Origin of the sequence: Pseudomonas sp. rhizo25 (assembly GCF_031931935.1) — a bacterium.
In the GTDB taxonomy this organism is placed as follows: domain Bacteria; phylum Pseudomonadota; class Gammaproteobacteria; order Pseudomonadales; family Pseudomonadaceae; genus Aquipseudomonas; species Aquipseudomonas synxantha.
Genome location: NZ_JAUJXA010000001.1, coordinates 339,016 through 450,660, shown reverse-complemented (window position 1 = coordinate 450,660; position 111,645 = coordinate 339,016). Strand labels below are relative to the sequence as shown.

Annotated in this window: 118 protein-coding genes and 1 pseudogene (2 of these 119 cut by a window edge); 82 read left to right on the top strand and 37 right to left on the bottom strand. The window is 59.3% G+C overall.

Going from position 1 to position 111,645, the window contains the following annotated elements; translation table 11 throughout:
* From QZR30_RS02200 to QZR30_RS02155, 10 genes are all read right to left on the bottom strand, one after another.
* Window positions 1-1,322: the 5' portion of a sigma-54-dependent transcriptional regulator gene (locus tag QZR30_RS02200; protein ID WP_046071141.1), read on the bottom strand. Its footprint begins 28 nt before the window's first position; 1,322 of the gene's 1,350 nt are visible here — the first part of the coding sequence; the start codon lies at window positions 1,320-1,322; its stop codon lies beyond the left edge, outside the window.
* Window positions 1,319-3,220: a sensor histidine kinase gene (locus QZR30_RS02195; protein WP_046071142.1), complete on the bottom strand. Its 1,902-nt coding sequence runs from the start codon at window positions 3,218-3,220 to the stop codon at window positions 1,319-1,321. Before QZR30_RS02195 ends, QZR30_RS02200 begins: the two co-directional genes overlap by 4 nt.
* A gap of 122 nt (window positions 3,221-3,342) precedes the next feature.
* The gene (locus QZR30_RS02190; RefSeq protein WP_046071143.1) at window positions 3,343-4,077 is read right to left on the bottom strand and encodes an amino acid ABC transporter ATP-binding protein; all 735 of its coding nucleotides are present in this window, start codon (window positions 4,075-4,077) and stop codon (window positions 3,343-3,345) included.
* Window positions 4,074-4,745, bottom strand: a complete 672-nt coding sequence (locus tag QZR30_RS02185; protein WP_046071144.1) for an amino acid ABC transporter permease — start codon at window positions 4,743-4,745, stop codon at window positions 4,074-4,076. The genes QZR30_RS02190 and QZR30_RS02185 overlap by 4 nt, the downstream gene beginning before the upstream one ends.
* Window positions 4,745-5,491: an amino acid ABC transporter permease gene (locus tag QZR30_RS02180; RefSeq protein ID WP_046071145.1), complete on the bottom strand. Its 747-nt coding sequence runs from the start codon at window positions 5,489-5,491 to the stop codon at window positions 4,745-4,747. The genes QZR30_RS02185 and QZR30_RS02180 overlap by 1 nt, the downstream gene beginning before the upstream one ends.
* Before the next feature lie 192 nt (window positions 5,492-5,683).
* Complete coding sequence (locus tag QZR30_RS02175) at window positions 5,684-6,610, bottom strand: glutamate/aspartate ABC transporter substrate-binding protein (RefSeq protein WP_046071146.1); 927 nt, start codon at window positions 6,608-6,610, stop codon at window positions 5,684-5,686.
* A gap of 378 nt (window positions 6,611-6,988) precedes the next feature.
* Window positions 6,989-8,527, bottom strand: a complete 1,539-nt coding sequence (gene glpD / locus QZR30_RS02170; protein WP_046071147.1) for a glycerol-3-phosphate dehydrogenase — start codon at window positions 8,525-8,527, stop codon at window positions 6,989-6,991.
* Window positions 8,528-8,803: 276 nt separating this feature from the next.
* Window positions 8,804-9,559 carry a DeoR/GlpR family transcriptional regulator gene (locus QZR30_RS02165; protein WP_311902900.1) on the bottom strand — a complete coding sequence of 252 codons (756 nt, stop codon included), beginning with the start codon at window positions 9,557-9,559 and terminating at the stop codon, window positions 8,804-8,806.
* Between the two features lie 95 nt (window positions 9,560-9,654).
* Window positions 9,655-11,160: a glycerol kinase GlpK gene (glpK, locus tag QZR30_RS02160; RefSeq protein WP_046071148.1), complete on the bottom strand. Its 1,506-nt coding sequence runs from the start codon at window positions 11,158-11,160 to the stop codon at window positions 9,655-9,657.
* 74 nt (window positions 11,161-11,234) lie between these two features.
* A complete protein-coding gene (locus tag QZR30_RS02155; protein ID WP_311902899.1) occupies window positions 11,235-12,089 on the bottom strand; it encodes an MIP/aquaporin family protein in 855 nt (284 codons plus the stop codon).
* 327 nt (window positions 12,090-12,416) lie between these two features.
* Between QZR30_RS02155 and ybaK the strand changes: the two genes are divergently transcribed.
* Window positions 12,417-12,887, top strand: coding sequence for a Cys-tRNA(Pro) deacylase (gene ybaK, locus QZR30_RS02150; protein ID WP_311902898.1), 471 nt, complete (start codon window positions 12,417-12,419; stop codon window positions 12,885-12,887).
* A gap of 81 nt (window positions 12,888-12,968) precedes the next feature.
* On the opposite strand, the gene QZR30_RS02145 is transcribed toward ybaK, so the two are convergent.
* Window positions 12,969-14,012 (bottom strand): ABC transporter ATP-binding protein, encoded by a 1,044-nt coding sequence (locus tag QZR30_RS02145; protein ID WP_046071151.1) that lies wholly within the window; start codon window positions 14,010-14,012, stop codon window positions 12,969-12,971.
* The gene (gene argF, locus QZR30_RS02140) at window positions 14,009-14,929 is read right to left on the bottom strand and encodes an ornithine carbamoyltransferase (protein WP_046071152.1); all 921 of its coding nucleotides are present in this window, start codon (window positions 14,927-14,929) and stop codon (window positions 14,009-14,011) included. Before argF ends, QZR30_RS02145 begins: the two co-directional genes overlap by 4 nt.
* A gap of 435 nt (window positions 14,930-15,364) precedes the next feature.
* Here argF and QZR30_RS02135 point away from each other — a divergent pair, with 435 nt between their 5' ends.
* Together QZR30_RS02135 and grxD are read left to right on the top strand one after the other, a co-directional pair.
* Complete coding sequence (locus QZR30_RS02135) at window positions 15,365-17,473, top strand: molybdopterin oxidoreductase family protein (RefSeq protein WP_056845420.1); 2,109 nt, start codon at window positions 15,365-15,367, stop codon at window positions 17,471-17,473.
* Window positions 17,474-17,559: 86 nt separating this feature from the next.
* Window positions 17,560-17,898, top strand: a complete 339-nt coding sequence (gene grxD, locus QZR30_RS02130) for a Grx4 family monothiol glutaredoxin (RefSeq protein WP_005785264.1) — start codon at window positions 17,560-17,562, stop codon at window positions 17,896-17,898.
* A gap of 63 nt (window positions 17,899-17,961) precedes the next feature.
* Here the strand turns inward: grxD and bfr are convergent, their stop codons facing one another.
* Complete coding sequence (gene bfr, locus QZR30_RS02125; RefSeq protein WP_043048827.1) at window positions 17,962-18,432, bottom strand: bacterioferritin; 471 nt, start codon at window positions 18,430-18,432, stop codon at window positions 17,962-17,964.
* A 200-nt stretch (window positions 18,433-18,632) separates the two neighbouring features.
* The gene (locus QZR30_RS02120; protein WP_017526354.1) at window positions 18,633-18,851 is read right to left on the bottom strand and encodes a bacterioferritin-associated ferredoxin; all 219 of its coding nucleotides are present in this window, start codon (window positions 18,849-18,851) and stop codon (window positions 18,633-18,635) included.
* 242 nt (window positions 18,852-19,093) lie between these two features.
* Here QZR30_RS02120 and QZR30_RS02115 point away from each other — a divergent pair, with 242 nt between their 5' ends.
* Window positions 19,094-19,696 (top strand): peroxiredoxin, encoded by a 603-nt coding sequence (locus QZR30_RS02115; RefSeq protein WP_003172097.1) that lies wholly within the window; start codon window positions 19,094-19,096, stop codon window positions 19,694-19,696.
* 65 nt (window positions 19,697-19,761) lie between these two features.
* Here QZR30_RS02115 and rnt read toward each other — a convergent pair whose 3' ends face one another.
* Together rnt and pyrC are read right to left on the bottom strand one after the other, a co-directional pair.
* Complete coding sequence (gene rnt / locus QZR30_RS02110) at window positions 19,762-20,433, bottom strand: ribonuclease T (protein ID WP_046071155.1); 672 nt, start codon at window positions 20,431-20,433, stop codon at window positions 19,762-19,764.
* Window positions 20,430-21,476 (bottom strand): dihydroorotase, encoded by a 1,047-nt coding sequence (pyrC, locus tag QZR30_RS02105; protein ID WP_046071156.1) that lies wholly within the window; start codon window positions 21,474-21,476, stop codon window positions 20,430-20,432. Before pyrC ends, rnt begins: the two co-directional genes overlap by 4 nt.
* 157 nt (window positions 21,477-21,633) lie before the next feature.
* Between pyrC and QZR30_RS02100 the strand changes: the two genes are divergently transcribed.
* The 3 genes from QZR30_RS02100 (at window position 21,634) to QZR30_RS02090 (ending at window position 25,146) form a co-directional block, all read left to right on the top strand.
* Window positions 21,634-22,542, top strand: coding sequence for a flagellar protein MotY (locus tag QZR30_RS02100; protein WP_046071157.1), 909 nt, complete (start codon window positions 21,634-21,636; stop codon window positions 22,540-22,542).
* Window positions 22,543-22,671: 129 nt separating this feature from the next.
* On the top strand, window positions 22,672-23,889 hold the full coding sequence (locus tag QZR30_RS02095; protein WP_034118348.1) for an argininosuccinate synthase: 1,218 nt from the start codon (window positions 22,672-22,674) through the stop codon (window positions 23,887-23,889).
* A gap of 624 nt (window positions 23,890-24,513) precedes the next feature.
* Window positions 24,514-25,146 (top strand): response regulator transcription factor, encoded by a 633-nt coding sequence (locus QZR30_RS02090; protein WP_003188986.1) that lies wholly within the window; start codon window positions 24,514-24,516, stop codon window positions 25,144-25,146.
* A gap of 83 nt (window positions 25,147-25,229) precedes the next feature.
* Here the strand turns inward: QZR30_RS02090 and QZR30_RS02085 are convergent, their stop codons facing one another.
* The 4 genes from QZR30_RS02085 to metG all read right to left on the bottom strand — a co-directional run bounded on the left by QZR30_RS02085 (window position 25,230) and on the right by metG (window position 29,575).
* Complete coding sequence (locus QZR30_RS02085) at window positions 25,230-25,412, bottom strand: PA3496 family putative envelope integrity protein (protein WP_046071158.1); 183 nt, start codon at window positions 25,410-25,412, stop codon at window positions 25,230-25,232.
* Between the two features lie 107 nt (window positions 25,413-25,519).
* Complete coding sequence (gene nth, locus QZR30_RS02080) at window positions 25,520-26,158, bottom strand: endonuclease III (RefSeq protein ID WP_046071159.1); 639 nt, start codon at window positions 26,156-26,158, stop codon at window positions 25,520-25,522.
* A 111-nt stretch (window positions 26,159-26,269) separates the two neighbouring features.
* Window positions 26,270-27,439 carry an electron transport complex subunit RsxB gene (gene rsxB / locus QZR30_RS02075; protein ID WP_046071160.1) on the bottom strand — a complete coding sequence of 390 codons (1,170 nt, stop codon included), beginning with the start codon at window positions 27,437-27,439 and terminating at the stop codon, window positions 26,270-26,272.
* An 84-nt stretch (window positions 27,440-27,523) separates the two neighbouring features.
* Window positions 27,524-29,575, bottom strand: a complete 2,052-nt coding sequence (gene metG / locus QZR30_RS02070; RefSeq protein WP_059397990.1) for a methionine--tRNA ligase — start codon at window positions 29,573-29,575, stop codon at window positions 27,524-27,526.
* Window positions 29,576-29,747: 172 nt separating this feature from the next.
* On the opposite strand from metG, the gene apbC reads away from it, so the two are divergent.
* The gene (apbC, locus tag QZR30_RS02065; RefSeq protein ID WP_046071162.1) at window positions 29,748-30,842 is read left to right on the top strand and encodes an iron-sulfur cluster carrier protein ApbC; all 1,095 of its coding nucleotides are present in this window, start codon (window positions 29,748-29,750) and stop codon (window positions 30,840-30,842) included.
* Between the two features lie 494 nt (window positions 30,843-31,336).
* Here apbC and fdxA read toward each other — a convergent pair whose 3' ends face one another.
* The 3 genes and pseudogenes from fdxA to QZR30_RS02050 all read right to left on the bottom strand — a co-directional run.
* A complete protein-coding gene (fdxA, locus tag QZR30_RS02060) occupies window positions 31,337-31,660 on the bottom strand; it encodes a ferredoxin FdxA (RefSeq protein WP_046071163.1) in 324 nt (107 codons plus the stop codon).
* 142 nt (window positions 31,661-31,802) lie between these two features.
* Complete coding sequence (gene mutS, locus QZR30_RS02055) at window positions 31,803-34,394, bottom strand: DNA mismatch repair protein MutS (RefSeq protein ID WP_311902897.1); 2,592 nt, start codon at window positions 34,392-34,394, stop codon at window positions 31,803-31,805.
* Window positions 34,395-34,607: 213 nt separating this feature from the next.
* Window positions 34,608-34,809: pseudogene (locus tag QZR30_RS02050) on the bottom strand (DUF3077 domain-containing protein); the annotation flags it as partial.
* Window positions 34,810-35,260: 451 nt separating this feature from the next.
* Here QZR30_RS02050 and QZR30_RS02045 point away from each other — a divergent pair.
* From QZR30_RS02045 to QZR30_RS02030, 4 genes are all read left to right on the top strand, one after another.
* Window positions 35,261-37,948: a phosphoenolpyruvate carboxylase gene (locus tag QZR30_RS02045; RefSeq protein WP_311902896.1), complete on the top strand. Its 2,688-nt coding sequence runs from the start codon at window positions 35,261-35,263 to the stop codon at window positions 37,946-37,948.
* 64 nt (window positions 37,949-38,012) lie between these two features.
* Window positions 38,013-39,068, top strand: coding sequence for an NAD(P)-dependent oxidoreductase (locus QZR30_RS02040; protein ID WP_311902895.1), 1,056 nt, complete (start codon window positions 38,013-38,015; stop codon window positions 39,066-39,068).
* A gap of 27 nt (window positions 39,069-39,095) precedes the next feature.
* Entirely contained in the window at window positions 39,096-39,749 is a 654-nt protein-coding gene (locus QZR30_RS02035; protein ID WP_046071212.1) for an RraA family protein, read from the top strand.
* Between the two features lie 26 nt (window positions 39,750-39,775).
* Window positions 39,776-39,985, top strand: coding sequence for an ultraviolet light resistance protein B (locus tag QZR30_RS02030; RefSeq protein WP_311902894.1), 210 nt, complete (start codon window positions 39,776-39,778; stop codon window positions 39,983-39,985).
* 62 nt (window positions 39,986-40,047) lie between these two features.
* Here the strand turns inward: QZR30_RS02030 and QZR30_RS02025 are convergent, their stop codons facing one another.
* On the bottom strand, window positions 40,048-40,419 hold the full coding sequence (locus QZR30_RS02025; RefSeq protein WP_057021831.1) for a hypothetical protein: 372 nt from the start codon (window positions 40,417-40,419) through the stop codon (window positions 40,048-40,050).
* Window positions 40,412-40,900 (bottom strand): Panacea domain-containing protein, encoded by a 489-nt coding sequence (locus tag QZR30_RS02020; protein ID WP_056845367.1) that lies wholly within the window; start codon window positions 40,898-40,900, stop codon window positions 40,412-40,414. Before QZR30_RS02020 ends, QZR30_RS02025 begins: the two co-directional genes overlap by 8 nt.
* A 234-nt stretch (window positions 40,901-41,134) precedes the next feature.
* Between QZR30_RS02020 and QZR30_RS02015 the strand changes: the two genes are divergently transcribed.
* From QZR30_RS02015 to recX, 42 genes are all read left to right on the top strand, one after another.
* Window positions 41,135-41,878: a LexA family transcriptional regulator gene (locus tag QZR30_RS02015; protein ID WP_172833446.1), complete on the top strand. Its 744-nt coding sequence runs from the start codon at window positions 41,135-41,137 to the stop codon at window positions 41,876-41,878.
* A 590-nt stretch (window positions 41,879-42,468) separates the two neighbouring features.
* Entirely contained in the window at window positions 42,469-42,807 is a 339-nt protein-coding gene (locus tag QZR30_RS02010; RefSeq protein WP_043048845.1) for a phage holin family protein, read from the top strand.
* A 23-nt stretch (window positions 42,808-42,830) separates the two neighbouring features.
* A complete protein-coding gene (locus QZR30_RS02005; RefSeq protein WP_311902893.1) occupies window positions 42,831-43,346 on the top strand; it encodes a hypothetical protein in 516 nt (171 codons plus the stop codon).
* Window positions 43,347-43,349: 3 nt separating this feature from the next.
* Window positions 43,350-43,961 carry a phage baseplate assembly protein V gene (locus QZR30_RS02000; protein ID WP_311902892.1) on the top strand — a complete coding sequence of 204 codons (612 nt, stop codon included), beginning with the start codon at window positions 43,350-43,352 and terminating at the stop codon, window positions 43,959-43,961.
* Between the two features lie 9 nt (window positions 43,962-43,970).
* On the top strand, window positions 43,971-44,303 hold the full coding sequence (locus tag QZR30_RS01995; RefSeq protein ID WP_057021834.1) for a hypothetical protein: 333 nt from the start codon (window positions 43,971-43,973) through the stop codon (window positions 44,301-44,303).
* Window positions 44,300-45,295, top strand: a complete 996-nt coding sequence (locus QZR30_RS01990; protein WP_056845364.1) for a baseplate J/gp47 family protein — start codon at window positions 44,300-44,302, stop codon at window positions 45,293-45,295. Before QZR30_RS01995 ends, QZR30_RS01990 begins: the two co-directional genes overlap by 4 nt.
* Window positions 45,292-45,930, top strand: a complete 639-nt coding sequence (locus QZR30_RS01985) for a phage tail protein I (RefSeq protein ID WP_057021836.1) — start codon at window positions 45,292-45,294, stop codon at window positions 45,928-45,930. Before QZR30_RS01990 ends, QZR30_RS01985 begins: the two co-directional genes overlap by 4 nt.
* Window positions 45,927-46,457, top strand: a complete 531-nt coding sequence (locus QZR30_RS01980; RefSeq protein WP_057021837.1) for a hypothetical protein — start codon at window positions 45,927-45,929, stop codon at window positions 46,455-46,457. Before QZR30_RS01985 ends, QZR30_RS01980 begins: the two co-directional genes overlap by 4 nt.
* Window positions 46,458-46,510: 53 nt before the next feature.
* Window positions 46,511-47,263 carry a hypothetical protein gene (locus QZR30_RS01975; protein ID WP_311902890.1) on the top strand — a complete coding sequence of 251 codons (753 nt, stop codon included), beginning with the start codon at window positions 46,511-46,513 and terminating at the stop codon, window positions 47,261-47,263.
* A gap of 9 nt (window positions 47,264-47,272) precedes the next feature.
* Complete coding sequence (locus QZR30_RS01970; protein ID WP_046071220.1) at window positions 47,273-47,509, top strand: tail fiber assembly protein; 237 nt, start codon at window positions 47,273-47,275, stop codon at window positions 47,507-47,509.
* Window positions 47,510-47,595: 86 nt separating this feature from the next.
* On the top strand, window positions 47,596-47,769 hold the full coding sequence (locus tag QZR30_RS01965) for a hypothetical protein (protein WP_164484409.1): 174 nt from the start codon (window positions 47,596-47,598) through the stop codon (window positions 47,767-47,769).
* A gap of 2 nt (window positions 47,770-47,771) precedes the next feature.
* Window positions 47,772-48,938 (top strand): hypothetical protein, encoded by a 1,167-nt coding sequence (locus QZR30_RS01960; RefSeq protein WP_057021840.1) that lies wholly within the window; start codon window positions 47,772-47,774, stop codon window positions 48,936-48,938.
* Window positions 48,938-49,444: a phage major tail tube protein gene (locus QZR30_RS01955; protein WP_056845359.1), complete on the top strand. Its 507-nt coding sequence runs from the start codon at window positions 48,938-48,940 to the stop codon at window positions 49,442-49,444. Before QZR30_RS01960 ends, QZR30_RS01955 begins: the two co-directional genes overlap by 1 nt.
* A 182-nt stretch (window positions 49,445-49,626) precedes the next feature.
* Window positions 49,627-50,199, top strand: a complete 573-nt coding sequence (locus QZR30_RS01950) for a phage tail assembly protein (RefSeq protein ID WP_056845358.1) — start codon at window positions 49,627-49,629, stop codon at window positions 50,197-50,199.
* 127 nt (window positions 50,200-50,326) lie between these two features.
* Window positions 50,327-52,168: a phage tail tape measure protein gene (locus QZR30_RS01945; protein ID WP_311902888.1), complete on the top strand. Its 1,842-nt coding sequence runs from the start codon at window positions 50,327-50,329 to the stop codon at window positions 52,166-52,168.
* Window positions 52,168-52,551, top strand: coding sequence for a phage tail protein (locus QZR30_RS01940; protein WP_311902887.1), 384 nt, complete (start codon window positions 52,168-52,170; stop codon window positions 52,549-52,551). The genes QZR30_RS01945 and QZR30_RS01940 overlap by 1 nt, the downstream gene beginning before the upstream one ends.
* Complete coding sequence (locus tag QZR30_RS01935; RefSeq protein ID WP_311902886.1) at window positions 52,544-52,756, top strand: tail protein X; 213 nt, start codon at window positions 52,544-52,546, stop codon at window positions 52,754-52,756. Before QZR30_RS01940 ends, QZR30_RS01935 begins: the two co-directional genes overlap by 8 nt.
* Window positions 52,757-52,765: 9 nt before the next feature.
* Window positions 52,766-53,776 carry a contractile injection system protein, VgrG/Pvc8 family gene (locus QZR30_RS01930; protein ID WP_311902885.1) on the top strand — a complete coding sequence of 337 codons (1,011 nt, stop codon included), beginning with the start codon at window positions 52,766-52,768 and terminating at the stop codon, window positions 53,774-53,776.
* Between the two features lie 65 nt (window positions 53,777-53,841).
* Window positions 53,842-54,039 carry a hypothetical protein gene (locus tag QZR30_RS01925; RefSeq protein WP_228391189.1) on the top strand — a complete coding sequence of 66 codons (198 nt, stop codon included), beginning with the start codon at window positions 53,842-53,844 and terminating at the stop codon, window positions 54,037-54,039.
* Window positions 54,040-54,131: 92 nt separating this feature from the next.
* Window positions 54,132-54,623, top strand: coding sequence for a phage tail tube protein (locus QZR30_RS01920; protein WP_057021844.1), 492 nt, complete (start codon window positions 54,132-54,134; stop codon window positions 54,621-54,623).
* An 8-nt stretch (window positions 54,624-54,631) separates the two neighbouring features.
* The gene (locus QZR30_RS01915) at window positions 54,632-54,982 is read left to right on the top strand and encodes a phage tail assembly chaperone family protein, TAC (protein ID WP_057021845.1); all 351 of its coding nucleotides are present in this window, start codon (window positions 54,632-54,634) and stop codon (window positions 54,980-54,982) included.
* A gap of 29 nt (window positions 54,983-55,011) precedes the next feature.
* Entirely contained in the window at window positions 55,012-55,266 is a 255-nt protein-coding gene (locus tag QZR30_RS01910) for a hypothetical protein (protein WP_057021846.1), read from the top strand.
* Between the two features lie 62 nt (window positions 55,267-55,328).
* Window positions 55,329-56,552, top strand: coding sequence for a phage tail tape measure C-terminal domain-containing protein (locus tag QZR30_RS01905; protein WP_311902884.1), 1,224 nt, complete (start codon window positions 55,329-55,331; stop codon window positions 56,550-56,552).
* A 28-nt stretch (window positions 56,553-56,580) separates the two neighbouring features.
* A complete protein-coding gene (locus QZR30_RS01900; RefSeq protein ID WP_057021848.1) occupies window positions 56,581-56,919 on the top strand; it encodes a phage tail protein in 339 nt (112 codons plus the stop codon).
* Window positions 56,920-56,970: 51 nt separating this feature from the next.
* Complete coding sequence (locus QZR30_RS01895) at window positions 56,971-57,654, top strand: phage minor tail protein L (protein ID WP_311902883.1); 684 nt, start codon at window positions 56,971-56,973, stop codon at window positions 57,652-57,654.
* A 2-nt stretch (window positions 57,655-57,656) separates the two neighbouring features.
* Complete coding sequence (locus QZR30_RS01890; protein WP_274358054.1) at window positions 57,657-58,430, top strand: C40 family peptidase; 774 nt, start codon at window positions 57,657-57,659, stop codon at window positions 58,428-58,430.
* Window positions 58,431-58,463: 33 nt separating this feature from the next.
* Window positions 58,464-59,096 (top strand): tail assembly protein, encoded by a 633-nt coding sequence (locus QZR30_RS01885; RefSeq protein ID WP_274358055.1) that lies wholly within the window; start codon window positions 58,464-58,466, stop codon window positions 59,094-59,096.
* Between the two features lie 32 nt (window positions 59,097-59,128).
* Window positions 59,129-59,737, top strand: coding sequence for a tail assembly protein (locus tag QZR30_RS01880; RefSeq protein WP_043048875.1), 609 nt, complete (start codon window positions 59,129-59,131; stop codon window positions 59,735-59,737).
* Window positions 59,738-59,796: 59 nt separating this feature from the next.
* The gene (gpJ, locus tag QZR30_RS01875; RefSeq protein ID WP_311902881.1) at window positions 59,797-63,513 is read left to right on the top strand and encodes a TipJ family phage tail tip protein; all 3,717 of its coding nucleotides are present in this window, start codon (window positions 59,797-59,799) and stop codon (window positions 63,511-63,513) included.
* Window positions 63,513-63,902 (top strand): hypothetical protein, encoded by a 390-nt coding sequence (locus QZR30_RS01870; protein WP_057021853.1) that lies wholly within the window; start codon window positions 63,513-63,515, stop codon window positions 63,900-63,902. The genes gpJ and QZR30_RS01870 overlap by 1 nt, the downstream gene beginning before the upstream one ends.
* Window positions 63,902-64,630 carry a hypothetical protein gene (locus QZR30_RS01865; protein ID WP_124356024.1) on the top strand — a complete coding sequence of 243 codons (729 nt, stop codon included), beginning with the start codon at window positions 63,902-63,904 and terminating at the stop codon, window positions 64,628-64,630. Before QZR30_RS01870 ends, QZR30_RS01865 begins: the two co-directional genes overlap by 1 nt.
* Window positions 64,631-64,765: 135 nt before the next feature.
* Entirely contained in the window at window positions 64,766-65,692 is a 927-nt protein-coding gene (locus QZR30_RS01860; protein ID WP_311902880.1) for a pyocin knob domain-containing protein, read from the top strand.
* Entirely contained in the window at window positions 65,689-66,045 is a 357-nt protein-coding gene (locus QZR30_RS01855) for a hypothetical protein (protein WP_311902879.1), read from the top strand. Before QZR30_RS01860 ends, QZR30_RS01855 begins: the two co-directional genes overlap by 4 nt.
* Window positions 66,038-66,250 (top strand): hypothetical protein, encoded by a 213-nt coding sequence (locus QZR30_RS01850; protein WP_057021857.1) that lies wholly within the window; start codon window positions 66,038-66,040, stop codon window positions 66,248-66,250. The genes QZR30_RS01855 and QZR30_RS01850 overlap by 8 nt, the downstream gene beginning before the upstream one ends.
* Before the next feature lie 68 nt (window positions 66,251-66,318).
* The gene (locus tag QZR30_RS01845) at window positions 66,319-67,413 is read left to right on the top strand and encodes a hypothetical protein (RefSeq protein WP_057021858.1); all 1,095 of its coding nucleotides are present in this window, start codon (window positions 66,319-66,321) and stop codon (window positions 67,411-67,413) included.
* On the top strand, window positions 67,410-67,763 hold the full coding sequence (locus tag QZR30_RS01840; RefSeq protein ID WP_057021859.1) for a hypothetical protein: 354 nt from the start codon (window positions 67,410-67,412) through the stop codon (window positions 67,761-67,763). The genes QZR30_RS01845 and QZR30_RS01840 overlap by 4 nt, the downstream gene beginning before the upstream one ends.
* A complete protein-coding gene (locus QZR30_RS01835) occupies window positions 67,756-67,947 on the top strand; it encodes a hypothetical protein (protein ID WP_057021860.1) in 192 nt (63 codons plus the stop codon). Before QZR30_RS01840 ends, QZR30_RS01835 begins: the two co-directional genes overlap by 8 nt.
* Window positions 67,944-68,495 carry a glycoside hydrolase family 19 protein gene (locus tag QZR30_RS01830; RefSeq protein WP_311902878.1) on the top strand — a complete coding sequence of 184 codons (552 nt, stop codon included), beginning with the start codon at window positions 67,944-67,946 and terminating at the stop codon, window positions 68,493-68,495. Before QZR30_RS01835 ends, QZR30_RS01830 begins: the two co-directional genes overlap by 4 nt.
* Window positions 68,483-68,983 (top strand): lysis system i-spanin subunit Rz, encoded by a 501-nt coding sequence (locus tag QZR30_RS01825; protein WP_311902877.1) that lies wholly within the window; start codon window positions 68,483-68,485, stop codon window positions 68,981-68,983. The genes QZR30_RS01830 and QZR30_RS01825 overlap by 13 nt, the downstream gene beginning before the upstream one ends.
* A gap of 82 nt (window positions 68,984-69,065) precedes the next feature.
* Entirely contained in the window at window positions 69,066-69,566 is a 501-nt protein-coding gene (locus tag QZR30_RS01820; protein WP_059397979.1) for a CinA family protein, read from the top strand.
* Window positions 69,567-69,649: 83 nt separating this feature from the next.
* On the top strand, window positions 69,650-70,708 hold the full coding sequence (gene recA / locus QZR30_RS01815) for a recombinase RecA (protein WP_005785454.1): 1,059 nt from the start codon (window positions 69,650-69,652) through the stop codon (window positions 70,706-70,708).
* Window positions 70,709-70,716: 8 nt separating this feature from the next.
* On the top strand, window positions 70,717-71,184 hold the full coding sequence (gene recX / locus QZR30_RS01810; RefSeq protein WP_034118389.1) for a recombination regulator RecX: 468 nt from the start codon (window positions 70,717-70,719) through the stop codon (window positions 71,182-71,184).
* A 62-nt stretch (window positions 71,185-71,246) separates the two neighbouring features.
* On the opposite strand, the gene QZR30_RS01805 is transcribed toward recX, so the two are convergent.
* Complete coding sequence (locus QZR30_RS01805) at window positions 71,247-72,359, bottom strand: TIGR00730 family Rossman fold protein (protein ID WP_056847464.1); 1,113 nt, start codon at window positions 72,357-72,359, stop codon at window positions 71,247-71,249.
* Window positions 72,360-72,652: 293 nt separating this feature from the next.
* Window positions 72,653-73,087, bottom strand: a complete 435-nt coding sequence (locus QZR30_RS01800) for a PA3611 family quorum-sensing-regulated virulence factor (RefSeq protein WP_043048893.1) — start codon at window positions 73,085-73,087, stop codon at window positions 72,653-72,655.
* 179 nt (window positions 73,088-73,266) lie between these two features.
* Between QZR30_RS01800 and QZR30_RS01795 the strand changes: the two genes are divergently transcribed.
* The 3 genes from QZR30_RS01795 (at window position 73,267) to QZR30_RS01785 (ending at window position 75,327) form a co-directional block, all read left to right on the top strand.
* On the top strand, window positions 73,267-73,986 hold the full coding sequence (locus tag QZR30_RS01795) for a tRNA-uridine aminocarboxypropyltransferase (RefSeq protein WP_311902876.1): 720 nt from the start codon (window positions 73,267-73,269) through the stop codon (window positions 73,984-73,986).
* 252 nt (window positions 73,987-74,238) lie between these two features.
* A complete protein-coding gene (erdR, locus tag QZR30_RS01790) occupies window positions 74,239-74,889 on the top strand; it encodes a response regulator transcription factor ErdR (protein WP_311902875.1) in 651 nt (216 codons plus the stop codon).
* Between the two features lie 75 nt (window positions 74,890-74,964).
* A complete protein-coding gene (locus QZR30_RS01785; protein WP_043048897.1) occupies window positions 74,965-75,327 on the top strand; it encodes a diacylglycerol kinase in 363 nt (120 codons plus the stop codon).
* Between the two features lie 3 nt (window positions 75,328-75,330).
* On the opposite strand, the gene QZR30_RS01780 is transcribed toward QZR30_RS01785, so the two are convergent.
* Complete coding sequence (locus QZR30_RS01780) at window positions 75,331-76,257, bottom strand: LysR family transcriptional regulator (protein ID WP_010212678.1); 927 nt, start codon at window positions 76,255-76,257, stop codon at window positions 75,331-75,333.
* A 125-nt stretch (window positions 76,258-76,382) separates the two neighbouring features.
* Here QZR30_RS01780 and fpr point away from each other — a divergent pair, with 125 nt between their 5' ends.
* Entirely contained in the window at window positions 76,383-77,162 is a 780-nt protein-coding gene (gene fpr / locus QZR30_RS01775) for a ferredoxin-NADP reductase (protein WP_003172178.1), read from the top strand.
* Window positions 77,163-77,344: 182 nt separating this feature from the next.
* On the opposite strand, the gene tsaA is transcribed toward fpr, so the two are convergent.
* The 5 genes from tsaA to rimO form a co-directional block, all read right to left on the bottom strand.
* Window positions 77,345-78,040 carry a tRNA (N6-threonylcarbamoyladenosine(37)-N6)-methyltransferase TrmO gene (gene tsaA, locus QZR30_RS01765; protein WP_046071234.1) on the bottom strand — a complete coding sequence of 232 codons (696 nt, stop codon included), beginning with the start codon at window positions 78,038-78,040 and terminating at the stop codon, window positions 77,345-77,347.
* 3 nt (window positions 78,041-78,043) lie between these two features.
* A complete protein-coding gene (locus QZR30_RS01760) occupies window positions 78,044-78,505 on the bottom strand; it encodes a DUF1456 family protein (RefSeq protein ID WP_056847463.1) in 462 nt (153 codons plus the stop codon).
* A gap of 68 nt (window positions 78,506-78,573) precedes the next feature.
* On the bottom strand, window positions 78,574-79,284 hold the full coding sequence (locus tag QZR30_RS01755; RefSeq protein WP_311902874.1) for an rRNA pseudouridine synthase: 711 nt from the start codon (window positions 79,282-79,284) through the stop codon (window positions 78,574-78,576).
* Between the two features lie 71 nt (window positions 79,285-79,355).
* Window positions 79,356-79,829, bottom strand: coding sequence for a GNAT family N-acetyltransferase (locus QZR30_RS01750; RefSeq protein WP_046071237.1), 474 nt, complete (start codon window positions 79,827-79,829; stop codon window positions 79,356-79,358).
* A 108-nt stretch (window positions 79,830-79,937) separates the two neighbouring features.
* Entirely contained in the window at window positions 79,938-81,278 is a 1,341-nt protein-coding gene (rimO, locus tag QZR30_RS01745) for a 30S ribosomal protein S12 methylthiotransferase RimO (protein WP_005785474.1), read from the bottom strand.
* Window positions 81,279-81,567: 289 nt separating this feature from the next.
* Here rimO and QZR30_RS01740 point away from each other — a divergent pair, with 289 nt between their 5' ends.
* The 4 genes from QZR30_RS01740 (at window position 81,568) to QZR30_RS01725 (ending at window position 85,817) form a co-directional block, all read left to right on the top strand.
* Window positions 81,568-83,469: a potassium transporter Kup gene (locus tag QZR30_RS01740; RefSeq protein WP_046071238.1), complete on the top strand. Its 1,902-nt coding sequence runs from the start codon at window positions 81,568-81,570 to the stop codon at window positions 83,467-83,469.
* Window positions 83,470-83,680: 211 nt separating this feature from the next.
* Complete coding sequence (locus tag QZR30_RS01735) at window positions 83,681-84,787, top strand: NADH:flavin oxidoreductase/NADH oxidase (protein WP_046071239.1); 1,107 nt, start codon at window positions 83,681-83,683, stop codon at window positions 84,785-84,787.
* A 103-nt stretch (window positions 84,788-84,890) separates the two neighbouring features.
* Window positions 84,891-85,427, top strand: a complete 537-nt coding sequence (locus QZR30_RS01730) for a GNAT family N-acetyltransferase (RefSeq protein ID WP_046071240.1) — start codon at window positions 84,891-84,893, stop codon at window positions 85,425-85,427.
* A gap of 204 nt (window positions 85,428-85,631) precedes the next feature.
* Window positions 85,632-85,817, top strand: a complete 186-nt coding sequence (locus tag QZR30_RS01725) for a hypothetical protein (protein WP_043051506.1) — start codon at window positions 85,632-85,634, stop codon at window positions 85,815-85,817.
* A 53-nt stretch (window positions 85,818-85,870) separates the two neighbouring features.
* Here the strand turns inward: QZR30_RS01725 and QZR30_RS01720 are convergent, their stop codons facing one another.
* Window positions 85,871-87,496 carry a glucan biosynthesis protein D gene (locus QZR30_RS01720; RefSeq protein WP_046071241.1) on the bottom strand — a complete coding sequence of 542 codons (1,626 nt, stop codon included), beginning with the start codon at window positions 87,494-87,496 and terminating at the stop codon, window positions 85,871-85,873.
* Between the two features lie 304 nt (window positions 87,497-87,800).
* Here QZR30_RS01720 and QZR30_RS01715 point away from each other — a divergent pair, with 304 nt between their 5' ends.
* From QZR30_RS01715 to QZR30_RS01640, 16 genes are all read left to right on the top strand, one after another.
* Window positions 87,801-88,508 carry a tellurite resistance TerB family protein gene (locus tag QZR30_RS01715; protein ID WP_046071242.1) on the top strand — a complete coding sequence of 236 codons (708 nt, stop codon included), beginning with the start codon at window positions 87,801-87,803 and terminating at the stop codon, window positions 88,506-88,508.
* A gap of 339 nt (window positions 88,509-88,847) precedes the next feature.
* Complete coding sequence (locus QZR30_RS01710; protein ID WP_046071243.1) at window positions 88,848-90,470, top strand: methyl-accepting chemotaxis protein; 1,623 nt, start codon at window positions 88,848-88,850, stop codon at window positions 90,468-90,470.
* The gene (locus QZR30_RS01705) at window positions 90,470-90,982 is read left to right on the top strand and encodes a chemotaxis protein CheW (RefSeq protein ID WP_046071244.1); all 513 of its coding nucleotides are present in this window, start codon (window positions 90,470-90,472) and stop codon (window positions 90,980-90,982) included. The genes QZR30_RS01710 and QZR30_RS01705 overlap by 1 nt, the downstream gene beginning before the upstream one ends.
* Entirely contained in the window at window positions 90,979-92,238 is a 1,260-nt protein-coding gene (locus tag QZR30_RS01700) for a CheR family methyltransferase (RefSeq protein ID WP_068966403.1), read from the top strand. Before QZR30_RS01705 ends, QZR30_RS01700 begins: the two co-directional genes overlap by 4 nt.
* Window positions 92,231-92,932, top strand: a complete 702-nt coding sequence (locus QZR30_RS01695; protein ID WP_046071246.1) for a chemotaxis protein CheW — start codon at window positions 92,231-92,233, stop codon at window positions 92,930-92,932. Before QZR30_RS01700 ends, QZR30_RS01695 begins: the two co-directional genes overlap by 8 nt.
* Window positions 92,929-95,196 (top strand): hybrid sensor histidine kinase/response regulator, encoded by a 2,268-nt coding sequence (locus tag QZR30_RS01690; protein WP_046071247.1) that lies wholly within the window; start codon window positions 92,929-92,931, stop codon window positions 95,194-95,196. The genes QZR30_RS01695 and QZR30_RS01690 overlap by 4 nt, the downstream gene beginning before the upstream one ends.
* Window positions 95,193-96,203 (top strand): chemotaxis response regulator protein-glutamate methylesterase, encoded by a 1,011-nt coding sequence (locus QZR30_RS01685; protein ID WP_046071248.1) that lies wholly within the window; start codon window positions 95,193-95,195, stop codon window positions 96,201-96,203. Before QZR30_RS01690 ends, QZR30_RS01685 begins: the two co-directional genes overlap by 4 nt.
* 52 nt (window positions 96,204-96,255) lie before the next feature.
* The gene (locus tag QZR30_RS01680) at window positions 96,256-97,257 is read left to right on the top strand and encodes a response regulator (protein WP_046071249.1); all 1,002 of its coding nucleotides are present in this window, start codon (window positions 96,256-96,258) and stop codon (window positions 97,255-97,257) included.
* A gap of 178 nt (window positions 97,258-97,435) precedes the next feature.
* Window positions 97,436-98,531 (top strand): peptide chain release factor 2 gene (gene prfB, locus QZR30_RS01675; RefSeq protein WP_108240705.1). Its coding sequence is split into 2 segments (ribosomal slippage): window positions 97,436-97,507 and window positions 97,509-98,531, totalling 1,095 coding nucleotides; the frame shifts between segments, so codons are not numbered across the junction.
* 83 nt (window positions 98,532-98,614) lie between these two features.
* On the top strand, window positions 98,615-100,117 hold the full coding sequence (gene lysS / locus QZR30_RS01670) for a lysine--tRNA ligase (protein ID WP_046071251.1): 1,503 nt from the start codon (window positions 98,615-98,617) through the stop codon (window positions 100,115-100,117).
* A gap of 106 nt (window positions 100,118-100,223) precedes the next feature.
* Window positions 100,224-100,940: a TetR/AcrR family transcriptional regulator gene (locus QZR30_RS01665; protein WP_056847467.1), complete on the top strand. Its 717-nt coding sequence runs from the start codon at window positions 100,224-100,226 to the stop codon at window positions 100,938-100,940.
* 16 nt (window positions 100,941-100,956) lie between these two features.
* Window positions 100,957-101,505: a hypothetical protein gene (locus QZR30_RS01660; protein WP_311902873.1), complete on the top strand. Its 549-nt coding sequence runs from the start codon at window positions 100,957-100,959 to the stop codon at window positions 101,503-101,505.
* A gap of 21 nt (window positions 101,506-101,526) precedes the next feature.
* Entirely contained in the window at window positions 101,527-102,804 is a 1,278-nt protein-coding gene (locus tag QZR30_RS01655) for a flavohemoglobin expression-modulating QEGLA motif protein (protein ID WP_046071254.1), read from the top strand.
* A gap of 45 nt (window positions 102,805-102,849) precedes the next feature.
* Window positions 102,850-103,755: an alpha/beta hydrolase gene (locus tag QZR30_RS01650; RefSeq protein ID WP_056847453.1), complete on the top strand. Its 906-nt coding sequence runs from the start codon at window positions 102,850-102,852 to the stop codon at window positions 103,753-103,755.
* A complete protein-coding gene (locus tag QZR30_RS01645) occupies window positions 103,752-104,078 on the top strand; it encodes a hypothetical protein (RefSeq protein ID WP_043050917.1) in 327 nt (108 codons plus the stop codon). The genes QZR30_RS01650 and QZR30_RS01645 overlap by 4 nt, the downstream gene beginning before the upstream one ends.
* A 168-nt stretch (window positions 104,079-104,246) precedes the next feature.
* Window positions 104,247-104,594 (top strand): hypothetical protein, encoded by a 348-nt coding sequence (locus QZR30_RS01640; protein WP_046071256.1) that lies wholly within the window; start codon window positions 104,247-104,249, stop codon window positions 104,592-104,594.
* Window positions 104,595-105,006: 412 nt separating this feature from the next.
* On the opposite strand, the gene QZR30_RS01635 is transcribed toward QZR30_RS01640, so the two are convergent.
* From QZR30_RS01635 to QZR30_RS01625, 3 genes are all read right to left on the bottom strand, one after another.
* Window positions 105,007-105,792 carry an OmpA family protein gene (locus QZR30_RS01635; RefSeq protein WP_046071257.1) on the bottom strand — a complete coding sequence of 262 codons (786 nt, stop codon included), beginning with the start codon at window positions 105,790-105,792 and terminating at the stop codon, window positions 105,007-105,009.
* Window positions 105,793-105,848: 56 nt separating this feature from the next.
* On the bottom strand, window positions 105,849-106,274 hold the full coding sequence (locus tag QZR30_RS01630) for a DUF4398 domain-containing protein (RefSeq protein ID WP_043050915.1): 426 nt from the start codon (window positions 106,272-106,274) through the stop codon (window positions 105,849-105,851).
* Between the two features lie 280 nt (window positions 106,275-106,554).
* Entirely contained in the window at window positions 106,555-106,899 is a 345-nt protein-coding gene (locus QZR30_RS01625) for a hypothetical protein (protein ID WP_046071258.1), read from the bottom strand.
* A 196-nt stretch (window positions 106,900-107,095) separates the two neighbouring features.
* Between QZR30_RS01625 and ppc the strand changes: the two genes are divergently transcribed.
* From ppc to QZR30_RS01605, 4 genes are all read left to right on the top strand, one after another.
* Complete coding sequence (gene ppc, locus QZR30_RS01620) at window positions 107,096-109,723, top strand: phosphoenolpyruvate carboxylase (protein ID WP_059398121.1); 2,628 nt, start codon at window positions 107,096-107,098, stop codon at window positions 109,721-109,723.
* A gap of 280 nt (window positions 109,724-110,003) precedes the next feature.
* Window positions 110,004-110,651, top strand: coding sequence for an adenylate kinase (adk, locus tag QZR30_RS01615; protein WP_032893225.1), 648 nt, complete (start codon window positions 110,004-110,006; stop codon window positions 110,649-110,651).
* Window positions 110,652-110,742: 91 nt separating this feature from the next.
* Complete coding sequence (gene tsaB / locus QZR30_RS01610) at window positions 110,743-111,429, top strand: tRNA (adenosine(37)-N6)-threonylcarbamoyltransferase complex dimerization subunit type 1 TsaB (RefSeq protein ID WP_046071260.1); 687 nt, start codon at window positions 110,743-110,745, stop codon at window positions 111,427-111,429.
* 160 nt (window positions 111,430-111,589) lie between these two features.
* A protein-coding gene (locus tag QZR30_RS01605) for a hypothetical protein (protein ID WP_311902872.1) crosses the window boundary here: on the top strand, window positions 111,590-111,645 show its beginning. Its footprint extends 247 nt past the window's final position; only the first 56 of its 303 coding nucleotides appear in the window; the start codon lies at window positions 111,590-111,592; its stop codon lies off the right edge, out of view.

Genomic DNA, 111,645 nt, shown 5'->3' with positions numbered 1-111,645 from the left:
TTGTCGAACAATGTGGTCTTGGCCATGCCCAGTTCCTGGCTGGCCTGGGTCAGGTTGCCGCCGCTGCGTTGCAACGCGTCGCTGAGCAGGTTGCGCTCAAAAGCTTCCACTGCCTCGGTAAAGGCCAGGCCCTGGTTACCGCTGCCGGCGCCGCTTTTCTTGAAGGCGGGCAGGCCGAGGGCGAAGCGTTCGGCGACGTTGCGTAGCTCCCGCACGTTGCCCGGCCAGTCGTGGCTCATCAGGCTGGACAAGGTCTGGTTGTCGAGGTCCGGAACGCTGCGGTCGAAGCGCAGTGACGATTGCTGCAAGAAGTGTTCGAACAGCTGCAGGATGTCTTCGCGCCGCTCGCGCAGGGGCGGCAGTTCCAGGGTCACCACATTGAGGCGGTAGTACAGGTCGCTGCGGAACTGGCTGGCGCGGCTCAGTTCGTCGAGGTCGGACTTGGTGGCGGCGATAACCCGGCAATCCACCGCCACGCTCTGGTTCGAACCCAGGCGTTCCAGGGTGCGCTCCTGCAAGACCCGCAGCAGTTTGATCTGCAGGTTGATCGGCATGCTTTCCACTTCATCGAGGAATAGTGTGCCTTGGTGGGCGTGCTCGATCTTGCCAATGCGGCGCTTGCCGGCGCCGGTAAAGGCGTTGGCTTCATGGCCGAAAATTTCGCTTTCGAACAGGTTCTCCGGCAAGCCCCCGCAGTTCAAAGCGACGAACTGGTGGGAATGGCGCCGGCTGAAATCATGCAGGCAGCGCGCGACCAACTCCTTGCCGGTGCCGGTCTCGCCTTCGATCAGCACGTTGGCCGAGGTGTCGGCGACGTTGGCGATCAGTTCGCGCAGGTTTTGCATCGCCGGCGAGCGACCGATAATGCGGCCTTCCAACGAGTCGCGTTCGGCCAGTTGGCGACGCAACGACCAGACTTCCCGCGCCAGCCCACGCTGCTCCAAGGCGCGGCGGGCGACTTCCACCAAGCGTTCGGGGGAGAAGGGTTTTTCCATGAAGTCGTAGGCGCCGTTGCGCATGGCACCGACCGCCATGGAGATGTCGCCGTGCCCGGTGATCAGTACCACCGGCAGGCTTTTATCCAGGGCCTTGAGTCGGGTCAGCAGTTCCAGGCCGTCGATGCCCGGCAGGCGGATATCACTGATGACGATGCCGGCGAAGTTTTCGCCGACGCGATGCAGCGCCTCTTCGGCACTGCCCACGCCGATGCTGGGAATGTCTTCCAGCGCCAGGGCTTGCTGGCAGCCGAGCAACACATGGGGGTCGTCCTCGACGATCAGCACGGTGAGGTCGTCGGTCGCAGTTGTAGTGTCTGTATTCATGTCGACTCGGTTTGTTGAGTGCCCACCAGCGGCAGGCTCAGGACAAAGGCAGTACCACCACCGGCAGGGTGCTCCACGGCGAGATTGCCGCCGGTGGCCGCCGCGAGGCTGGCCGATAGCGTCAGGCCCAGGCCCAGGCCCTGCTCGCCAGGCTTGGTGGTGAAGAACGGTTCGAACAAATGCTTGCGCGTCTCGGGGTCGATGCCATGGCCGTTGTCACGCACCCGCAGGCGATATTTGCCATCGACGACCTGGCCTTCCAGCCATAGCTGCGGTGCCGGTTGCGCTTGCATCGCATCAAGGGCATTGCCGATCAGGTTGACCAGGATCTGCTCCAAGCGCGTCTGGTCGATCTGCAATTGGGCGTTGCTGAAGTCACGGTGCAAAGTCAACGGCAGGCCGTCCAGGCGTGCGCCCAGTACCTGGAACGCGGCGTCCACGGCTTTGCCGAGGTTGGCTTCGCCCTGGTCGTCACCGCGTCGGGCAAAGGAGCGCAGGCTGGCGGTGATGCGGCCCATGCGGTCGATCAATTCGTTGATGGCCTTGAGGTTGGTACTGGCGGTGTCCAGGGCGCCGCGCTCGAGGAAACGCACCGTGTTTCCCGACAGCGTGCGCAGGGCCGCCAGCGGTTGGTTCAATTCGTGGGCGATGCTGGTGGACATCTGGCCGATGGCCGCGAGTTTACCGGCCTGCACTAGTTCGTCCTGGGCGTGGCGCAGGGTTTCTTCGGCTTGGCGCCGTTCGCGGATCTGGCCCTTGAGCCGTTCGTTGCTGGCGCGTAGGTCGGCGGTGCGTTCGGCAATCCGTCGTTCCAGCTGGCTATTGGCCTCCTGCAGGGCTTCTCGGGCGGCGAGGCGGGTGGCAATGACCTTGCGCCGTTCATTCCAGGCAATCAGCAAGAAGGCCACCAGGCCAAAGGCAACGGCTACCAGGATGCCCTGGTTGATCGCGGCACGGCGCAGGTCGTTGAGCGGGGTGAGCAAGGTGAATTGCCACGGTGTGTCGTTGAGCGGACGGGTTTGCGCCAGGTAGCTGACGGCGTGCTCGTCGTTGACCACTTCGCTGTTGGCCGGGAAGGTCAGTTTCTCGGTGCCCTCGTTCAGGCGCTCACGGGCCAGGGGCTGCAGTTCGTTGAGCGTCGCCCAGTAATATTGCAGGCTGTGGGCCAGGCGTTCCTTGGTGTCTTCGCTCAGTGGGCGTACGGCCTTGAGGCGGCGGGCCGGGTCGCTGGAGAGGATGATGATGCCGTTCTCGTCGCTTACGAAGGCTTCGAGGCGGGCGCGTTGCCAGCGTTCTTCCAGGGCTTCGAGGCGGACCTTGACCACCGCGACGCCGATGATCTTGCCATGCTCTTCCAGGCCATGGGCCAAGTAATAGCCGGGTTCGCCGTTGGTGCTGCCGATGCCATAGAAACGGCCGGGCTGGCCGCGTACGGCATTCTGGAAATAGGCGCGGAAGGACAGGTCTTCACCCTGGTAACTGTCGGCATCGCGCCAGTTACTGGTGGCCAGCACGCGGCCGGTGGTGTCCATCACGTAGATGGCCCGGCTGCGACTGCGGCGGTTCAGGCCCTCGAGGTAAGCATTGACCGTGGTGCGGGTTTCCTGGTTCGGGTCGGCCAGCAACCGCGAAACGCTCGACTCCAGCTCCAGCAGGCTGGGCAGGTAGGTGTATTTGCTCAGTTCGCTTTCGACGGTGCGGGCGTGCAGCTCCAACTGGCGTTCGCCGTTGTCGCTGAGGGTACGGATGCCATAGTACTCACTGACCCAGAAGCCGATATAACCCAAGCCGACCATCAGGGCGATGATCAACGGCGGCAGGAACAGTTGGCGTATCAGACGAGGCTTCACGGCAAGTGATGGCGGCGCGGCGCGATATTGATTGGGGTCGCATTTCATCACAGATGCCTTGGGTCAACCAGAGCTGCCAGCCTGTGTGGTCCAGTGTGGGAGGGGTCTTGCCCCCCTCCCACATTGGCCCGGTTTCTACAGTAGGAGCTGTGTACTTAGCTAAGTAGTACTTAGTGCTGCAGGATTTTCTCAAGGAAGTGCTGCGCACGTTCGGAGCGAGCGCTGATGTCGCCGAAGAACTCTTCCTTCGGGCAGTCCTCGATGATCTTGCCGGCATCCATGAAGATCACGCGGTCGGCCACTTTGCGCGCAAAGCCCATTTCGTGGGTCACGCACATCATGGTCATGCCTTCCTGGGCCAGTTGCACCATCACGTCGAGTACTTCGTTGACCATTTCCGGGTCCAGCGCCGAGGTCGGTTCATCGAACAGCATGACGATCGGGTCCATGGCCAGTGCGCGGGCAATTGCCACACGTTGCTGCTGGCCCCCGGAGAGCTGGCCAGGATGCTTGTGGGCGTGTGCCGACAAGCCCACGCGGTCAAGCAGCTGCAGGCCTTTCTTGGTGGCTTCTTCCTTGCTGCGGCCCAGCACCTTGATCTGCGCGATGGTCAGGTTTTCCGTAATGGTCAGGTGCGGGAACAGCTCGAAGTGCTGGAACACCATGCCCACCCGCGAACGCAGTTTCGGCAGGTTGGTCTTCGGGTCGGCGATGGAGGTGCCATCGACCACTACGTCGCCTTTCTGGAACGGTTCCAAAGCGTTGACGCACTTGATCAGGGTGGATTTGCCCGAGCCGGACGGCCCGCACACCACGATCACTTCGCCTTTTTTAACCTCGGTGCTGCAATCGGTCAGCACCTGGAAGTCGCCATACCACTTGTTGATGTTCTTGATAGAGATCATACGGCAAACCTTTTTTGCAGACGCTTGACCAGCAGCGAGGCGGAAAAGCTGATGATGAAGTAGACGACACCGGCAAAGATCAGGAACTCATTGGAGCGGCCGATGATGTCGCCGTTGGAGCGGGCGGAGTTGAGGAAGTCCACCAGGCCCACGGTGTAGACCAGCGAAGTGTCCTGGAACAGGATGATCGATTGTTGCAGCAACAGTGGCGTCATCTTGCGAAACGCCTGGGGCAGGATGATCAGGCGCATGGTCTGCCCGTAGGTCATGCCCATGGCTTGTGCCGCGGCCATCTGGCCCTTGGGAATCGACTGCACGCCGGCTCGCACGATTTCGCAGAAATACGCGGCCTCGAACATCATGAACGCCACGACGCAGGAGGTGAACGCACCGATGGGAGTGTCTTCGCCGGTGATCCAGCGCAGCACGAACGGCACCGCCAGGTAGAACCAGGTAATCACCAGCAGCAGCGGGATCGAGCGGAAGTAGTTCACATAGGCGCCGGCCACACGCGACAGCAGTTTGCTGGACGACAGGCGCATCAACGCAAGGATCGTACCCAGGATGATGCCGCCGACCACGCCCATGACCATCAACTGCAGGGTCATGACCATGCCGTTCCACAGGCCCGGGATGGCGGGGATGATGCCGCTGAAATCAAAGTCCATTATTTACCCCCCACGGAGATCAGGCCGGGCACCGCGACTTTCTTCTCCACCACGCGCATCAGCAGCATCAGGCTCATGTTCAGGGTGAAATAGATCAGCGTGGCCAAGGTGAAGGCTTCGAACAGGTTGGCCGAGAACTCGGCGGTCTGCTTGGTTTGCGCCAGCAGTTCCATCAAGCCGATCAAAGACGCCACGGAGGAGTTCTTGAACACGTTGAGGAATTCCGAGGTAAGCGGCGGAATGATGATGCGATACGCCTGGGGCAGCAGCACGTTCCAGTAGATCTGCGGCAGCTTGAAGCCCATGGCGCGTGCAGCGGACTCCTGGCCACGGGGCAGCGCCTGGATGCCGGTACGCACTTGTTCACACACACGGGCGGCGGTGAACAGGCCCAGGCACACGACAACGCTCAGGTAGGCCGAGGTAGTCGGGTTCAGGTCTTGCTTGTACCAGTCCTGCAGGTTCTGCGGCAGCAGGTCGGGCACCAGGAAGTACCAGATGAACAGCTGAACCAGCAGCGGCACGTTACGAAACAGTTCGACGTAGCAGGTCGCAATGCCCGATACGATGCGGTTTGGCACGGTGCGCATGACCCCCAGAATGGAGCCCAGCAGCAAGGCGATGATCCATGCCACGACAGCGATGGCGATGGTCCAGCCCAGGCCGGCGATGTACCAGTCGAGATACGTCTCGCTGCCAACGCCAGTGGACTTGAAGAACACGCCCCAGTCCCAGTTGTAATTCATTAGGGTCTCCCCTCGAGATCGATCAATGTACAAGCACCCGCTTGGGGAAGATCCTTTCCCACCTGGCAATGAATGCCAGGCACACACGATCGGCTCGGAAACCGCCAGGTCGAGTGTTCCAAATTAAAGCCAGCAGGTAGTAACAGATGCCTGAGGGAGGTTGGCTCCCTCAGGAATAAGCTTAGTCAGGTATCAGATTTTTACGTCAGGCGCTGGTTTGTCGCTTGGGTTAGCGATCAGCTCCTTAACCTTGTCACTCATCGGGAAGTTGAGGTTCAGGCCTTTTGGTGGAATCGGGCTTTCAAACCACTTGCTGTAGATCTTGTTGATCTCGCCGGATTTGTACAGGGCGACGATGGCGCCATCCACAGCCTTCTTGAAGTCAGGGTCGCCTTTGCGAACCATACATGCGTAGGCTTCAAAGGACTGCGGAGTACCGGTGATGACCCAGTCGTCCGGCTTCTTGGCCTTGGCTTCTTCACCGGCGAGCAGCGCGTCGTCCATCATGAACGCAACGGCACGGCCGCTTTCGAGCATCTGGAAGGACTCGCCGTGGTCTTTGGCGGAGATGACGTTCATGCCCATCTGCTTGTCGGCGTTCATCGCCTTGATGATGCGCTCGGACGTGGTGCCGGCGGTGGTCACGACGTTCTTGCCTTTGAGGTCGGCAAAGTCAGCGTAGGACGGCTTGCCATCCTTGTCTTTCTTGACCAGCAGGCGAGTGCCGATTTCGAAGATGTTGACGGTGAAGTCGACTTGCTGGGCGCGTTCGGCGTTGTTGGTGGTGGAGCCGCACTCGAGGTCCGCGGTGCCGTTCTGGATCAGCGGGATACGTGTTTGCGAGGTCACCAGGTTGTACTTGGCTTTGAGGTCGGGTTTGTTCAGGTCTTTTTTCAGCTGTTCAACGACGGCCAACTGAATGTCGTGGGAGTAGCCCACGGGTTTGCCCGAACCGTCCGCGATGTAGGAAAACGGAATGGAGCTGTCGCGGTGAGCGAGAGTGATGGTGCCGGAGTCGTTGATTTTCTTCAGTGTGCCGGTGAGTTCGGCGGCGAAAACTGGAGTGCTGATCAGAGCAGCAGCAATAGCTGCGCCCAGGATATGGGGAACGATGCGCATCAATACTTCCTCGACATTTGTTTTTTTTATGAAGCCAGCTAAACGGCTCTTTTGTACAGCGAATGCCCGAGACGGCTCCTAAGGCGCCTCAGGTAATCGTCAAAGAGTGTAGAGCATGAGTCGTGCCATACCGAAAATAAAAGGTTAACTACATGATTTATATCGGGATTAACTTTATGTTACGACGCGGTTTTCGACGCCGGGTCCGGCAAACCGAATAGGGCGGGAGCTTGCGTTCGGAAAACCGAATGCCGCCCAGGTCATCTGCGGGAGCGAGCTTGCTCGCGAAAACGCAAAAGCGCCGCGTTTATTCTGAATAAACGCGGCGCTCTCAGGTTTCTCGCGAGCAAGCTCGCTCCTACAGTTTGGGGATGGCTATCAGGCCGCTTCGATCTTGCTACGGCTTTGTTCGACCTTCGCCAGGTAGCGTTGCACGTTGTCCTGCTCCTGCGGCGTGGTGAACAGGCCAAGCTTGGTACGGCGCCACAGTACGTCCTGCGGTTGCGTCACCCATTCTTCGGCGCACAGGTAATCAACTTCACGGGTGTACAGGCCGCCACCCAGGTGGTCACCGAGGTCGGCCAGCGATTGCACGCCCTCCAGCAGGCGCCAGGTGCGACTGCCGTAGGTGGTGGACCAGCGGCGGGCGATTTCGCTCGGGATCCAGTCGAACTTGGCGCGGATCGCATCGGCCAGGGCTTCGGGCGTGGTCATGTTTTCACCGCCGGGCAGGCTGGCCGTGGCGGTCCAGCTTGGGCGCATCTGGGTGAAGTACGGCGCCAGCTGGGCCATGGCCGATTCTGCCAGCTTGCGATAGGTGGTGAGCTTGCCGCCGAACACCGACAGGATCGGCGCTTCGCCGTTGCTGCCGGACAGCGCCAGAGTGTAGTCGCGGGTGATTGCCGACGGGTTGTCCGACTCGTCGTTGCACAGTGGGCGCACGCCGGAGTAGGTGTGGACGATATCGTCACGGCTCAGCTGTTTCTTGAAGTGCGCGTTGACCACCTTAAGCATGTAGTCGGTTTCACCTTCGGTAATCGCTACTTTCGCCGGGTCGCCGGTGTATTCGCGATCAGTGGTGCCAATGATGGTCAGGTGGTTCAGGTACGGAATAGTGAAGACGATGCGTTGGTCTTCGTTCTGCAGGATGTGCGCGTGGGCGCCTTCGTACAGTCTTGGCACGATCAGGTGGCTGCCCTGGATCAGGCGGATGCCGTAGGGCGAATCCAGCTTGAGGTCGTCCCTGATGAACTTGGCGACCCACGGGCCGGCAGCATTCACCAGTGCGCGGGCGCGGATCGAGAACAGGCTGCCATCGGCACGTTCCATGTTCATTTCCCACATGCCGTTGCTGCGATGGGCGCTGATGCAACGGGTCTGTGTATGGATGTGTGCGCCTTTTTCACGGGCAGCCATGGCGTTGAGTACCACCAGGCGGGCGTCATCCACCCAGCAGTCGGAGTATTCGAAGCCCTTGGTGATTTCGCTTTTCAGCGGGCTGTCGGCGCCGAATTTGAGGCTTTTGGAACCCGCCAGTTTCTCCCGCTTGCCCAAGTGGTCATAAAGGAACAAGCCGGCACGAATCATCCAGGCCGGACGCAAGTGCGGACGGTGGGGCAGTACGAAGCGCATCTGCTTGACGATATGCGGTGCCTTGGCCAGCAGCACTTCACGTTCGGCCAGGGCTTCACGCACCAGGCGGAATTCGTAATGTTCCAGGTAGCGCAAGCCGCCGTGGATCAGCTTGCTGCTGGCCGATGAGGTGTGGCTGGCCAGGTCGTCCTTTTCGCAAAGGAATACCGACAAACCGCGACCGGCTGCGTCTGCTGCAATGCCGACGCCATTGATCCCGCCACCGATTACGGCAACGTCATAGACTTCGGCAAGCGGTGGAGCAGGCAAGGTGGAAGGGTTCATCGGCTAGCCTCGCGATCTTTTCGTCTTGGAATTCGAACATTAATGTTCATTTGCGAAAATGGTAGCTGATAAATGCGAACACAGCCACCCAACTTCGATTAAAAAAACTCATCGAAGGGTGGGAAAAGGAAGATTTATGAACATGAGCCTGGGGAAGGCTCAAAAGGTTGAGTGCTGGATAGATCGCCATCGGGAGCAAGCCCCCTCCCACATTGGTATGTGTTCACAGCTCAAAATGTGGGAGGGGGCTTGCTCCCGATGGCGGCAGTGCAGGCGCTACACGACTTCCAGTCGCACCTTGTGCTCATTCAACACTTGCACCAACGCCAGCACTGGCTGCTGATCAGTCACCAGGCAGTCCACCAGGCTGATCGGCCCCAGGCGAATCATGGCATTGCGCCCGAACTTGCTGGAGTCCGCCGCCAGGATCACCTGGCGTGCATTGGCAATGATTGCCTGGGAAACCCGCACTTCCTGGTAATCGAAGTCGAGCAGGCTGCCGTCCTCGTCGATACCGCTGATGCCCACCAGGGCAAAGTCGACCTTGAACTGGTTGATGAAATCCACACTGGCCTGGCCGACCACACCGCCATCGCGGCGTACGTTGCCGCCGGTGAGCAACACATCGAAGTCGTCCTTGGCACTGAGCATCGTGGCGACGTTGAGGTTGTTGGTGATGATTTTCAGATGGTTGTGATTGAGCAGTGCGCGGGCGATGGATTCTGTGGTGGTGCCGATATTGATGAACAGCGAGGCGTGGTCGGGAATTTGCGCGGCGATGGCTTCACCGATGCGCTGTTTCTCGTCGCGCATCTGGTCTGCACGCATGGCATATGCGGTGTTCTCGACACTGGAGTCATAGGCCGCGCCGCCGTGGTAGCGGCGCAACAGATTGGCGTCCGCCAGCTGGTTGATATCGCGGCGGATGGTTTGCGGGGTAACAACGAATAGCTGCGCCATTTCCTCGATACTGACATACCCGCGTTCGCGGACCAGTTCGAGGATTTGTTGCTGGCGGGGAGGCAGATTCATGGGGCGTCCTTTGGGCTGCCATACAAAAGTGGCCCATGATGACGCAGGAATCGGCTCCCTGCCAGTTACAACCCGATATGGAACCGGTGCTTGGCTTATTCAGCGCCTTCGTGCGGTTCCCAGTCGCGGGTGCGGCTCACCGCTTTTTGCCAGCCGGCGTAGAGTTTTTCTTTGGCGGCTTCGTCCAGTTGGGGTTCGAATTCGCGCTCGATCACCGCCTTGCCACGCAGTTCGTCCAGGCTGCCCCAGAAGCCACACGCCAGGCCGGCCAGGTAGGCGGCGCCGAGGGCAGTGGTTTCGCGCATTTGCGGGCGCTCGACCTGGGTGCCGAGGATGTCGGCCTGGAATTGCATCAGGAAGTTGTTGGCAACCGCACCGCCGTCCACACGCAGGGCCTTGAGGCGTTCGCCAGAGTCTTGTTGCATGGCGTCGAGTACATCGCGGGTCTGGAAGGCAATCGACTCCAGGGCTGCACGAATAATGTGGTCTACGCGTACGCCGCGGGTCAGGCCGAACAGCGCACCACGGGCATACGGGTCCCAATAGGGCGCGCCCAGCCCGGTGAAAGCCGGGACCAGGTACACGCCGTTGCTGTCCTTGACTTTGCCGGCAAAGTATTCGGTGTCGTGGGCGTCATTGATGATTTTCAGCTCGTCACGCAGCCATTGCACGGTGGAACCGCCGTTGAAGACCGCGCCTTCAAGGGCGTAGGCCACTTCACCGCGTGGGCCGCAGGCGATGGTGGTGAGCATGCCGTGCTTGGATTTCACTGCCTTGTCGCCGGTGTTCATCAGCAGGAAGCAGCCGGTGCCGTAGGTGTTCTTGGCCTGGCCGGCTTCCACGCACATTTGGCCGAACAGCGCGGCTTGTTGGTCACCGGCAATGCCGCCGATGGCGATGCCGCTCTTGGTGCGGCCATAGATTTCGGAGGAAGACTTCACTTGCGGCAGCATTTCCCGCGGCACATCCAGAATCTCCAGCATCTTCGCATCCCACTCCAGGGTGTGGATGTTGAAAAGCATGGTGCGCGAGGCGTTGGTGTAGTCGGTGACGTGGGTCTTGCCGCCGGTAAACTTCCAGATCAGCCAGCTATCGATGGTGCCGAACAGCAGTTCGCCATTGCGTGCACGCTCGCGGCTGCCTTCGACGTTATCGAGGATCCACTTGAGTTTGGTGCCGGAAAAGTAGGGGTCGGTGACCAGCCCGGTGGTGTCGTTGATGTACTGCTCGTGGCCGTCGCGCTTGAGCTGCTGGCAGATTTCGGTGCTGCGGCGGCACTGCCAGACAATCGCGTTGTAGATCGGGCGGCCGGTGATCTTGTCCCAGACTACGGTGGTCTCGCGCTGGTTGGTAATGCCAATGGCGGCGACCTGGTCATGGTGCAGGCCGGCTTGCGCCAGCGCTTCGACCATTACCGCGCTCTGGGTGGCAAAGATTTCCATCGGGTCATGTTCGACCCAGCCGGCTTGCGGGTAGTGCTGGGTGAATTCACGCTGGGCGGTGCACACCACGTTGGCGTCACGATCGAAGATGATCGCCCGGGAACTGGTAGTGCCCTGGTCGAGGGCAATGATGTAGTTCTTATTCTGAATGTCGGTCATGTCAGGTGCCTTACGAAATAAGGAAGTCAGAAATCAGCCTGGGCCGCGAAGGGCAGGGGGCCAGGCTGGCGCTTTCAGGAAATACGGGTCTTGCCGTTGACAGCCGTGTCAGGTGTTTCAGCTATAGCAGGTGCGGCGCTCGGCAGGTGACGGGCAATCAGCCCGCGATAGGCTGCCGCGCCGAGGCATGCGCCGACAATCGGGGCGAAAATCGGCACCAGGAAGTAAGGAATGTCGCGGCCACCAGTAAAGGCCATTTCACCCCAGCCGGCGAAAAAGGTCATCAGCTTGGGCCCGAAATCCCGTGCCGGATTCATCGCAAAGCCGGTCAGCGGGCCCATGGCGCTGCCAATCACGGCGATCAGCAAGCCGATCAGCAGCGGAGCCAGCGGGCCGCGTGGCAGGCCGTTGTTGTCATCGGTGAGGGCCATGATCACACCCATCAGGATCGCGGTAATGACCATTTCCACCAGGAAGGCCTGGGCCGTGCCCAGCAGTGCATGGGGGTAGGTGGAGAACACGGATGCCAGTTCCAGGCTGGCCTGGGAGCCGCGGACCATATGGTGGGTTTGTTCGTAATCGAAAAACAGGTTGCTGTAGAGCGTATATACCAAGGCTGCAGAGCAGAAGGCGCCGGCGACCTGGGCGAGAATATAGAAGGGCAGTTTGCGCTTTTCAAAATCGGCAAAAATGCACAGGGCGATACTGACCGCCGGGTTGAGGTGAGCCCCGGAAATACCGGCACTCAGGTAGATCGCCATGCTCACACCGATCCCCCAGATAATACTGATTTCCCATAGGCCAAAGCTCGCACCCGCGACCTTGAGCGCGGCGACACATCCTGTACCGAAGAAGATCAGCAGTGCGGTCCCCAGGAATTCGGCCATGCATCGGCTCGAAAGTGAAGGCTGTTGAAGAGCAGTTGTCATGGCAAACCTCGATTGTTGTTCTTGTCTGGCGCACTGCCTCAGCGGGCGGTTGCGCGATTTTCACCGTGACAAGGATCCCCATCCTGGGTCGCGGCTTACTGCTGGAGTACTGCGGAGTATTCCTACAGTATTCGGAAACGAAAAAATATAGACAAGAATGACCGCTGTCAAAGGTCGAAAGTGAACCGCCAGTCACTTTCTAACTATTGGTCTGATGAATGATCATGCGGGTTAGGTTTGGCCTGTGCGCCAGCAGCGCTTGAACTAGAGCGTTTTGCCTGCGCTTGGCCTAGAATTGGGTGCCTGTTTTCCCTGCCCGGAGACTCCATGACGCCCGCATTGGATTTGTTGAAAAAAGTTCGCGCCGAACATCGCATCCATAGCTATGAACACGACCCTAAGGCGGCTTCGTATGGCCTGGAGGCCGCGGAAAAATTGGGTCTTGACCCTGCGCAGGTGTTCAAGACGCTGTTGGCCAGCAGCGAGAAAAGCGAATTGTTGGTAGCGGTGGTGCCGGTCGTCGGAAGTCTGGATTTGAAAGCGCTGGCTCATGCGGCAGGCGTGAAAAAAGTCGAAATGGCCGATCCGGCAGCGGCTCAGCGTTCCACCGGTTACCTGTTGGGCGGCATCAGCCCGCTGGGACAAAAGAAGCGCTTGCGTACGTTTATCGACGAAACGGCGCAACCCTTTGCAACGATTTTTGTGAGTGCGGGGCGGCGGGGGCTGGAGGTGGAGTTATCCGCAGCTGTGCTGGCCGAACATACCCAGGCCAAGTTCGCGCCGATTGGCCGGGCCTGACTTTCAGCCCTGTTACGATTCAAATGTGGGAGGCGGCAAGCCCCCTCCCACATGTTTAACCCGGTTTCCTCAGAAAGCTGCTTACGCCTGGAACAGCACCAGATGCTCGGCAGCCACTCGAATCCCTACATCCGTCCCCATCTGTTGATCAACATGGCTGGGGAAAATCGATTCCAGCTGTGCACCCGTTGGCAGTTGCAACCGGTACAAGGTCGAGGCTCCCTGGAACGTCTTGCCGACGATCCGAGCTTTCAATGCGCTGTCCGGCGCGTAGACGATATCATCCGGGCGCAGCAAAACATCCACCGCGCCGCCGATGGCCCAGGTATAGGCGCGATTACCACGCAGGTCACCCAGCTCGGTGCTCACTGACTCGGGCGAGTTCAATTGACCCCGGATGAAATAGCCCTGGCCGATAAAACTGGCGACATAGGGCGTCTGCGGTTCGTGATAAAGGTTGTAGGGCGTGTCCCACTGCTCAAGACGGCCCTCCTTGAACACGCCGACATGGTCACTGACGGCGAACGCTTCTTCCTGGTCATGGGTAACGAGGATCGCACTGGTGCCCCGCGCCTTGAGGATATCGCGCACTTCATGGCTGAGCTTGCGGCGTAGTTCGCCATCGAGATTGGAAAACGGTTCGTCCAGCAGCAACAGTTGTGGCTCCGGCGCCAAGGCGCGGGCGAGGGCGACACGTTGCTGCTGGCCACCGGAAAGCTCGTGTGGGAAACGCTTGCCCAGATCCTTCAGGTTGACCAGTTCCAGCAACTCGGCGACTACACGATCCTTTTGCAGATGTTTGCGAATACCGAAGCCGATGTTATCGGCCACGCTCAGGTGCGGGAACAGAGCGTAGTCCTGGAACACCATGCCGATACGACGTTTCTCGGGTGCCAGGGTGAACCCTGCGCTGGAGATGACTTCGCCGGCCAGGCTGATTTCGCCTTCATGTATCGGCTCAAAGCCAGCAATGGCGCGCAAGGTGGTGGTCTTGCCGCACCCCGAGGAACCGAGCAGGCAACCGATGTCGCCGGCATTGAGGTGCAGGTTGAGGTTCTGCACCACTCGTTGATCTTGATAGCCGCATGCCAGGTTGCGCAGGTTCAGCAGAAGTGGCTGGCTCATGCGTGGTGGTACGACGGTTCGACGAGAAATTCCAGCAGGGCTTTTTGCGCATGCAGGCGGTTCTCGGCCTGGTCCCAGGCCACCGAACGCGGGTCGTCAAGCAGGTCGAGGCTGATTTCTTCGCCGCGGTGGGCAGGCAGGCAGTGCATGAACAGCACGTCCGGCGCGGCCGTATCGAGCAGGGCGCGGGTCACCTGGAACGGTGCGAACAGGGCCAGGCGTTTGGCCGTTTCGTCTTCCTGGCCCATTGAGGTCCAGACGTCGGTGCTGACCAAGTGGGCGCCGACTACGGCATCCTTGGGGTCGCGTAGCAATTGCACACGGCCATCGGCCTTGGCCATGAACTCGGCGCTCGGCTCGTAGCCTTCAGGGCAGGCGATACGCAGGTGGAAGTCGAATTGGATCGCCGCCTCTATATAGCTGTTGCACATGTTGTTGCCGTCGCCGATCCAGGCCACGGTCTTGCCTTGGATCGAGCCACGGTGCTCAAGGAAGGTTTGCATGTCGGCCAGCAACTGGCAGGGGTGCAGGTCATCGGACAGGCCATTGATCACTGGCACGCGAGAGTTGGCGGCAAACTCGGTCAGGGTGCTGTGGGCGAAGGTACGGATCATCACCGCGTCGAGCATGCGTGACATGACCCTGGCGCAATCGCTGATCGGTTCCCCACGGCCCAGTTGGGTGTCACGCGGTGACAGGAAAATCGCCTGGCCACCCAGCTGGATCATGCCGGCTTCGAACGACAGGCGGGTACGCGTCGAGGATTTCTCGAAAATCATCCCGAGTACACGGTTTTTCAAAGGCTCAAACAGTACGCCGCGGTTACGCAGGTCTTTAAGCTCAATGCCTCGACGGATCACGCTGACCAGCTCTTCGGGCGTGCAATCCATCAGGGAGAGAAAGTGCCTTGCGCTCATCATTAACTACCTTTTTGCAACAGACCGCAGATACTCAAAGCCTTGTTTATTGTGACAACGGGCGAGACCTGCGGCGGAAGCCGCACGGGGCGACGAAATAGGGGAAGGCGCGATATTGACATTAAATGTCGCGTCTTACCAATAGGGCTACGGTTTTTAGGGGTGTTCAAGCAGGGCGCTGACGCGCGTTTGAAGACAATTTCCTGACAGCAGCGGGTCATTTGTACACTGGCGCCGAGGCCTTTTGCAATGCGCCGAGGCGGGCCCAAGCCAGGTAGCGTCGGTTTAAGCCGCTGGATGGACGGTTTCTGAAACATTTACTCATGCTTAGCCATGCCCTGGCCTATGCCCACCGATTCACAGCACGAAGGTTGCTGGCGCGCTGGCAGCTCGCCGCCCATAGTTAAGCCAAAGCCCCTATAAAAGAGACTGGCCATGACCAAGACTCTCCATCACCGTGCCTGCCACCTGTGCGAAGCCATCTGCGGCCTGACCCTGGAAACCACCCAGGCTGACGATGGCAGCCTGGCGATCACCTCGATCAAGGGCGACCCCCTGGACAGTTTCAGTCGCGGGCACATCTGCCCCAAGGCAGTGGCCCTGCAGGATATCCAGAATGACCCGGACCGCCTGCACCAGCCGATGCTGCGGGTCGGCAGCGAATGGCAGCCGATCGCGTGGGATGAAGCGTTTGCCATGGTGGCCGAACGGCTGGCAAGCATCCAGGCCCGGCACGGGCAGAACGCGGTGGCGGTGTATCAGGGCAACCCCAGCGTGCACAACTATGGGTTGATGACCCACAGCAACTACTTTCTCGGGCTATTGAAAACGCGCAATCGCTTTTCCGCGACCTCGGTCGATCAACTACCCCATCACCTCACCAGTCACCTTATGTACGGCCATGGCCTGTTGCTGCCCATTCCGGACATCGACCATACCGACTTCATGTTGATTCTCGGCGGCAACCCGCTGGCCTCCAACGGCAGCATAATGACCGTGCCGGACGTAGAAAAACGCCTCAAGGCCATTCAGGCGCGTGGCGGCAAAGTAGTGGTGGTCGACCCTCGGCGCAGCGAGACAGCCGCCATCGCCGACCAGCACTTGTTCGTACGCCCCGGAGGCGACGCGGCGCTGTTGTTCGGGCTGCTCAACACCTTGTTCGCTGAGGGGCTGACCCGCGACAGCCATTTGCCAGTTGAAGGGCTGGAGGACGTGCGCCGAGCAATTGTGGGATTCAGCGCCGAGGCAATGAGTCGCCAGTGTGCAGTGCCTGCCGAGCAGATTCGGCAGTTGGCCCGCGATTTCGCTGGCGCTGACAAAGCCGTTTGCTACGGCCGAATGGGAGTCTCGACCCAGGCGTTCGGCACCCTGTGTCACTGGTTGGTGCAGTTGATCAACCTGGTAACTGGCAATCTCGACCGCGTGGGCGGTGCGCTGTGCACCAGCCCGGCGGTCGACCTGGTAGCCTCGACTGGTGGCGGCCATTTCAATCGCTGGCAGAGCCGTGTGTCCGGGCGCCCGGAATACGGCGGAGAGTTGCCGGTGTCGGCTCTGGCCGAGGAAATGCTCACCGAAGGCGAAGGACAGATCCGCGCGCTGGTGACAGTGGCCGGCAATCCGGTGCTGTCGACGCCCAACGGTCGCCAGTTGGAGCAGGCGCTGGATGGATTGGAGTTCATGGTCAGCGTCGACCTCTATATCAACGAGACCACGCGTTATGCCGACCTGATCCTGCCGTCCACCTCTGCATTGGAAAACGATCACTACGACACCACCTTCAATATGTTCGCGGTGCGCAATGTCACCCGCTTCAACCGAGCGATCCTGCCCAAGCCCGAGGGTGCGCTGCATGACTGGGAGATCTTTGTCGGCTTGGCCAAGGCATTCGCGGCGCAGACCGGCGTAGCGCTCAAGCCAACCCTGCCTCCGGCACAGATGATCGATTTCGGGCTGCGCGCAGGCGCCTACGGTGATGCATCCAGTCATAAGCTATCGGTGGCGATGTTGGCCGATCATCCCCATGGCGTGGACCTGGGGCCGCTCAAGGCCAATCTCGCAGTGCGTTTGAAGACTGCCGATGGCAAGGTCCAGGCGGCACCGGCTGTGATCCTCGCTGACCTGGCGCGCTTCGAGGCGCAGCCGGTGCCGGTGGCCGACGAGCTGCTGCTGATCGGCCGTCGTCATGTGCGCAGTAACAATTCCTGGATGCATAACTACCATCGGCTGGTGAAGGGCAAGCCACGCCATCAATTGCTGATGCATCCTGACGACCTCGCCAGGCGACAGCTCAATGACGGTCAACGGGTGCGGGTAAGTTCGCGCATCGGCATGATCGAAGTGGACGTGTTGGCCAGCCTGGACATGATGCCGGGCGTGGTCAGCCTGCCTCATGGCTGGGGGCATGGCCGCCCGGGCGTACAAATGAGCATCGCCAGTGCTCAGCCCGGGGCGAGTGCCAATGACTTGACCGACGAGCGGCAGTTGGACGAGTTGTCGGGTAACGCCGCGCTTAATGGCGTGCCGGTGCAAGTGGCGGCGGCGTGAGGTGCCCGAGCACCGCGCTGGGATTTTGCGTTACAATGCGCCACCGTGCCGACCTGTGAGTCGCAAAGTTCCAGCCGAGGTGTTCCATGGATATCATCGAAACGATCAAAGACCAGATTGCCAACAACACCATTCTGCTCTACATGAAGGGCGCGCCTAACGCTCCTCAGTGCGGTTTTTCCGCAAAAGCCTCCCAGGCCATCATGGCGTGTGGCGAGAAGTTCGCCTACGTGGATATCCTGCAGAATCCGGAAATTCGCGCCAACCTGCCTAAATACGCCAACTGGCCGACTTTCCCGCAACTGTGGGTAGCCGGTGAACTGGTTGGCGGCAGCGACATCATCACTGAAATGGCAGCCGATGGTTCGCTGCAAGCGCTGATCAAAGACGCAGCGGAAAAAGCGGCAGCCAAGACTGAAGCTTGATTGACCGGCAATAAAAAGCCCCGCTTCTCAATACGAGAGCGGGGCTTTTTTGTACGCTAGGAGTTATTCACCCATCTGCGATTGCAGGTAGTTCTCGAGGCTGACCTTGTCGATCAGGCCCAGCTGGGTTTCAAGCCAGTCGATATGCTCTTCCTGGTCTTCCAGGATGTCTTCCAGCAGTTCACGGCTGCCGAAGTCGCCCTTGGTTTCGCAATGGGCGATGGCGGCCTTGAGGTCGCTATGGCTCTTGCGCTCAAAGCCCAGGTCGCTGCTGAGCATTTCCTGGGTATGCTCGCCGATGTTCAGCTTGCCCAGGTCCTGCACGTTCGGCAGGCCTTCCAGGAACAGGATGCGTTTGATCAGCGCGTCGGCATCCTTCATAGCCTTGATCGATTCTTTATATTCGCGCTTGCCAAGCTTTTCCAGGCCCCAATCGTCGTACATGCGCGCATGCAGAAAGTACTGATTGATCGCGACCAGTTCATTGGCAAGGATTTTGTTGAGTTGCTGGATGACTGAGATGTCGCCTTTCATGACTGGGGTCCTGCCCTGTAATAGCTGTGTATAGGGCAGAGTCTGAGCGGTGAAATTCCTAGTGTCAAACCTAAGTTATTGAATAATAAATGAAAATTAATCGGAATAAGAATGTTTGTGTTCCGCGTCTTGGCGCTAACTAATTGAATTACAGGCATAAAAAAACCGGACACTAGGTCCGGTTCTTTAAAACAGCCTTTTCAGGCGTGTGTAAATTCTGTCGAGTAGGGGAGCGCGGCCTGGGCTGTTTGCAGCTGCGTCAGGGTTTCCCGTACCACTTGCTTGGCGAGGCACGCACATTTACCACACTGACTGGCAACGCCGGTGGTTTCACGCACTTCTTTGTAGCTGCAGCAACCTTCGTAGATCGCTTCGCGGATTTGTCCGTCGGTGACGCCAGTGCAGAGGCAGACATACATAAGGGAGAACCGTCGCGGGTTTAAGGCTTAAGTGCGATGGATCTTAATGTTAACGAGAATGATTGTCAAAGTAGTTTCGTCAACGATCAGCCGCGTATTGCCCATGCGCTGACGAACGGTTTTTTCAGTGTATGATGGTTGGTCTTCACGAAGCGTGATTGCGTCATGTTTCTGTCGGATTCTACAGGCAGACTCGACCGGTCCTTTTGCTTCAATCGTCATCCCATATCAGGAGATATCCAATGAGCGTACTCGTCGGTAAACAAGCCCCGGATTTCGACGTCCCAGCCGTCCTCGGCAATGGCGAAATCGTTGATAGCTTCAAACTGTCCGAAGCCATCAAAGGCAAATACGGCCTGGTCTTCTTCTACCCGCTGGACTTCACCTTCGTCTGCCCTTCGGAGCTGATCGCCCTGGACCACCGCATGGACGACTTCAAGGCGCGCAACGTAGAAGTAGTGGCTGTTTCCATCGACTCCCACTTCACCCACAACGCCTGGCGCAACACTGCCATCAATGATGGCGGCATCGGCAAAGTCAAATACACCATGGCTGCCGACATGAAGCATGACATCGCCAAGGCCTACGACGTTGAATCCGAAGGCGGCGTGGCCTTCCGTGGCGCGTTTCTGATCGACGACAAGGGCGTCGTTCGCTCGCAGATCATCAACGACCTGCCGCTGGGTCGTAACATGGAAGAGCTGATTCGCCTGGTCGACGCCCTGCAATTCCACGAAGAGCACGGTGAAGTCTGCCCTGCCAACTGGAAAAAAGGCGACAAGGGCATGAACGCTTCGCCAGAAGGTGTTGCTGCTTACCTGACCGAGAACGCTGGCAAGCTGTAAGCGCCCGTTTCACGGTAAAAAAACCGGCCTGAGAGGGCCGGTTTTTTTATGTGCGGGGTTCAACTTCAATCGCTGAAGTCTTCCCAGCCGCCCATCTGCTTCCAGCGATTGACGATGCCGCAGAACAGCTCGGCAGTCTTCTCGGTATCGTAGCGGGCCGAATGAGCCTCACGGCCGTCGAAGTCGATACCGGCCGCCTGACAGGCTTTGGCCAACACGGTCTGGCCATACGCCAGACCGGCAAGGGTGGCGGTGTCGAAGCTGGAGAACGGGTGAAACGGATTGCGCTTCATGTCCAGTCGCGCCACGGCGGCATTCAGGAAGCCCAGGTCGAAACTGCTGTTGTGGCCCACCAGGATCGCGCGTTTGCAGCCATTGGCCTTCAGCGCTTTGCGCACACCGCGGAAGATATCGGTCAGCGCCGCTTCTTCGCTCACCGCCATGCGCAGCGGGTGGTCGAGCTTGATGCCGGTGAACTCCAGGGCTGCCGCTTCGATATTGGCGCCTTCGAATGGCTCGACGCGGAAGAAGTGGGTATGTTCCGGGAACACAAAACCGTGTTCATCCATGCCGATAGTGGTAGCGGCGATTTCCAGCAGGGCGTCGGTGGCGCAATTGAAACCACCGGTTTCTACGTCGATGACAACCGGCAGATAGCCGCGAAACCGCTCGGCCATCGGGTGACGGGAACCGCCACCACTGTGCTCTTGTTCGTCGTCGTAATGGTCTTCACTCACTTGCTTTCCTCCAGCAGGCGCCAGCGCAGTGTTTCACCGGCGCGCAGCGGGATAACAGTCAGCTCGCCGAATGGCAGGCTGGCAGGGGCGGTCCAGTCTTCACGAACCAGGGTGATGCGGTCGGTATTTGCCGGCAGGCCGTAGAAACGCGGGCCATTGAGGCTGGCGAAGCCCTCGAGTTTGTCCAGGGCATTGCGCTGTTCAAACGCTTCGGCATACAGCTCTATAGCGGCGAACGCCGTGTAGCAACCGGCGCAACCGCACGCGGCTTCCTTGGCGTGCTGGGCATGGGGCGCGGAGTCGGTGCCGAGGAAAAATTTCGGGTTGCCGCTGGTGGCGGCGTCCAGCAACGCCACCTGGTGGGTGTTGCGCTTGAGGATCGGCAGGCAGTAGAAGTGCGGCCGAATCCCGCCCACCAGCATGTGGTTGCGGTTGTAGAGCAGATGATGGGCGGTGATGGTCGCGCCCACATTGGCCGAAGCTTCGGTGACGAACTGCACGGCATCGGCCGTGGTGATGTGTTCGAACACCACCTTCAGGGTCGGGAACAGCTCGACCACGCGACGCATGTGCTCGTCGATGAACACCTTCTCGCGATCAAACACGTCCACGTCGCCACGGGTGACTTCCCCGTGGATCAGCAGCGGCATGCCGACCTCGGCCATGGCTTCGATGGCTGGCAGGATCTTGTCGATGCTGGTCACGCCGGAATCGGAGTTGGTGGTCGCGCCGGCCGGATACAGCTTGGCGGCGTGCACGAAGCCGCGGGCCTTGGCTTCACGAATTTCGTCAGGCTGGGTGCGGTCGGTCAGGTAGAGCACCATCAACGGTTCGAAGCAGCTGCCGGCCGGTCGTGCAGCGAGGATGCGCTGGCGATAGGCATCGGCTTCTGCGGCATTGCGCACCGGAGGTACCAGGTTAGGCATGATGATGGCACGGCCAAACGTGCGCGCCACATCGGCCACGGTTTGGGGTAACGCAGCACCATCGCGAAGATGAATATGCCAGTCGTCGGGACGCAGCAGGGTCAGGCGGTCGGACATTGGGGATTCCAGGCGGGTCAATCTGGTGGGAATGCTACCGGAAAAGACTCTTGCAGGCACTCGCTATCAAGTTTTGCCGGATGCGACCGATATTCCCGGGTATGCCTTAACGATGTATGACGCTTTGAAGTGTTGTAGAAACCAGTGGAGCCTTCCCGTGCGCCAGCATTATCTAGCCCTGCTCAGTGTGTTCGCCAGCCTGCCTGCGATGGCCCTCACGTTCCAGACCCGCCTGGAGAATATTGAGTGGAAGGTAGAAGGTGACCAGTTCGAGTGCCGCCTGACCCAGCCGATCACCGATTTCGGCTCCGGCGAATTCGTGCGCCGCGCCGGTGAGCAGGCGACGTTTCGCTTGAAGGCCTATAACGGTTCGTTCGGCGCAGGTTCGGCGACTTTGTTGGCTGCTGCTGCGCCCTGGCAGCCGGGCCGAGGCGATATCAACCTCGGCGCCGTACGGGTCGGCAGTGGTGACGTATTGTTCAACAGCTCCCAAGCCCAGGCCGGGCGTCTGTTCACCGGCTTGCTCGAGGGGCGTAGCCCGACCGTGCGGCATTACGGACGTGAGGGTGGTTATTCGGAAATTCGCCTGCTGCCGGTGAAGTTCAACAAGGCCTACAGCGACTATCAGTTGTGCACTACCAAGCTGCTGCCAATGAATTATGACCAGGTCAAACAGACTGAAGTCGGCTTCCCCGGTGGCGGCATCGAACTGGACGCGGCTGCCAAGAAGAAGCTGTCGGTGATTCTTGCATTCATGAAAGCCGACCCCACGGTCAATCACGTCGAGTTGAACGGCCATTCGGATAACAGTGGCAACCGACTGACCAATCGCGATGTCTCGCGCCGGCGCGCCCTGGCGGTGATGGACTATTTCAAGGCCAACGGCATCGCGGAATCGCAGATTACCCTGCGGTTTCATGGGGAAAGCTATCCTTTGGCGCCCAACACCAATGCGGCCAACCGCGCCCGTAACCGGCGTGTGAATATCCAGCTGGAGCGGGTAGCGGCCCCCGAGAAACCGGCACCCCAGGCCACTGCGCCGAGCAATCCTGCAGCCACATCATAAGGGGCGACCATCGGTCGCCCGCTCGACATAATCTGTCGCTTTATCTTCATTTGCTGTCGCGCCCCTGTAATTTCACGGTTTTGATCGGTAGAATCGACGCCTTTCCGTACAACCCCGTGGAGTGATGGCATGGCCGACGTAAACAAGGTCGTTCTCGCGTATTCCGGCGGCCTGGACACTTCGGTGATCCTCAAGTGGCTGCAGGATACTTATAACTGTGAAGTGGTGACCTTCACCGCTGACCTGGGTCAGGGCGAAGAGGTCGAACCTGCACGTGCCAAGGCGCAAGCCATGGGCGTGAAAGAGATCTACATTGACGACCTGCGCGAAGAGTTCGTCCGCGATTTCGTCTTCCCGATGTTTCGCGCCAACACTGTCTACGAAGGCGAGTACCTGCTGGGTACCTCCATCGCACGTCCGCTGATCGCCAAGCGCCTGATCGAAATCGCCAACGAAACCGGCGCCGACGCCATTTCCCATGGCGCCACCGGCAAGGGCAACGACCAGGTACGTTTCGAACTGGGTGCCTACGCCCTCAAGCCAGGGGTAAAAGTGATTGCCCCTTGGCGCGAATGGGACCTGTTGTCCCGTGAAAAGCTGATGGACTACGCTGAAAAGCACGGCATTCCGATCGAACGCCATGGCAAGAAGAAGTCGCCGTACTCGATGGATGCCAACCTGCTGCACATCTCTTATGAAGGTGGTGTGCTGGAAGACACCTGGACCGAGCACGAAGAAGACATGTGGAAATGGACCGTCTCCCCGGAGAACGCTCCTGACAAGCCGCAGTACCTGGAACTGACCTACCGTAACGGCGATATCGTTGCGCTCGACGGCGTTGAAATGACCCCGGCCACCGTACTGGCGACCTTGAACCGGATCGGCGGCCAGCACGGTATCGGGCGCCTGGACATCGTTGAGAACCGCTACGTAGGCATGAAGTCCCGTGGCTGCTACGAAACTCCTGGCGGCACCATCATGCTGCGCGCCCACCGCGCCATCGAGTCCATCACCCTGGACCGTGAAGTGGCCCACCTCAAAGACGAACTGATGCCTAAGTACGCCAGCCTGATCTACACCGGCTACTGGTGGAGCCCTGAGCGCCTGATGCTGCAACAGATGATCGACGCTTCCCAGGCTCACGTGAATGGCGTCGTGCGCCTGAAGCTGTACAAGGGCAATGTGATTGTCACAGGCCGCAAGTCCGATGAGTCGCTGTTCGATTCCAACATTGCCACGTTCGAAGAAGACGGCGGGGCCTACAACCAGGCGGATGCGGCCGGGTTTATCAAGTTGAACGCACTGCGCATGCGTATTGCTGCCAACAAGGGCCGCTCGTTGTTCTGACTGTCAGGCGCATTGTGAAAATGGCCCCTTGTTCAAGGGGCCATTTTTTTTGCCTCGGTATTGGTAGGCAAGCGTTAAATAGGTGTTGATGTTTATTTACGTTTACCCTGTGTAAGTCTTTGCGCAACTTGCAAGGGTGATTTAGGTTGTTATCTTTTATTTTTTAGGATGAATGATTTTTTACATCTGCTGAGGAACTATTTCTGACAGAAAATTCACTCATGTAAGTGGTGGAGGTATGCGACATGTTGAATTTTCTGTAGGAATTTTGAGTGTGTGTAAATATGTTAAATGGAACTAACGTAAATAGAATGTGCTCGCCACTTTGCGTGCATCATCGCGAGAAACAAGGGGCATTTCCTGAAAGTCATGTGCGGCACGTTTACCTTTTGCGGCTTATGCCAGGGATATTTCACTCAAAATATGTATGTGTCGAGAAAGGTCTGAAAGGAAGCATAAAGCCACACACCTCTAAGTTGGCGATTTTTTGTAGGTTAATTCCTATCTTCTTGTGGGGTGGGTCTCTGCCTGCTGTTGCTCGGGGGTGAATGCTATGCCAACTAGCAATCGACTAGGCTATTGTGCTTGCTCTAAATAATTCGAACAGCGAAATTGGACTTTCTCATGAATAAAGTGCTGATCGTGGATGATCATCCCGTCATTCGTCTTGCTGTGCGCATGCTAATGGAGCGTCATGGTTATGAGGTCGTTGCCGAGACTGATAACGGTGTCGATGCATTGCAACTTGCACGGGAACATATGCCGGACATTGTCATACTGGATATAGGAATTCCCAAGCTCGATGGCCTGGAAGTTATTTGTCGGCTGGCTTCGACCAAGCAGGCTGTATCGTTCAAGGTGCTGGTGCTGACGTCACAAGCTCCTGGCCATTTTTCCATGCGCTGCATGCAGGCAGGGGCGGCCGGCTATGTGTGCAAGCAGCAGGATCTGACAGAACTGTTGAGTGCCATCAAGGCGGTGCTTTCCGGCTACAGCTACTTCCCGAACCAGGCGCTGAACTCGGTGCGCTCAACCATGGGCAACGCCAGTGAAGCCGATATGGTCGAACGCCTGTCAGGCCGAGAGATGATGGTGCTGCAACAATTGGCCCGTGGTAAAACCAACAAGGAGATTGCCGACGGCATGTTCCTCAGCAACAAAACCGTCAGTACCTACAAGACTCGCCTGCTACTCAAGCTCAATGCCCGTTCCCTCGTGGACCTGATCGAACTGGCCCAGCGCAACGGCCTGGTCTAGGCGGGCATTGCACCGTTCGTACACCCGTGTAACCGGCAGAAAAAAGCCTCCGTCAGGGAGGCTTCCGGTCGTTGGCGCATCGATCAGAAATCGAAGTCGTAATCGGCCAGCTGTTTTTGCAAGCGTCGCTCTTCCAGAAGATTGTCGATAGTGCGGCGTTTGCTCAAATTGGTCTTGGCCACCTCTGCAACAGGTGCCTCTACCCCATCGTCGTCCGACTCAACGAGGTCGTCGTCCACTTCCAGTTGTTCTTTGCCAGTGCTCATAAGGTTAACTCCAGGCTAAGACTGCCATTGGGGCTCCTTATAGCGATAAACCGCGAGTGGGTAAAAAAGATTTTTTCAATCGACTGATCAAGAAACCTAATGGTCGCTCAATCGTCAGACGTTTTGTCCTTGTATTCACACAGGTCCTCGATGCGACAGCTGCCGCAGCGTGGCTTACGCGCCTGGCAAACGTAGCGCCCGTGCAGGATCAGCCAGTGGTGGGAGTCAAGCAGATACGGCTTGGGCACGAACTTCATCAGTTGTTTCTCCACCTCGACCACATTCTTCCCGCGTGCAATACCGGTTCGATTGCTGACGCGGAAAATGTGCGTGTCCACCGCCATGGTCAGTTGCCGGAATGCCGTATTGAGTACGACGTTAGCGGTCTTACGCCCTACGCCCGGTAAGGCCTCAAGGGCTTCACGCGTTTGCGGTACCTCGCCTGCGTGCAGTTCCATTAGCAGGCGGCATGTCTCGATCACGTTCTTGGCTTTGCTGTTGTACAGGCCAATGGTCTTGATGTATTCGGACAAGCCTTCCACGCCGAGGGCATAAATCGCTGCGGGGGTATTCGCTACCGGGTACAACTTGGCCGTCGCCTTGTTGACGCCCACGTCGGTGGACTGAGCCGACAGGATCACCGCAATCAATAATTCGAACGGCGAGGAGTAGGCCAGCTCGGTTTTGGGTTCCGGATTGTCTTCGTGAAACCTGCGGAAAATTTCCAGGCGTTTTGCGGCGTTCATGGGCGGAGCGATTCCTTGCGGGTGGTCTACGTCATTTGAAAAAAGCCCAGGTCTAAACCTGGCAGGTATCAACGTGGTGGCGGCCATGTCGTGTAGCAAGGCCCCCCTGACTCATTCTGGGCTCGGTCTATGGGCTTGCAGCTGACGCTCTGCCTCGTCCAGCCTTCGCTGGGCGGCGTTCAATTCATCTACAGGTGGGGCCGGTTGGCGTTGTAATTTGCTGACATCAGCGCGAGCGTAGGCCAACGCGGTTTTCAACTGGCGCAGCTGGCTGTCGATAGGGCGTTTTTCCACACGCTGCAAAGCCGGTCGCGGCTGCTCGGAGGCTGCTTCAGCTTCATGCAGGTTGTACTCGGCGGCAGTCAACGCGGCACTCAATGTGGCCAGTTGCTGGTTGTCAGCACGCTGCTCCTGCGCCTTTTTCAATTCCGCGCGACGCATGGCCAGTTGGATCTTAGCCCGCTTGAGTGCTGGGTCCTTGGGAATTGCTGTCGCTGGCGGGCTGTCCACCTCAAGCATGGCCAGCACCTGCTCCGCAGCTTCGAACTGCCGTTGCAGGACGATCAGTTGCGACTGCTGGTCAAAAGTCGGTGGATGGCCAAACGCTTTCAAGGATTTGTACAACTGGGCGCGGCTCATCGCGACGGTGATCTTGGCTTTCTTGATCGCAGCTTCCTGAACAACCTGATGGTTATCTACAGGTATTGCGTCCGTCGGCGCCGGGCGCTTGGAACGTGCCAGGCGTTCAGCGAGCTTGTGTTCTTCTTCCCGTTGCAGGCGCGCATTGCGTTGTTCATAACGCCTGCGCGCCCGATCACGCTTGAGGCTACGTTCATGGCGCTCGAGATCGTTGGTCGCCAGCCCACCCACTATGGGGACGACACTGACCAGTGGGCGCAGCTCAATGCAGTCGACAGGGCAGGGGGCGACGCACAGGTCGCAACCGGTGCACTCGTCGATTATCACCGTATGCATCAATTTGGCGGCGCCGACGATGGCATCCACTGGGCAAGCCTGGATGCATTTGGTGCAACCGATGCATTCGGCTTCGCGGATATAGGCAATCTGCGCCGGGGCTTCGCCGCGGCTGGTATCCAGGTCCAGCACCGGTACGCGTAGCAAGTTCGCAAGCCCAGTGATGGTTTCTTGCCCACCCGGCGGGCACTTGTTGATTGCCTCGCCTTTAGCGATGCCCTCGGCGTAAGGCTTGCAGCCCGGGTGCCCGCACTTGCCGCATTGAGTCTGCGGTAGCAGCGCGTCGATACGTTGAATGAGGTTCATGCTTTGATCATAGCGTTGACGCCCGGCCCTGTGAGGTGGGCAAGCTGAAAAGCCCCGTCGTTGAAACGGGGCATTTTGCAGGACTTACTTGATACGTTGACCCGGCTTGGCGCCGCTGTCCGGGCTCAGCAGGTAGATTTCTTCGCCTCCGGGGCCAGCTGCCATCACCATGCCTTCGGAAATGCCAAACTTCATTTTCCGTGGCTTGAGGTTGGCAATCATCATGGTCAGGCGACCATCGAGCTTGGACGGGTCCGGATAAGCGCTCTTGATCCCGGAGAACACGTTGCGCTGTTCGTCACCGATGTCCAGCGTCAGGCGCAGCAGCTTGTCGGCACCTTCCACGGCTTCGGCCTTGATAATCAGCGCCACGCGCAGGTCAACGGCGGCAAAGGCGTCGAAATCGATTTCCGGGGAAATCGGGTCCTTGGCCAGTTCGCCATTGCCCGCAGGTGTGGATTGCCCGGTATCGGTCTGGCTGGCAATCAGGTCTTCTTTCGAAGCGTCGGTCATGGCCTGGACTTTCACCGGGTCGATACGGGTCATCAGCGGCTTGAACGCGTTCAACTGATGGTTGCTGAGCCACATGGCGTGGTCGGCCCAGGTCAAGGGAGCCACATTGAGGAACGCCTCGGCGTCGGCGGCCAGCAATGGCAGGACCGGCTTGAGGAAGATCACCAACTGGCGGAACAGGTTGATGCCGGTGGCGCAGATCGCCTGGACTTCAGCTTCTTTGCCTTCCTGCTTGTTCAGCGACCAGGGTGCTTTGTCGGCGATCCAGGCGTTGGCACGGTCGGCCAGGCCCATGATCTCGCGCATGGCGCGGGCAAAGTCGCGGGCTTCATAGGCGTCGGCAATGCTTGGCGCGGCCGCCAGGAAGGCTTCAGTCAGTTCCGGCGCGGCGTTTTCCGCCACCATTACACCGGCGTTGGCCTTGTGGATAAACCCGGCGCAACGGCTGGCGATGTTGACGACTTTGCCGACCAGGTCCGAGTTGACCTTCTGTACGAAATCTTCCAGGTTCAGGTCCAGGTCGTCGACGCCACGGCCCAGCTTGGAGGCGTAGTAATAGCGCAGGTATTCCGGCGACAGGTGATCCAGGTAGGTGCGTGCCTTGATGAAGGTGCCGCGAGACTTGGACATCTTCTGGCCGTTGACCGTCAGATAGCCGTGCACAGCGATGCCGGTTGGCTTGCGGTAGCCCGAGCCTTCAAGCATCGCTGGCCAGAACAGCGCGTGGAAGTTGACGATGTCCTTGCCGATGAAGTGGTACAGCTCGGCGGTGGAGTCCTTGGCCCAGAACGCGTCGAAGTCCAACTCCGGCGTGCGGTCGCACAGATTCTTGAAGCTGGCCATGTAGCCGATCGGCGCATCCAGCCACACATAGAAGTATTTGCCCGGCTCGTCCGGGATCTCGAAACCGAAGTAAGGCGCATCGCGGGAGATGTCCCACTGTTGCAGGCCAGCATCCAGCCACTCGGCGATCTTGTTGGCCACCGCGTCCTGCAGGGTGCCGCTGCGGGTCCAGGTTTGCAGCATCTGCTGGAAATCCGGGAGCTTGAAGAAGAAGTGCTGGGAATCCTTGAGCACCGGGGTGGCACCTGAAATGGCCGATTTCGGATTCTTCAGGTCAGTCGGCGCGTAGGTGGCACCGCACTTTTCGCAGTTGTCGCCGTACTGGTCTTCGGTGCCGCATTTCGGGCAGGTGCCCTTGATGAAGCGGTCGGCCAGGAACATTTTCTTGTCCGGGTCGAAATACTGGGTGATCGAGCGCGTGGCAATGTGCCCGGCGTCACGCAGGCGCTTGTAGATCTGGCTCGACAGCTCGCGGTTTTCTTCGGAGTGGGTCGAGTGGAAGTTGTCGAAGTCCACCAGGAACTCGGCAAAGTCGGCGCTGTGTTCAGCCTGCACGTTGGCGATCAGTTGTTCCGGGGTGATGCCTTCCTTTTCGGCGCGCAACATGATGGCCGAACCGTGGGCGTCGTCCGCGCAGACATAAATGCATTGATTGCCGCGATGCTTTTGGAAGCGCACCCACATATCGGTCTGGATGTACTCAAGCATATGGCCAAGATGGATGGAACCATTGGCATAGGGCAGGGCGCTGGTGACGAGGATCTTGCGTGGCTCGGACATGGGGCTCGGCTACTTGATGAAACGGAGGTCGGCCACTATAAAGCGCCAGGAAATTTATTTCACCCCGTGAGGCTGTTTCAGAATTTTCGGCGCCTCAGAAAGCATGCCGTTCGCCGGCCGGAACGGTTAGGATAGCCGCCTGTTTCAGTCAGTCTTTTTTCGGGAGTAGCCCATGAGCGCCGTCAATCGCGCAGCGGTGGAAGCCGTTCTTCGCCAATACACCGACCCTTATTTGAACCAGGACCCGGTCAGTGCCGGCTGCGTACGTGCCATCGAGGTCCAGGGTGACCAGGTTTCGGTACAACTGGAGCTGGGCTATGCCGCCGGCCTGTTCAAGAGCGGTTGGGCGCAGATGTTGCAAATGGGCATCGAGGGCCTGGACGGCGTGGCTTCGGCCAAGGTCGACATCCAGTGTGTGATCGCGCCGCACAAGGCTCAGGCACAGATCCCTGGCCTGGCCAACGTCAAGAACGTGGTGGCGGTGGCCTCCGGCAAGGGTGGCGTGGGTAAATCCACCACCGCGGCCAACCTGGCCCTTGCCCTGGCCCGGGAAGGTGCACGGGTGGGTATTCTCGACGCCGATATCTACGGGCCGAGCCAGGGCGTGATGTTCGGTATCGCCGAAGGCACACGGCCAAAGGTCAAGGACCAGAAATGGTTCGTGCCCATCGGGTCGCTGGGCGTGGAAGTGATGTCCATGGCCTTTCTTACCGATGACAACACACCGATGGTCTGGCGGGGGCCGATGGTCTCCGGTGCGTTGCTGCAACTGGTCACCCAGACGGCCTGGGGCGACCTCGACTACCTGGTGATCGATATGCCGCCAGGCACTGGCGACATCCAGCTGACCCTCGCGCAGAAAGTCCCGGTGGCGGGTGCGGTGATCGTTACCACGCCCCAGGACCTGGCACTGCTGGACGCCAGGAAAGGCGTAGAGATGTTCCGCAAGGTCAATATTCCAGTGCTGGGCGTTGTTGAGAACATGGCGGTGCACATCTGTTCCAACTGTGGTCATGCCGAGCATCTGTTCGGTGAGGGCGGGGGTGAGAAGCTCGCGACACAATACGGCGTCGAACTGCTCGCCTCGTTGCCGCTGTCGATGGATATCCGCGAACAGGCCGATGGCGGTAAACCCACTGTTGCGGCCGAACCCGATGGGCAGGTCGCGATGATCTATCAGGAACTGGCTCGTCATGTGGGCGCGCGCATCGTGTTGCAGGAAGCGGCTGCCCCGGCGATGCCGACCATTACGGTCAGTGACGACTGATCCAGTCGAGGGACAAAACGCCTCGACGTGGTCGTGGCTTTTTTTGGCTCGCTTACAGGTCAAGCATGCGACTTCGCGCATTACCCAATTGGGCGTGTAAGCATTCGCTTACTTTCTCGTAAGCGTTTGGTTTTTTTGCTGGGTGTGTACGTCTCAAATGCGTGCGAGTTTTTTCTATCCATTTGAAATATAACAATTATTTATCTTAATTTTGGTGTGGGCGCGTGTCAGTTCGCACGTTGGATCCCGTTGAACTTCTCATTGAACCCTCTAAGATCAGTCCTGTGTCCACGGATTGACACAGCCATCAAGGAACGATGGTTTGAAGGAATGTCGCAGGATGCGATTCATCAGGATGATGAAAAGGAATACAGGGACTAGGGAAAAAATGTGGGCGGGTCATACCGCCCCTTTTTTCGCCTGTAGAAAAGTAAAAGCGTCCTTCATAAACGCAAAAAGGCCCGCAAGGGGCCTTTTAGGGGGCGACGACGCTATCAGCGTTCGAGGTCTGCAATCTTACCTTTCTTGCCATCCCACTCCGCGGCATCGGGCAGCGGATCTTTCTTCTCAGTGATATTCGGCCAGATCTCCGCCAGCTCGACGTTCAACTGAATAAACTCCTGCATCTCCGCCGGGACTTCGTCCTCGGAGAAAATCGCGACGGCCGGGCATTCCGGCTCACACAGGGCGCAGTCAATGCACTCATCCGGGTGGATAACCAGGAAGTTCGGGCCTTCGTAGAAGCAGTCCACCGGACACACTTCTACGCAGTCGGTGTACTTGCACTTGATGCAGTTGTCGGTGACGACGAAGGTCATTTCTAATTTTCTCCTCAGGCGGCGGCAGCGAAACCCCTTCCGGCGGGGCTCGCGAGGTTTGGGAGCGATAGTCTGCAGGCCAGGCTAAAAGCCCACAGCATCCCAAACCGCGCGAGAGTCTACCAGCTTGCAAGCGTCTGCGTTATATCCGAGTCTTCAGTGCATATAACATTTCGAGCGCTTTACGTGGTGTCAAGTCATCCAGGTCAAGCTTGGACAACTCATCCAGTACCGGATGGGGCAGGCTGGCGAACAGATCGCTCTGGTGCGGCGCGGCCGGTTTCTTGCTGGCCTTGGCGGGGCTGGCGACCACTGTTTCATGGGGCAGGGCGGTGGTTTCCAGGCGGCTGAGGTGCTCGCGGGCGCGGGTGATCACGTCGTTCGGCACACCGGCCAGCTGCGCCACGGCCAGGCCGTAACTCTGGCTGGCTGGCCCTGGCAGCACATGGTGCAGGAACACGATGCGCTCATTGTGCTCAGTGGCATTGAGGTGCACGTTGGCCACCAGCGGTTCGCTTTCCGGCAACACCGTCAGTTCGAAGTAGTGGGTGGCGAACAGCGTGTAGGCACGCAGATGCGCCAGGCGTTCGGCCGCCGCCCAGGCCAGGGATAGGCCGTCGAAGGTGCTGGTGCCGCGGCCGACTTCGTCCATCAGCACCAGGCTACGCTCGGTGGCGTTGTGCAGGATGTTGGCGGTCTCGCTCATTTCCACCATGAAGGTCGAACGGCCACCGGCCAGATCATCACTGGAACCGATCCGCGTGAAGATGCGGTCCACCAGGGACAGCTCGCAACTGGCTGCCGGCACAAAGCTGCCGATATGCGCCAACAACACGATCAACGCGGTCTGGCGCATGTAGGTGGATTTACCGCCCATGTTCGGACCGGTGATCACCAGCATGCGGGTATCGTCGTCCAGCGACAGATCGTTGGCGACGAACGGCGTGGTCAACACTTGTTCCACCACTGGGTGGCGACCTTGCACAATGCGCATGCAGGGCTCGCTGACAAACCGTGGGCAGTTCAAATCAAGATTCAGCGCTCGTTCTGCGAGGTTGCTTAGTACATCCAGCTCCGCCAGGGCGGCGGCGGTGTCTTGCAACGGCGCCAGGCGGCTGATCAGGTCCTCGAGCAAGGCTTCGTAGAGCATCTTTTCCCGGGCCAGGGCGCGGCTTTTGGCCGACAGCGCCTTGTCTTCGAACTTCTTGAGCTCCGGGGTGATAAAACGCTCGGCGCCTTTGAGGGTCTGGCGACGTTGATAGTCGATAGGCGCCGACTCGGCTTGCTTGCTCGGCAGCTCAATAAAGTAACCGTGGACACGGTTGTAACCGACCTTAAGGTTCGCCAAGCCGGTGCGGGCTTTTTCGCGGGCTTCCAGGTCAATCAGGAACTGCCCGGCGTTTTCGCTCAGGGACTGCAGCTCATCCAGCTCGCTGTCATAGCCGGTTTTCAACACGCCGCCATCACGGATGATCGCGGGCGGGTTGTCGATGATGGCTTTTTCCAGCAGTGCCGCGAGGTCCGGGTACGTGCCGGCAGTCACCGCCAGCTGTTGCAGGTGCGGCGTGTCCAGCTCGGTCATCGCCACTTGCAACTGCGGCAGGGCGCTCAAGGCATCACGCAGGCGCGCCAGGTCACGGGGCCGTGCATTGCGCAAACCGATCCGTGCCAGGATACGTTCGATATCGCCGATTTCTTTCAGTTGCGGCTGCAGCTTTTCAAAGCGATAGCCGTCCAGCAGGCAGGTAATAGACGTCTGACGCGCTTGCAGCACGGTCAAGTCCCGCAGCGGACGGTTCAGCCAACGGGTCAACAAGCGGCTGCCCATGGCGGTCTGGCAACGGTCGACCACCGATTGCAGGGTGTTATCGCGCCCGCCGGCCAGGTTAGTGTCCAGCTCCAGGTTGCGACGGCTGGCGCCGTCGAGCACCACGGTATCGTCCAGGCGTTCATGACGCAGGCTGCGCAAATGCGGCAGGGCGGTGCGCTGGGTTTCCTTGGCATAGCTGAGCAAGCAACCCGCGGCGCCGATGGCCAGGGTCAGGGTTTCGCAGCCGAAGCCTTTAAGGTCCTGCACCGAAAACTGCTGGCACAGGCTTTTCAGCGCCGAATCACGCTCGAAATCCCACGGCGCACGACGCTTGGTCCCACGACGCTTCTCGGCGGGCAAATCCTTGGGCCAGTCATCCGGGATCAACAACTCCACCGGATTGATACGCTCAAGCTCCGCCAGCAGGTTCTCCCAGCCCTTGATCTCCAGCACACTGAAATTGCCACTGGTGATATCCAGCACCGACAGGCCGAACAGACGCTCATCCCCCAATACCGCAGCGATCAGGTTGTCGCGACGCTCATCCAGCAGCGCCTCATCACTCACTGTACCCGGCGTAATAATGCGCACCACCTGGCGTTCCACCGGCCCTTTGCTGGTGGCCGGGTCACCAATTTGCTCACAGATCACCACCGACTCGCCCAGCTTGACCAGCTTGACCAGGTAGCCTTCCAACGAGTGATAAGGAATCCCACACATCGGAATCGACTGCCCCGCCGACTGCCCGCGCGCGGTCAGGGTAATGTCCAGCAGCTTGGCGGCCTTCTTCGCGTCTTCATAGAAGATCTCGTAGAAGTCGCCCATGCGATAGAACATCAACTGATCAGGGTGCTGGTTTTTCAGGCGCCAGTACTGCTGCATCATCGGGGTGTGGGAGGACAGGTCTGAAGTGTTTTTACTCATTGGGTAGTAGGCAAATTCGTTGAAAGTGATGGGGCAAAGGGGGCGCTTGGCCCAGCATTTTTTGCGATGGCGGCAAGGTTAACACGCGAGGTCGGGGGTTCGCAGGTCGCAAACGGATAGGTAAAAAGCAAAAGCGGTGCGGCCCCGACATCCACCACTAAAGGAGCGGCGCCGCCACAGGTTAGCGGTTACCAGCCTTTTCTATTTCGCGGCTTACTGAGTATTAACCGGCGAATCCAACACTTTCACCACATCATCAACCACCGCCTTGACCATTCCCTGCAAGTAATGCGAAGCCCAGGCATAACGATCCGTCTCCTTGGTTATCGCCGCATCTTCTGCGAGTTACTTGGACGTGGAGAAGATTGGAGGCGTGGGGCAAGGCGTTTTGCAAGGAAACACCGCTGTTAACGCGTGAACCTGCTCTGGCTTTTCATAAAGTCGTGTTTATGAAGAATTGTTTAAGTTGCGCTCGTAGGTCGTGCCTTCGCGAGATTCTTCCTGGGGCGAGCGTTTTTGAGCGGGTGAATTTAATTTCGAATAATCAGGGTTTTAGAAAAAACATCCGCACTAAAACAGAATCATTGATGTAATTTTTATTAGCTTCCTATCATTTTTTCCTGGCTGTCTATTCCAAAAAGGTCTTTTGTTGAAAAATTCGGAGCATGTTTTATTGCTCACGGATGTAACAAATTGTTTCATTTTTTTGCCGTTTTTCGGTACCGACAAGGGGGCTTTCTGTCGGCGAACAGGTTATTTCCGTTCGTTACGACGCAGTGGGTTAAGCCTGGGACATTGATGATTTTGCGTGTGTCTGTTCGGCGCACTGCAAACAAGGGATTTGACAATTATCGAGGCTTGAACCCATGAATCATGTGATCAACTCCATACTGGAAAATGCATCAACTCGCCCCTCAATCGGTCATACCAACCCCGCGCTACTGCATGACGTCCTATGGCGAGCCCTGGAGCACGCACTCAAGGCCAACACGGATGATGCTTCCCACACTCCGCATGCCCGTGCCTGTCTCAGGATCTATGCTGAAATCGATACGCTGTCGTATCTGGACAAGGGTGATTCGAAATTGGCCGCAGCTCTGGGCAAGGCGTTCTTCGAATCGCGCTCCAGCAAAGACGTCGAGGCGTTCTGGAAGTTGTTACTGATCAAGCAACTGCTGTTCGAATTGTCGGTCAGGAGTGTGGCGACCCAGATTGCTTCGCAAGCCAGTCTGCCTCGTCAGTTGCTCACGCTCGATCCGCAGTTGATTGCAGCGCCTGCGGGAGTAAATATCAGCCTGGGAGTGCTGTGCAAAGAGACCGACCAGCTCAAGCATTCCGTTGTGCTGGTCTTGCAGAAACTGGCACAGCACGTCGAGGATCGTGGCCTGAAAAAGCCTCAAGTCACTGCGCAGCTCCTGCTGGAGTTGTACAACGCCGTGTGGTCGGGCAGTAATGGCACCGATATCGAGTCACAGATTTTTTACGCCGACAGTGTGTATGACGCGTTGCCCGACGTGCATCACGCCCTGGGCCTGGCGCCGCAGGAAAAATGGCTGACCTTGTTCACCTGGTTATACGGCGACAAGGATGGCCGCCCCTATGACACCAACCAGCACACCGAAACCCTGGTGGTGGCGCTGGAAACGGCGCTGCGCAATCGCTACATCGCTGATATCGACAGTCTGATCAAGGACGGCGGCGCACGGCATCGCCTTGAAGAGATTCGTGCTCGCGTGGGCAAGGATCATCCCGAGCATTTCAAGCGTCCCGCCGAACTGATCGACGCACTGAGCAGCATCCGTTTTACCCAGCCCGCCGCCATCGACCGTCTGCTGCTGCGGGTGCATGCGTTTGGCTTTCACTATCTGGATATCGAGTTTCGTGAAAACGCCGAGATGTTCAGCAGCGTGGTCGATGAGATCCTTTCCAGCCAGTGGCTGGAAACCATCGGCCTGGGCCAGGGCCGGCACTATCACGAGCTGGATGAGCGTGCGCGTCAGGCCGCCCTTGAGGTCGCGCTGGAGGGCGGGGCGGCCCGGACGCCCGCTGCCCTGTGGCAGGAGTATTTGCAACGCACCACGCCGATTTACACCCGGAAAGCCGAGCAATATGCCGGCCAGGATTACATTGCGCTGATGGAGCAGGACCCGAGCTATATCCGTATGCACGATGCGCGCAACGCGGTGGAACGGTTTGAAATGATCGACCGTTATCGCGACCGGATGAAACTCCACGGGATCGCCGAGTACACCTCGGCCCTCAGCGCGCTGGAGGTGCTGTTCCTGATGAAAGCGGCCCAGGTGCGGGACGGGATTGACATCGCCCTGCAACCCGAAGACCTGGCGGGTGCCGAGCGCACGCTGGCCACGGTACATGAGGTGTACGAAAACCCGGTGTACCGCCAGCATCTGGCAACGCGCGGCCACCTCCAATACATTACGTTTGGCCCCAGCGACACGGGCAAGCAAGGCGGTAAGGCCATGCACAAGCTGAACATGGCGATTGCCAACCAGCACAAGCTGATCGCGGCCCGCTACGGCATCGAGGTGGTCGTCCACGTCATCATGGGCGGGGAACACGCACGGTGTAATGGGGTGATCGCCGAGACCTTGCAGGAGTTCGGCGCGCTGGAGGGCCCGGAAACCCGCTTCATGCTGGCCGGCTGCGCGGAGATGCGCGCTCATCTGCTGACCCGCAACCAGTCCGTCAACTTTCTCAGCCAGTTGTACCGTATGCACGCCGAGCACCAGCCGCAGCCGTCCGAGGAGGTCATTGCCGGCAGGATTCAGCGTTGGGGGGACGTGGTGCGCCGCTACCAGGCGACGTTCTTCGAGCATCCGGCGCTGCCTTCCCTGCTGCGGGACCTGGCGCGATTCGATGTGGTCAGGGCCACAGCCAAAGGCACCCGGCCGCCTTCTCGTATCTTCAACATCAAGGTGTTCGAGTCGCGTCCCGATGCCATTCGTGCGATTCCCTGGACCCGCGCCTTGCTTGCCGGTGGGTTGCACAGCGAACTGATCGGCGTCGGGCAGTTTGCGCAAGAACCGGCAACTTACTTGTCCAAGGCCTTCAACGAGGATGAGAGCTTTCACACCTACGTCAAAGGCATGGCCTACGCCATTGCGCGAACCGACCTCAAATGCGCCTGGCTGACCCTGACCGGCAGCATCCCGGAAAAGGCCCATATCCAGATGCTGGCGCAAGCCTTGAAGACCGAAGCCGTCGGCACCGCCGAACAGCTGCTGGCCAGCCTGCATCTGGAAGTGATTGAAGGTAAGCGCTTTGTGTACAAGGCCACCACCGGCACCGAGCCGGCAGATCCATGGAAAATCAAGGAGGGCAGCTTGCTCAACCTGTGGCCCAGTCTCAAGGCCGAGGTCTACCTCAAGGAAAAGAACTTGCGAATCTATCGCTTGTTTCTGATCTACGCCAAAAGCAATCCCGCGTTCATCCAGTCGTCATCGCTGAATGATTTCTACAGCGGGTTCCTCGCGGCCGTGAGTACCGATGCAGGCCTGGTCGATCCCGCAAGCGCCCACCATTTCACCTGGTGATTAACCCCGATGCCCAGGGCAACCTGGGTATCGGCAGGCGCTACCCTCCAAGAGGATCAACTGTATGGCAGTTACCACCCTGATACTGGATGCCCCCGGGCCGCCGTTACTGTTTGAGGAAGTCGATCGCTTTCTTGAACTGGGTCTGGGCGTCACCCTCAACCTGCATTACTTCGCGGACAAAGAGCGCATTCGCCAGCACTACGGCACGCGCATTCACTATGCCGAGATCAACTGCCATGACGAGCCTGGCTTTATTGCCGCCGTGAGTCAGGCCGGGGGCTACAGCGTGTTCAAGACGCGCCTGAACATCCCGTTGGGCGCTGGCCTGATCCGCGCTGCCACCTCGCCGGCGTTGGCCACGCCACTGCGCGCCATTGCCCAGGCTGGCACAGGGGTCAATCATATTGATCGGCTGGCGTGCGAGCAGTGTGGTGTGGCGATCCTCAACACCCCAGGCTCCAACGCGGCCGCTGTTGCCGAATACGTCGTGGCCCAGGCGCTGTTTCTGTCGCGCGACCTGGATGACTACAACACTGAAACGCACAACGGCCATTGGGCAAAAGGCTCCTTGGCACCTGCCTGCGAATACGCCGAACTGACGCTTGGGCTGGTGGGCACCGGCAGCATTGCCCGGCAGGTGGCGCGCAAGGCTGCGGCGCTGGGCATCAAGGTGATCGCTACCGGGTCCGAACGTTTTACCGAACCGGTGGCGCACAGCCTTGGGCTTGAACGACGGGCAGGTCTTGAACAGTTACTGGCCGAGGCGAACATCGTCTCGATCCACGTACCGCTCACCCCGCAGACCCGAGGCTTGTTCGGCACTGCCGAGTTCCAGCAGATGCGCCAGGGATCAATCCTCATCAATACCGCGCGCGGCGGGATCGTCGACGAACACCAGTTGGCCGCCTTCATGCGCCAGTTTCCCAGGCATATCAAAGCCGTCGCCATCGATACCTTTGCCCTTGAAAAAGACCGCTTCGACTCGCCATTGACCGCTATTGCCAATGCGCAATTGACGCCGCACATCGCTGGCAATACCGCCACGGCAATCCGGACGGCGTCACGCCAGATCGTCGACAAGATCCACGCATTCAGTGCCGACGCCACCGCGCGTTAACCCACAGGACATAAGGAAGGCCACATCATGCAAACCTCTATTGTTACCCGCCTCGACGCCCTGAGTTGCACCGACCTCAGCGATGCGATGGACCGCCTGAAAATCGTTTGCCAGTGCACCGACATCATGCCTCTGGACCGGTCGTTCAACCTTACAGGCAAAGCCTGGACCCTGCGCTACGGCCCTATTGGCCTGGACGGCGGCTCGGTGGGTGACTACATCGACGACCTTGAGGCCGGCCAGGTGGTAGTGATCGACAACCAGGCGCGGCTCGACACCACCGTGTGGGGCGATTTGCTGACCTCTACCGCCGCCCGTAAGCAGTTGGCCGGGACGGTGATTGACGGTATCTGCCGCGATGTCGACCGTGCGTTGGAGCTTAACTACCCGATCTTTTCCCGGGGGAACTGGATGCGCACCGGCAAGGATCGCGTGCGTGTCGAAGCGATCCAGGCGCCCGTTACGCTGGGTGGCGTGCGGGTACAACCCGATGATTGGTTGCGCGGCGACGGTGACGGCCTGGTGGTGATTCCGGCCGGCTCACTGAGCGAAGTGCTGGAGGTGGCCGAAGAAATCCACCAGGCCGAAGAACATATTCGTGCGGCTATCGAGGCGGGCGTTCCTTTACGCAAAGCTCGCGCCGATTACGGCTACCACGCTTTGCAGACTCCGCGCCGCTGACTGGCCGACGACAGAAGCCGCCGCGGGTGCGGCTTCAATTGATGCTGGCCGGGGTGGCCAATATCACCGACCCGATTAAGCGGGACTGGGTCTTGCGCAATACGGACGTGGCGGAAATCTGGAGTGTTGGCCGCAAGATGAAACTCCGCCTCGGTGCGATTTTTGCAGCCGGTCGCTGCTGGATAAGGTGGGCAAAAACTAAAAATCCGATCAGTGTCTTGAAAATGATGAGCTGATTTTTGCGTGCTCACATCTCAATGCCGGATAGAGAGAAGTCAGGGGCATGAGTACGACCAGACTATTTGGATTTACGCCCACTAGCCGGAAACAACCCTCTGATCACCCCAAGAAACGCCGCAAACAAATTGATTGAAGTCGCCGTAGTGATGGCAATCAACACATTGTCCGAGAACGGCGCCTTACCCGAGTAATACGTCGACCAGCCATTCCACACCAGCAGGACCCCCCAGAAGATCACCCCGCACGCAGCGAACCAAAACGCACGCCCCGCATACTTCTTGCGCAGTTGCCTTTCGGCCTTCTGGTCTTTGAGGTTCTGGCTTCTTTCATCGTCGGTGCCTAGGGCTTGCTCGCCGCCGGCCTGGGAGTCCTGGTCAGGCCCTGCCACGGGGGGCAGGGTGAGTTCCAGGTTATCGAGTTCCTCACTCACGGATGCGGCTCTTTGGGTGAATGAGTGCTGCCATGTCTTCCCAGTCAATGGCCGAACCGTCGGCGCCCTTGAGGGCCCAGGCTGTGCCGTCCTCGTGGGAAAGGTTGGACAGTTGGGTGCCGGACCATTTGCCGTATTTGTTAATGATCCGGTCAATCAAACGATGGGTGTAGGTGTCGCTCTCAGGAACCCTCGGTGTCACGAAGACAATGTCTTCGGCGTCGGGCTTCAGGTTGCTGAGCAGCGCGGTCACCGGGCGATTACCATAGGATTTCAACTCATGGTAAAGCGACGGGATGACCGGGCCATATTGCCAGCGGGCGAAGTGGTCATCCATAAGGGGCTGGTCCCGTTCGCGCAAATGCCAGGACTGCGTATAGAACAACAGTTTCTGCAGCTTCATCGGGGTCAGGCCCGAAACCTTGCCTTCCTTCGCACGTTCAATGAAGGCGTTAGCGACAGCTAGCGCTGAATAAGCCATGAGCACCTCCGTCGTTGCTGGCTAGGTGATTAATGAGTTTTATACATAGCCCCTGAATTGTCGATAAGCAAGGGACGCTGAAATCCTTGGTGTCTCAACATCAGGCCGCCCGCAAGAGTAATGGGTAGTTCACTGTTTGCATATACAGTATTTTGTTTCATGGTAAACAGAATTGGCTGTTTAATGCATAAATATGCAAATTAGCATTTGCCAACTCCGAAAACTCCCGTCACTATCCGCGTTATGCAAAAACGCAACGTTTCTATCGTCTTAAGAGAGCTGCTGGATCGCGACCGAATCTCCCCCACGGAGCTTCATCGGCGCACCGGCGTGCCTCAATCCACACTGTCCCGGATCCTCAGCGGCAAGATCGTTGATCCGTCGGATAAACACATCTCGCGCATCGCCGAGTATTTTCGCGTGAGCACCGACCAACTGCGCGGGCGCGCTGCGGTGGGTGGGTTGCGCGATGACGGGCGCGACCCGATGCATTCGGAACTCAAGGACATAAGCCTGTGGGACGACGACACTCCCGTCAATGATGACGAGGTGTCGATCCCCTTTCTGCGCGAGGTTGAATTGGCTGCTGGATCAGGAAGATTCGTCATCGAGGAAAGCGAGAAGGCCAGCCTGCGGTTCGGCAAGCGCAGCCTGCGGCATAACGGAGTGCAGTTCGACCAGGCCAAGTGCGTGACGGTGCGCGGTAACAGTATGTTGCCGGTACTGCGCGACGGCGCCACGGTTGGCGTGAATGCCGGCAAGAGCGGCATCGGCGATATCGTTGATGGTGATCTGTATGCCATCAACCACAACGGCCAACTGCGGGTTAAACAGCTCTACCGCCTGCCTTCGGGAATCCGCCTGCGCAGTTTCAACCGTGATGAGCATCCGGATGAGGACTACAGCTTCCAGGATATCCAGGATGAGCAGATCAGCATTCTCGGGCATGTTTTCTGGTGGGGCATGTACGCCCGTTAACCTCCTCGCGTAAGACGAAACCCGCCCATGAGCGGGTTTTTTTTCGCCCGCAGAAAACCGCCAAACCCCAAGCCCGCAAGGCTTCGAATGCATACGTGCATTTCCATGGCCAAAATAAATGCATTTATGCATTGACTGTATATGCATACATGCATATTCTTCACCTCAAGCCAGCCAACAAGGCCTGGTGGAGGCGGCAAGGATGCTGCCAAGGAAGACAAGGAAGGCACGCAACATCGGCAAGGACGCCATCGAAGCGATGGCAGGGATGCCAGGCAACACCGGCAAGGATGCCGACGCTCTTTAGTTTCAACGCTTCAAAAACAGGCAGCGATGAACCGGCCTTGACGGTTCAGAGGGTTGGCAACTGACCCGGGTGTGCAGCGTAAAGCACCAGAAGCAGTTATCCGGCAGACAGGGATCGTGGTCGGAAAAACATTGAGGAAAGGACCGTACCGCGCCAGTAGCGCCGAAAGTCCGAGGACAGCATTACTGAAAAGCCCGGGTAACCGGGCTTTTTGGAATGCCTACCTATCGAAGCATGTGTAAATGAAATATGGATTATTAATTGCTCAGCCAGGAGGCGTGACATGACAAATGAACAGCAAGCGTTAGCGGAAATGCCTATCTGGCTGGTGATCGTATTGGCCGTGATCGGCGGAGTGTCTGGAGAAATGTGGCGCGCCGACAAGGAAGGTGCCCGCGGTTGGTCGTTGATCCGCCGTCTGGCGCTGCGCTCCGGGGCCTGCATGGTCTGCGGGGTTTCGGCGCTGATGCTGTGCTACGCCGCCGGCATGTCGATCTGGACCGCCGGCGCCATTGGTTGCCTGACCGCCATGGCCGGTGCCGATGTGGCCATAGGCCTTTATGAGCGGTGGGCGGCCAAGCGCATCGGGATCAACCAAGGCTCCGGCCAGGACCCGCAGTAATTGTTGCAAGGACGCTACTTAAAATGACGCTTATCGAAAAGCCATCCCAACTGCCCCAGGCCGTGGGCGCTGCGCTGCATGCAGCCTTCCCGGACCTCAAGGTCGGCAGCCACCAGGACTTCCAGGGCGACGCTGAAAAAACCGGTGTGCAGGTCACCGTCGAAGGCAATGGCCCGGGCATTCGCTCTCGCGAAGGGCGCAAGGCCCACGTGCTGAGCATTTCAATCAGGGCCATGGTCGCCCCCGGTGCATTGCCGTTCGATGCCTGCGACCTGGCCAGCCAACTGATGGACCTGGTGCTGGATAACCGTTGGAACCTGCCCCAGGCACAGTGCGATCTGCCCGCAAATATTGTTGCCGCTCCGGCTGTGCGCAGCACCCTTGATGCGGACTACGACACCTGGACGGTCTCCTTCACCCAAACCCTCTATCTGGGGCCGCCGCTACTTGAGGATCCTACAGGCCAGCCGCTGTTTGCCTGCACCTGGGACGTCTCCAATATCGACGACCCGGCCCAATACAAACCACTGGCGGAGTAGCCCATGTTCGACGCGCTGTTACGCATGCAATTGGGACCGATCGTCGAACGCCTGGCAGAGATGGAGACCCAACTCGAAGACCTTTACCGCCGCGCTGAAAGCTTCTGCCGGATTGGCATTTGCCAGCAGGTCGATGCGGCCAGCAACACCTGCAAGGTCAGCCACGGTGATTTGCTGACCCCGGCGATCCGCTTTTTCAACCCCAGCGCCGGTGCGCAAACGGAAACCCGCATTCCAACGGTGGGCGAGCAATGCCTGTTGCTTAACTACGGTGGCGGGGAGGGCGGCGTGCAATCAGTGGCTCTGTTCGGCCTCAACAGTGATCGCTTTCCGCCGGTCTCCAGCGTTGCGACGCTGACCAGGCGTCGCCATCAAGACGGCACCCAAAGCGACTACGACGACGCCAGCCATACCTTCAACTGGGTCAACGGCCCAACCACCGTCAGCGGCTCCCGTGAACAGGTCGACATTAAAGTCGGCGCTGCCAGCCTGACCATGAATGCCCAGAGCATCACTTTGCAAATCGGCGGCACCAGCCTGTTGCTGGATGCTGGCGGAGCTCACTTCAGCGGCCCGGTAGTGGACCATCAAGGACGACTCATCAGCCCCCGATAAGGACACCCCATGCTCGGAATCGAGAGGAACACCGGGGCAGCCGTCGATGACTGGCTGCAATTTGTGCAGCGCGCCACCCGAGCGCTGACCACCCCCGTGGGCACTCGGCAAAAGCGTCCGTTGTACGGTTCGCTGATCCCGCAGTTGCTCGGGCAAAACCTCGGTGATGACCTGCTGATCCTCGCCCAGAGCCACGCCGCCCAGGCGTTCTACAACACCCACAACGGCATCGACGATTTTGAACCCCAGGTCATCGTCGCCACCCGCCAAGGCGCCGGCCTGCTGCTGCGGTTTGCCGGCACCTGGAAAAACCGCCAACAATCCTTCGAGGTCGTGACATGAGCATGCTGATCCCCGGCCAGAACCAACTGGCGGAACCGGCCATCATCAAGGTGGATGAGTTCGAACCGTTGCTGGCCGAGTTCAAGGCGTTCGTCATCGACTACGTTGCCAGCCGAGCTCCGCAAAGCGCGGCCAAACTCAAGGTCAGCCTCGACAACGAAAGCGAACTGCTGACCCTGGCCCTGGAAGCGTTTTGCGTGCGCCTGCAAACCCATGAGCGCAAATACAACGCCCGTATCAAGCAAATGCTCGCGTGGTGGGCCACCGGCAGCAACCTGGATGCGCGCCTGGCCGATATGGGCCTGGAGCGCCAAGTGCTCGACCCTGGCGACCCGGCGGCTTTCCCGCCCGTGCCGCCCACCCTGGAAAGCGACGACGACGCTCGCCTGCGTTACTACCTGGCGCCCCATGCTCCGGCGGCCGGCTCGCGGATGCAGTATCGCCGCGAAGTCTTCACCCTTGGCGAGCGTCCTGCGGTGAAAGTGCAGAGTGCGACGCCGGGAGTGGTGACCGTCACCTACACCTTCGATCCGGATGGTTATGCGGCCCAGGTCAAGGACGGCAACGCTCGACGCACCGCACCGGGCGAAGTCATGGTCACCGTGCTTTCCAGGGAGGGCGACGGTACACCGTCTGCGGACTTGCTTGACGGTGTACGTCGACATTTCGCACGGCCGGATGTAAGGCCGGAAACCGATCTTGTCACCGTCCAGGGCGCTCAGATTCAACCTTACAAGATTCGCGTGGTGGCCAAGATCAACGCCGGCCCGGACTCCGGGCTGACCCAAGTAGCGGCGCAGAAACTGCTGCAAGACTACGCAGAGTCCTGCCATCGCCTGGAAGGGCGGGTTGACCCCAGCTGGATCGACTATGCCATACACAGCGCTGGCGCTGCGCAACTGCAAATCCTTGAACCGCTGGCGCCGATTGTCAGCACCGCGTTCCAGGCCCCGTATTGCACGGGTGTCGAGGTGGAGGTGCGCACGCTATGAGTGAACCTAAAGCGAGTTTGTTGCCGGCCAACAGTTCACCGCTGGAAAAGGCGTTGGACTTGGGCTTCGGCACGTTGCTTGAACGAGTCACACCGCCGTTTCCAGCGCTGATGAATCCACTTCAAACCCCAAGCGAATTCCTCCCTTACCTGGCCGCCGATCGCGGCGTCAGCGAATGGGATGCCGAGGCCAGCGAGGCGGAAAAGCGTCTGACCGTCGCATTGTCCTGGCAGATCCAGCGCCAGGCCGGTACGCCCAAGGCGCTGAGTCATGCGGTGGAGTCATTGGGTTTTACCCCCAACATCAGCGCCTGGTATCAGCAGCGCCCTTTGGGTGTGCCTTACACCTTCGACGTGCAGGCGATCATCGGACGCAGTTGGTCCAGCGGCGATCACAACCGGCTGATCCGGCGTATCAATGCGGCCAAGAGTGAGCGCGATCAGGCGACGATTACCATCGTGCATGAGACCGAAGGTCAACTCGCGTTCACACAAGTCCTCGACGCTCCTTTAAGCGACGGCGAGTTCTATCTAAACGGCGCGTTGCCGGAATTGGCGCTGGTTGCCCGGTTAAACAGTGCCGGGGTTGCCCAGCACTACACCATTAACGACTACGACCTCAGGGCGCAGCCATGACAGATGAAATCACGCGCCTGGTGCGCTTCACCTCCAAAGGTTTGGATGAAGTGCTGCAGGCAAAGAACCAGGGCCTCAAAGGCGAAATCACCCACATCGGCGCCGGCACTGGCCGCTACAACCCTGACGGCAGCGAAGTCGCCTTGCGTGACGAGCGCCAACGGGTGGCCATCGTCGATTACGAAGACCTGGGCGAGCGCCAACTCAGGATGGCCGCGCTGTTTGATGGCGATGGTGAGTATGAGATTGGTGAGTTCGGTTTTTACCTCGCCAGTGGGACCTTGCTGGCGGTGTATTCCGTAGCGGGGAAGTTGCTGACGTATAAAGCGGCGGCGGCGCGAGTGCTGCAGAAGTTTACGCTGGATATTTCGCCGTTGCCGGCGGATAGCGTGACGATTGTGGTGGGGAGTGAGAATTTGAATGTGTTATTGACTGATGAAATTGCGGCCTTGTCGGCCGCGAGCATAGACAATATGGCACGCGGTGTAGGGGTTCTATTTCGGGTGATGGAAGTCGAAAAGAAATAGAGCGTTTTTAATTGATTTTACATGACGCTCTCCAAGCGTTTAGGAGCTTTCATTTGAGTACTGAACAGCAACTTGCTGCCGTCGTTAGTGCGGCAAATAACTTGACTAGTGTTATTACCGGAAAAGTCGGGGAAATTGACAAGGCGATAGCGGATGCCCGCTTGGCGTATGACGCTCAATTGGCGGAGTTGAAAAATAGACTCCCAAGGTTAGCGGTCACCAAGAACTTTAATCTTTCCCCCAATGCCGACGGGACACTGATTGAAAACTGGGGGATTCATGCTGAAGTGACGCCCACCAAGTTGCGAACTATCACCCCTGTCTCTCAAGCGGCCGGACGCCCGCAGACTGATGTGGATTTCATGCTTCAGGTGCAGGCAGATGTGCGTGAACAATATCCAAACTTTGAAATCAGGGCGAGCGACTATTGGCGCACGTTTGTATATCTGTGGCAAATGAAATGGTCGGTTTCAGGCGTTAGTCCTTGGCTTGCGTTCCCTTACACGGTCGATATGGCGCTCGCGAATGGCTCTGGTGCAGTACCACAGAACTCCTACCTGACGGTAGGTGCATTCGTGCGTCTTTTGGAAGGTAACGTGTCTGGAGCATGGAGTAATGGCGTTGAGAAAGGCAAATGGCGCTGGTGTTCCAGTGTCATTTCTCCTACAGAATTGTTTGGTAGTTATTACCATCTGCACCCGATGCGCACATCATCAACTGGCGTCGTTGAGGTGATGCTGGCAGGGGCTTGCACAGGCGTTGTAACCAACCCAGGTGACTGGGGCACGATGTTGGCTCTAGGCTGAGGAGAGAATATGAAACCACAATTTATACCTGCGGAACTCCATCCGATTATCAAGTGGGAAATGATTCGTAAGGCAAGGGATCAAGACTTGTCGGCGAGTGATTATGCAGCAATGCCAGACTATCCGATGCTCGACAGTCACAAGCTCATATTTGCTGAATATCGCCAGAAGCTGCGTGATATTCCAGATCAGGGAGACGATCCAGACACAGTACTCTGGCCATCCAAACCCGATTTCCTAAAGTAACTGACAACCGCGAAAGCGGTTTTTTTTCGCCTCCCCAAAGCCCCTCCTGCAGGGGCTTTGGCGTTCCACACCCGGAGAATTCACTTATGTCTGATCGTCAAACTTACACCGTCCTCATCCCATTCCCCATCGGCAACGGCCATTGGTCCACCGCCGGCGAGGAACTGGAACTGCTCGACGTCGAAGCATCCGCCCTACGCACCGCTGGCCGCCTTGAACTGACCAGCGTCCTCAATTCCACCCCCAAGAAGGCTGAATAACCATGGCAGAAGTCCTGAACTTCGAGCACAACGGCATCACTGTGAATGCCACTGAATCCCCCGAGGCCATGGGTGGCCTGGGTGATAACGTGATCGGCCTGGTCGGCACTGCGCCGAATGCCCACGCATCGATCCCGAAAAACGCGCCGTTCCGTATCAACAGCTTCACCACCCAGGCGTTGCTGGACCCTACCGGCACCGAGTCGGGCACCTTGTTCCAGGCTGTGTACCAGATCCTCAAAGTGGTCAAGGTGCCGGTCTATGTGGTCATTGTCGAAGAAGGCGCCACCCCGGCTGATACCGTCAACAATGTGATCGGCGGCAACGACCCGGTCACCGGTCGCAAGCTGGGCCTGGCGGCCCTGAGCAGCGTCCCGGAAGACCTGACCATCATTGGCGCCCCAGGCTTTACCGGCACCAAGGCCGTGGCCGGTGAATTCGCCTCCTTCGGCAAGCGCATCAAGGCGCGTGTGGTGCTGGATGGCAAGGACGCTTCCGTTGCAGACCAAGTTGCCTACAGCGGCGAGCTGGGCGGTGCCGACCTTGGTTTCGACCGTTGCCTGCTGGTGCACAACATGCCGTCGGTGTACTCCAAGGCCGCGAAGAAAAACGTGTTCCTGTCGCCATCCTCGTTGGCCATCGCCGCATTGGCCAAGGTCAAGCAGTGGGAAAGCCCCGGCAACCAAGTGACCTTCGCCGAGGACGTTTCACGCGTCGTCGAGTACAACATCCTCGACACCTCCACCGAGGGCGACCTGCTCAACCGCCATGGCGTGAGCTACTACGCCCGCACCATCCTCGGCGGTTTCTCGCTGTTGGGTAACCGCTCCATCACCGGCAAGTTCATCAGCTACGTCGGCCTGGAAGATGCCATCAGCCGCAAGCTGGTCAAGGCCGGCCAGAAAGCCATGGCCAAGAACCTCACCAAGTCCTTCATGGACCAGGAGGTCAAGCGCATCAACGACTGGCTGCAAACCCTGGTGGCCGACGAAACCATTCCCGGCGGCAGCGTATACCTGCACCCGGAACTGAACAGCGTCGAGAAGTACAAGAACGGCACCTGGTTCATCGTTATCGACTACGGCCGCTACGCGCCGAACGAACACATGGTTTATCAACTCAACGCCCGCGATGAAATCATCGAGCAGTTCCTGGAGGACGTTCTCTAATGTTTACCAACCGAGTCAGACAGGCCATCGCGGCCACCCTTCAAGGCCTGCCGTTGTCCGCAACCGTGGAAGAGTTCACCCCGCCGAAGATCGAGTTCGACATGGAAGCCATGTCCGGCGGGCGTTTCATCGCCGAAGAAATGGCCAAGAGCGGCAAAGTGCTCAATGCCAAACTGGTGCTGCAAGGTGCCGGCCCGGAAATCATGCTGGCCCTGGGCGTGCGCACGGGCGACGACATTTTGCTGAACGTGCGTGAAGCCGGCCAGGACCAGGACGGCAAGACCTACTTCACCTACCACACCGTCGGCGGCAAGCTCAAATCCCTGGAGGAGGCGAAGCTGAAGATGGGCGACAAGGCCACCACCACACTGGAACTGTCTTGCCGTACCTACAACCGTCTGGAAAATGGCATTTCGGTGATCGACATCGACGTGCGCACCCAGAAGTTCGTGCTCAACGGTGTCGACATTCTTGGCGATGCGCGCCGCGCCGTACTGATGCCTTAAAAATGACTGCAATCTAAGGCAGGCACGGTCAATGTGGGAGCCGGGCTTGCCCGCGATGCAGGCGACTCGGTGTGTCTGGAGCACCGAGTTGATGCTATCGCAGGCAAGCCTGCTCCCACAGGGACCGCGTTCAGATCTGGATTTTCGGTACTTTTCAATACCTTTCAACAAGGAATTGCCCCATGGCCTGGATGCCACCGTTGCATATCCTGCTGGCTCCGATCACCGCCGACACCGGCGCGACGATCCAGCAGGTTCAGCTCAAACCGTTGTTTTACGCCGCGCAAAAAGACGCGCTGGCCCGGGCCGGTGATGACGAGGACGATCAGTTTTTCGAACTGGCGAAACTCGCCACCGGCCTGTCGGAAAAAGAGCTCGATCAGCTCAAGCGTCCGGACTACGTGAGCATTGCCCAGTACGTACATGAAATGTCGACGCGCCCTGCGTCGTTCTTCATGGACGCACAGGACGCGACACCCCACGACCAACCCGTCCAGTTGCTATTGCCCCTGGACGCAGCCGGCCGAACCCTGACTGAACTGCCCCTGGAAATGCCCGCCCTGCGCGCCACCAAAGTGATGAAAAAGCTCGCCACCAACAAAGAGCGCGCCGAGTTCATTACCGCCCATTGCACTGGCCTGATGATTCCCGACCTGGCCGGTTTGACCGTGCCCGACTGGACGGAACTGCAGGAGCGCATCGACGATTTTTTAAATCAACCGGCGGACTTCTTTCGCAGCGCGACATCGACGTAATCCTCGATGTGGTGCCGCTGATCTACTCGGTCAATGAGACGGAGATCCTCGACTGGGACGCCGGAAAAGCATTGCGCCGCTACGACATTGCGATCACTCGCCTTGGCGTTAAACAGGAGTAAGCGGGATGCAGGACAAGTATTCGCTCGCATATGCCATGGTCAAGGATGGCCAGGGTGTATTCAGCAACGCAGGCGGCGCGAAGGGTGCCGATAGTGTTAACCCGGGCCCGTTGGCATTTGAAAGTCATGCAGAGGCGGCGCCATTGTCCTCGATGGGCCTGGAGCTGACCAATGCCGGCTTGCAACTTCAGGGTCTTTCGCTGTCCCTGGGGTTACTGCGCGATAGTGTGGACGCGCTGCAAGCCTCCTTGCCGCAGCTTAAGGCGATGGGCGTTGAACCGTCCAAAACCGAAAAACGCAGCGATCAGGCGACAACCACCGAAGTTACGTCGAGCACATCGCAAGAACTGCGGCTGATCCGTGAAGCCATGACGCTGCGCGAGGTAAAGAGCCTCGATCCGGTCGCGGCCTTTCAACAATCGTTTGCTGCGCCAGCCATCAAGGAAAAAACCATAGCGCAGCTGCGCGAGGCGTCCTCAAAGAGTGAGGAGCGGCTCTCCACGACGCTCAAGCCGGCACCGGTACTCTGGGAAGACGTGTGGCTTCAAAAAAAGACCGACGTGATGGACGGAGCCAATGCCTGGGCCAGCACATCGCCGGCAGCCGCCACCACCGTGAAAACCGCTGAGGCGGTGATTCTGCCGGTGTTTTCACCTGTGGTTACCGGCTTTTTCTCGGGTTTGGGAGACACGATCAAAAGTCGGGTGACGAGCAATGTGGTCGACGTGACGCTGGGCAAACTGCCTGGAGTGGTTGGCAAACTGTTCAAGAGCGACGGCTTTAAAAAGGATCAGCCATGCTGCTGCGCCACTGCAACCCAAGCCTCACTGAGCAGTCGCCGCTCCAGTCGCAGAGGCTCTTCTGCCAGGAAAAAGGGTAGCAATAGGCCCAAGTCGCAGAAAAACCAGAAGGCGCGGAACGCGCAGAAGAAACAGCAAGCGCAGAAGAAACAGGCGTCTGTGGCGAGGCCGGCGTTTACAAAGCGGGCACCTGTGAAAAACGCTGGGGTGATGTCGACGCTGCGCAGTCTGTCTGAGCGCTTCATCAAACCCTTATTCCCGGCGCAGTCCAATGGTTTCCATGCCGGAGCACCCGTGCAAGGTTTGCAGCCGCGTGGGGCCCAGGTCAATGACCGAACGACTCACACTGATGTGCGTCATTCGATCCCAAGTAGAACCCCAGGGCTGATTGAAGCCTTGGAACGCAGGGGACTGCCCCTGCCTTCCGAAGCCCGCGCAACGACCCAGCCTCACGCACAGGCCTTGAGCCATGAGCGTTCAGCCTTGCCTGTGGTGAGTCCCGCGCCAAAAATACCGGCTTCCGGGCTGTTGGGTGTGATGAGTAAGCTGGAGTCTGCCGGCGCCCGTCGCCTTGGCCCGCTGAAGTATGTCGACACCGCCGCGGATGTGATCCAGGGCGTACGCACTGGCGACGCCAAGGCTGTCGGTACCGGTCTCAGCACCGCCGGTGGCGCCTGGGCGGGAGCATCCGCCGGCGCCGCGCTCGGCACCCTGGTTTTCCCAGGTATCGGCACCGCAGTCGGCGGCGCCATCGGTGGCTTGCTGGGCAGCGAAGCAGGCAGTTGGCTGGGTGACAAACTGTTCAGCTCAAATGATCGCCTGCCCGCACCCAATGCACTGAGCAAGGAGCTCAACAGTGCCCGCACCGACAACGTCCAGGTCACGATTGCACCGAGTATCCAGATCACCGGTGTCAACCCTGCCGATGCCCAGCAGGTCGTCAACCAGGTGATCCAGGCCCTGCAGTTTCAATGCATACCTATGGTCACCGACTCCCTGGGTATCCGGCGCAACGCGGCACTGGCCGATCCTTCAGGAGGTGATTGATGCGACAACAAATGATACTCGGCGACTTTATCTTTGGCTTGTCCCGCGGCTTTGCCTATTCGTCGTTGATCCGCAACAGCGACGGCGGCTGGAGTGACCTGGCGATTATTGCCAGCAAGCCCCAGTCGCGGCAGAACGGCCAGAAGCTGGAAAAGCTCACGTTCAACGGTACAGCCATGTACGCCAACGGTATGCAGCGCCTGGACGAACTGCGCGCGCTGCAAAATGCGCGGGCGCCTTTGCCGTTGGTCGATGGCATCGGCCGTAATTGGGGCCTGTGGCGGATCAATTCGGTGGTGGAAACCCAAAGCAACGTGATCGATGACGGCACCGCCATGGTGATGAGCTGGACCCTGGAACTGGAGGAATTCGTCAATGCGTAGAGTGCGAAGTATCGCCGGTGATTCGGTCAACCTGTTGCTCTATCGCGAGCTGGGGCGTTGCGACGACGCGGCGGAAGAAACCCTCTGGCGCTTGAATCCCGAACTGGCTGAATACGGTCCGCTATTGCCGGCCGGCGTATGGGTGATCGTGCCTGAGATGCAAGCCAGGCCGGCGGCCGTGCGTCCCGTGCTGGCGTGGGAATAAGGAGGCTGCATGGCACAGGGATTTACCCCGATCGTAGAGTTCTACGGCGCCAACGCGGCGCTGCTCAATCAACGCCTGATGCATTGGAGCCACACCGACGCTGGCGGTATCCAGACTGACCGCCTGGAATTGACCCTCAATATCGAAGGGCTGGAGGGGTTGCCCAGCCTGAGTGGCAAGATCGGCCTGCGCGTCGGTTACCAGGAAACCGGCTTGGTGGAAAAAGGCGAGTTTGTCGTCACCCAACGCACCCCGGTGCTGTTTCCGATGCGCCTGATGATCGTGGCCACGGCAGCGCCCTTCAGTGAGGTGGATAAGAGCGGATATCGCCAGCGCCGCTCCGCCAGCCATGGGCCGACGACATTGGGGGCATTGTTTCGGCAACTGGTCAGCCGCCATGGTTTTTCACCGCGAGTGGCACCGACGCTGGACGGCATTGCGATTGCGCACATCGACCAGTCCAATGAAAGCGACATGGCCTTCATCACTCGCCTGGCCAAGCGCTACAACGCGGTCACCAAGCCGTTCAATGAACTCTATGTACTGGCCGAAGCGGGGCAGGCCAAGTCACTCTCCGGCCAGCTACTGCCGCCAGTGAAATTATCGGTGACCGGGGACAACCGGCCCGGTGAGCACGCCTTCATTACCGCCAAGCTCGACGAGAAAGCTCGCTCAAAATACATGGGCAGCCGCGTCAGCTGGTGGGACGCCGCCGCCGGCAAACAGCGCCTGGTCCAGGTCGGGATTGCCCCGTTCAAGACCTTGCGCCAGCGCTGCCAGAACGAAGCCGAAGCCCGCGCCGTGGCCGAAGGCGAACTGCGGCGGGTGGGCCGTGAAGGTTTGAAGCTGCAGATCGATTGCCCAGGTAACCCGTTGCTCGCTGCCGAAGGCTTGCTGGTGCTGGATGAGACCTGGCCTTCGTACATGCAGGGGCGCTGGTCGATTACTCAAGTGACCCACGTTGGCGACCCGGCGACGGGGTATCGCAGTTCGATCATGGCCACTGGGTTGGCGTCTTGATTGTCATCGCTGCGCGCTGTTGAAGCTCCCACACCCTGCCTACCTGACGTGATACAGGAACCAAGATGCCTATGAACGACGAAGAATTGGCCGCGATCAACCGCTTGATCGCCGCCCTGCAAACCCAGACCGATGGCCAGGTGGCGCTCAACGCGGCCATTCGACTGTTGGCCCAGAGCAACCAGGCATTGGTCGACCTGATCAAGAGCCGAGAGCCGGACCCGAATGCGCCGCCTTACCTGGATGGCAAACCGGCACCCTGATCCCGTCTCGACCTGCCTTGCACGCAGCAACACAGCCGTTGCACCCCACAGCCCGCCTTCGCGGGTTTTTTATTGTTCATGGAGAACACTCGATGTCGATTCTTACCCAAGGTACCCAGATTTTTGCCCTCGTCCCGCCGGTCTCCGGCACCGGGCCCTACACCGTGCTGGAAATTGAGCACGCCACTTCATTCGAACCTGGTGGCGCGCCGGCCGAGCAGATTGAAGACACCAGCCTCAATGCCGAAGAGCGCAGCTACAAGAAAGGTTTGCGCACCCCAGGCACTGCGAGCCTGGGCCTGAACGCCGACCCGACCAACGCCAGCCATATCCGCCTGCACCAGCTGTCTGAAGCCAAGGGCGATACCGGTGTGAAGTGGGCGGTGGGCTGGTCCGACGGCAAGGACGTGCTGCCCACGCTGAACGCCAAGGGCGATGGCTTTGAACTGCCGGCGACCCGCACCTGGTTCACTTTCGACGGCTACGTGTCGGACTTCCCGTTCAATTTCGCACTGAACGCGGTCGTGACTACCACCGTCACCATCCAACGCACCGGCGCAAGCGCCTGGATCAAGAAAGCCTGAGAGACGCCATGAACCTCAAACAACTGAAAGCCAAGGGCGGCATCGTCGATGGCCTGCCGGTGAAGAAAGACATCAGCTGGACGCACCTGGACAGCAAAACCGGCAAGGAAGTGACCGATACCTTCACGTTGCACATCCGCCGTCAGTCGTTCGGCGTGATCGAGCGTCTGTTCAGCCAGGGTGAGTCGTCACAAAGCCGCAACGCCAGCTACCTCGCCGCGTCGGTATCGTTGGGGGCTGAGGGCGATGAAGCCCTTAGTTACGACGATGCTTTCGGTCTTGAGCCGTCATTGGGGTTTCTGATCCTCAATGCAGTCAATGAGGTCAATGGCACTCAGGGTAGCGGCGCAAAGAGCTGACGGTCGCCGATGAGTTCTGGCACGAACTGGTGCTGAACGGAGTGGGCGGCCGCACGATCACCGAAGCCAAAGAACGCATGACCTATCACGAAGCCCTGGCCTGGGGACGCTATATCGACCGATATGGTTCCCTGCACGCCGGTAGGCGGCTGGAGGCGGGCAGCGCGTTGATAGCGCTGCAGACCCACCGGCTGGGCGGCGGCACGGCCGAAATGATTGACTTCATGCCCCACGAGCTGCGCCGGGGTGTGTCGCTCGAACGTGCGATGAACGAGTGGCGTTAAGGACGACGCCACTTTCCTTGAAACCCGTTTCGACGGGTTTTATCCATGACCCGGAGAAACCTATGGCAACTGCTTCCCAGGGTAATCTGACGCTCAACCTCGGCAGCCTGGAGCAGGCCCTGGCGAAGGCGTCGCGGATTACCGAAAACAGCATGCGCGAGATGCAGCAGAAGATCGAGGACGCCAGTAAAAAGGTCAGCGCCTCTGCCGCAGCGGCGCTACAGGTCACGTCCGGCCAGTTCAAGGGCTTTCAAAGGGCCTATGACCCGGCCACGGATGCGGCGGAAAATTTTATTCAGAAAAATGCGCAACTGGTGCAAGTGCTCAAGCAGAGCCAGGGTGCGCAGAATGATTTTGTTGGTGCGCTGGAGGCGCAGTCCAGTTACACCGAGCGGGCGGGGCTGAAGTTTCCAGTGGGTGGGCCGTACGCAGAGGCTGTACCGACGCCTTCGGGTGACGACGCGACGATGGCATTTCTGGACGACGCAAAGACCCGGCAGGTAAAGAGCAACTTCGCCGAAATGACGCAGTTGCTTGATGACTGGCGCCAGGGTGCTAACAGTGCGTTCGATGAGTATTCGAACAAGGCAGGCACGGCGGCCGAACAATCGAAGGCAGTGTTTACCAGTGCTTTCGAGAAGATGGATCAGGCGGTGCTGACGTTCGCAACCACGGGCAAATTCAATTTTTCGGATTTCGCCACGTCAGTGCTCAAGGACATGGCCACGATGGCGGCGAAGACCGCGGCATCCAGTGCGCTGAGTTCGTTGTTCGGGCTGGCCAGTTCGGCGGTGAGTGCCTGGTTGGGCAGCAGCACACCGACCCCGACGACCACCAGTGTCGGTCCTAACAGCTACACCTTTAACCCCCAGCTCAACACGGCGGGTGTTCATTACAATGCGAAAGGGAGCGCCTGGAACTACGGTGTTCAAGCCTTCGCCAACGGCGGCACCTTCACCAACTCCGTCGCCACTGGCCCAACCCTGGCCCCCATGGCCCTCTTCGGCGAAGCCGGCCCCGAAGCCATCATGCCTCTGAGCCGTGGTTCTGACGGCTCCCTCGGCGTACGTGCATTGGGCGGCGGCCCGTCGGGCAGCACCAGCAGCAACCAGGTGGTGATCCAGCAAACCATCAACGTTGCCGACGGCCAGGGCTCGGGCACCGACACCAACGCCCAGAATGTCGCCCGCGCCTATGCCGGTTCCGCCCGCCAGGGTGCTGCCGAACAGATCGCCCGTGACCTCAAGCCGGGCGGGCAAATCTGGTCGGCCATCAACGGCCGCTGACCACCAACGGCTTACGCCTGGAGAAAACATGAGCACAGAAACTTTCACTTGGGTGCCCAAGGTGGAACCCGTCGGCAGCGTCGAGTTTCGCTTGAAGTCGGCCAAGTTCGGCGACGGCTACCAGCAAACGGCTGCGGATGGGATCCACAACAAGACCCAGTCCTGGCCACTGACGTTCGTGGGTGACGAAGCGCGCATCAAAGCGATCGTTGCTTTCCTCGACCGCCATGCCGGCGCCAAGGCATTCAACTGGACCGCACCACTGGCAGCGCCTGCGTTGTATCGTTGCAAGGGTTACCAGCCAACGCCCATGGGCGCCGGGCTCTACTCTCTGACGGCAACGTTCGAGCAAGCCTTCCACCCCTAGCGCCGCCTCCACCCCGCCGTAGTGCGGGGTTTTCTTTGCCCGGAGAATCATATGTCCATCACAGCAGATATCCAGACCCTGGAGCCCGGGGCCTGGGTGGAGCTTTTCGAGCTCGATGCCACCCCCCTGGGCGCCGAGTTGTACCGGTTTCACGGTTACCCCCAGGAGTCATCGGTCTTCTGGCAGGGTCACGAATATTCACCTTGGCCGATCCAGGCCGAGGGCTTTGAAATGTCGGGGCAGGGCACCCAACCGACGCCAACGCTGGCCGTAGGTAACGTCGGTGGTTTCATCACGGCGTTGGTGTTGTATTTCGAGGACCTGGTCGGCGCTCGGCTGATCCGTCACCGCACCTTGGCCAAGTACCTCGACGGCCAGCCCGAAGCGGACCCGGAAGAGGAACTGCCGCCGGACATCTGGTACGTCGAGCGCAAAGTCGCGGAAAGCAGCGAGACGGTGAAGTTCGAACTGGCCAGTGCGCTGGACTTCAACGGCGTGCAACTGCCCCGTCGACAGATCGTCGCCAATGTGTGTTGGTGGCTCAGCTGCGGCGGTTACCGCGGCCCCTATTGCGGCTACAACGGCGGCCCGGTGGCGGATGCCAATGACGTGATCGTCACGGATGCGGCCAAGGATAAATGCGGTGGGCGGCTGACCAGCTGCAAGCTGCGTTTCGGCGAGAACAACCCACTGCCCTACGGTTCATTTCCGGCTGCGGGCCTGTTGCGGAGCTGAACATGAACAAGACCAACCTGGCGGCGATTGCTCGGCACGCCGTGGCCGACTACCCCCATGAGTGCTGTGGCCTGATGATTCGCGAAGGGCGCAAGCGTGTGTATGTGCCGTGTCGCAATACGGCGAGCACGCCCAGCGAACACTTTCGCCTGGCACCCGAGGACTATGCCGCCGCCGAAGAGCGTGGCGAAATCCTCGCGGTGGTGCACAGCCATCCCGATTGCCCGGCGACGCCCAGTGAAGCGGACCGCGTGGCGTGCGAAGCCTCAGGGTTGCCTTGGCACATTGTCGAAGTGCGCAAGGGGGACGACGGGCAGGTGTGTACCGGTGAATGGGCCAGTTGCACGCCGAATGGCTACCAGGCGCCCCTGATCGGTCGCGCTTTCGCCCACGGCGTGCATGACTGCCTGAGCATCATCCTCGACTACTACCGCCGCGAGTTGGGCATCGAACTCGGCGATTATCCGCGCGAAGACGGCTGGTGGGACAAGGGCGGCAATCTCTACCTGGACAACCTGCCGGCCGCCGGTTTTATGCAGGTCAGTCAACTGCAACAGGGCGATATCGTGCTGATGCAGATTCGGTCGCCAGTGCCCAACCATGCCGCGATCTACCTGGCCGACGGCGTGCTGCAAAGCGAACCCGAGCATTACCCGGCCCCTGGTTCTATCCTGCACCACCTGTATGGTCGCGATAGCAAGCGCGATACCTACGGCGGCTATTGGGGCGAGGTGACGGTCAGCTATTGGCGACATGGCCTGCGGGCCGAACACTAACCACATCGGCGGATCATTCGCCTGGAGGATGCCATGCATCATGAAAAAGTCCGAACGGTGCGCCTCTACGGCAGCCTGGGCGCCAGCTTTGGCCGAGTGCATCGGCTGGCGGTGAGGAACGCCTCGGAAGCGATTCACGCGCTGTGCATCCTGGTGCCCGGGTTCGAGCGTTTCCTGATGGAGTCCAAGGACCGCGGCGTGACCTACTCGATTTTCCTGGGCCGCGACAATATCGGCCAGGACCGGCTCAACGCACCTTCCGGAACCTCGGATATCCGCATCGCCCCGGTGCTGATGGGCAGCAAGCGCGCAGGGTCGATGCAAACCATTATCGGGGTCGCATTGATTGTCGCGGCGTCGTATTTCTCTGGTGGCCTCGCCGCTTCCGGTAGCTCCTCGACCTTGATCGGCGCTTCATCCACCACTGGCTGGACCTTCGCCGCGAGTATGGGGATTTCCATGGCCATGGGCGGCGTCATGCAGTTGATGTCGCCGATGCCCAAGGGGCTGAGCACCATGGACCGCCCGGATAACCGCTCCAGCTACAGCTTCAACGGCCCGGTCAACACCAGCATCCAGGGCGGCCCGGTGGGCTTGCTGTATGGCGAGCTGACGGTGGGCAGTGCGGTGGTCAGTGCGGGTATCTATGCGCAGGATCAGCTCTAGCCAACGTTTCGAAGATGATCAGGAGAGTGCTCATGGGATTGGCAGTCGAACAACATACGATGCGAACGGTGCTGCTATCAGGCTCGCTCGCCAGGCTTTTCGGTCGAGAACATCGCGTGACCACCGCAGGTGGTTTCAAGGATGTAATGGGCTACTTCAAACAGTTTCCTGGTTTTGAGCGCTACATGCTGCAGAGCGCTGATAAAGGTTTGCGCTTTGCCGTATTCAACGGCAAGCGCAACATCGCCGAAGACGATATTCAAAAGCCCCTTGGCAAGGACGTGATCCGCATCGCGCCGGTATTGACCGGCTCCAAGCGCGCAGGCGGGTTGCAGACTATTATCGGTGCGGTATTGATCGCGGTGGCGTATTACAACCCGTTTGGTTTCCTGACGGGGCCGGCTGCCAGCATGATGTTGATGGCGGGGGCGTCCATGGCGATGGGCGGTGTCATGCAGATGTTGTCACCGCCCCCCAAAGGGCTTGGTGCCCAGGACAGTCCTAATAACCGCCCGAGCTACAGCTTCAACGGCCCGGTCAACACCAACGCCCAGGGCAATCCGGTCGGCTTGCTATACGGCGAGTTGGTCGTCGGCAGTGCTGTGATCAGTGCCGGCATCTACGCCCAGGACCAACTCTAACCGTTCTCCTTTTCACCCCGCCCGCCGAGTGCGGGCTTTATTTCGCCTGAAGGAAAGCCATGACTGACCTCACTCTCGCTGGCAGCAAAGGCGGCGCGTCCAAGCCCCGTCCCTCCGTAGAGGCGCCAGACAGCCTGCAAAGTACGGCCTATGCCCGTATCCTCGATCTCGTCAGCGAAGGCGAGATTGTCGGTTTGAAAAACGATAAGCGCTCGGTATTTCTCGACGAGACGCCACTGGCCAACGCCGATGGCAGCCTCAATTTCAGTGGCGTGACCCTCGATACACGCAACGGCAGCCAGGACCAGACGCACATCCCAGGCTTCCCTGCCGTGGAAAACGAAAGCCCGGTGTCCGTCGAGCTGCGTAGCGATCAGCCCTGGACCAAGTCCTATTCCAACCTGCAACTGTCGGCGGTGCGGGTTCGCCTGGCTGTCACGCGGTTGTCGCAGACCAACACCAGCAACGGCGACACCAACGGCTACACGGTGCAATACGCTATTGATCTAGCCACCGATGGCGGCGCCTTCGTGCAGGTACTGGCAGCCGCCTTCAGCGGTAAAACTACCACCAAGTACGAACGTTCCCACCGTGTTGACTTGCCTCCTGCAAAGGTGAGCTGGACCCTGCGTGTACGCCGGATCACACCGAACTCCACCAGTGGCGCGATCGCCGATACCACCACCGTGGAGTCGTCCACCGAGGTGATCGACGCCAAGCTGCGCTACCCGGGCTCGGCGCTGATCGGCCTGCAATTCGATGCCGCGCAATTCCAATCGATTCCCTCGCGTTCCTTCGAGCTGCGCGGGCGGATCATCAAGGTGCCGAGCAACTACGACGCGCAAACCCGCACATACAGCGGCGTGTGGGATGGCACGTTCAAATCCGCCTGGACCGACAACCCGGCCTGGATCTACTACGACCTGCTGTTGCACCAACGCTACGGCCTCGGCCACCTGCTCAACGCCGGCCAAGTGGATAAGTGGGAGCTATACCGCATCGGCCAGTATTGCGACCAGCCAGTGTCCGATGGCAAGGGCGGCACCGAACCGCGCTTCACCTGCAACTTGTACCTGTCGGTGCGTGCCGATGCCCTGAAGGTGCTGCAGGACCTGGCGACCACCTTCCGCGGCATGGCCTATTGGGGCGCAGGTTCGGTGATGGCAGTAGCAGATATGCCGGAAGACCCGGTCTACACCTACTCCAACGCCAACGTCATTGGTGGCCAATTCATCTACGGCGGGTCAGCGAAAAAGACTCGCTACACCGTCGCCCTGGTCAGCTGGAATGACCCGACGGATTTCTATCGCCAGAAGGTGCAGTACGTCGACGACGCCGAAGGCATCGCGCGCTATGGCATCCAGCAAACCGAAATCAGTGCCACCGGTTGCACGTCCCAGGCCCAAGCCCAGCGCATCGGCAAATGGGCCTTGCTGACCAACCGCCTGGAAACCGAAAGCGTGACTTTCGCGGTCGGCCTCGACGGCACCCTGGCACGCCCCGGCCAGATCATTCGCGTGGCCGACAACGACCGCGCCGGCCGCCGCATTGGCGGGCGCCTGCGGGATGCGACCCTCGACAGCCTGACCCTGGATGCCGAAGTCAGCGCCACGGCGGGCGACACCATTACCTTGGTGATGCCCAACGGCAAGGCCGTGTCCCGTGAGGTCAAATCCGTCAGTGCCGCAGGTGCGGATGAGCAGTTGGTTGTGTTGCAAACCAAGCTCGACGAACTGCCCCCGGCCCAATCGATCTGGGCCATCGACTCCGCGACCCTGGCTTTGCAACAGTTCCGCGTGCTGTCGATTTCCGAAGACTTTTCGAATGACGAAATCAAATATAGCCTCAGCGCGGTCAAGCACGTGCCGAGCAAGTTCGCGGCCATCGACAACGGCGCGAAAATCGACAGCCCACCCATCACCGTGATCCCGCCGAGCGTGCAAGCGGCCCCGACCGGCGTGACGGTCAGCAATGACCATTTTGTTGAGCAAGGCAGCGCGGTCAATGTCATGACCATCGAGTGGCAGCGGGCGGCCAATGCCATCGCCTATGAGGCTTACTGGCGCAAGAACGACGGCGAATGGGTCTACGCTGGCCGCACGGGTGGTAGTTCTATCGAGGTGTCCGGCATTTATGCCGGGCGTTATGTGGCCAAGGTGCGGGCGATCAACGCGCTGGATATCGGCTCCCTGTATAGCGAGTCTGTAGAGACCGTACTTAACGGCAAGACCACACTGCCGCCGATCGTGGCAGCGCTGACGACGGAATCGTTGGTGTTTGCGATCAAGGTGAAATGGCAGATTCCGCAGGGGGTGAGCACGGCGGATTTGCAGCGCACGGAGGTCTGGTATGGAAAGACTGCCGACCTGGCGATGGCGACCAAGTTGGGGGATTACGCGTATCCGCAAAGCGAACTGACGTTGATGGGCCTGGGTGCCGGTACATCACTTTTTTTCTGGGCAAGGCTGGTGGACCGCACCGGCAACATCGGGGCTTTTTACCCGGTGAACGGGGCTGTGAATGGCCGTGCAAGCTCTGATCAGACTGAATACGACGAATATTTTGCCAACACCATTGGCAAGGGAGCGCTGTACGAGAGCTTGCGTCAGGAAATTGATCTTATCGGGGGGGCTGGGCCAGGATCGGTGAATGATCGGTTGGCCCAGGCGAAGAAGGAATTTCAGGATTTGATTGCTGAAGTTTCCGATGCCTTGGAGTACGAGCTCACGAAGACCTATACAAAAGGTGACATGGTCCGCCGGGGACAGCATTTGTTTCAGGCGATCATTGCCGTGCCTGCCAATACTCCACCGCCAAACCCTGGTTATTGGTTCGATGTAGGTACCGTTGCCGAAACCAATGCCGCCATGGCGTTGGAAATCAGCAAGAACTCCAGCGCCGTAGAGGCGGTAGACGGCAGGGTCAAGGCTACCTCCGAGAAACTTGATGGTGTCTACGCCTTGGTCAAATCCGGCTCTGTCGGGGATGAGGCTGGGAGTGTCGGCGACGATACATCGTCAGTAGGTGTTTGGTCGCTGATGTCGGCGATTGCAGAGCGGGACTTCGCGCAATCACAACGCTCCGATGGGCTGGAAGCCAAAGTGGGACAAAACGCCGCAAGCATCCTGGATGTGGCGAAAACGTCGGCAACCGTCACCCAGGCTCTGGCGTCTAGGGTAACGACCTTGAGTACCAAGGTAGACGCCAACGCTTCGACCTTCACTTTCCAGGTCAACCTGTTGACCGCTGCGGATAAGGCGCAGGGTGAGAAACTCGAAAATGTTCGAGTGGAGGCTGGAAAAAACAGCTCGAATATTCAGGAGACCAACCGGGTATTGGCTACTACCGATGGCAAGGTCTCGGCCATGAAGACGCTCAAGGTCGAGACCAGCAAGAACGGCAAGAAGGTAATAGCGGGTCTTGCCCTGGGGGCCGATGGTGATACCGCTGAGATCATTGCTTTCGCCCAGCGCTTTTCGGTGGTTGATGAAGTGGGGGGGGCGTTGGTGACGCCGTTCGTAGTCGATAACGGTCAAGTATTTATCAATACGGCGGTTATTAACACGGCATTTATCCAGAACATCGTTTTGGGTATGACCCTGACGTCTGAAACCAAGGATGCAAATGGCCTGCCGCTGCTTGAGATTAATGTCAAGGCGGGTACTTTTACCCTTCGTAGCGCAGGAGGAGGTGGTTCTGCCTTGCTCAATAATGATGGCTTGGCGGTATTTGATGCTGGCGGCGTGAAGCGAACTATGGTCGGGAGGTTGTCGTAATGGCGGAGTATGGATTGAATGTTTTCGATAGCCTTGGCGTAAAGACTTTGGGTATGGAGGATTTTACGATCCAACGTCTTAGTTCGAAGATTATTCCGGCTATTACTGCCGGCGGCGGAGGTGTGAGAAGTAACTACGATATCATCATGGATGTGCCAGGTTATGACCCCGCTAAATGTTTCGTTCTCATTACGCCCAGAAAGTACGCCGGGTATGACCAGACAATATCTGATAGTTGGCCTGTTCTTCCTACCTATAAAGAACTGGGGGGGACCCAGATAGGTATACGCACATGGTTGAATTACGGCGTGTATGACGGTCATCGCTATAAATATTACTGGTCAGCCAGGACGGTTGAATGTGTCGTTGAAGTGATGAGGGTGACCTGATGGCTTATGGACTTTTGGCAGCAAATAGCACGGGCGATGTAGTCATCAGTAGCGACAATAAGGTGTTGGTATTCTCTGAGCGGGGGCAGTTCAGAATCCAGTCTAGATATACAGATAGGCCGGGTTATGGTGCTGCCAATTTTGCAAAGCCGATTCTAACGCAAGAGCCACCCCAGATATTTTTAAGAATTATCACGCCCAGCCATCCGAGCTTGAGCCTTTACACTACGATACTCGGTGGGCCAGGTGGATGGACGGGATTCAAAGTTACGTCTGGCACCATGGGCGGTAAATACCTTCAGAATCATCTTATGGAATACGTGTCGTGTAAGTATGCTGATCAGAGAAGTAAGAGCGCTTACGGCATGGAGATTTATGATGAACACGCCAACGTAGATTTCTCGTCAAGTGATCGGGTTGTTCGCTATAGCCGGTTTACAAAAAGTTGGTCTTATAGTCAATCCGTAAACTATTTTGATACATGGGATAGTGGTTTGGTTATGGATGCAGATGACTACTTGAGTGTCTCCAGCATGGATAGAGGGATGAGCTGGTTTGTTAATCACGCGCAGTATGCCTCTTTGCATATGATGACGGGTAATGAACGTAGGGTGCGTGTGAGCGTTCAACGTTCGACCTTGGGTGATTCAATTAATATTGATAATTTGGGTGTGACTTGTTTTTCAATTCCAGTCTGCAAGTTTCCTATTGAGCGCTATTACAACTGACACTTCCAAGTTGACGGTGTTTTCGAATACCACACATTTGCGATTTTTTCTATTTGGGATACTCAAGTGGCACGACAAGAAATCAATCTTGGCGCACTCCCCAGCGGGATAGGCGGAGACACTTCGCGTAGTGCGATGACCAAGATCAATGCGATGACCTATGAGCTTTACAATGGTTATACCTTGGCAAAAGCCAATGGCTGGGGAGGGACTACCCCCATCGCCATGCAACCCACCGAAAGTGCCGATAACTTACCTATTGTGAATGGGCTGTTCATGTTCGGGAATGGTGGTATCTCCCTGCCTTACCCTTACGTATTCATTATTCAGGTGCTCTCCGGCTCAGGTGGGTATGTGCGGCAAATTGCCTATAGCCTGTTGGAAAATATGACCTGGGAGCGTCAGTTCTTGCAGGGGGCCGCAGCGGGCAAAGCCTGGACGCAAGTTATCAAGGCGGGTGATTTTGGCGTGGGCGGTGTCGTCAGGATACTGACCACCAGTGCGGACGCATTGGCGGCCACTGGGGAGTACTACGGCAATAATATTCCCGGCCCCAACGGTCCTAACAGTTACGGTTTTTTGTCGCACAAGTATTTGTCGGCCATGTACTCCACCCAAGAGTGGGTCAACCCCGACACCACTAACACAGCGTTCAGGCGAGTCAATGCTAACGGCACATGGACAGCATGGGCGCGTCTGTACACCGGCGCCAATGCCGAGGGCGATCCAGTATCGGGTCTCGGGTTAATGAATAAAACAGTGGTAGGCGGTTGGAATATCAGCAAGTACATCAACGGCCAGATCTGCATTCAGGGCTATAGTCCGGTCAGTGCGGTATTGCCACCTAATCAGCCTACGGTGGTGACGGTTGCTTTGCCGGTAGCAATCGTATTGGGCAGTGGCAGTGTTTATGTAAATCCGCAGCCTCAGATGACTTATGAACATTTCGGCGCGTTGAACTGCTACGTCAACGGGACCAGTGCGGTGGACATCATCATCAGAAATGGCTCGACAGCTCAAAGTTTCCAAAACGCCGTGACTGTATGGGGAGCCTGGAAATGATCAGGATCAAATTGTTTCCCTTCTTGACGGATGAGCCGCTGAAGGTCTCTGTGCACGATGAAGTGATCACGGTCAATGGTCGGGCTTTTGATCTTTCGGTCATCCCGGACGGATACCGCCTTCTGGCCAGTGCCATGGACAGTGACTGTTTTGTCGATACCGTCGCACGTATCGACGGCGACCTGACCCTGACGCTTAAGTTGCCGGTCAAGTGGGATGACCCGCTGTGGCTGCGAAACCCGGCGGAGCCTGGGATCATTGAGGTGATCTCTAATGGGCCAGTTGACGTACCCACCTCGGCAATAACTGAAGAGTGGTCAGCACCCTCCCTGGAAGAGGTGATCCATGATTGATGTCAGCCAGTTGCAAAAAATAAAGAGCGCCCAGGAGCTGGAAGATGATCTCGCCCTGGATCAGGCCCATGGCTACCTCAGGGACAGTGACTGGTATGCGTTGGCGCAGATGGAGGAGGGCATTCTCATGCCTGCCGACATCCAGGCTGCTCGCAATGCGGCACGCGCCACGATCTACCGGCTTGGTGAAAAACATCTGCCCTGAGAATGACGCAGATACCCCGTACCCGCTTTTTAGCGGGTTTTTTATTGCACTGACTATGGAGAGTCCACATGGCACGACAGGAAATCAATATTGGTGCGGCACCCACTGGCGTCGGTGGTGACACACCGCGCAGCGCCAGTATCAAGATCAACGCAATGACCCAGGAGTTGTTTGCCCGCCAGGCTCAGTTGGGTACGGCAGCCACTCAAAACGTGGTGACCGGCAGCGACGACTTCACCCCAGGGCGGGTGTCAATGATGGGGCATGCAGGTTGGGGCAGCACACCGATTTCAAAACAGCCCACGGATGATGCCAATGAGTTGCCTCGAGTCAGTGGTCTGTTTCAATTCGGCAATGGCGGCATCAACCTGCCTAACCCGTTTGTACAGATTCTGCAGGTTGCTAACTCCGGCGGTTATGTGTGGCAAACCGCGAAGGCCATGCTCGATGAATCGGTTTTTACTCGGGGTCGACGTGGCGACGGTCTGTGGTCTCCGTGGCGTGCCGAAATCAACACGTCGGTCTTCGCCCTGGGGACCGGGCCAGGTGCAACACCGGGGGAGTTGATTGGGTTGTCGGCGGCGCAAACAGCCTCGCCGAATAAAGCCAATACGGGTCTGTACAGTTATTACGGTCACCCGGACGGAGTGCCGGGGTTTACTGCAGTCAGTGTGCTGTCCCAGGCCTGGGGCCATGATCCGCAGTGGCGTGCGCAATTGTCCATGGCGGTATCGGGGGATGGTATCCACTTTCGCCAGTTCAGTGTCAACCCAGGCGCGGCTGCGCCCAACTGGCGCAGCATTCTTCATAACGGCAACGCGATTTCCGGGGTGCTCAATGCTGGCCCTTCGGGTGCTTTGCCAATTAATTCCGGGCTGATCGAGCGTGGTGGTGCGCTCGATAACTGGTACTTCCGCTTTGCCGGCGGCCTGCAAATCTGTCAGCAGCGGTTTACCGGCTATACCGCTGGTGTCACGCGCAACGTTGCATGGCTGGCGGCTTTCGCGGACACGCCTGTGGCGGTGTTCCCCAACATTTACCCGTCGGTTGACTGGGACATGTCGGCCAGGTGCTACGGCAATAGTGGTTCCTACTTTTTTATGTCCGACCGGACGCTGAACAATATCGTGACAGTGACGGCAATCGGGAGATGGCACGCATGATTATTCACCACGTTCCTTTTCGGCCTCTTGGCACCGCTATTCCCACGACGGCCATCGTCGAAGGCGAAACACTGATCCTGAACGGCGAAAGGATTGATCTTTCACTGATCCCTGACGGGATGACCCTGCCCATGTCCGCCATCGGACATGAGTTGTTCGCAGGGCCCGTCAGTCGTCGCAACGGTGAGATCGAGTTGACCTTGAAATTGGCCGTTAACGCAGGTGCACCAGCTTATATGTGGCAGAACGGCAGACTCCAGGTATCGGCCGGGCCCGTTCCTTTCCCGGTTGAGCCAATTGATCCGCCCACCCACCTGGCCAAACCTGTTGAGGGTCTGAACGATGTTTGATCTGTCGAAGTTGGAAAAAAACCAGACACTGCAAGACCTCCAGGCGCAGGCGGACTCCCGTGAGGCCCGCGCTTATCTTGCCTCTACCGACTGGTACAGCTTGAGGTTCCTTGAGGAAAACACACCCATACCCGAAAATGTTCTGGCGGCCCGGGCGGAGGCGCGTGGCAAGGTCCTCACATGACGCTCGAGCAGCTCCAGCAAATGTTCCCGAATGCCCGCTCTCAAGCGGGCATTTTCATATCTGCTATCAATTCGGCCATGCTGAATTGGGACATCAACACGCCCAAGCGCATCGCCGCGTTTCTCGCCCAGATCGGCCATGAGTCCGCCGAGCTGCGCTACGTCCGAGAACTAGGCAGCGATCAATACCTCAGCAAGTACGACACCGGTAACTTGGCCGCACGCTTGGGTAATACCCCCGAAGCAGATGGTGACGGTCAAAGGTACCGGGGCAGGGGGCTGATCCAGATCACGGGGCGTCGCAATTACCTCGCTTGCAGTCAGGCACTGTTTGGTGATGATCGCTTGTTGAGGCAACCCCATTTATTGGAACAACCGCAATGGGCCTGTGAATCCGCCGCCTGGTTCTGGCAAAGCAACGGGCTCAACGAACTGGCTGACAAAAACCAGTTCACCACCATTACCCGGCGTATCAACGGCGGACTCAACGGCCTGGAGGACCGCTTGCAGTTGTGGGCGCGGGCGAAGGCGGTGCTATGCGTTTCCTAAGTGTGTTGCGGTGGATCGGCATAGGCCTGCTCATGGCGCTGGTGTGGCAGTTGCAGGCCTGGCGATATGGTGCGCAGCTGGAGCATCAGGCCGCGTCCCATTTGCAAACGTTGAACCAGCAAAACCAGGCGGCGCTGAGCCAGCAGAGGGCGGAACAGGAAAAGCGCCTGGCCCTTGAGCAACAACTCAACGCCAACGACCGCCAACACACCCAGGAGTTGAACGATGCCCAACGCAACCAAACTGCTCTGCGTGACCGTCTGGCCACTGCTGATGTGCGGTTGTCAGTCCTTCTCGACGCCGCCGATTCCGCCAGTGGCTGTACAGTGCCAGCCACTACCACCGCCGGCAGCCTGGTTCATGCAGCCCCGCGAGCCAGACTTGACCCGGCGCATGCTCAGCGAATTATCCGCATCACCGACGACGGCGACAGCGCCCTGATCGCCTTGCGTGCTTGCCAGGCGTATGTGCAGGCCGTCGCGCGTTAGTCTCTTGATGCACTCCGTATCTTGCATGGTCGATAAGCTCCTGTAGGGTAGGCGAACCCCTCGCTCATTCCTGGAGAAGACCGTGAAGGAAATCACTCAACTGGCTGCCGACCTTGGTCGTCGTTTGCAGGTGCTCAATGCTCACGTCACCACTGCCGAGTCCTGCACCGGCGGCGGGATTGCCGAGGCCATTACGCGGATACCGGGCAGTTCGGCCTGGTTCGAGGCGGGCTATGTCACCTATTCCAACCGGCAGAAGACGCGGCAGTTGAACGTGCCGGAAAAACTTTTCTCCAAAGTAGGCGCCGTCAGCCAGGAAGTGGTGGAGGCAATGGCCCGTGGCGCGCAGGAAAAAAGCCTGGCGCGATTTGCCGTGGCGGTCAGCGGTATTGCCGGCCCGGATGGCGGTTCGCCGGACAAGCCGGTCGGTACTGTCTGGCTGGCCTTTGCAGTGGGTGACGAGGTCACGGCCGAGCTTGCGCACTTTCCCGGCAGCCGCGATGACGTCCGCCGACAAACGGTAAAGGCCGCGCTGGAGGGCTTGTTGCGACGAGCTGCAGCAGAAATAGAAAAACAGGGGTAGGCGATCCCGGATCTTTGTGGAACAATACTGTCTACTTATACAGGTGTTGGCCGTCAGGCCTTATTGATTACGTGAGGACTTTAATGGACGACAACAAGAAGAAAGCCTTGGCTGCGGCCCTGGGTCAGATCGAACGTCAATTCGGCAAGGGTGCCGTAATGCGTATGGGCGATCACGACCGTCAGGCGATCCCGGCTATTTCCACTGGCTCTCTGGGTCTGGACATCGCGCTCGGCATTGGCGGTCTGCCAAAAGGCCGTATCGTTGAGATCTACGGTCCTGAATCTTCCGGTAAAACCACCCTGACTCTGTCGGTGATCGCCCAGGCGCAAAAGATGGGCGCCACCTGCGCATTCGTCGACGCCGAGCACGCCCTGGACCCTGAGTACGCCGGCAAGCTGGGCGTCAACGTCGACGACCTGCTGGTTTCCCAGCCGGACACCGGCGAACAGGCCCTGGAAATCACCGACATGCTGGTGCGCTCCAACGCCATCGACGTGATCGTGGTCGACTCCGTGGCCGCATTGGTACCCAAGGCTGAAATCGAAGGCGAAATGGGCGACATGCACGTGGGCCTGCAAGCCCGCCTGATGTCCCAGGCGCTGCGTAAAATCACCGGTAACATCAAGAACGCCAACTGCCTGGTGATCTTCATCAACCAGATCCGTATGAAGATCGGCGTGATGTTCGGCAGCCCGGAAACCACCACCGGTGGTAACGCGCTGAAGTTCTACGCTTCGGTCCGTCTGGATATCCGCCGTACTGGCGCGGTGAAGGAAGGTGATGAGGTTGTCGGTAGCGAAACCCGCGTCAAGGTTGTGAAGAACAAGGTGGCTCCTCCGTTCCGTCAGGCGGAGTTCCAGATCCTCTACGGCAAGGGTATCTACCTGAACGGCGAGATGATCGACCTGGGCGTGCTGCACGGTTTCGTTGAGAAATCCGGTGCCTGGTATGCCTACAACGGAAGCAAGATCGGTCAGGGCAAGGCCAACTCCGCCAAGTTCCTGGCAGACAACCCGGATATCGCCGCCACGCTTGAGAAGCAGATTCGCGACAAGCTGCTGACCCCAGCGCCGGATGTGAAAGCTGCCGCCAACCGCGAGCCGGTTGACGAAATGGAAGAAGCCGACACTGACATCTGAAGCAAACGATGACTGTGGTACTGGATACACTCGTCGCCGTTCGGCGCACTGCGATGGACCTGCTCGCTCGCCGCGAGCATGGTCGAGTCGAGCTGACGCGTAAATTGCGTCAGCGCGGCGCAGAGCCTGAGATGATCGAAACAGCCCTTGACCGGTTGACGGAAGAGGGGCTGTTGTCGGAAGCCCGTTACCTTGAAAGCTTTGTGTCTTACCGCGCGCGCTCTGGTTATGGCCCAGCGCGAATTCGCGAAGAGCTGAGCCAGCGTGGCCTGCAACGTGCCGATATCGACCTCGCGCTACGTGAATGCGGTATCAGTTGGCAGTCGCAGTTGGAAGACACCTGGCGTCGCAAGTTTGCCGGTCACCTTCCGATAGATGCCAGGGAGCGTGCGAAGCAAGGTCGTTTTCTGAGTTATCGTGGGTTTTCCATGGACATGATCAGTCGCTTGTTAAGCGGTCGAGATATGGACGATTGAACGCTACAAAACAAAAGGCCCACTATGAAAATAGTGGGCCTTTTTTTTCGCCTGCAATAAAGTCACGCGGGTTCTGGCGTCACCCGTTGCTGCGTCTTGCCCTGAGCCTGCGCCCAGTTTTCCGGGAGGTTGATGTAATCCACCAACTCTCGTAGCCGCCCCTGATCGCGGCCATTGAAGTTGAACACCAAGCGGGTCAAATGACTGAATCGCGGTTCGTCGTGGTCTTCACCTGTATAGGCGAGTTGCTGGAACTCACCACTGAGCCGCAGGCTGGCAAATTCTTCCTGCAAATGGGCCAAGGCATGGTCGCTGAGGGGATGGTGCATGCGCACCACAAACTCACGCTTCAACCAACGGGTAGAGTGGAAGTTGGCGTAAAACTGGTTGATTTCGTCCACCGCTTCCTCGGCGCTGTAGACCAGGCGGATCAGCTTGAGGTCGGTGGGCAGGATATAGCGATTGGCCTCCAACTGGCTGCGGATAAAGTCCAGGGCGCCTTGCCAGAAACCACCACCAGGTGCATCCAGCAGTACCACCGGCACCAGCGGGCTCTTGCCGGTCTGGATCAAGGTCAACACTTCAAGTGCCTCATCCAGGGTACCGAAACCACCCGGGCACAGCACCAGCGCGTCGGCTTCCTTGACGAAGAACAGCTTGCGGGTAAAGAAGAAGTGGAAGGACAGCAGGTTTTCGGTGCCATCAATGGTCGGATTGGCGTGCTGTTCAAACGGCAGGGTGATGTTGAACCCCAGGCTGTGCTCCAGGCCCGCGCCCTCGTGGGCTGCGGCCATGATACCGCCGCCGCCACCGGTGATGACCATCAGGTCCGAACGCGCCAACGCAGCGCCCACTTCTCGGGCTAACGCATACAGTGGGCTTTCCACAGGTGTGCGTGCCGAGCCGAATACTGTCACCTTGCGCCGCCCCTTGAACTGTTCGAGTACACGAAAGGCGTGGTCCAGTTCGCGGATGGCGCGCAGGGTGATCTTGGCGTTCCAGCGGTCGCGGTCGTCCTGGGCCATGCGCAGGACGGTGAGGATCATGTCGCGATAAAGGGGGATATTTGGGCTATTAGGGGCGATCAGCTGGATTTGTGCGTCGACCTGCTGCGTGAGGTCGGTCCCGTTTTCTTCAAAATGACGAAGCAACTGCTCATTCGATTCATAAGGCATTCAACTTCTCCTTCTTTACAGGGCCTGGGTAGTCGACGAGAGCGTCGTCGGGGCCACGACACTGCATGTGTCGCGACATGCCGCAGGAGGGCAGGCCTTTCTTGCCCTGAAGGTACTACAGAACAGCATTGAAACTGCTGAGGATGGGCGTATGGGATGATTTGATCATGGGCCGAAAAACCCTTGGCTGGCAACCGCTTATTGGTCACCCATCACGAAGTTCGGTTGTTGGCAGGAAACGCCGCGGTGGTGTACGCGCTGCCGGACAGCAGCGCGTGAGGATTCAGCAGTCGTTACTTTTTCTTTTTTGCCGGAGCCGGGCAGTCGGCTTCTACGAACTTGACCGATGCCACAGGACGGTTGGTCTTGTTTTCAGTGATTTCGTAGCGCATCACCGCGCCCTTGGCCATCAGCTCGCGATAGCCCGGGTTGGTGCACACACTGCGGCCCAGCTGGAAGTACACAGCCTTGGGGTTGGCGCGCATCTGTTCGGCGCGATCAGGTAGCACGCTGAGGTGATCAATCAGCTGCATGCCTTCGACGGTGTAGGCCACTTCCAGGGTCTTTTCATCGATTTCCCGGGGCAGGTCCTTATTGCTTTCAGCCGCGACGCTTTGCAGCTTCCTGTTCATTTGAGCCTCCAGCAGCGAGGCCGCATGGGCGCCCATAGGCAAGGCCAACGCAAGGGCGACGGATGGGGCAACAAGGCGCAGCATGGAACGCAGCATTAAACTCTCCTGATTCGGTTACTGGTGCATAGACCAGCCACTGCGCTGTGCGTTCAGTGGCGCGCAATTATAGGTGAGCCCTTGCCACTACAGCCAGGCGTATCGCTGGTAAACTGCGGGCACTTCTGTTTTTCACGAGTTTGTTCCGTGTCGATTTCCTTTTCTTCGCCGCGTGCCCGATGAGCCACGCCGTTTCCCGCTTGCGCACCCAACGCCTGGCGCGTGCCATCAGGCCGTTTCTCAATCGTGGTTCCCGGGCTGAGCGCTGCCCCGGCTGTCGGGTGATTCCCGAATATTGCTTGTGCGCCTTGCGGCCCAAAGTCGCGGCCAAGTCAGCCATGTGCCTGCTGATGCACGACGTTGAACCGATGAAGCCGAGCAATACGGGCTGGCTCATTGCCGATGTAATCGGCGACACCACGGCATTTGCCTGGTCACGTACCGAGGTAGATCCTGATTTGCTGACGTTGTTGGCTGACCCGCAGTGGCAGCCATACATTGTATTTCCCGGCGAGTTTGTGGCGCCGCAACGGGTGGTCAGTCAAGTCCGCGTGGAGGAGGGCAAGCGTCCGCTGTTTATCCTGCTGGATGGCACTTGGAGCGAAGCGCGCAAGATGTTTCGTAAAAGCCCCTACCTGGAGCATTTGCCAGTCCTGAGCCTCGCCCCTGAGCAGTTATCGCGCTACAAGCTGCGGCGTTCCAAGCGTGATGACCATTTCTGTACTGCCGAGGTGGCGGCGCTGTGCCTGGAGCTGGCCGAAGACTTGACTGCCAGCGAAGTGCTGGACGCCTACCTCGATGTATTCAGCGCCCATTACCTGGCAGCCAAGTTCCAAATGCCCTTGGACCCGATGGACGCTGTCCATATGCGCCTTGCACCCTATATACCGGCAGCCTAGCCAGACGACGTTTGCATGATGGCACCCTGAACCCGCAACCCGCTAGAATGCCCACGGGCGTAGCGCTTGACCCTCCAGGCTGCGCTGGGCATGCTGGGCGCCGATTGGGGCGCAACCGTGAATGCTCGACGTCATTACATGTGTTTTTGGCGTTGGGCGAGCCCTGTGGCGATAGCTGCCTGGCCGTCGCCTTGTGTATTGGTGAGCCCTGAACCCATCAAGGCTCCCATAAAAAACAGGATCATTTAACCAATGGCCACATACGAAATCCTGATAGCCGATGACCACCCGCTGTTTCGCAGCGCACTGCATCAGGCGGTAACCCTGGGCCTTGGTCCTGATGTACGCCTGGTCGAAGTGGCCAGCATTGCCGAACTCGAAGCCCGCCTCACCGAAAAATCCGACTGGGACCTGGTATTGCTCGACCTGAATATGCCGGGCGCCTACGGTTTCTCGGGCCTGGTGCTGCTGCGCGGGCAATACCCACAAATTCCTGTGGTGATGGTTTCGGCCCAGGAAGAAGCCGACGTGGTTGTGCGCTCCAAGGAGTTTGGTGCCAGCGGTTTCATTCCCAAGTCCAGCGCGATGGAAGATATCCAGAAGGCCGTGCGCGCGGTGTTGGATGGCGCTGTGTCGTGGCCACCCCAGGCGTTTGAAGAGATCAATGTGTCCGAGGAGGCCAAGGCTGCCCGTGATGGTCTGGCCAGCTTGACCCCCCAACAATTCCGCGTGTTGACCATGGTCTGTGAGGGGCTGCTGAACAAGCAGATTGCCTACGAGCTGAGCGTGTCCGAGGCGACCATCAAGGCACACGTGACAGCGATTTTTCGCAAGCTGGGGGTGCGTACGCGAACCCAGGCCGCGCTGCTGTTGCAACAACTTGAGTCAATTTCGCAGCATTAAGTTACAACCGCTTCACGCTTTTTTGACTTTGCGTGATCTAGCTTCCCCACTTCTTTGGTTCAGTTGCCTACATCTATGTCGCCTTTCAAGGGTCAAACCGGTATCAAACGTATCTTCAATGCAGGGGGCTATTCCCTGGATGGCCTGCGCGCGGCTTTCACTGGCGAGGCGGCATTCCGTCAGTTGGTGTTGCTGAACGTTATCCTGATCCCAGTGAGCTTTTTCCTGCAGGTCAGCCGGGTTGAGCGGGCACTGCTGATTGCGGTGTGCCTGTTGGCGTTGATCGTCGAGCTGCTCAACTCCGCGGTGGAAGCGGCTATCGACCGCATTTCCCTGGACCGCCACCCCTTGTCGAAAAATGCCAAGGACATGGGCAGCGCCGCGCAATTCGTGGCGCTGACCATGATTACCCTGGTGTGGGCCGTGATCCTCGTCTGAGCATCAAGCGATACTCGGCAGTACGATCTCGTCGCTGCGCTGCACCCCCGCGGTGAAGGCGCGGCACAGCTCCAGGAACTCGCGCATGGCCGAGGTCTGGTACTTCTGCTTATGCCAGATGAAGTAGAACTGCCGGGCCAGGTCCAGGTCCGGGGTTTCCACGGGCACCAGGCTGCCACGGCGGAACGCATCGCGTAGCGCCAGGCGCGAAATGCAACCAATCCCCAAACCAGATTCCACTGCCCGTTTGATCGCCTCGGTGTGTTCCAGCTCCAGGCGGATATTCAGCGCGCTGCGGTGATGACGCATGGCCTGGTCGAAGGTCAGGCGCGTGCCCGAGCCTTGTTCCCGCAGGATCCAGGCTTCATGGGTCAACTCGTCCATGCTCGCCACGCCACGTTTGGCCAAGTGATGCTGCGGCGCACAAAACACCACCAGTTCGTCCTCCACCCAGGTTTGCACCTCGATATCCGGGTGGCTGCAGTCGCCTTCGATTAGACCCAGGTCAATTTCGTAGTGCGCCACCTGATGCACGATATGCGCAGTGTTCTGCACGTGCAGCTTCACTTGGCTCTCGGGGTGTTGCTGCATAAAACTACCGATCAACAGCGTCGCCAGGTAATTGCCTATGGTCAGGGTGGCGCCGACCGCCAGGGAACCGAAGCCGGACTTACCGTTGAGCAGATCCTCGATCTCCTTGGCCTGGTCCAGCAACGCCACGGCCTGGGGCAGCAGCTGGTGGCCGAGGGCGTTGAGGCTCAGGCGTTTACCGGCGCGGTCGAATAATTGGCAGCTGGATTGACGCTCCAGCTCGGTGATCGATGTGCTGGCGGCAGATTGAGATAAGGCCAGAAGGCCAGCAGCGCGGGAGACGCTTTCCTGCTGGGCGACGGCGACGAAGACTTGCAGTTGACGGAGAGTAAATCGCATATCGATATAACCGATAACCCTTATCTTAATAATCCAGTTAACAGATATTGTCGCCGCCATTAGAATGCTGTGCAATTGCGCATCTGTATCTTTGGCGCAGACCCATTTCCAGGAGTCCCCCGTACATGAGCAACATGAACCACGAGCGTGTCCTCAGTGTTCATCACTGGAACGACACTCTGTTCAGCTTCAAGTGCACCCGCGATCCGGGCTTGCGCTTCGAGAACGGTCAGTTCGTGATGATCGGCCTGCAACAGCCCAACGGCCGCCCGCTCATGCGTGCTTACTCGATTGCCAGCCCAAACTGGGAAGAGCATCTGGAGTTCTTCAGCATCAAGGTGCCCGATGGCCCGCTGACTTCCCAATTGCAGCACTTGAAGGAAGGCGACGAGATCATCATCAGCAAAAAACCGACAGGCACCCTGGTGCTTGACGATTTGAAGCCGGGCAAGCACCTGTACCTGCTCAGCACCGGTACTGGCCTCGCGCCCTTCATGAGCGTGATCCAGGACCCGGAAACCTACGAGCGTTTCGAAAAAGTGATCCTGTGCCACGGCGTGCGTTACGTCAACGAAGTCGCCTACCGCGAATTTATCACCGAGCACCTGCCGCAGAACGAATTCTTCGGCGAGGCCCTGCGTGAAAAGTTGATCTACTACCCCACCGTGACCCGCGAGCCGTTCGAAAACGAAGGCCGCCTGACCGACCTGATGCGCAGCGGCAAGCTGTTCAGCGACATCGGCCTGCCCCCGATCAACCCCGAGGATGACCGCGCCATGCTGTGCGGCAGCCCGAGCATGTTGGACGAGACCAGCGAAGTGTTGAACAGCTTCGGCCTGAAAGTTTCGCCACGGATGCGTGAGCCGGGTGACTACCTGATCGAGCGTGCGTTCGTAGAGAAGTGACTTCGGGTCACTTGTAGGAGCGAGCTTGCTCGCGAAGGACGTCAACGATAACGCTGGCATCTTGATTCAACGCGGTGCCTGTTCGTTTTTCGCGAGCAAGCTCGCTCCTACAGTTGAATGCGTTTGCAAAGAAAAGCCCGCGTTGCCTGTGAAGGCAGCGCGGGCTTTTTCGTTTATGCGATTTACTGCGCCGCAACCACTTCCAGCACACAAATCAGCCCGGGTTCCGGGTAGTGCCAGCGCACATCCACATCCCAGAATTGTGCTCCATACTCCCGTTCGGACGTAGGCACCTGGTACGCCGGCCGCGGATCCTGCGCCAGACACTGCTCAATCAGTTCCACCAACGGCTCGCCGAGGCGCTGAGCGTGGCCTTGCGCCTGTTGCAGCGCAGTCTTGAGCCACTGCACAGCAATCAGCTGCGGCGCGCTGCTGGCGATGCTGTTGGTGGCGCTGTCGATCATGTCGGCATAGGGCACATACGGTTTGATATCCAGTACCGGAGTGCCGTCGAGCAGATCAATCCCGGATATCCACAGCCGCCCCGGCTCCACCTTGTCCAGCTTCACCACCGACTGCCCAATGCCATTGGGCCGATGGGTTGCACGGGTGGCAAACACGCCCATGGACGTGTTGCCACCCAAACGTGGCGGGCGCACTTTCAGGCGCGGCTTGTCTTCCAGGGCCTGGTGAAACAGAAACAGCAGCCACACATGGCTGACCTGCTCCAACCCCTGCACCGCCTCACCCTGGTCGAACGGCGCCACCAACTCCAGTACGCCACGGGCAGCCGGTGCCAGTTGCGGTTGGCGCGGGATGGCGAACTTCTCCTTGAAGCAGGAGCGTACGAAGCCGACGGGCGAGACCTGGTAACTCATGGCTTAAGCGCGGACCCGCAGGGTCAGGCCCTTGAGGAAATTACGCAGCAACTGGTCGCCGCACGGGCGGTAATTGGTGTGACCGAACTTGCGAAACAGCGCGCTCAGTTCAGGCTTGGACACCGGGAACTCGGCTGCCTTGAGGATTGCATGCATGTCGTCTTCTTTCAGCTCGAAGGCCACGCGCAGCTTTTTCAGGATGATGTTGTTGGTCACCGGGGTTTCAATCGGCTGCGGCTGACGGCTTTCGTCCTTGCCGCGCTTGAAGATCACCAAGCCATCGAGGAAGTGGGCCATGACCTCATCCGGGCAGAACACGAAGCCTTCTTCCTCATCTTTCTTGAGGTAGGTCAGCAGGTCTTCCTTGGTCACGTCCATGCCGCCGAGCTTGATGATCTCGACCATCTTGTTGTCGCTGATGTCGAGCATGTAGCGCACGCTGCGCAGTACGTCGTTGTGAATCATGGTGGGCAATCCTGGTTTTCAACGGTGGACACCGCCCAATCAGGCGGTGTCGGGAAAGGGCGAACGACTTAGAACTTCTCTTTACCGAACAAGTAGCGCCATTGGCCAACTGGCACCTTACCGATGGACACGCCGCCGATGCGGATACGGCGGATGGCGATGACTTTCAGGCCAACCGCTTCGCAGAACAGCGCAATCACACCGGGTTGCGGGTTTTTCATCGCAAAGCGCAGGCGGTTTTCGTTCTGCCAGCTGGCTTTGACGGCCGGTAGCTCTTTGCCTTTGTAGGTCAGGCCATGGTTCAGGCGGTTGAGGCCGTGGGCAACCATGTCGCCTTCGACTTCTACCACGTACTCTTGCTCGATCTTGGCGGCATCGGCGGTCAACTTGCGCAAAATCTTCCAGTCCTGGGTAAACACCAACAGGCCGCTGGCCTTGGCTTGCAGGTCGGCACTGGCGGTCAGGCGCAAAAAATGCCCCTTGAGCGGGCGCTTACTGAAGCGGTGTTCTTCGGACAGTGTTTCAGCGCTGATCGAGGCCATGGCGGTTTCAGCATCCATGCCTGCCGGTGCATGCAGCAGGATAGTGACCGGCTCCGGAGCGGTGGCTTTAGCCTCCGGATCCAGCTCGACTTTCTCGGTCGTGACCTTGAACTGCGGCTCGTCGATCACTTCGCCGTCCACCGAGACCCAGCCGCCTTCGATAAACAACTCAGCCTCCCGACGGGAGCAACCGACCAGTTCGATAAGGCGTTTGGAGAGGCGTATGGGGTCAGTCATGACAAGGGCCGTAACAAAAGGGGGCGGCTATTGTACCTGCCTGGCGCCGGTTAATCCCGAGCCCATTTCATTTAGCCCTGGTGCGCCTGTTGTTGCGCCTGGCGCAAACGCATATGCAGCAGCGGGTAAGGCTGGCCAAGGCCGTCATGCTCAGTGCGTCCGATCACCTCAAAGCCTTGCTTTAAGTAAAAGCCCAGGGCCTGGGGGTTTTGTTCGTTGACGTCCAGTTCCTCGGCGTTCATATGTTCGATCGCATAGGTCAGTAGTTGGCGGCCCAGACCCTGGCCTCGGTGTTGCGGGTCGATAAACAGCATCTCCACTTTGCCCGCCGCCACGCCCGCGAACCCGGTGATGTGTTGGCATGAGTCCTTGGTGCAGACCAGCATCACCGCATCCAGGTAGCGGGTCAGCACCAGGTTTTTCAGCAAGTCTATATAGCTGTCCGGCAGGAAGTCGTGGGTGGCGCGTACCGAAGCTTCCCAGATCTGCGTCAGGCGCGCGTAGTCGCTGTTTTTAGGTGTGTGGATAACCGAATGCTGATGCATGCCCGCTGCCCCTTGCCGTAATTGGCGTTGATGGGCAAAACGATAGCCCGAAAAAAGCCCCGCATCTTGTCAGAAACGGGGCTTTTTCAAAATATTGCGCAAACCCGATCAGTCGCGCTTTTCAGCCCACAAGTCATACTCGTCGGCGTCGGTCACGGTGCACCAGACCTTGTCGCCCGGCTTCAAGCCGCTGGCGTCGTCGATAAACACGTTGCCGTCGATTTCCGGCGCATCGAAGAAGCAGCGGCCAACTGCGCCTTGCTCGTCGACTTCGTCGATCAGCACTTCGATTTCCTTGCCGATACGCAGTTGCAGACGCGCCGAGCTGATTGCCTGCTGGTGCGCCATGAAACGCTCCCAACGGTCTTGCTTAACGTCGTCCGGCACCACGGCCAGGTCCAGCAGGTTGGCGGGAGCGCCTTCCACCGGCGAGTACTGGAAGCAGCCAACGCGGTCCAGCTGCGCTTCGGTCAGCCAGTCGAGCAGGTACTGGAAATCTTCTTCGGTCTCGCCGGGGAAGCCGACGATGAAGGTGGAACGGATGATCAGTTCCGGGCAGATCTCGCGCCAGTTCTTGATCCGCGCCAGGGTCTTGTCTTCGAAGGCCGGGCGTTTCATGGCCTTGAGCACTTTCGGGCTGGCGTGCTGGAACGGGATGTCCAGGTACGGCAGGATCTTGCCGGCGGCCATCAGCGGGATCAGCTCATCAACGTGCGGGTACGGGTAAACGTAGTGCAGGCGCACCCACACACCCAGGCTGCTCAAGGCTTCGCAGAGTTCGGTCATACGGGTTTTCACCGGCGCGCCGTTCCAGAAGCCGGTGCGGTATTTCACATCGACGCCGTAGGCGCTGGTGTCCTGGGAGATCACCAGCAGTTCCTTGACGCCGGACTTGACCAGGCGTTGGGCCTCGTCGAGCACGTCACCGACCGGGCGGCTCACCAGTTTGCCGCGCATCGACGGGATGATGCAGAAGCTGCAACTGTGGTTGCAGCCTTCGGAAATCTTCAGGTACGCGTAATGGCGCGGGGTCAGCTTGATGCCTTGGGGCGGCACCAGGTCGATCAACGGGTTGTGGTCCTGACGTGGAGGCACCACGTCGTGCACGGCGTTGACCACCTGCTCGTACTGCTGCGGGCCGGTCACGGCGAGCACGCTCGGGTGCACGTTGCGGATATTGCCTTCTTCCACACCCATGCAGCCGGTCACGATGACCTTGCCGTTTTCCTTGATGGCTTCGCCAATCACTTCCAGCGACTCGGCTTTAGCCGAGTCGATGAAGCCGCAGGTGTTGACCACCACCACGTCGGCGTCCTGGTAAGTGGACACAACGTCATAGCCTTCCATGCGCAGTTGCGTGAGGATGCGCTCGGAGTCAACCAGAGCCTTCGGGCAACCCAGGGAAACAAAGCCAACCTTGGGGTTGGCTTTTGCGATGGTGGTGGACATGTCTAACCTCGGTATTGAATGACGCTGCCGGTCGTGCACGACAAGGCAGCGGAAGGGCGCTTGGTGCGCCTCTGATCAAAAAGTGCGCAATTCTAGCGACGGGCAACGCACTTGACCAGCTTTATGCAGGGAAATGCGACGAGTGCTGCGCTATGCTTCGCGCCGTTGCGCATGGGCAAAGCCCTTGGGTCAATAAAACGTCTGTTACGAGAAGTAAAACAGCGCATGCTAGGGTCAGCTTAGACGTGCTGTTTATAAAAGACCTCGGGTCAAAGGGCAGGAGTGGTTGATGGGTCAGGCAAGTAGTCAGGCAGCAGGTGCCGAGCATTCAAACGCCAAGCCGATTGGCATGTTGGTGGCAGCGGTCGGGGTGGTTTATGGCGATATCGGGACCAGCCCGCTCTACACCCTTAAAGAGGTATTCAACGGCGGTTATGGCGTGCAGGTCAACCATGACGGCGTCTTGGGGATTCTGGCACTGATCTTTTGGTCGCTGATCTGGGTGGTGTCGATCAAGTACATGCTGTTCGTGCTGCGCGCCGACAACCAGGGCGAAGGCGGCATCATGGCGCTCACCGCACTGGCGCGGCGAGCGGCCGGGGAGCGTGCAAAACTGCGCAGTTTCCTGGTGGTGTGCGGCCTGTGTGGCGCGGCACTGTTCTATGGCGACAGCATGATCACCCCGGCCATTTCCGTGTTGTCGGCCATCGAAGGCCTGGAGCTAGCGTTCGATGGCCTGGAAAAATGGGTGGTGCCCATCGCATTGATTGTGCTGGTGGCGCTGTTCCTGATTCAGAAGCACGGCACCGATCGCATCGGCAAGCTGTTCGGCCCGGTAATGGTCACCTGGTTCCTGGTGCTGGGAGGGCTGGGTGTGTACGGCATCCTGCAGCAGCCCGAAGTGCTGAATGCACTGAACCCGGCATGGGGCGTGCGCTTCTTTATGGTGCACCCCGGTATCGGCGTGGCGATTCTCGGCGCGGTGGTGCTGGCCTTGACCGGTGCCGAAGCGCTGTATGCCGACATGGGCCACTTCGGCCGCAAACCCATTGCCCGTGCCTGGTTCATCTTGGTGCTGCCGGCGCTGGTACTCAACTATTTCGGCCAGGGCGCCATGCTGCTGGGCGATCCGGAAGCCGCACGCAACCCGTTCTACCTGCTGGCGCCGAGCTGGGCGCTGATCCCGCTGGTGGGCTTGTCCACACTGGCTACGGTGATTGCATCCCAGGCGGTGATCTCTGGTGCGTTCTCATTGACCCGCCAGGCGATCCAGCTTGGTTACATCCCGCGTATGCATATCCAACACACCTCCAGCGCCGAGCAGGGCCAGATCTACATCGGCGCCGTGAACTGGTCGCTGATGGTGGGGGTGATCCTGCTGGTGTTGGGCTTCGAGTCCTCCGGCGCCCTGGCTTCGGCCTACGGCGTAGCGGTGACGGGCACCATGCTGATGACCACGATCCTGGTGTCGGCGGTCATGCTGCTGCTGTGGAAATGGCCACCGGTGCTGGCTGTGCCGGTATTGCTTTGCTGCCTGTTGGTGGACGGCCTGTTCTTCGCGGCCAATGTGCCCAAGGTGATCCAGGGTGGCGCCTTTCCGGTGTTGGCGGGGATCGTCTTGTTTGTGTTGATGACCACCTGGAAGCGCGGCAAGCAATTGCTGGTCGAGCGCCTCGACGAAGGCGGTTTGCCGTTGCCGATTTTTATCAACAGCATCCGCGTGCAGCCGCCCCATCGCGTGCAGGGGACTGCGGTATTCCTCACCGCACGCCCGGATGCGGTGCCCCATGCGCTGTTGCACAACCTGCTGCATAACCAGGTGTTGCACGAGCAGGTGGTGTTGCTGACGGTGGTCTACGAAGACATTCCAAGGGTGCCCGCCGCACGGCGCTTCGAGGTGGATTCCTACGGCGAAGGCTTCTTCCGCGTGATCCTGCACTTCGGTTTTACCGACGAGCCGGATGTGCCCGAAGCACTGAAGCTGTGCCATCTGGATGAGCTGGATTTCAGCCCGATGCGCACCACCTATTTCCTCAGCCGCGAAACGGTGATCGCCTCGCGTATCAAGGGCATGGCCCGCTGGCGCGAAGCCCTGTTCGCCTTCATGTTGAAGAACGCCAACGGCAACCTGCGCTTCTTCAAGTTGCCGGTAAACCGCGTGATCGAGCTGGGCACCCAGGTCGAAATGTAAGGCGCTGCACTACGGGAGCCGGCAATCGGCTCCCGCTTTCCTTTCTGAACCCTGTGCTATCGATAGTTGTCGACTAGGCTGGTAGGAGCGAGCTTGCTCGCGAAAAACGTCAACGATAACGCGTTAATGCTGGATAAACGCAGCGCCTAAGAGGCCTTCGCGAGCAAGCTCGCTCCTACAGAAATGTCTAGAAACCCAGAAGAGGTGCGCCATGAGTCAGCTGCTCGAACCCTATACCCTGCGCCAATTGACCCTGCTTAACCGCATCGCGGTCTCGCCGATGTGCCAATACTCAAGCGACGATGGCCTGGCCAACGACTGGCACCTGGTGCATCTCGGCAGCCGCGCCGTGGGGGGCGCCGGGCTGATTTTCACCGAAGCCACCGCCGTGACGGCCGACGGGCGCATCACCGCCCAGGACCTGGGCCTGTGGAATGACGCCCAGATCGAACCGCTGCAGCGCATCACGCGCTTTATCGCGGCCCAGGGGGCGGTAGCGGGTATTCAGCTGGCCCATGCCGGACGCAAGGCCAGTACCCATCGGCCCTGGATCGGCAAGCATGGGAGTGTCAAGCCGGGGGAGGGGGGCTGGGTGCCGGTGGGCCCATCACCGATTGCCTTCGACCCGAATCACACCCAGCCCAAGCCACTGGACGAAGGGCAGATCCAGCAAGTAATCGCCGATTTTGTCGCTGCCGCCAAGCGCGCCTTGACCGCAGGCTTTGAAGTCGTGGAGATCCATGCTGCCCATGGATACCTGCTGCACCAATTTCTCTCGCCGATCAGCAACCAGCGGCAGGACCACTACGGTGGGTCGTTCGAAAACCGCATTCGCCTGGTGCTTGAGGTAACCCAAGCCGTGCGCGCCGCATGGCCTCAGGAGTTGCCGCTGTTTGTGCGGGTGTCGGCCACCGATTGGGTAGAAGACGGCTGGAACCCGGATGAAACCGTGGAGCTGGCGCGCCGCCTGAAAGACCTGGGCGTCGACCTGATCGACGTGTCGTCCGGGGGCACCGCCGCCAACGCCGAGATCCCCACCGGCCCCGGCTACCAGACGCGCTTCGCCGAGCGGGTACGCAAGGAGTCGGGCATCGCCACCGGCACGGTCGGCATGATCACCGAACCGGCCCAGGCCGAGCACATCCTGCGCACTTGCCAGGCTGACATTATCTTCCTGGCCCGTGAATTGTTGCGCGACCCGTACTGGCCGCTACATGCCGACGATGACCTGGGTGGGCGCAAGGCCATCTGGCCGGCGCAATACCAGCGGGCGACCCATCGCGACCAGCCGATCCATGAGTCGGACCTGCGCGACTGATCTTGCACACGGCCCTGCCAGACCCACCCTGACACGGTGGGTTTTTTCTTGCCCGCGTTTGAAGGAAGGCTGATCCTTGGTGGTCGTGAAGCAGGAGACCCCTATGCTGGTGGAACGCGCATTAACCGAAAACGATATCCCCTTGCTGGCAACCATCGACCGTACGGAACTGATCCAGGCGTGCTATCGCATGGATCGCGGCGAACTGGTGTTATATGCCGCGCACCATGATATGCGCGGCTGGCCCGAAGGCGAGGCCGAGCAGGATGCGGTGGCTCTGCGGGCCTGCCTCCAGCGTGGCGGATGGTTGTGGGGCGTATTTGACGGCCAGGCGCTGGTCGCCGCAGCGGTGGTGGATAATCGGACTTTCCATCATCAAGGCCTGCTGATGCGGCAGTTGAAGTTCCTGCATGTCAGTCACGCGGCCCGTGGCTCGGGCCTGGGCAGTCGATTGTTGGTGCTGGCCTGCGAGCACGGCCGGCAAGTGGGAGCTCAAGCGCTGTATATCTCGGCCACGTCGTCGCGTAACACCGTGGACTTTTACCTGCGCCATGGTTGCCGACTGTTGCAGCAACCTCATGCTGAGCTGTATGCACAGGAACCGTTAGACATTCACCTGTATCGACCACTGTGTGAGTAACGGCTGTAGGGTTTTGTTACCCAGGCTATTTTTTTAAGTTAATACTCTAAAAAAATCCCACGTGCGACGAGATAGTTTCTAAGATTAGGGTAAGTCTGGTTCCTGGCCCAGGGAGGCAGGTTGCTTGTCCACGAAAGCGTTGCGCTTCGGGGAGTTGGTAAGTGGGCACCAGGAGTATTTGACTGATATCAGGAGTAACAGTCCATGGCCAAGTCCTATGGCGTAGCGGGTGCGGTGGCGTCTTTCCTCAGCCGCCGGATGTCCTTGCGGGATCGCAGGTTGAGTTCGGATGAAATGGAGCTGCTGGCCCAGTATCGGGCGCTGACCGAAAGCGATCAGGTGGCGATGCGGTACTTGATTGGTGCGATGAAAAGCGTATCGCGCTTCTGAGCTATATACGATCACTCCCACGTTCTCGCGTGGGAATGATCGCGAAGCTCACCTCAGGTGTACTTGCGCTGCTCCGGCGCAGGCGGGAAGTACTGATAGAGCCAGGTTTCGCTCAAGGTTCGGTCCTGTGTGCGAATAAACAGGCGCAGCTCCACCGGCTCCACGCTGTCGCTGGTGGGGTACCAGTCGAACAGGATGCGATAGCCCTTGATATTTTCCAGCACCAGCACGCTGAAATCCTTTACCTCACCATGGGAGCAGGTCACCACCGGTTCGATGCCGGTGCCCGCCGGCAGGCGATCCAGGCCGCCGCCCTTGAAGTCGACGGCGAAACGCCGTGCCCACACCTGCGGGTAATGCTCGCCGGGCGCCCAGCCCTCGGTAAATCCACCCATGCCCGAACGAGTCGCGTCGACCTGTGCCAGCGGCGTGCTCACCGGCGGCAATGCGCTCCAGTACAGCTTGTAGCCATAATTGAGCGAATCACCGGCGGCCACGGGATTTTTCGGGGTCCAGAAGGCCACGATGTTGTCCAGGGTTTCTCCGGTGGTGGGGATTTCCAGCAGGTCGATCGAGCCTTCGCCCCACGCAGTGGTAGGTTCTACCCATAGGCTGGGGCGCTTGCTGTACCAGTCGACGGTGTCCTGGTAGCTGGCGAATTCATGATCGGTCTGCACCAGGCCGAAGCCTTTGGGGTCGGTGTCGGCGAATGCATTGAATTGCAGCTTGGCCGGGTTGTTCAGCGGGCGGCAGATCCACTCGCCATTGCCGCGCCACATGGCCAGGCGGTCCGAATCGTGGATTTGCGGGTGGATGGTGTCGCACATGCGCCGCTCGTGGGTACCGCAGCTGAACATGCTGGTCATCGGCGCGATGCCCAGTTGTTCGATGGCGGTGCGGGCATTGATATGCGCATCGATCGCCATCACCACCTGATTGGCCTGGCAGTCGATATCGAAACGGTAGGCGCCAGTGGCGCTTGGCGAGTCGAGCAGGGCATAGACCACAAAACGCGTGGCGTTCTTGTCCGGGGTTTCGAACCAGAACTGCGTGAAATCGGGGAATTCTTCGCGTTTTTTCGCGTAGGTATCAATCGCCAGGCCACGAGCCGAGAGGCCGTATTGGCCGGTGGAGTCCACTGCGCGGAAGTAGCTGGCGCCGAGAAACGACAGCACGTCATGGCGGTCCAGTTCCGGCGCCTTGAACAGCTTGAAGCCGGAAAAGCCCAGGTCGCCGGTCAGTTGCTTGGTGTCCACCGTGGTTTTTTCATAGTTGAACAACGAAGGGCGGAAATGCACTTCGCGGGCCTCGCGGGTCTTTGGATCGACACTGTGCATGCGCACCGGCGTCTTGAAGCCCATGCCGACGTGGAAGAACTGCACGTCGAGTTGGCCGTTCAGCTCTTTCCACAATGAATGGTTGCCGTCATAGCCAATGGCATTGAAATTCTGCGGGGTCATGCTTGCCAGGGTCGGTGGCAGTACCTGTTTAGTGTCCTGATAGCCACGGGTGGCCAATTGCTTGGCTTGCGCCTTGAGCGATTCGAAATCGAACGCCACGGCCTTGCCATCGGCGGCCCGGTTCCCGGCCCAAGCCTGCGCGGCCAACAGGCCACTGGCCGACAAACCGGTGTAAGCCGCAATGGCCATGGATGCTTTGAGCAAATTCCTGCGGTGCATAGAGACAACCTGTCGTGAGCAAATCCCGCGCCGTTCCTGGCACGTAATGGATCAGAAATAACGGTTCGGACATGCCTTCGGCCAAACGCAACGGACATTAAACAGACGCCGGATAGCTTAAGCGGTTCGATGCTTAAGGAAAAATGATTGATGGCGTGATGATGGCGTTGCATGTGCAACAAGACATTTCCAGCATGGCAGTCAAACGTTACATCTGGAAGCACTCTAGATCGTGGCTCTTTGGCACTTAGTTTTACGCTGAGGGCCTACTGTTCCTACCAACTCAAGTGTCTGGAGGCTATAAATGAATACCCGTGGATTGCTCGATCAGTTGCTCAAGTCTGGCCAGGACATGTTGCAAAACAAGGCTGGTGGCCAGGGGAAGTCCAATGACAAAGGCGCCCTGGGTGGCTTGCTCGGCGGTGGCGGGCTCGGCAGCCTGCTCGGCGGTGCCGGCGGCGGCGCCCTGGCAGCCGGGGCCATGGGCCTGTTGCTGGGTAACAAAAAGGCGCGCAAATTCGGCGGCAAGGCCCTGACCTACGGCGGCCTGGCGGCACTGGGTGTGATTGCCTACAAGGCCTACGGCAACTGGCAGGCCCAGCAGGCCAGCGCCCCCCAGGGCGAGCCACAAACCATCGACCGTCTGCCTCCGGCCCAGGTCGAGCAACACAGCCAGGGCATCCTCAAGGCCCTGGTGGCGGCGGCCAAGGCTGACGGGCATGTGGATGAACGCGAACGTGCGTTGATCGAAGGGGAATTCACCAAGCTGGATAATGACCAGGAACTGCAGCACTGGCTGCATGCCGAACTCAACAAGCCCCTGGACCCTGCGGACGTCGCCCGCGCCGCCAGCACCCCGGAAATGGCTGCCGAGATGTACATCGCCAGCGTGATGCTGGTGGACGAGGAGAACTTCATGGAGAAGTCCTATCTGGACGAATTGGCTCGCCAACTGAAGCTTGAGCCGGGGTTGAAGCTGGAGTTGGAAAAGCAAGTACGGCTCAACACATAAGTTAAGGCAGCCGGCACAACTTTGTAGGCCAACGGTAAGCACGATGTGAGGCGGGCCGCTCTTGATCTTTCCTTTGATCATGATCTCAGGCGTCCCGCCTCTGTATCCCGGCCGACCCCAAGGCCGCCATCGGGGGCAAGCCCCCTCCCACATTTGAACTGAGGACCGTCAGTTAGATCTGCGTGGGCTTTCGGGCCTACGAGGGAGCAAGGTCCATCGCCGCAGGTGATATCCATCCTACATTTTCATTCTGTGCACGCGCCCTCAAAAGCGTTGATAAACGCAGGCATCCGCTCAGCTATACTCCCCTCCATTTGAATGGCTCTGCGAGGAATTACTGTGAAGAACTGGACCCTGCGCCAAAGGATTTTGGCGAGCTTTGCGGTAATCATCGCGATCATGCTACTGATGGTGGTGCTCTCGTATTCGCGACTGCTGAAGATCGAAGCCAGCGAAAATTCAGTCCGTGACGATGCCGTGCCAGGGGTGTTTTTCAGCTCGATGATTCGCAGTGCCTGGGTCGACAGCTACCTGCAGACCCAGGAATTGGTCGGGATCCACGAGAACCAGAGGATTTCCGAGGAAGACAAGCAGGACTACAAGTCGTTCGAGGCGCGGCTTGAGCAGCACATGGCCAGCTACGCGGGGACGATCAATATCACCCAGGATCGCACCCAATTCGATGCCTTCGAAAAATTGCATCAGAGTTACAACGGGATTCTTGCCCAGGTCCTGGCGGCCCATCAAAACAACAACCCGGCTGAGGCGCTGAGACTGTTCAACGAGCAACTGACGCCTGCCTGGACCGCAGGCCGCATGAAGCTCAACGACATCATCAATGAGAACAAACAGGTTGCTGACAATGCCACGGCCGCCATCGATGATGCCGTTGCGGCCGCAAAGGTCAGCATGGGCGTCTCGCTGCTGCTGGCGATTCTCGCCGCCGCGTTGTGCGGCCTGTTGTTGATGCGCGCGATCATGGCGCCGATGCAGCGCATCGTCGAGATCCTCGAAGTCATGCGCACCGGTGACCTGAGCAAGCGCCTGAACCTGGAGCGCAAGGACGAATTCAACGTTGTCGAAACCGGCTTCAACGACATGATGACCGAACTGACCGCCCTGGTATCCCAGGCGCAACGTTCGTCGGTGCAAGTCACCACTTCGGTTACCGAGATTGCTGCGACCTCCAAGCAGCAACAGGCCACCGCCACAGAAACCGCAGCCACCACCACCGAAATCGGCGCCACGTCCCGCGAGATCGCTGCTACCTCCAAGGACCTGGTCCGCACCATGACCGAAGTGTCCACCGCCGCCGACCAGGCCTCGGTTGCCGCCGGTTCAGGCCAGCAGGGTCTGGCGCGCATGGAAGAAACCATGCACTCGGTGATGGGCGCCGCCGATCTGGTCAACGCCAAGCTGGCGATCCTCAACGAGAAGGCCGGCAATATCAATCAGGTGGTGGTGACCATCGTCAAGGTGGCTGACCAGACCAACCTGTTGTCGCTCAACGCCGCCATCGAGGCTGAGAAAGCCGGTGAGTACGGTCGCGGTTTTGCCGTGGTAGCCACCGAAGTGCGCCGCCTGGCCGACCAGACCGCCGTGGCCACCTACGACATCGAGCAAATGGTGCGTGAGATCCAGTCGGCAGTGTCGGCGGGGGTGATGGGCATGGACAAGTTCTCCGAGGAAGTACGCCGGGGCATGTTCGAAGTGCAGCAAGTCGGCGAGCAGTTGTCGCAGATCATCCATCAGGTCCAGGCCCTGGCGCCGCGGGTGTTGATGGTCAACGAGGGCATGCAGGCCCAGGCCACCGGCGCCGAACAGATCAACCACGCGCTGGTGCAGTTGGGCGATGCCAGCAGCCAGACCGTCGAATCCCTGCGCCAGGCAAGCTTCGCCATTGATGAACTGAGCCAGGTTGCGGTCGGTCTGCGCAGCGGCGTGTCGCGTTTCAAAGTCTGATGAGCGATCTCGCGGCTAAGCGCGGCGCCGTTCCGGCAGCGAAAAAAGCGTTGTTCCTGGTGTTCCACATCGGCAACGACCGCTTTGCCCTGAAAGCCACCGAAGTGGCGGAGGTGCTGCCGCGGCTGCCACTCAAACCCATCGCCCATGCGCCCGTGTGGGTGGCGGGTATCTTCGCCCATCGCGGGGCGCTGGTGCCGGTGATTGACTTGAGCGCCCTGACCTTCGGCACCTCGGCCCAGGCTCGCACCAGCACACGGCTGGTGTTGGTCAATTACCAGCCGCAGCCCTGGAGCCAGGCGCGCTGGTTGGGGCTGATCCTGGAACAGGCCACCGACACCCTGCGTTGCGACCCCGCCGAGTTCCAGCCCTATGGCTTGGACAACCAGCAGGCGCCGTACCTGGGGCCGGTGCGCGAGGATGCCCAGGGCTTGATGCAGTGGATTGGCGTCGCCGAGCTGCTGACCGCTGAAGTGCGTGCCTTGTTGTTTTCTGCCGAGTTGAGTTTATGAGCAGCGACCCGCGTTTTTCGGCGTTCTTGAAAGAGCGCATCGGCTTGGACGTTGCCTCGGTGGGCGAGGCGATCATCGAGCGTGCCGTGCGCCAGCGTTGCCAGTCATCCCAGGCACAGTCGGTGGAGGCTTACTGGCAGCACCTGCAAAATTCCCACGACGAGCAGCAGGCGCTGATCGAAGCGGTGATCGTGCCCGAGACCTGGTTTTTTCGCTATCCCGAATCCTTTGCAACCCTGGCTCGCCTGGCCCAGGTGCGCCTGGCCGAAATCAAGCAAATGCGCGCCCTGCGCATTCTCAGCCTGCCGTGTTCTACCGGCGAAGAGCCCTATTCGATTGCCATGGCCTTGCTCGACGCGGGCTTGGCGCCCCATCAGTTCAAGGTGCAGGGGATGGACGTCAGCCCCCTGTCGGTAGAGCGTGCGCGGCGCGGTGTGTACGGCAAGAACTCGTTTCGCGGCGCCGATCTTGAGTTTCGCGACCGCCACTTCACCGAAGAGGCGGGCGGTTACCGCATCGCCGACCGGGTGCGCGAGCAAGTTCGCCTGCAAGTTGGCAACTTGCTCGACCCGACACTGCTGGCCAACGAGCCCACCTATGACTTTGTGTTTTGCCGCAACCTGCTGATCTATTTCGACCAGCCGACCCAAAAGCAAGTCTTTGACGTGCTCAAGGAACTCACCCACGTGGACGGCGTGCTGTTTATCGGCCCGGCCGAGGGTAGCCTGCTGGGGCGCCACGGCATGCGTTCGATTGGGGTGCCGCAATCTTTTGCCTTCAGCCGGCATGTAGAACAGACACCGCCGGCACCGGTATTTGTACCCATGCCCGCGCCAACGCCGCAACGCAGCGCGGCACCGATACCGCCCAAGCCGCGTCCGTTCAGCAAGCCCCGCCCGCCAGAGCCACCGGCCAAAGTGCCACACACCGATGCCGGCGAGCTGCTCAGCCAGATCGCGACCCTGGCCAATGAAGGCAAAAGTGCCGAGGCTCGTGCCGCCTGCGAGCGCTATTTGAGCAGCCATCCACCGGCCGCCCAGGTGTTCTACTGGCTGGGGCTGCTCAGCGATGTGGCCGGCAGCGCCCTGGAGGCCCAGGGATATTACCGCAAAGCCTTGTACCTGGAACCGCAGCATCCGCAGGCCTTGATGCATCTGGCTGCGCTGCTCGAGTCCCAGGGCGACAGTGCGGGGGCGCGTCGTCTTCAGGCGCGCGCCGCCCGTAGCGAGCTGACAGTGAGTCCAAACCATGAGTAGCCCTGACGCGCTCGACACCGCAGGCCTGGACCTGACGCTGACCGATACCCAAGCCATCGACGACTGCTGGAATCGCATCGGCATTCATGGCGACAAGTCTTGCCCATTGCTGGCTGAGCACATTCACTGCCGCAATTGCTCGGTGTACTCGGCCGCCGCCACGCGCCTGCTGGACCGCTATGCGCTGCAGCAGGACGATCATCGCCCCCAGGCTGCCGTCGAAGCGGATAACGAGGCAGTCACCCGATCACTTTTGATGTTCCGCCTCGGCGAGGAATGGCTCGGTATTGCTACCCGCTGCCTGGTGGAAGTGGCGCCATTGCAGCCGATCCACTCCCTGCCGCACCAGCGTTCCCGGGCGCTGCTGGGCGTGGCCAATGTGCGCGGCGCGTTGGTGGCGTGCCTGTCACTGGTAGAACTGCTGGGCCTGGACAGTACCAGTGCCGGTGCCAGCGGCGCGCGTATCATGCCGCGCATGTTGATCATTGCGGCTCAGGACGGCCCGGTGGTCGTGCCGGTGGACGAAGTGGATGGCATCCATGCCATCGATGAACGCACCCTGAAGGCGGCGTCGGCCTCCGGTACCCAGGCCAGCGCACGCTACACCCAGGGCGTGTTGCAGTGGAAAGGCCGCAGCCTGCGCTGGCTGGACGAAGCGCAATTGTTGTCCGCCGTGACTCGGAGCCTCGCATGACCCCCGACCAGATGCGCGATGCCTCGCTGTTGGAACTGTTCAGCCTGGAGGCCGATGCGCAGACCCAGGTATTGAGCGCGGGCCTTTTGGCCCTGGAGCGCAATCCAACCCAGGCCGACCAGCTCGAAGCCTGCATGCGCGCCGCGCACTCGCTCAAGGGCGCGGCGCGGATTGTCGGCGTGGATGCCGGGGTCAGCGTCGCCCACGTCATGGAAGATTGCCTGGTCAGTGCCCAGGAAGGCCGACTGTATCTGCAGCCCGAACACATCGACGCGTTGCTGCAAGGCACCGACCTGCTGATGCGTATCGCCTCACCGGGCAATGATGTGGGGGCGACGGATATCAAGGTGTATGTGGCGCTGATGGAGCGCTTGCTTGATCCGACACAGCCCACCGCCATGCGTGCGCCAAAGCCCGAGCCTGCACCTATCGTTGAAGAAGTGCCGCAGCAACCGGAGCCCGCACCACCGGTCAGCAGTGAAGCGCCGCGCCAGAACAAACGCATGACTGAAGGCGGCGAGCGCGTACTGCGGGTGACGGCCGAGCGCTTGAACAGCTTGTTGGACCTGTCCAGCAAGTCCCTGGTGGAAACCCAGCGGCTCAAGCCGTACCTGGCGAGCATGCAACGCCTCAAGCGCATTCAAAGCAACGGCTTGCGCGCCCTGGATACCTTGGACGGCCAGCTCAAGGCCCTGGACTTGAGCCTGGAAGCCCAGGAGGCCCTGGCCGACACCCGTCGCTTGTTGAGCGAAGCCCAGGCGCTGCTGGCGGAAAAACACGCCGAGCTGGACGAGTTCGGCTGGCAGGCCGGGCAGCGTGCCCAGGTGCTCTACGACACCGCGTTGGCCTGCCGCATGCGCCCGTTTGCTGACGTGCTGGCCGGGCAGGTGCGCATGGTGCGTGACCTGGGCCGCAGCCTGGGCAAGCAAGTACGCCTGGAGATCGAGGGCGAGAAGACCCAGGTCGACCGTGACGTACTGGAAAAACTTGAAGCGCCGCTCACCCATTTATTACGCAATGCCGTCGACCACGGTATCGAAACCCCCGAGCAACGCGTGCTGGCAGGCAAACCCGCCGAAGGCCTGATCCGCCTGCGCGCGTCCCACCAGGCCGGACTGCTGGTGCTGGAGTTGAGCGATGACGGCAACGGTGTCGACCTCGAGCGCCTGCGGGGCGCCATCGTCGACCGGCACCTGTCGCCGGTGGAAACCGCACTGCGCTTGAGCGAAGAGGAACTGCTGACGTTCCTGTTCCTGCCCGGTTTCAGCCTGCGCGACAAGGTTACCGAAGTGTCCGGGCGCGGCGTAGGCCTGGACGCGGTGCAGCATATGGTCCGGCAACTACGCGGCGCGGTGGTGCTGGAGCAGACGGCGGGGCAGGGCAGCCGCTTCCACCTGGAAGTACCGTTGACCTTGTCGGTGGTGCGCAGCCTGGTAGTGGAAGTGGGCGAAGAAGCCTATGCCTTTCCGCTGGCCCATATCGAACGCATGTGCGACCTGGCGCCCGACGACATTGTGCAATTGGAGGGTCGCCAGCACTTTTGGCATGAGGGCCGGCACGTTGGCCTGGTAGCCGCCAGCCAGTTGTTGCAACGCCCGCCGGGGCAAACCCCATCAGATACCTTGAAAGTGGTGGTGATCCGCGAGCGTGACGCGGTGTACGGGATTGCCGTGGAGCGCTTTATCGGTGAGCGCACCCTGGTGGTGTTGCCCCTGGATGATCGCCTGGGCAAGGTTCAGGACATCTCTGCCGGGGCCCTGCTCGATGACGGCTCGGTGGTGTTGATCGTCGACGTCGAAGACATGCTGCGTTCGGTGGACAAACTGCTCAATACCGGCCGCCTGGAGCGTATCGCCCGGCGTAGCCAGCAGGCCAGCGAAGCACCGCGCAAGCGCGTACTGGTGGTGGACGATTCGCTGACCGTACGCGAGCTGCAGCGCAAATTATTACTCAATCGTGGTTATGAAGTGGCTGTTGCGGTCGATGGCATGGATGGCTGGAACGCATTGCGTTCCGAGGACTTCGACCTGCTTATCACTGACATTGATATGCCTCGCATGGACGGTATTGAATTGGTCACACTCTTGCGTCGTGACAGTCGCCTGCAATCGTTGCCGGTGATGGTGGTTTCCTACAAGGATCGTGAAGAAGACCGGCGCCGTGGGCTCGACGCCGGTGCCGACTATTATCTAGCCAAAGCCAGTTTCCATGACGACGCCTTGCTCGACGCCGTGGTTGAACTGATCGGAGGCGCCCGGACATGAGGATTGCGATCGTCAACGACATGCCTCTGGCCGTGGAGGCATTGCGTCGTGCCTTGAGTTTCGAGCCCGCCCATGAGGTGGTGTGGGTGGCCAGCAATGGCCTGGAAGCGGTGCAGCGTTGCGCCGAACTGACCCCGGACCTGATCCTGATGGACCTGATCATGCCGGTCATGGATGGGGTGGAAGCTACCCGCCAGATCATGGCCGACACGCCATGCCCAATCGTGATCGTCACGGTCGACCGCCAGGCCAACGTCAGCCGCGTATTCGAGGCCATGGGCCATGGCGCCCTGGACGTGGTGGATACGCCGGCGCTGGGTGTGGGCAACCCCAAGGATGCGGCCGCGCCGTTGTTGCGCAAGATCCTCAATATCGGCTGGCTGGTCGGCCAGCGCGGCAGTCGCGTGCGTGTCGAAACCCCGACGCAGCGCATCACTGGCAAGCGTCAACGGTTGGTGGCCATTGGTTCTTCGGCCGGTGGGCCGGCGGCCCTGGAGATCCTGCTCAAGGGCTTGCCGCGCAATTTCCCCGCCGCCATCGTGCTGGTGCAGCACGTGGACCAGGTGTTCGCCGCGGGCATGGCCGAATGGTTGAGCAGCGCCTCCGGCCTGCCGGTACGCCTGGCCTGTGAAGGCGAGCCGCCGCAAACCGGGGTGGTATTGCTGGCCGGTACCAACCACCATATTCGCTTGTTGAAAAATGGCACGCTAGCCTATACGGCAGAGCCGGTGAACGAGATCTACCGGCCTTCCATCGACGTATTTTTCGAAAGCGTTGCCAGCCATTGGAACGGCGATGCCGTCGGTGTCTTGCTGACCGGCATGGGGCGCGATGGCGCCCAGGGCCTCAAGTTAATGCGGGAACAAGGATATTTGACCATCGCCCAGGACCAGCAGAGTTCGGCGGTGTATGGCATGCCCAAAGCGGCAGCGGCGATCGACGCTGCTGTTGAAATTCGCCCACTGGATAGAATTGCGCCCCGATTGCTGGAGGTTTTTGCCAAATGAACAAAAATCTCCCGCCGTGCTGGCTTGCAGGTAGTAATTCAGGTGATTGCACATGAATGATTTACAGCTCGACGACTTCAAGACCGACGAAAACGCCGCCATGGTGTTGTTGGTCGACGACCAGGCCATGATCGGCGAAGCCGTGCGGCGTGGCCTGGCCAATGAAGAAAACATCGACTTCCACTTTTGCGCCGACCCGCACCAGGCGATTGCCCAGGCGATCCGCATCAAACCGACGGTGATCCTGCAAGACCTGGTAATGCCGGGCCTCGACGGCCTGACCCTGGTGCGCGAATACCGCAATCACCCGGCCACCGCGAATATCCCGATCATCGTGCTGTCCACCAAGGAAGACCCGCTGATCAAGAGCGCGGCCTTTGCCGCCGGAGCCAACGACTACCTGGTCAAGCTGCCGGACAACATCGAGCTGGTGGCACGCATCCGCTACCACTCGCGCTCCTACATGACCCTGTTGCAGCGCGATGCCGCCTACCGCGCACTGCGGGTCAGCCAGCAACAGCTGCTGGACACCAACCTGGTGCTGCAACGCCTGATGCACTCCGACGGCCTGACCGGGTTGTCCAACCGCCGCCACTTCGATGAGTACCTTGAACTGGAATGGCGCCGCGCCATGCGCGATCAGACCCAACTGTCGTTGTTGATGATCGACGTGGACTTCTTCAAGACCTACAACGACAGCTTCGGTCACGTTGAAGGCGACGAAGCCCTGCGCAAAGTCGCCGAAGCCATTCGCGATGCCAGCAGCCGCCCTTCGGACTTGCCGGCGCGCTACGGCGGTGAAGAATTCGCCCTGGTGCTGCCCAACACCTCGCCGGGCGGTGCGCGGCTGGTGGCTGAAAAACTGCGCATGGCCGTGGCCGCGTTGAAAATCCCGCACAATGCGCCGGTGGAAGGTTCGAGCCTGACCATCAGTATCGGCTTGTCGACCTTGACACCGGTACAGGGCACGGATTGCCGGCAGTTGATCATGGCGGCGGACAAGGGGCTGTATACGGCCAAGCATAATGGGCGCAATCAAGTGGGCATCGAATAACTCAGGGTCAGCACAAAGCCAAATGTGGGAAAGGCAAGTCCCCTCCCACATTTCAATCTTCATTGGTCTTGGGATTGTGTACAAACCCCCGCCTTTTCGGCCAAGCGGACTGCCGTTTCCAGCCGTTTGCCGTTATACTCGCCGGCTTTCAAAAGTTCGCCAACGAGTGCTGCCTGCCATGGAAATCAACCCGATCCTTAACACCATCAAGGACCTGTCCGAGCGCTCCGAAACTATTCGGGGGTATCTTTGACTACGATCAAAAGCATGAGCGTCTGACCGAGGTCAATCGCGAGCTTGAAGATCCGAGCGTCTGGAACAAACCTGAATACGCCCAGGAGCTGGGGCGCGAGCGCTCTGCGCTGGCGCAGATCGTCGATACCCTCGATGAACTGAACACCGGCCTGGGTGATTGCCGTGACCTGCTGGACATGGCCGTCGAGGAAAACGACGAAGGCGCAGTGGGCGATGTCGTCGCCGAGCTGGCCCGTCTTGAGGAAAACCTCGCCAAGCTTGAGTTCCGCCGCATGTTCAGCCATGAAATGGACCCGAACAACGCCTACCTGGACATCCAGGCCGGTTCCGGCGGCACCGAGGCCCAGGACTGGGCCAACATCCTGTTGCGCATGTACCTGCGCTGGGCCGACAAGCGCGGTTTCGACGCGACCATCATGGAACTGTCCGCCGGTGAAGTCGCCGGTATCAAGGGCGCGACCGTGCATATCAAGGGTGAATACGCCTTTGGCTGGCTGCGTACCGAGATCGGTGTACACCGCCTTGTGCGCAAGAGCCCGTTCGACTCCGGCAACCGTCGCCACACCTCGTTCTCTGCGGTGTTCGTCTCGCCGGAGATCGACGACAAGGTGGAAATCGAGATCAACCCGGCCGACCTGCGCATCGATACCTACCGTTCCTCCGGTGCTGGTGGTCAGCACGTAAACACCACTGACTCGGCCGTACGTATCACCCACGTACCGACCAACACCGTGGTCAGTTGCCAGAACGAGCGTTCCCAGCATGCCAACAAGGACACCGCCATGAAAATGCTGCGGGCCAAGTTGTACGAGCAGGAAATGCAGAAGCGCAATGCCGCTTCCCAAGCGCTGGAAGACACCAAGTCGGATATCGGCTGGGGTCACCAGATCCGTTCGTACGTGCTCGATGCGTCGCGGATCAAGGATCTGCGCACCAACATCGAACGCAGCGACTGTGACAAGGTGCTCGACGGCGATATCGACGAATACCTGGAAGCCAGCCTGAAATCCGGCCTGTAACACCCTATGTGGGAGCGGGCTTGCCCGCGATCCCCAGGCCGCAGGCCTGGGGGCAACGAACCTGTGATGGAAAATTTAAAGACATGAGCGACCAACAACTCGACCCGCAAGCCCTGCAACAGGAAGAAAACTCCCTGATCGCCCTGCGCAAGGAAAAGCTTGCTGCCGAGCGCGCCAAGGGTAATGCCTTCCCCAATGACTTCCGCCGCGACAACTACTGCGATGCCTTGCAGAAGCAGTACGCGGACAAGACCAAGGAAGAGCTGGCAGAGGCTGCGATCCCGGTCAAGGTGGCAGGTCGCATCATGCTCAACCGTGGCTCGTTCATGGTGATCCAGGACATGACCGGGCGTATCCAGGTCTACGTCAACCGCAAGACCCTTTCCGAAGAAACCCTGGCCTCGGTGAAAACCTGGGACATGGGCGACATCATCGCCGCCGAGGGCACCCTGGCCCGTTCCGGCAAGGGCGACCTGTACGTCGAGATGACCAGCGTGCGCCTGCTGACCAAGTCCCTGCGTCCGCTGCCGGACAAACACCACGGCCTGACCGACACCGAGCAGCGTTATCGCCAGCGCTATGTCGACCTGATCGTCAATGAAGACGTGCGCCAGACGTTCCGCGTGCGTTCGCAAGTCATTGCGCACATCCGCAGCTTCCTGATGCAGCGTGACTTCCTCGAAGTGGAAACGCCGATGCTGCAAACCATCCCAGGTGGTGCCGCAGCCAAGCCGTTCGAAACCCACCATAACGCCCTGGACATGGAAATGTTCCTGCGCATCGCGCCTGAGCTGTACCTCAAGCGCCTGGTTGTCGGCGGTTTCGAGAAAGTGTTCGAGATCAACCGCAACTTCCGTAACGAAGGTGTCTCGACCCGTCACAACCCTGAATTCACCATGTTGGAGTTCTACCAGGCCTACGCCGATTACGAAGACAACATGGACCTCACCGAAGAACTGTTCCGCGAGCTGGCACAGCTGGTTCTGGGCAGCACCGACGTGCCGTACGGCGACAAGGTGTTCCATTTCGGCGAGCCGTTTGTGCGTCTGTCGGTGTTTGACTCGATCCTCAAGTACAACCCTGAGCTGACGGCTGACGACCTCAATGACATCGACAAGGCCCGCGCCATCGCCAAGAAAGCCGGGGCCAAGGTGCTGGGTTTCGAAGGCCTGGGCAAGTTGCAGGTGATGATTTTCGAAGAACTGGTGGAGCACAAGCTGGAACAGCCGCACTTCATTACCCAGTACCCGTTCGAAGTGTCGCCGCTGGCCCGTCGCAACGACGACAACCCGAACGTCACCGACCGTTTCGAGCTGTTCATTGGTGGCCGTGAAATCGCCAACGCCTACTCCGAGCTTAACGACGCGGAAGATCAGGCCGAGCGCTTCATGGCCCAGGTGGCCGACAAGGACGCCGGCGATGACGAAGCTATGCACTACGACGCCGACTTTGTACGGGCCCTGGAATACGGCATGCCGCCCACCGCCGGTGAAGGCATCGGTATCGACCGGCTGGTGATGTTGTTGACCAACTCGCCGTCGATCCGCGACGTGATCCTGTTCCCGCACATGCGGCCACAAGCGTAACCGTAGCGAAAACCGAAGCCGCCTTTTATAAGGCGGCTTTTTTATGTGGCGTATTCAAGCGTCAAGCGAACAGCGCCAGGTTTTGATCTATTCAAGGATGTGTTTGGTGAACCGCGTAATGGCTCAAGAAGGTGCCGCCGGCATAGCTGCTGCCGTGGCTGAAAGCGTTCAATATCAAGGCCGCAAGGCCAGCCGCCGGGGCAGTGAGCAACGCCGCCAGGACATTCTCGATGCGGCCATGCGCATCGTGGTGCGCGAAGGCGTACGCGCCGTGCGCCATCGGGCCGTGGCCGCCGAGGCCGGCGTGCCGCTGTCGGCCACTACCTACTATTTCAAGGATATCGACGACCTGCTTACCGACACCTTCGCCCAGTACGTCGAACGCAGTGCCGCGTTCATGGGCAAGCTGTGGGTGCGCAACGAGGGCTTGCTGCGCGAGATGGTTGCCTATGGCGATGGCAGCCCACAGTCGCGTTCGCAACTGGCCGATGACATCGCCCGGCTGACCGCCGACTACGTGCTGCGCCAACTGACCAACCGTCGCGAATACCTGATGGCCGAACAGGCCTTTCGCCAAGAGGCGCTGTTGAACCCGCGCCTGGCCGAGCTGGTGCGTTCCCACCAGCAGATCCTGTTGCAGGGCACAGGGCAGTTTTTCCAGGTATTGGGCTCCCGTGAGCCGCAACAGGATGCCAAAGTGTTGACGGCTATTATCAGTCGGATGGAATATCAGGGCCTGCTTGGCGGCCCAGAGCCGCTGACCGGCGAAGAGATGCTTGAAATCCTCAAGCGTTACATGCATTTGGTGCTGGCTTCGGTCTGACACCGGGGGATGTCCAATGAAAGTCTGGCGCGTCGCGGTAATCGCCTTGTTGGTCCTGTTGCTCAGCGGTTGCCTGGTGACTTTCAAGGAATCATTGCCGACGGCTGAAGCCGCGCCAGAGGCTCTGCTAGGCAAGTGGGCCAGTAGGAATGCCTGGGGCGAGCCGCTCAACCTGCAGATCACCCGTGCCGGCGAGCATCGTTATAAAGCGGTGAGCTACCCTAAAGCCAAGCCGGGCCAGCGCGATGAGTATCTGTTTAGCGTCTCGCGCCACGGCAGCCGCTGGTATCTGTCGGCGCCGCTGCCTGCAAGACTGGGCGGGCATTTCATCCTGGCGGGCTTTGAGTTTGATGAAAAGCACGAACTGGTGGTCTACAACCTCGACCTCGAACAGATCCACCAAGCCATTGGCCAGCAGGCCTTGCACGGCGGCACTGTAGACACCGTCGAAGGCGCCGGTGTGCTGGTGGACAGCCCCATGGACCAGGTGTTTGCCTACCTGGATGACCCGGCCAATGCCGATGTGTTCGTTGAAGCCGTGCGCTACCGGCGCGTGGGTAAATAACGTTTAAAGAGGAAGCACCGGGTGGACGAATACCAGCAGACGATACGCACCTTGTCCGATCGCATTGTGCTGGCGCAAACACCGATCCGTGTCCTCGATGCGGTGAAATGGGACGAGAATATCCGCCAGGGATTTCTCAAGGCCAAGGGCAAGGCCATGCCTGCCGTAGACCGCGATTACTACCTGAACCGGCCTCTGTCGTTCGACTCCAGTGCGGTCAAGCTGGAGTTCCAGAACATCGAGCGCGACATCACCCGTCGCCTTGGGCAGTTCAGCCCGGTGGGGCAGATCATGCGTCGCATGTGCCGTGAATACCGCATGGTGGTGCGCATGCTCGAAGCACGCGGCACCGAGGATTTCGGCCTGATCTCCCAGGAGCTGTATGGCGCCGCTTCCGATGCCTTCCACGCCGGCGACCCGACCCTGGCGGACCTGGGCCTGATGCTGTCCGACTACCTGAACAATATCGATGGCCGTGGCGACCTTAAGGACGAAGCCAAGACCCTCACGGCCAAGGATGCGGTCAGCCTGCTGCAAACGCGCTTGAACAAGGTATTTGGTGAAGCGGAGGAAACCATCCGGGTGTTCGAGTCCGACGGGATCGTCGCCGATGCGGCAGCCGGCGCCGACTACATCAAGATCCGCGCCGACGCGATGTTCAACGACCGTGACGTGCGCGCCCTGGAGGTGCATGAAGGGCTGGTGCATGTGGGCACCACCCTCAATGGCCAGAACCAGCCGATCTGCACGTTCCTGTCAAAGGGCCCGCCGTCGTCCACCGTGACCCAGGAAGGCCTGGCGATCCTGATGGAAATCATCACCTTCGCCTCTTACCCCAGCCGCCTGCGCAAGTTGACCAACCGCACCCGCGCCATCCACATGGTGGAGGAGGGCGCCGACTTCTTGCAGGTGTTCGAGTTCTTCCGCGAGCAAGGCTTTGAAATGGCCGAGAGCTATGGCAACGCCAGCCGGGTATTCCGTGGCTCGGTGCCGACCGGACTGCCGTTTACCAAGGATTTGTCCTACCTCAAGGGCTTTATCATGGTCTACAACTACATCCAGCTTGCTGTGCGTAAAGGTAAGCTGGAGCAAGTGCCGTTGTTGTTCTGCGGCAAGACCACCCTGGAAGACATGCGCACCCTGCGCCAACTGGTCGATGAAGGCCTGGTGATACCGCCCAAATACCTGCCGGAGCAGTTCCGCGACATGAACGCGCTGGCGGCGTGGATGTGCTTCTCCAACTTCCTCAACCATTTGAGCCTGGACCGGATCGAGGCGGATTACTCCAATATCCTTTAGGGGGTCTCCAAGGGACTTCATATTTGTTTAGCGAGGTTTCAACGGATGAGAATCCTCGGCATTCTATGCCTGCTACTTACACTCAATGGCTGCAGCTCCTTGCTGTTCTACCCTGAACCCGGCCTGCCGTTTACGCCGGAAAAAGCCCGCCTGCAATACCGCGACGTCACCCTCACCACCGCCGACGGCATCAAGCTCCACGCCTGGTGGCTGCCGGCCAAACCCGGTGTGCCGCTCAAGGGCACGGTGCTGCACCTGCACGGCAACGGCGGCAACCTGTCCTGGCACCTGGGTGGCAGTTGGTGGTTGCCCGAGCAGGGCTATCAAGTGCTGCTGCTGGACTATCGCGGCTATGGACTCTCGCAAGGCAAGCCGTCGTTGCCGGCGATCTATCAGGATATCGACGCCGCGTTCAGCTGGATCGACAAGGCGCCCCAAACCCAGGGCCAACCGCTGATTGTGTTGGGCCAAAGCCTGGGCGGCGCACTGGCCGTGCATTACCTGGCAGCCCATCCGGAGCGTCAAAGCCAACTCAAGGCCTTGGTGCTGGACGGAGTGCCGGCCAGTTATCGTGACGTAGGACAATTCGCCCTGAGCACTTCATGGTTAACTTGGCCATTCCAGGTTCCCTTGTCTTGGTTGGTGCCCGACGCCGACAGTGCGATCAACACAATGCCCCAGTTGACCGGCGTGCCAAAACTGCTGTTTCACAGTCTGGATGACCCGATCGTGCCGGTGTCCAATGGGCTGCGCCTGTATCAAGCGGCCCCACCGCCAAGGGTGCTGCAACTGACCCGGGGCGGCCATGTGCAGACTTTTGCTGACAAGACCTGGCAAACCGTGATGCTGCGTTACCTGGACGATCCACAGCATTTCAATGGCCTGCGTCGCCTGGGCGAAATCCCGAATTATCCAACCTCAAAAGTTGATCCATCAGAGAGCCCGCAATGAGTGAAGAACGCAACATGATCCCGCTGATCCTCACCGGTATCGGCACCATCATCGGCACCGTCGGCTGCCTGTGGTACTACGGCTATCTGCATTTCGCCAAGCCGGAGGATGCGTTGCTGCTCAGCGACTTCACCATGCTCAAGACCTTGCCGGGTGAGGATTACAAAATATCCCTGACGCCCGCTGCGCAAGTGGCGCAGTGCGTGGACGGTGTGTTGGTGATGTTTGATACCGAACAGAAAGGCTTGAGCGGCGTACTGGTGAACAACAAGAAGCAGGCCGTTCGTTGCATGGGGCAGGAAACCCCACAGTTGCAACAGTGAAGCGCCGAACCGCTGTTGTGGGCAAACTCCGTTATACAGGCCGATTAGTCATTTAAGGCTGCTGCGATACGTTGCAGGCTGGAACCACTTTGGCGCACTTGCCACAGATTGTGTACTGATTGGCTTGACCGATCAGTTCACGTATTCATTAATCTGGAGCAGGCAATTATGGGTGGTGTCAGTGGTGTACAGGGCGCAGGCAATGTTGGCAATCAGGGCAATGTCGGAGAGGCGCAGCAAACCCCTGCCCAGCAAATTCAAGACATTAAAGAGCGAATTGCCAAGTTTGAGGAAGGCGCCCAAGGCGGGCAGGGGGGCGGCGGCAGCCAGGGGGCCGGAGGTGCCCAAGGAGCTGGCGGTGCCCAAGGATCCGGGGGCGGTGAAAGCCTTGAAGACCTGCTCGAAAAGCTGAAGCAATTGCTTGCGCAATTAGGTCAAGGCGGTCCGGATGGCGCGCAGGGTGAGGGTCAGATTCAGGCGGGCGCGGCCGAAAGCCAGGGCCCGATCAACTTTTGATTCACGGTGATTCGATAACCCGCCAGTATGGGCGGGTTTTTAATGCGTGCAGGGATGAAGCGTGCCGTTCCAGTCGCTGTTGGCTGGAGGTCGCATCTGACGAAATTATCTGGAACTGTTTTGTGTAAATAGCCACAGAGGGCATATAACTTTTACACGGAGCGGGGCCGGGAAGCAGTGATAAATATTGATGCAATACACAACATGGTCGCCATGGCCAGGGCACATCAGGCGTTGGAGCGGCAAAACGCGCAAGAGCAGGCGCGTAACAACTGGACGGACGATTTGGCCGATACCTCCCGTAGCGGAGCAATGATAACGCCGCCAGATGAAGATACAGATCGCACGATCAAGTATTCCTGAGCAAAAAAAACCCACCATAAGGTGGGTTTTTTTATCCAGCATCTAATGATCAATAAGCAACGGAAGACCGTGGCTTGACCGGCTGGTTATCGTTGGAGATGGTAACTTCAACGCGACGGTTCATGGCACGGCCAGACACGCTGCCGTTGTCGGCAACCGGGTATTCCTTGCCGTAGCCCTGGGTCACGATGCGCGAGATGTCCACGCCTTGTTGAGCCAGTGCACGTTGTACGGAAGCGGCACGACGCTCGGACAGGCTCTGGTTGTACGAGTCCGAACCGGTGCTGTCGGTGTAGCCTTCAACGATGACTTTACGGTCCGGATTATCGCGCAGGAACTGAGCCAGCTTGGTGATGTTCACCAGGCCGCTGGATTTCAGGTCGGACTTGTTGGTAGCGAACAGCACGTCACCGAAAGTCACCAGGGTGCCACGGTCGGTCTGCTTGGCATTCAAGCTGTTTTGCAGTTGCTTGATCTGCGCATCACGGGCGTCGAGCAGGGCGCGGGCACGTTCGTCGCCGGCGTTTTTCAGCTTGGCTTCGTTTTCGCGCAGGGCGATGGTGTCCTTGGCGACTTCAACGCGCTGGTTGGTCAGGTAGGCGAGTTGGTCGACCTTCTTCTCGTCTTCCTTGTCGCGGTACGCCTTGTCAGCCTTGTCCAGCCATTCGCTGGCGTCTTTGGTTTCCAGTGCTGCCAGCTTGGTGGCTTGCGGGTTGGTTTGCAGGGCCGAGAAGTTGGTCCGTGCATTTTCCAGGTTCGCGTTCGGCGGGGTGGAGCAGGCCGCCAAGGCAACGCTCATCGCCAGCAGGGCAGGGATCATCAGTTGTTTACGCATAGTCGTGTCGTCCTTTCAATTCGATATCAGGTGCGATGCAGTCAAGGGGCTGCGGCTTACTTCTGCTGGATAGCAGCCGGGCGCATGCCTTCCTTACGCAGCTCTTCAACAGCCTTCTGGGAGTCCTTCACAGCCTGTTCAGCCTTGGCAGCCTGGGCTTTACGCTCAGCGACGCGAGCGTCCCACTCGGCCTGCTCAGCCAACATACGAGCCTTGTCGTAGTTCTTGTCGTGCATGGCCAGTTCAGCTTCCTTGAGCTTGTCCTGGGCCGCCTTCATTTCCACGGCAGCGTACTCGGTGCCGCCGGCGCTCACGGCGCTGTTGACAGCCGATTGAGTCACGGCGTACTGCTCGGTTGGAGGGTTGCCGGCGCAGCCCGCCAGAACGAAGCTGGTGCCGATTGCCAGCGCGGCCAATTTGAGCCCGCGCAGGTGGTTAAACGAGGATTTGGCAGTGCTGGTGTTCATCGTCTTCAACTCCATTGGATAACTCCTGAAAAACATCAAAATCCATCGTGGCGTATCGATTGCGGCCCCGGCGATAAAGCACATGACGCCAGTTTCAAACGACCGTTCCAAGTGATGGCTTACTGGCTGTGACCGGCGGCTTTTTTCAAAAGTTCAGAGAAGATGGCGATTTGCCTAAAAAAATATCTGACTGATCGGTCAGCGTTTAAACATGGAACTTTCAGTGCTCGCAGAGGTAGACCGAGCCTCTAAGAGGCCCGGAATACTTGATTCAGATGGGCACTGCGGGTGTATATCAGTGCTTTTGTTCGTCGGCACTGGCTGACAGATCATGCAGATAACGGCGCGACAGACTAAGAAAACGTGGAGTGGGCCCGACGTCTTCATACAGCGGGTCACCTTCCTCGTCGGTGGCAATCACTTGCTGGCCCTTGATATAGGGGAAGCTGGCTTCCAGCTCTTCCAGGGCGGCACCGATCAGCTCTCCGAGCAATTCCTCGGTGTGGCGCTTGGGGTACATCTCGGCAAGGGCAGCCAAGCGTGCCGCGGATTCAACGTCCAGATGAATCGCGTATTCAGTCTGGGTCAGGCGACCCTTGGCGGTTTCTTCCCAGTGCTGGGGCAGTTCTCGAATCTTCATGGCAACCTCAATGAGCCTGCGATGGCAGGCGGTGATGAGTGACCAGCCGCCTGCTTGGATAACGTGGCGGCTCACTCTTGAGACTAGCTGTCAGCCACAAGGTTTAAAGTCGTTTGCGTTCAGCCTTGTCAGATACCGACGCGGGCGGCACTCTGGAACACCTGCGCGTCCCGGATTTCTGGCTGGAGATTGGCTGATGAGTGATATCGATGCACGCTTGCGTGAGGATGTTCACCTGCTGGGTGAGCTGTTGGGCAACACCATTCGAGAGCAGTACGGCGATGATTTCCTCGATAAGATCGAGCAGATCCGCAAAGGCGCCAAGGCCGATCGTCGCGGCGCTGGCGATGAACTGAGCACCCGTCTGAACCAGTTGCAGGAAGACGAATTGCTGCCCGTGGCCCGGGCCTTCAATCAGTTCCTCAACCTGGCCAACATTGCCGAGCAATATCAGTTGATTCATCGGCGCGATGAGTCGCAACCCGCGCCGTTCGAATCCCGAGTCTTGCCGGAGTTGCTGGCCCGTCTGCAAGGCGAGGGGCACAGCAATGAATCCCTGGCCCGCCAGTTGGCACGGTTGGAGATTGAGCTGGTGCTCACCGCCCACCCCACTGAAGTGGCTCGCCGCACCCTGATCCAGAAATACGATGCAATCGCCGCGCAACTGGCCTTGCAGGATCACCGCGACCTCACCAGTGCCGAGCGCGAGCAGATCCGCACACGCCTGCAACGACTGATCGCCGAAGCCTGGCATACCGAGGAAATCCGCCGCGTCCGGCCCACCCCGGTTGACGAAGCCAAATGGGGCTTCGCGGTCATCGAGCATTCGCTGTGGCACGCCATCCCCAATTACCTGCGCAAGGCTGACCAGGCCCTGTTTGCCGCTACCGGGCTGCGCCTGCCCCTGGAGGCAGCGCCGATTCGCTTTGCATCGTGGATGGGCGGCGACCGTGACGGCAACCCGAATGTCACCGCGCCGGTCACCCGCGAAGTGCTGTTGTTGGCACGCTGGATGGCGGCTGACTTGTATTTGCGCGACATCGACCACCTGGCCTCCGAGTTGTCGATGCAACAAGCCAGCCCGGCGTTGCAGGCCAAGGTTGGCGACAGCGTCGAGCCCTATCGAGCCTTGCTTAAGCAACTGCGTGAGCGCCTGCGTGCGACGCGCCAGTGGGCCCACACGTCGTTGACCGCCACCACAGCGGCGCCTGCCGAGGTGTTGCAGGACAACCGCGACCTACTGGACCCGCTGGAGTTGTGCTACCAGTCGCTGCATGAATGCGGCATGGGCGTGATTGCCGATGGCCCGCTGCTCGACTGCCTGCGACGCGCCGTGACCTTCGGCCTGTTCCTGGTGCGCCTGGATGTGCGCCAGGATTCCAGCCGCCATTGCGCGGCCATGACCGAAATCACCGACTACCTGGGCCTGGGCCGTTATGAGGACTGGGAAGAAGACGCGCGCATCAGCTTCCTCACCCAGGAGCTGGCCAATCGTCGGCCTCTGCTGCCGGGCTATTTCAAGGCGTCGGCGGACACCGCCGAAGTGTTGAATACCTGCAAGGAAATCGCCGCCGCACCGGCGGCATCATTGGGTTCGTACGTTATCTCCATGGCGGGCGCCGCGTCGGATGTGCTGGCGGTGCAGTTGCTGCTCAAAGAGTCGGGCGTACAACGGCCGATGCGCGTGGTGCCGCTGTTCGAGACCCTGGCCGACCTGGATAACGCCGGGCCGGTGATGGAGCGGCTATTGCAACTGCCGGGCTATCGCGCACGGTTGCAGGGCCCGCAGGAAGTAATGATCGGCTACTCGGACTCGGCCAAGGACGCCGGTACCACCGCTGCGGCCTGGGCGCAGTACCGGGCGCAGGAGCGGTTGGTGGATATTTGCCGCGAGCAGCAGGTGGAGCTGCTGCTGTTCCACGGTCGCGGCGGCACGGTCGGCCGTGGCGGCGGCCCGGCTCACGCGGCGATCTTGTCGCAGCCACCGGGCTCGGTGGCGGGGCGGTTCCGTACGACTGAACAAGGCGAGATGATTCGCTTCAAATTCGGCCTGCCGGATATTGCCGAGCAAAACCTCAACCTCTACCTGGCTGCCGTGCTGGAAGCGACGTTGTTGCCACCGCCGCCACCGGAACCAGCCTGGCGTCATCTGATGGATGAGTTAGCGGCCGATGGTGTCAGCGCTTACCGTGCCGTCGTACGGGAAAACCCGCAATTCGTCGAATACTTTCGCCAGTCCACCCCGGAGCAGGAACTGGGCCGGTTGCCCCTGGGCAGTCGTCCGGCCAAGCGCCGGGCCGGCGGTATTGAGAGCCTACGTGCCATTCCGTGGATTTTCGGCTGGACCCAGACGCGCCTTATGCTGCCCGCCTGGCTCGGTTGGGAAGCGGCATTGAGCAAGGCGCTGGAGCGCGGTGAAGGCCCGTTGCTGGGGCAGATGCGTGAACAGTGGCCGTTCTTCCGCACGCGCATCGACATGCTGGAAATGGTGTTGGCCAAGGCGGATGCCGATATCGCCCGTCTTTATGATGAGCGCCTGGTGCAGGCGGACCTGCTGCCATTGGGCGCGCATTTACGCGACCTATTGTCGCAGGCGTGTGGCGTGGTGCTTGGCCTGACCGGGCAGTCTCAGCTGCTGGCCCATAGCCCCGACACTCTGGAGTTCATCCGCCTTCGCAACACCTACCTCGACCCTTTGCACTTGTTGCAGGCCGAGTTGCTGGCACGTTCGCGTCAACAGGAGGCGGCGCAAGACAGCCCTCTGGAACAGGCGCTGCTGGTGTCCGTCGCCGGTATTGCCGCCGGTTTGCGCAACACCGGTTGAGGTTTCTTGCGAGTTCTCAACGGCTTGCGGATAAACCCCGATGACCGCCCTGAAAAGGGCGGTCATCGTTTGAGAGGGCGGGTTGCGCTCAGGCACACCCCGTCGCTGACGCATGCCGGGCGCGGGTTTCTCCTACTTTTGGCGGCTTGTATGGTAAGGGCCCGCTGTGTATCTTGATCAGCCTTTGGCCGTTTGATCGGCCTGGAACCACATTTTTACGAGATTGGCCCCACGCGGCGAATCCGAGCGTCATCTCTATAAAAAATTGAGGAGCACATCGATGCGCGTCATTCTGCTGGGAGCTCCCGGGGCCGGTAAAGGTACTCAGGCAAAGTTCATCACTGAAAAATTCGGCATTCCGCAAATCTCCACCGGCGACATGCTGCGTGCGGCCGTCAAGGCTGGCACCGAGCTGGGCCTGATCGCCAAGAGCGTGATGGACAGCGGTGGCCTGGTCTCCGATGACCTGATCATCAACCTGGTCAAGGAACGCATCAGCCAGGACGATTGCAAGAACGGTTTCCTGTTCGACGGCTTCCCACGCACTATTCCCCAGGCTGAAGCCCTCGTTAAGGCGGGTGTGGAGCTGGACGCCGTGGTCGAAATCGCGGTTGAAGATGAAGAAATCGTCCAGCGTATTGCCGGCCGCCGTGTCCACGAAGGCTCGGGCCGCGTTTACCATATCGTCTACAACCCGCCAAAAGTGGAAGGCAAGGACGATGTCACCGGTGAAGACCTGGTGCAGCGCAAAGACGACACCGAAGAAACCGTGCGTCATCGCCTGTCGGTCTACCACTCCCAGACCAAGCCGCTGGTGGATTTCTACCAGAAGCTGTCCGCAGCCCAAGGCAAGCCGAAGTACAGCCATATCCCTGGCGTGGGCTCGGTAGAAGCCATCACCGCCAAGGTGCTGCAAGCATTGAGCTGATCCAGTCATCGGCTTTACCTACAACGGCCCGCTTGCGGGCCGTTGTTGTTTATACTGGCGCACTTTTTTCCCGACTTGGACACCTACACCGATGAGCACCCTGCTGGCCCTGGACACCGCGACTGAAGCTTGCTCCGTTGCCTTGCTGCACGATGGCAAGGTAACGAGCCACTACGAGGTGATCCCGCGCCTGCATGCGCAGAAGCTGTTGCCGATGATCAAGCAGTTGCTTGAAGACGCCGGCACCACCCTGGCGTGTGTGGATGCCATCGCCTTCGGTCGTGGCCCCGGTGCCTTTACCGGCGTGCGTATTGCCATCGGCGTGGTGCAGGGCCTGGCCTTTGCATTGGAGCGTCCGGTATTGCCGGTGTCCAATCTCGCCGTGCTGGCCCAGCGCGCATTGCGTGAACATGGCGCCACGCAAGTGGCGGCGGCGATTGATGCGCGCATGGATGAAGTTTATTGGGGTTGCTACCGCCAGACCGCCGGCGAAATGCGCCTTGTGGGTGTGGAAGCGGTACAGGCGCCGCAAGTGGTGACATTACCGGATGACGCCAGTGGGGATTGGTTTGGTGCCGGCACGGGCTGGGGTTATGGCGAACGCATCAAGGTGCAGTTGGCAGGACGGGACGCTGCGATGTTGCCCCATGCCGAAGATTTGCTGGCATTGGCACGGTTCGCATTCGAGCGCGGCGAGGCCATTGCGGCAGATCAGGCTGCACCGGTTTACCTGCGCGATAAAGTGGCGCAGACCAAGGCCGAACGCGGAATTATTTGACGTCAAGAATGTAGGCATTCGGTGGCAAATTTCGCCAATCGTCAGAATTTGCCGCAGTTTTTAAACCTTTTACGAATTATGTGTTCTAGTTATCACCAGAGCATTTGCGCACCACGGAAAGTGCCGCTAAATTGCCATCATTGATACCGAGTCTGCATGTATGCGTATAGACGGCTTTTCCTCACAGCCCTACCCACTCAAGCGTAAGCCGCGCAA

What these genes read in the sequence shown, in the direction of transcription:
- QZR30_RS02195 (WP_046071142.1), bottom strand. Translation starts at nt 3,220, where the DNA reads ATGAAATGCGACCCCAATCAATATCGCGCCGCGCCGCCATCACTTGCC.
- QZR30_RS02190 (WP_046071143.1), bottom strand. Translation starts at nt 4,077, where the DNA reads ATGATCTCTATCAAGAACATCAACAAGTGGTATGGCGACTTCCAGGTG.
- QZR30_RS02185 (WP_046071144.1), bottom strand. Translation starts at nt 4,745, where the DNA reads ATGGACTTTGATTTCAGCGGCATCATCCCCGCCATCCCGGGCCTGTGG.
- QZR30_RS02180 (WP_046071145.1), bottom strand. Translation starts at nt 5,491, where the DNA reads ATGAATTACAACTGGGACTGGGGCGTGTTCTTCAAGTCCACTGGCGTT.
- QZR30_RS02175 (WP_046071146.1), bottom strand. Translation starts at nt 6,610, where the DNA reads ATGCGCATCGTTCCCCATATCCTGGGCGCAGCTATTGCTGCTGCTCTG.
- glpD (WP_046071147.1), bottom strand. Translation starts at nt 8,527, where the DNA reads ATGAACCCTTCCACCTTGCCTGCTCCACCGCTTGCCGAAGTCTATGAC.
- QZR30_RS02165 (WP_311902900.1), bottom strand. Translation starts at nt 9,559, where the DNA reads ATGAATCTGCCTCCCCGCCAGCAACAAATCCTCGAACTGGTCCGCGAA.
- glpK (WP_046071148.1), bottom strand. Translation starts at nt 11,160, where the DNA reads ATGACCGACATTCAGAATAAGAACTACATCATTGCCCTCGACCAGGGC.
- QZR30_RS02155 (WP_311902899.1), bottom strand. Translation starts at nt 12,089, where the DNA reads ATGACAACTGCTCTTCAACAGCCTTCACTTTCGAGCCGATGCATGGCC.
- ybaK (WP_311902898.1), top strand. Translation starts at nt 12,417, where the DNA reads ATGACGCCCGCATTGGATTTGTTGAAAAAAGTTCGCGCCGAACATCGC.
- QZR30_RS02145 (WP_046071151.1), bottom strand. Translation starts at nt 14,012, where the DNA reads ATGAGCCAGCCACTTCTGCTGAACCTGCGCAACCTGGCATGCGGCTAT.
- argF (WP_046071152.1), bottom strand. Translation starts at nt 14,929, where the DNA reads ATGAGCGCAAGGCACTTTCTCTCCCTGATGGATTGCACGCCCGAAGAG.
- QZR30_RS02135 (WP_056845420.1), top strand. Translation starts at nt 15,365, where the DNA reads ATGACCAAGACTCTCCATCACCGTGCCTGCCACCTGTGCGAAGCCATC.
- grxD (WP_005785264.1), top strand. Translation starts at nt 17,560, where the DNA reads ATGGATATCATCGAAACGATCAAAGACCAGATTGCCAACAACACCATT.
- bfr (WP_043048827.1), bottom strand. Translation starts at nt 18,432, where the DNA reads ATGAAAGGCGACATCTCAGTCATCCAGCAACTCAACAAAATCCTTGCC.
- QZR30_RS02120 (WP_017526354.1), bottom strand. Translation starts at nt 18,851, where the DNA reads ATGTATGTCTGCCTCTGCACTGGCGTCACCGACGGACAAATCCGCGAA.
- QZR30_RS02115 (WP_003172097.1), top strand. Translation starts at nt 19,094, where the DNA reads ATGAGCGTACTCGTCGGTAAACAAGCCCCGGATTTCGACGTCCCAGCC.
- pyrC (WP_046071156.1), bottom strand. Translation starts at nt 21,476, where the DNA reads ATGTCCGACCGCCTGACCCTGCTGCGTCCCGACGACTGGCATATTCAT.
- QZR30_RS02095 (WP_034118348.1), top strand. Translation starts at nt 22,672, where the DNA reads ATGGCCGACGTAAACAAGGTCGTTCTCGCGTATTCCGGCGGCCTGGAC.
- QZR30_RS02090 (WP_003188986.1), top strand. Translation starts at nt 24,514, where the DNA reads ATGAATAAAGTGCTGATCGTGGATGATCATCCCGTCATTCGTCTTGCT.
- QZR30_RS02085 (WP_046071158.1), bottom strand. Translation starts at nt 25,412, where the DNA reads ATGAGCACTGGCAAAGAACAACTGGAAGTGGACGACGACCTCGTTGAG.
- nth (WP_046071159.1), bottom strand. Translation starts at nt 26,158, where the DNA reads ATGAACGCCGCAAAACGCCTGGAAATTTTCCGCAGGTTTCACGAAGAC.
- rsxB (WP_046071160.1), bottom strand. Translation starts at nt 27,439, where the DNA reads ATGAACCTCATTCAACGTATCGACGCGCTGCTACCGCAGACTCAATGC.
- metG (WP_059397990.1), bottom strand. Translation starts at nt 29,575, where the DNA reads ATGTCCGAGCCACGCAAGATCCTCGTCACCAGCGCCCTGCCCTATGCC.
- apbC (WP_046071162.1), top strand. Translation starts at nt 29,748, where the DNA reads ATGAGCGCCGTCAATCGCGCAGCGGTGGAAGCCGTTCTTCGCCAATAC.
- fdxA (WP_046071163.1), bottom strand. Translation starts at nt 31,660, where the DNA reads ATGACCTTCGTCGTCACCGACAACTGCATCAAGTGCAAGTACACCGAC.
- mutS (WP_311902897.1), bottom strand. Translation starts at nt 34,394, where the DNA reads ATGAGTAAAAACACTTCAGACCTGTCCTCCCACACCCCGATGATGCAG.
- QZR30_RS02045 (WP_311902896.1), top strand. Translation starts at nt 35,261, where the DNA reads ATGAATCATGTGATCAACTCCATACTGGAAAATGCATCAACTCGCCCC.
- QZR30_RS02040 (WP_311902895.1), top strand. Translation starts at nt 38,013, where the DNA reads ATGGCAGTTACCACCCTGATACTGGATGCCCCCGGGCCGCCGTTACTG.
- QZR30_RS02035 (WP_046071212.1), top strand. Translation starts at nt 39,096, where the DNA reads ATGCAAACCTCTATTGTTACCCGCCTCGACGCCCTGAGTTGCACCGAC.
- QZR30_RS02020 (WP_056845367.1), bottom strand. Translation starts at nt 40,900, where the DNA reads ATGGCTTATTCAGCGCTAGCTGTCGCTAACGCCTTCATTGAACGTGCG.
- QZR30_RS02010 (WP_043048845.1), top strand. Translation starts at nt 42,469, where the DNA reads ATGACAAATGAACAGCAAGCGTTAGCGGAAATGCCTATCTGGCTGGTG.
- QZR30_RS02005 (WP_311902893.1), top strand. Translation starts at nt 42,831, where the DNA reads ATGACGCTTATCGAAAAGCCATCCCAACTGCCCCAGGCCGTGGGCGCT.
- QZR30_RS02000 (WP_311902892.1), top strand. Translation starts at nt 43,350, where the DNA reads ATGTTCGACGCGCTGTTACGCATGCAATTGGGACCGATCGTCGAACGC.
- QZR30_RS01995 (WP_057021834.1), top strand. Translation starts at nt 43,971, where the DNA reads ATGCTCGGAATCGAGAGGAACACCGGGGCAGCCGTCGATGACTGGCTG.
- QZR30_RS01990 (WP_056845364.1), top strand. Translation starts at nt 44,300, where the DNA reads ATGAGCATGCTGATCCCCGGCCAGAACCAACTGGCGGAACCGGCCATC.
- QZR30_RS01985 (WP_057021836.1), top strand. Translation starts at nt 45,292, where the DNA reads ATGAGTGAACCTAAAGCGAGTTTGTTGCCGGCCAACAGTTCACCGCTG.
- QZR30_RS01980 (WP_057021837.1), top strand. Translation starts at nt 45,927, where the DNA reads ATGACAGATGAAATCACGCGCCTGGTGCGCTTCACCTCCAAAGGTTTG.
- QZR30_RS01970 (WP_046071220.1), top strand. Translation starts at nt 47,273, where the DNA reads ATGAAACCACAATTTATACCTGCGGAACTCCATCCGATTATCAAGTGG.
- QZR30_RS01965 (WP_164484409.1), top strand. Translation starts at nt 47,596, where the DNA reads ATGTCTGATCGTCAAACTTACACCGTCCTCATCCCATTCCCCATCGGC.
- QZR30_RS01960 (WP_057021840.1), top strand. Translation starts at nt 47,772, where the DNA reads ATGGCAGAAGTCCTGAACTTCGAGCACAACGGCATCACTGTGAATGCC.
- QZR30_RS01955 (WP_056845359.1), top strand. Translation starts at nt 48,938, where the DNA reads ATGTTTACCAACCGAGTCAGACAGGCCATCGCGGCCACCCTTCAAGGC.
- QZR30_RS01950 (WP_056845358.1), top strand. Translation starts at nt 49,627, where the DNA reads ATGGCCTGGATGCCACCGTTGCATATCCTGCTGGCTCCGATCACCGCC.
- QZR30_RS01945 (WP_311902888.1), top strand. Translation starts at nt 50,327, where the DNA reads ATGCAGGACAAGTATTCGCTCGCATATGCCATGGTCAAGGATGGCCAG.
- QZR30_RS01940 (WP_311902887.1), top strand. Translation starts at nt 52,168, where the DNA reads ATGCGACAACAAATGATACTCGGCGACTTTATCTTTGGCTTGTCCCGC.
- QZR30_RS01935 (WP_311902886.1), top strand. Translation starts at nt 52,544, where the DNA reads ATGCGTAGAGTGCGAAGTATCGCCGGTGATTCGGTCAACCTGTTGCTC.
- QZR30_RS01930 (WP_311902885.1), top strand. Translation starts at nt 52,766, where the DNA reads ATGGCACAGGGATTTACCCCGATCGTAGAGTTCTACGGCGCCAACGCG.
- QZR30_RS01925 (WP_228391189.1), top strand. Translation starts at nt 53,842, where the DNA reads ATGCCTATGAACGACGAAGAATTGGCCGCGATCAACCGCTTGATCGCC.
- QZR30_RS01920 (WP_057021844.1), top strand. Translation starts at nt 54,132, where the DNA reads ATGTCGATTCTTACCCAAGGTACCCAGATTTTTGCCCTCGTCCCGCCG.
- QZR30_RS01915 (WP_057021845.1), top strand. Translation starts at nt 54,632, where the DNA reads ATGAACCTCAAACAACTGAAAGCCAAGGGCGGCATCGTCGATGGCCTG.
- QZR30_RS01905 (WP_311902884.1), top strand. Translation starts at nt 55,329, where the DNA reads ATGGCAACTGCTTCCCAGGGTAATCTGACGCTCAACCTCGGCAGCCTG.
- QZR30_RS01900 (WP_057021848.1), top strand. Translation starts at nt 56,581, where the DNA reads ATGAGCACAGAAACTTTCACTTGGGTGCCCAAGGTGGAACCCGTCGGC.
- QZR30_RS01895 (WP_311902883.1), top strand. Translation starts at nt 56,971, where the DNA reads ATGTCCATCACAGCAGATATCCAGACCCTGGAGCCCGGGGCCTGGGTG.
- QZR30_RS01890 (WP_274358054.1), top strand. Translation starts at nt 57,657, where the DNA reads ATGAACAAGACCAACCTGGCGGCGATTGCTCGGCACGCCGTGGCCGAC.
- QZR30_RS01885 (WP_274358055.1), top strand. Translation starts at nt 58,464, where the DNA reads ATGCATCATGAAAAAGTCCGAACGGTGCGCCTCTACGGCAGCCTGGGC.
- QZR30_RS01880 (WP_043048875.1), top strand. Translation starts at nt 59,129, where the DNA reads ATGGGATTGGCAGTCGAACAACATACGATGCGAACGGTGCTGCTATCA.
- gpJ (WP_311902881.1), top strand. Translation starts at nt 59,797, where the DNA reads ATGACTGACCTCACTCTCGCTGGCAGCAAAGGCGGCGCGTCCAAGCCC.
- QZR30_RS01870 (WP_057021853.1), top strand. Translation starts at nt 63,513, where the DNA reads ATGGCGGAGTATGGATTGAATGTTTTCGATAGCCTTGGCGTAAAGACT.
- QZR30_RS01865 (WP_124356024.1), top strand. Translation starts at nt 63,902, where the DNA reads ATGGCTTATGGACTTTTGGCAGCAAATAGCACGGGCGATGTAGTCATC.
- QZR30_RS01860 (WP_311902880.1), top strand. Translation starts at nt 64,766, where the DNA reads ATGACCAAGATCAATGCGATGACCTATGAGCTTTACAATGGTTATACC.
- QZR30_RS01855 (WP_311902879.1), top strand. Translation starts at nt 65,689, where the DNA reads ATGATCAGGATCAAATTGTTTCCCTTCTTGACGGATGAGCCGCTGAAG.
- QZR30_RS01850 (WP_057021857.1), top strand. Translation starts at nt 66,038, where the DNA reads ATGATTGATGTCAGCCAGTTGCAAAAAATAAAGAGCGCCCAGGAGCTG.
- QZR30_RS01845 (WP_057021858.1), top strand. Translation starts at nt 66,319, where the DNA reads ATGGCACGACAGGAAATCAATATTGGTGCGGCACCCACTGGCGTCGGT.
- QZR30_RS01840 (WP_057021859.1), top strand. Translation starts at nt 67,410, where the DNA reads ATGATTATTCACCACGTTCCTTTTCGGCCTCTTGGCACCGCTATTCCC.
- QZR30_RS01835 (WP_057021860.1), top strand. Translation starts at nt 67,756, where the DNA reads ATGTTTGATCTGTCGAAGTTGGAAAAAAACCAGACACTGCAAGACCTC.
- QZR30_RS01830 (WP_311902878.1), top strand. Translation starts at nt 67,944, where the DNA reads ATGACGCTCGAGCAGCTCCAGCAAATGTTCCCGAATGCCCGCTCTCAA.
- QZR30_RS01825 (WP_311902877.1), top strand. Translation starts at nt 68,483, where the DNA reads ATGCGTTTCCTAAGTGTGTTGCGGTGGATCGGCATAGGCCTGCTCATG.
- recA (WP_005785454.1), top strand. Translation starts at nt 69,650, where the DNA reads ATGGACGACAACAAGAAGAAAGCCTTGGCTGCGGCCCTGGGTCAGATC.
- recX (WP_034118389.1), top strand. Translation starts at nt 70,717, where the DNA reads ATGACTGTGGTACTGGATACACTCGTCGCCGTTCGGCGCACTGCGATG.
- QZR30_RS01805 (WP_056847464.1), bottom strand. Translation starts at nt 72,359, where the DNA reads ATGCCTTATGAATCGAATGAGCAGTTGCTTCGTCATTTTGAAGAAAAC.
- QZR30_RS01800 (WP_043048893.1), bottom strand. Translation starts at nt 73,087, where the DNA reads ATGCTGCGTTCCATGCTGCGCCTTGTTGCCCCATCCGTCGCCCTTGCG.
- QZR30_RS01795 (WP_311902876.1), top strand. Translation starts at nt 73,267, where the DNA reads ATGAGCCACGCCGTTTCCCGCTTGCGCACCCAACGCCTGGCGCGTGCC.
- erdR (WP_311902875.1), top strand. Translation starts at nt 74,239, where the DNA reads ATGGCCACATACGAAATCCTGATAGCCGATGACCACCCGCTGTTTCGC.
- QZR30_RS01785 (WP_043048897.1), top strand. Translation starts at nt 74,965, where the DNA reads ATGTCGCCTTTCAAGGGTCAAACCGGTATCAAACGTATCTTCAATGCA.
- QZR30_RS01780 (WP_010212678.1), bottom strand. Translation starts at nt 76,257, where the DNA reads ATGCGATTTACTCTCCGTCAACTGCAAGTCTTCGTCGCCGTCGCCCAG.
- fpr (WP_003172178.1), top strand. Translation starts at nt 76,383, where the DNA reads ATGAGCAACATGAACCACGAGCGTGTCCTCAGTGTTCATCACTGGAAC.
- tsaA (WP_046071234.1), bottom strand. Translation starts at nt 78,040, where the DNA reads ATGAGTTACCAGGTCTCGCCCGTCGGCTTCGTACGCTCCTGCTTCAAG.
- QZR30_RS01760 (WP_056847463.1), bottom strand. Translation starts at nt 78,505, where the DNA reads ATGATTCACAACGACGTACTGCGCAGCGTGCGCTACATGCTCGACATC.
- QZR30_RS01755 (WP_311902874.1), bottom strand. Translation starts at nt 79,284, where the DNA reads ATGACTGACCCCATACGCCTCTCCAAACGCCTTATCGAACTGGTCGGT.
- QZR30_RS01750 (WP_046071237.1), bottom strand. Translation starts at nt 79,829, where the DNA reads ATGCATCAGCATTCGGTTATCCACACACCTAAAAACAGCGACTACGCG.
- rimO (WP_005785474.1), bottom strand. Translation starts at nt 81,278, where the DNA reads ATGTCCACCACCATCGCAAAAGCCAACCCCAAGGTTGGCTTTGTTTCC.
- QZR30_RS01740 (WP_046071238.1), top strand. Translation starts at nt 81,568, where the DNA reads ATGGGTCAGGCAAGTAGTCAGGCAGCAGGTGCCGAGCATTCAAACGCC.
- QZR30_RS01735 (WP_046071239.1), top strand. Translation starts at nt 83,681, where the DNA reads ATGAGTCAGCTGCTCGAACCCTATACCCTGCGCCAATTGACCCTGCTT.
- QZR30_RS01730 (WP_046071240.1), top strand. Translation starts at nt 84,891, where the DNA reads ATGCTGGTGGAACGCGCATTAACCGAAAACGATATCCCCTTGCTGGCA.
- QZR30_RS01725 (WP_043051506.1), top strand. Translation starts at nt 85,632, where the DNA reads ATGGCCAAGTCCTATGGCGTAGCGGGTGCGGTGGCGTCTTTCCTCAGC.
- QZR30_RS01720 (WP_046071241.1), bottom strand. Translation starts at nt 87,496, where the DNA reads ATGCACCGCAGGAATTTGCTCAAAGCATCCATGGCCATTGCGGCTTAC.
- QZR30_RS01715 (WP_046071242.1), top strand. Translation starts at nt 87,801, where the DNA reads ATGAATACCCGTGGATTGCTCGATCAGTTGCTCAAGTCTGGCCAGGAC.
- QZR30_RS01705 (WP_046071244.1), top strand. Translation starts at nt 90,470, where the DNA reads ATGAGCGATCTCGCGGCTAAGCGCGGCGCCGTTCCGGCAGCGAAAAAA.
- QZR30_RS01700 (WP_068966403.1), top strand. Translation starts at nt 90,979, where the DNA reads ATGAGCAGCGACCCGCGTTTTTCGGCGTTCTTGAAAGAGCGCATCGGC.
- QZR30_RS01695 (WP_046071246.1), top strand. Translation starts at nt 92,231, where the DNA reads ATGAGTAGCCCTGACGCGCTCGACACCGCAGGCCTGGACCTGACGCTG.
- QZR30_RS01690 (WP_046071247.1), top strand. Translation starts at nt 92,929, where the DNA reads ATGACCCCCGACCAGATGCGCGATGCCTCGCTGTTGGAACTGTTCAGC.
- QZR30_RS01685 (WP_046071248.1), top strand. Translation starts at nt 95,193, where the DNA reads ATGAGGATTGCGATCGTCAACGACATGCCTCTGGCCGTGGAGGCATTG.
- QZR30_RS01680 (WP_046071249.1), top strand. Translation starts at nt 96,256, where the DNA reads ATGAATGATTTACAGCTCGACGACTTCAAGACCGACGAAAACGCCGCC.
- lysS (WP_046071251.1), top strand. Translation starts at nt 98,615, where the DNA reads ATGAGCGACCAACAACTCGACCCGCAAGCCCTGCAACAGGAAGAAAAC.
- QZR30_RS01660 (WP_311902873.1), top strand. Translation starts at nt 100,957, where the DNA reads ATGAAAGTCTGGCGCGTCGCGGTAATCGCCTTGTTGGTCCTGTTGCTC.
- QZR30_RS01650 (WP_056847453.1), top strand. Translation starts at nt 102,850, where the DNA reads ATGAGAATCCTCGGCATTCTATGCCTGCTACTTACACTCAATGGCTGC.
- QZR30_RS01645 (WP_043050917.1), top strand. Translation starts at nt 103,752, where the DNA reads ATGAGTGAAGAACGCAACATGATCCCGCTGATCCTCACCGGTATCGGC.
- QZR30_RS01640 (WP_046071256.1), top strand. Translation starts at nt 104,247, where the DNA reads ATGGGTGGTGTCAGTGGTGTACAGGGCGCAGGCAATGTTGGCAATCAG.
- QZR30_RS01635 (WP_046071257.1), bottom strand. Translation starts at nt 105,792, where the DNA reads ATGCGTAAACAACTGATGATCCCTGCCCTGCTGGCGATGAGCGTTGCC.
- QZR30_RS01630 (WP_043050915.1), bottom strand. Translation starts at nt 106,274, where the DNA reads ATGGAGTTGAAGACGATGAACACCAGCACTGCCAAATCCTCGTTTAAC.
- QZR30_RS01625 (WP_046071258.1), bottom strand. Translation starts at nt 106,899, where the DNA reads ATGAAGATTCGAGAACTGCCCCAGCACTGGGAAGAAACCGCCAAGGGT.
- ppc (WP_059398121.1), top strand. Translation starts at nt 107,096, where the DNA reads ATGAGTGATATCGATGCACGCTTGCGTGAGGATGTTCACCTGCTGGGT.
- adk (WP_032893225.1), top strand. Translation starts at nt 110,004, where the DNA reads ATGCGCGTCATTCTGCTGGGAGCTCCCGGGGCCGGTAAAGGTACTCAG.
- tsaB (WP_046071260.1), top strand. Translation starts at nt 110,743, where the DNA reads ATGAGCACCCTGCTGGCCCTGGACACCGCGACTGAAGCTTGCTCCGTT.